The organism is Prescottella sp. D32, from assembly GCF_037287305.1.
GTDB classification, from domain to species: Bacteria; Actinomycetota; Actinomycetes; order Mycobacteriales; family Mycobacteriaceae; genus Prescottella; species Prescottella equi.
In genome coordinates, this window is the sequence record NZ_JARBSW010000002.1 from 452,978 (window position 1) to 566,285 (window position 113,308).

The 113,308-nt window shown below is 69.2% G+C and carries 112 protein-coding genes, 1 tRNA gene and 2 pseudogenes (1 of these 115 only partly in view); 54 read left to right on the top strand and 61 right to left on the bottom strand.

Annotated elements, in window-relative coordinates:
• The first annotated feature begins 99 nt into the window (after positions 1–99).
• Complete coding sequence (locus tag PSS76_RS11720; protein ID WP_005514868.1) at positions 100–246, top strand: hypothetical protein; 147 nt, start codon at positions 100–102, stop codon at positions 244–246.
• Positions 247–455: 209 nt separating this feature from the next.
• On the opposite strand, the pseudogene PSS76_RS11725 reads toward PSS76_RS11720, so the two are convergent.
• Positions 456–1,079 (bottom strand): annotated as a pseudogene (locus PSS76_RS11725) (class I SAM-dependent methyltransferase); the annotation flags it as partial.
• 115 nt (positions 1,080–1,194) lie between these two features.
• Here PSS76_RS11725 and PSS76_RS11730 point away from each other — a divergent pair.
• From PSS76_RS11730 to casG, 3 genes are all read left to right on the top strand, one after another.
• A complete protein-coding gene (locus PSS76_RS11730) occupies positions 1,195–1,791 on the top strand; it encodes a hypothetical protein (RefSeq protein WP_084845593.1) in 597 nt (198 codons plus the stop codon).
• A gap of 5 nt (positions 1,792–1,796) precedes the next feature.
• On the top strand, positions 1,797–2,432 hold the full coding sequence (locus PSS76_RS11735) for an RES family NAD+ phosphorylase (RefSeq protein ID WP_084845594.1): 636 nt from the start codon (positions 1,797–1,799) through the stop codon (positions 2,430–2,432).
• Between the two features lie 191 nt (positions 2,433–2,623).
• Positions 2,624–4,282, top strand: coding sequence for a steroid-24-oyl-CoA synthetase (gene casG, locus PSS76_RS11740; RefSeq protein ID WP_013415153.1), 1,659 nt, complete (start codon positions 2,624–2,626; stop codon positions 4,280–4,282).
• Positions 4,283–4,395: 113 nt separating this feature from the next.
• Here casG and PSS76_RS11745 read toward each other — a convergent pair whose 3' ends face one another.
• Positions 4,396–4,800, bottom strand: coding sequence for a DUF4259 domain-containing protein (locus PSS76_RS11745; protein ID WP_013415152.1), 405 nt, complete (start codon positions 4,798–4,800; stop codon positions 4,396–4,398).
• A 110-nt stretch (positions 4,801–4,910) separates the two neighbouring features.
• On the opposite strand from PSS76_RS11745, the gene PSS76_RS11750 reads away from it, so the two are divergent.
• From PSS76_RS11750 to PSS76_RS11765, 4 genes are read left to right on the top strand one after another with little or no spacing between them, the layout of a single operon-like run.
• On the top strand, positions 4,911–5,516 hold the full coding sequence (locus PSS76_RS11750) for a hypothetical protein (protein ID WP_064058006.1): 606 nt from the start codon (positions 4,911–4,913) through the stop codon (positions 5,514–5,516).
• Positions 5,517–5,572: 56 nt separating this feature from the next.
• Positions 5,573–7,114, top strand: coding sequence for a carboxylesterase/lipase family protein (locus PSS76_RS11755; protein ID WP_013415150.1), 1,542 nt, complete (start codon positions 5,573–5,575; stop codon positions 7,112–7,114).
• Positions 7,111–8,586, top strand: a complete 1,476-nt coding sequence (locus tag PSS76_RS11760) for a carboxylesterase/lipase family protein (RefSeq protein ID WP_013415149.1) — start codon at positions 7,111–7,113, stop codon at positions 8,584–8,586. The genes PSS76_RS11755 and PSS76_RS11760 overlap by 4 nt, the downstream gene beginning before the upstream one ends.
• Before the next feature lie 58 nt (positions 8,587–8,644).
• Positions 8,645–9,085: a GtrA family protein gene (locus tag PSS76_RS11765; protein WP_013415148.1), complete on the top strand. Its 441-nt coding sequence runs from the start codon at positions 8,645–8,647 to the stop codon at positions 9,083–9,085.
• Here the strand turns inward: PSS76_RS11765 and PSS76_RS11770 are convergent.
• On the bottom strand, positions 9,068–9,934 hold the full coding sequence (locus PSS76_RS11770) for an Fpg/Nei family DNA glycosylase (protein WP_005514884.1): 867 nt from the start codon (positions 9,932–9,934) through the stop codon (positions 9,068–9,070). The two genes, PSS76_RS11765 and PSS76_RS11770, sit on opposite strands and share 18 nt — an antisense overlap.
• A gap of 76 nt (positions 9,935–10,010) precedes the next feature.
• On the bottom strand, positions 10,011–10,751 hold the full coding sequence (gene cobF / locus PSS76_RS11775; protein ID WP_013415147.1) for a precorrin-6A synthase (deacetylating): 741 nt from the start codon (positions 10,749–10,751) through the stop codon (positions 10,011–10,013).
• Positions 10,752–10,874: 123 nt separating this feature from the next.
• On the opposite strand from cobF, the gene PSS76_RS11780 reads away from it, so the two are divergent.
• From PSS76_RS11780 to PSS76_RS11790, 3 genes are all read left to right on the top strand, one after another.
• Complete coding sequence (locus PSS76_RS11780; protein WP_049799418.1) at positions 10,875–11,633, top strand: thymidylate synthase; 759 nt, start codon at positions 10,875–10,877, stop codon at positions 11,631–11,633.
• The gene (locus tag PSS76_RS11785; protein ID WP_013415145.1) at positions 11,633–12,115 is read left to right on the top strand and encodes a dihydrofolate reductase; all 483 of its coding nucleotides are present in this window, start codon (positions 11,633–11,635) and stop codon (positions 12,113–12,115) included. The genes PSS76_RS11780 and PSS76_RS11785 overlap by 1 nt, the downstream gene beginning before the upstream one ends.
• Before the next feature lie 108 nt (positions 12,116–12,223).
• Positions 12,224–12,550 carry a cupin domain-containing protein gene (locus PSS76_RS11790; protein ID WP_022594495.1) on the top strand — a complete coding sequence of 109 codons (327 nt, stop codon included), beginning with the start codon at positions 12,224–12,226 and terminating at the stop codon, positions 12,548–12,550.
• On the opposite strand, the gene PSS76_RS11795 is transcribed toward PSS76_RS11790, so the two are convergent.
• Both PSS76_RS11795 and PSS76_RS11800 read right to left on the bottom strand, forming a co-directional pair.
• Positions 12,551–13,165: a TetR/AcrR family transcriptional regulator gene (locus PSS76_RS11795; RefSeq protein WP_013415144.1), complete on the bottom strand. Its 615-nt coding sequence runs from the start codon at positions 13,163–13,165 to the stop codon at positions 12,551–12,553.
• A gap of 58 nt (positions 13,166–13,223) precedes the next feature.
• Complete coding sequence (locus tag PSS76_RS11800; protein WP_013415143.1) at positions 13,224–13,940, bottom strand: transglutaminase domain-containing protein; 717 nt, start codon at positions 13,938–13,940, stop codon at positions 13,224–13,226.
• A 193-nt stretch (positions 13,941–14,133) separates the two neighbouring features.
• On the opposite strand from PSS76_RS11800, the gene PSS76_RS11805 reads away from it, so the two are divergent.
• Positions 14,134–15,819, top strand: coding sequence for a sensor histidine kinase (locus PSS76_RS11805; protein WP_013415142.1), 1,686 nt, complete (start codon positions 14,134–14,136; stop codon positions 15,817–15,819).
• 68 nt (positions 15,820–15,887) lie between these two features.
• Here PSS76_RS11805 and PSS76_RS11810 read toward each other — a convergent pair whose 3' ends face one another.
• Positions 15,888–16,520, bottom strand: coding sequence for a response regulator (locus PSS76_RS11810; RefSeq protein ID WP_022594492.1), 633 nt, complete (start codon positions 16,518–16,520; stop codon positions 15,888–15,890).
• Positions 16,521–16,671: 151 nt separating this feature from the next.
• Here PSS76_RS11810 and PSS76_RS11815 point away from each other — a divergent pair, with 151 nt between their 5' ends.
• Complete coding sequence (locus PSS76_RS11815) at positions 16,672–17,028, top strand: hypothetical protein (RefSeq protein ID WP_013415140.1); 357 nt, start codon at positions 16,672–16,674, stop codon at positions 17,026–17,028.
• Positions 17,021–17,659 (top strand): Dabb family protein, encoded by a 639-nt coding sequence (locus PSS76_RS11820; protein WP_013415139.1) that lies wholly within the window; start codon positions 17,021–17,023, stop codon positions 17,657–17,659. Before PSS76_RS11815 ends, PSS76_RS11820 begins: the two co-directional genes overlap by 8 nt.
• A 5-nt stretch (positions 17,660–17,664) precedes the next feature.
• Here PSS76_RS11820 and PSS76_RS11825 read toward each other — a convergent pair whose 3' ends face one another.
• Entirely contained in the window at positions 17,665–19,989 is a 2,325-nt protein-coding gene (locus PSS76_RS11825; RefSeq protein WP_337456213.1) for an ATP-binding protein, read from the bottom strand.
• Positions 19,990–20,148: 159 nt separating this feature from the next.
• Between PSS76_RS11825 and htpG the strand changes: the two genes are divergently transcribed.
• Positions 20,149–22,101 carry a molecular chaperone HtpG gene (gene htpG, locus PSS76_RS11830; RefSeq protein ID WP_013415137.1) on the top strand — a complete coding sequence of 651 codons (1,953 nt, stop codon included), beginning with the start codon at positions 20,149–20,151 and terminating at the stop codon, positions 22,099–22,101.
• Positions 22,102–22,266: 165 nt separating this feature from the next.
• Positions 22,267–23,256, top strand: coding sequence for a rod shape-determining protein (locus PSS76_RS11835; protein ID WP_005514899.1), 990 nt, complete (start codon positions 22,267–22,269; stop codon positions 23,254–23,256).
• On the opposite strand, the gene PSS76_RS11840 is transcribed toward PSS76_RS11835, so the two are convergent.
• The gene (locus PSS76_RS11840) at positions 23,257–26,130 is read right to left on the bottom strand and encodes an FtsW/RodA/SpoVE family cell cycle protein (RefSeq protein ID WP_337456214.1); all 2,874 of its coding nucleotides are present in this window, start codon (positions 26,128–26,130) and stop codon (positions 23,257–23,259) included.
• Positions 26,127–27,377: a hypothetical protein gene (locus tag PSS76_RS11845; RefSeq protein WP_337456215.1), complete on the bottom strand. Its 1,251-nt coding sequence runs from the start codon at positions 27,375–27,377 to the stop codon at positions 26,127–26,129. Before PSS76_RS11845 ends, PSS76_RS11840 begins: the two co-directional genes overlap by 4 nt.
• 243 nt (positions 27,378–27,620) lie before the next feature.
• Here PSS76_RS11845 and PSS76_RS11850 point away from each other — a divergent pair, with 243 nt between their 5' ends.
• Positions 27,621–29,189 carry an FUSC family protein gene (locus PSS76_RS11850; protein WP_337456216.1) on the top strand — a complete coding sequence of 523 codons (1,569 nt, stop codon included), beginning with the start codon at positions 27,621–27,623 and terminating at the stop codon, positions 29,187–29,189.
• A gap of 71 nt (positions 29,190–29,260) precedes the next feature.
• Here the strand turns inward: PSS76_RS11850 and PSS76_RS11855 are convergent, their stop codons facing one another.
• The 3 genes from PSS76_RS11855 to PSS76_RS11865 form a co-directional block, all read right to left on the bottom strand.
• Positions 29,261–30,157: a universal stress protein gene (locus PSS76_RS11855; protein ID WP_013415133.1), complete on the bottom strand. Its 897-nt coding sequence runs from the start codon at positions 30,155–30,157 to the stop codon at positions 29,261–29,263.
• Positions 30,158–30,297: 140 nt separating this feature from the next.
• Positions 30,298–31,338, bottom strand: coding sequence for an LLM class F420-dependent oxidoreductase (locus tag PSS76_RS11860; RefSeq protein WP_013415132.1), 1,041 nt, complete (start codon positions 31,336–31,338; stop codon positions 30,298–30,300).
• 51 nt (positions 31,339–31,389) lie between these two features.
• Positions 31,390–32,316 carry a universal stress protein gene (locus PSS76_RS11865; protein ID WP_013415131.1) on the bottom strand — a complete coding sequence of 309 codons (927 nt, stop codon included), beginning with the start codon at positions 32,314–32,316 and terminating at the stop codon, positions 31,390–31,392.
• A gap of 252 nt (positions 32,317–32,568) precedes the next feature.
• On the opposite strand from PSS76_RS11865, the gene PSS76_RS11870 reads away from it, so the two are divergent.
• From PSS76_RS11870 to PSS76_RS11890, 5 genes are all read left to right on the top strand, one after another.
• Positions 32,569–33,015: an RrF2 family transcriptional regulator gene (locus PSS76_RS11870; RefSeq protein ID WP_005514909.1), complete on the top strand. Its 447-nt coding sequence runs from the start codon at positions 32,569–32,571 to the stop codon at positions 33,013–33,015.
• A gap of 31 nt (positions 33,016–33,046) precedes the next feature.
• The gene (locus tag PSS76_RS11875; RefSeq protein ID WP_084865974.1) at positions 33,047–34,264 is read left to right on the top strand and encodes a globin domain-containing protein; all 1,218 of its coding nucleotides are present in this window, start codon (positions 33,047–33,049) and stop codon (positions 34,262–34,264) included.
• Positions 34,265–34,354: 90 nt separating this feature from the next.
• Positions 34,355–35,377: a Dyp-type peroxidase gene (locus PSS76_RS11880; RefSeq protein WP_013415128.1), complete on the top strand. Its 1,023-nt coding sequence runs from the start codon at positions 34,355–34,357 to the stop codon at positions 35,375–35,377.
• Complete coding sequence (locus PSS76_RS11885) at positions 35,374–36,174, top strand: family 1 encapsulin nanocompartment shell protein (RefSeq protein WP_005514915.1); 801 nt, start codon at positions 35,374–35,376, stop codon at positions 36,172–36,174. The genes PSS76_RS11880 and PSS76_RS11885 overlap by 4 nt, the downstream gene beginning before the upstream one ends.
• Positions 36,175–36,309: 135 nt before the next feature.
• Positions 36,310–36,558: a hypothetical protein gene (locus PSS76_RS11890; RefSeq protein WP_005514916.1), complete on the top strand. Its 249-nt coding sequence runs from the start codon at positions 36,310–36,312 to the stop codon at positions 36,556–36,558.
• An 82-nt stretch (positions 36,559–36,640) separates the two neighbouring features.
• Here PSS76_RS11890 and PSS76_RS11895 read toward each other — a convergent pair whose 3' ends face one another.
• Complete coding sequence (locus PSS76_RS11895; protein ID WP_013415127.1) at positions 36,641–37,474, bottom strand: M23 family metallopeptidase; 834 nt, start codon at positions 37,472–37,474, stop codon at positions 36,641–36,643.
• Between the two features lie 327 nt (positions 37,475–37,801).
• On the opposite strand from PSS76_RS11895, the gene PSS76_RS11900 reads away from it, so the two are divergent.
• Positions 37,802–37,874 (top strand) — tRNA-Arg (locus tag PSS76_RS11900).
• Here the strand turns inward: PSS76_RS11900 and PSS76_RS11905 are convergent.
• Positions 37,836–38,183 carry a MaoC family dehydratase gene (locus PSS76_RS11905; protein ID WP_231849597.1) on the bottom strand — a complete coding sequence of 116 codons (348 nt, stop codon included), beginning with the start codon at positions 38,181–38,183 and terminating at the stop codon, positions 37,836–37,838. The genes PSS76_RS11900 and PSS76_RS11905 overlap by 39 nt on opposite strands.
• Here PSS76_RS11905 and PSS76_RS11910 point away from each other — a divergent pair.
• Positions 38,073–38,330: a hypothetical protein gene (locus PSS76_RS11910; RefSeq protein ID WP_158023627.1), complete on the top strand. Its 258-nt coding sequence runs from the start codon at positions 38,073–38,075 to the stop codon at positions 38,328–38,330. The two genes, PSS76_RS11905 and PSS76_RS11910, sit on opposite strands and share 111 nt — an antisense overlap.
• 81 nt (positions 38,331–38,411) lie before the next feature.
• On the opposite strand, the pseudogene PSS76_RS23915 reads toward PSS76_RS11910, so the two are convergent.
• From PSS76_RS23915 to PSS76_RS11920, 3 genes and pseudogenes are all read right to left on the bottom strand, one after another.
• Positions 38,412–38,810: pseudogene (locus PSS76_RS23915) on the bottom strand (FAS1-like dehydratase domain-containing protein); the annotation flags it as partial.
• A gap of 76 nt (positions 38,811–38,886) precedes the next feature.
• Entirely contained in the window at positions 38,887–39,264 is a 378-nt protein-coding gene (locus tag PSS76_RS11915; protein ID WP_005514918.1) for a hypothetical protein, read from the bottom strand.
• A gap of 90 nt (positions 39,265–39,354) precedes the next feature.
• Entirely contained in the window at positions 39,355–39,504 is a 150-nt protein-coding gene (locus PSS76_RS11920; protein WP_162096935.1) for a hypothetical protein, read from the bottom strand.
• A 236-nt stretch (positions 39,505–39,740) separates the two neighbouring features.
• Between PSS76_RS11920 and PSS76_RS11925 the strand changes: the two genes are divergently transcribed.
• Positions 39,741–40,118 carry a hypothetical protein gene (locus tag PSS76_RS11925; protein ID WP_005514920.1) on the top strand — a complete coding sequence of 126 codons (378 nt, stop codon included), beginning with the start codon at positions 39,741–39,743 and terminating at the stop codon, positions 40,116–40,118.
• A gap of 7 nt (positions 40,119–40,125) precedes the next feature.
• On the opposite strand, the gene PSS76_RS11930 is transcribed toward PSS76_RS11925, so the two are convergent.
• Positions 40,126–40,512, bottom strand: a complete 387-nt coding sequence (locus PSS76_RS11930) for a hypothetical protein (RefSeq protein ID WP_013415124.1) — start codon at positions 40,510–40,512, stop codon at positions 40,126–40,128.
• Positions 40,513–40,782: 270 nt separating this feature from the next.
• Between PSS76_RS11930 and PSS76_RS11935 the strand changes: the two genes are divergently transcribed.
• Positions 40,783–41,133 carry a MerR family transcriptional regulator gene (locus tag PSS76_RS11935; protein ID WP_005514924.1) on the top strand — a complete coding sequence of 117 codons (351 nt, stop codon included), beginning with the start codon at positions 40,783–40,785 and terminating at the stop codon, positions 41,131–41,133.
• A gap of 17 nt (positions 41,134–41,150) precedes the next feature.
• Here the strand turns inward: PSS76_RS11935 and PSS76_RS11940 are convergent, their stop codons facing one another.
• A complete protein-coding gene (locus tag PSS76_RS11940; protein WP_013415123.1) occupies positions 41,151–43,391 on the bottom strand; it encodes an ATP-dependent DNA ligase in 2,241 nt (746 codons plus the stop codon).
• Positions 43,392–43,470: 79 nt separating this feature from the next.
• Between PSS76_RS11940 and PSS76_RS11945 the strand changes: the two genes are divergently transcribed.
• On the top strand, positions 43,471–44,373 hold the full coding sequence (locus PSS76_RS11945; protein WP_013415122.1) for an ABC transporter substrate-binding protein: 903 nt from the start codon (positions 43,471–43,473) through the stop codon (positions 44,371–44,373).
• A gap of 30 nt (positions 44,374–44,403) precedes the next feature.
• Here PSS76_RS11945 and PSS76_RS11950 read toward each other — a convergent pair whose 3' ends face one another.
• Entirely contained in the window at positions 44,404–45,549 is a 1,146-nt protein-coding gene (locus tag PSS76_RS11950) for an acyl-CoA dehydrogenase family protein (protein ID WP_337456217.1), read from the bottom strand.
• 123 nt (positions 45,550–45,672) lie between these two features.
• Between PSS76_RS11950 and PSS76_RS11955 the strand changes: the two genes are divergently transcribed.
• Positions 45,673–46,296, top strand: coding sequence for a TetR/AcrR family transcriptional regulator (locus PSS76_RS11955; RefSeq protein WP_022594461.1), 624 nt, complete (start codon positions 45,673–45,675; stop codon positions 46,294–46,296).
• 43 nt (positions 46,297–46,339) lie between these two features.
• Here PSS76_RS11955 and PSS76_RS11960 read toward each other — a convergent pair whose 3' ends face one another.
• The 6 genes from PSS76_RS11960 to PSS76_RS11985 form a co-directional block, all read right to left on the bottom strand.
• The gene (locus PSS76_RS11960; RefSeq protein WP_084979499.1) at positions 46,340–47,806 is read right to left on the bottom strand and encodes a glycoside hydrolase family 5 protein; all 1,467 of its coding nucleotides are present in this window, start codon (positions 47,804–47,806) and stop codon (positions 46,340–46,342) included.
• A 116-nt stretch (positions 47,807–47,922) separates the two neighbouring features.
• Positions 47,923–49,458: a long-chain-fatty-acid--CoA ligase gene (locus PSS76_RS11965; protein WP_084968215.1), complete on the bottom strand. Its 1,536-nt coding sequence runs from the start codon at positions 49,456–49,458 to the stop codon at positions 47,923–47,925.
• A 35-nt stretch (positions 49,459–49,493) separates the two neighbouring features.
• Complete coding sequence (locus tag PSS76_RS11970; protein WP_084968216.1) at positions 49,494–50,087, bottom strand: RBBP9/YdeN family alpha/beta hydrolase; 594 nt, start codon at positions 50,085–50,087, stop codon at positions 49,494–49,496.
• A 102-nt stretch (positions 50,088–50,189) separates the two neighbouring features.
• Positions 50,190–51,245 (bottom strand): beta-keto acid cleavage family enzyme, encoded by a 1,056-nt coding sequence (locus PSS76_RS11975; RefSeq protein ID WP_005514933.1) that lies wholly within the window; start codon positions 51,243–51,245, stop codon positions 50,190–50,192.
• 43 nt (positions 51,246–51,288) lie between these two features.
• Positions 51,289–52,188, bottom strand: coding sequence for a TauD/TfdA dioxygenase family protein (locus PSS76_RS11980; RefSeq protein WP_081121407.1), 900 nt, complete (start codon positions 52,186–52,188; stop codon positions 51,289–51,291).
• A 31-nt stretch (positions 52,189–52,219) separates the two neighbouring features.
• Positions 52,220–53,197, bottom strand: a complete 978-nt coding sequence (locus tag PSS76_RS11985; RefSeq protein WP_084968217.1) for a quinone oxidoreductase family protein — start codon at positions 53,195–53,197, stop codon at positions 52,220–52,222.
• A 291-nt stretch (positions 53,198–53,488) separates the two neighbouring features.
• Here PSS76_RS11985 and PSS76_RS11990 point away from each other — a divergent pair, with 291 nt between their 5' ends.
• From PSS76_RS11990 to PSS76_RS12010, 5 genes are all read left to right on the top strand, one after another.
• The gene (locus tag PSS76_RS11990; protein ID WP_081183207.1) at positions 53,489–54,517 is read left to right on the top strand and encodes an AraC family transcriptional regulator; all 1,029 of its coding nucleotides are present in this window, start codon (positions 53,489–53,491) and stop codon (positions 54,515–54,517) included.
• Positions 54,518–54,694: 177 nt separating this feature from the next.
• Positions 54,695–55,078 carry a carboxymuconolactone decarboxylase family protein gene (locus tag PSS76_RS11995; protein WP_064057981.1) on the top strand — a complete coding sequence of 128 codons (384 nt, stop codon included), beginning with the start codon at positions 54,695–54,697 and terminating at the stop codon, positions 55,076–55,078.
• 82 nt (positions 55,079–55,160) lie between these two features.
• Positions 55,161–56,525: an MFS transporter gene (locus tag PSS76_RS12000; protein WP_081121408.1), complete on the top strand. Its 1,365-nt coding sequence runs from the start codon at positions 55,161–55,163 to the stop codon at positions 56,523–56,525.
• 40 nt (positions 56,526–56,565) lie between these two features.
• Complete coding sequence (locus PSS76_RS12005; protein ID WP_337456218.1) at positions 56,566–57,330, top strand: CoA transferase subunit A; 765 nt, start codon at positions 56,566–56,568, stop codon at positions 57,328–57,330.
• Entirely contained in the window at positions 57,327–57,974 is a 648-nt protein-coding gene (locus tag PSS76_RS12010; protein ID WP_013415110.1) for a CoA transferase subunit B, read from the top strand. Before PSS76_RS12005 ends, PSS76_RS12010 begins: the two co-directional genes overlap by 4 nt.
• Before the next feature lie 43 nt (positions 57,975–58,017).
• Here the strand turns inward: PSS76_RS12010 and PSS76_RS12015 are convergent, their stop codons facing one another.
• The 4 genes from PSS76_RS12015 to PSS76_RS12030 form a co-directional block, all read right to left on the bottom strand.
• On the bottom strand, positions 58,018–59,655 hold the full coding sequence (locus PSS76_RS12015; protein WP_005514944.1) for a VWA domain-containing protein: 1,638 nt from the start codon (positions 59,653–59,655) through the stop codon (positions 58,018–58,020).
• Between the two features lie 69 nt (positions 59,656–59,724).
• Entirely contained in the window at positions 59,725–60,156 is a 432-nt protein-coding gene (locus tag PSS76_RS12020) for a type II toxin-antitoxin system Rv0910 family toxin (protein WP_005514945.1), read from the bottom strand.
• A gap of 90 nt (positions 60,157–60,246) precedes the next feature.
• On the bottom strand, positions 60,247–61,890 hold the full coding sequence (locus PSS76_RS12025) for a monocarboxylic acid transporter (RefSeq protein WP_337456219.1): 1,644 nt from the start codon (positions 61,888–61,890) through the stop codon (positions 60,247–60,249).
• Complete coding sequence (locus PSS76_RS12030) at positions 61,887–62,249, bottom strand: DUF485 domain-containing protein (protein WP_005514947.1); 363 nt, start codon at positions 62,247–62,249, stop codon at positions 61,887–61,889. The genes PSS76_RS12025 and PSS76_RS12030 overlap by 4 nt, the downstream gene beginning before the upstream one ends.
• A 281-nt stretch (positions 62,250–62,530) precedes the next feature.
• Between PSS76_RS12030 and PSS76_RS12035 the strand changes: the two genes are divergently transcribed.
• Entirely contained in the window at positions 62,531–64,267 is a 1,737-nt protein-coding gene (locus tag PSS76_RS12035) for an N-acyl-D-amino-acid deacylase family protein (protein ID WP_337456220.1), read from the top strand.
• Positions 64,268–64,296: 29 nt separating this feature from the next.
• Here the strand turns inward: PSS76_RS12035 and PSS76_RS12040 are convergent, their stop codons facing one another.
• The 11 genes from PSS76_RS12040 to PSS76_RS12090 all read right to left on the bottom strand — a co-directional run bounded on the left by PSS76_RS12040 (position 64,297) and on the right by PSS76_RS12090 (position 76,086).
• Positions 64,297–64,659 carry a Rieske 2Fe-2S domain-containing protein gene (locus PSS76_RS12040; protein WP_064078399.1) on the bottom strand — a complete coding sequence of 121 codons (363 nt, stop codon included), beginning with the start codon at positions 64,657–64,659 and terminating at the stop codon, positions 64,297–64,299.
• A gap of 108 nt (positions 64,660–64,767) precedes the next feature.
• A complete protein-coding gene (locus tag PSS76_RS12045) occupies positions 64,768–66,522 on the bottom strand; it encodes a sodium/solute symporter (protein ID WP_013415107.1) in 1,755 nt (584 codons plus the stop codon).
• Between the two features lie 10 nt (positions 66,523–66,532).
• The gene (locus PSS76_RS12050) at positions 66,533–66,868 is read right to left on the bottom strand and encodes a hypothetical protein (protein WP_084845756.1); all 336 of its coding nucleotides are present in this window, start codon (positions 66,866–66,868) and stop codon (positions 66,533–66,535) included.
• A gap of 35 nt (positions 66,869–66,903) precedes the next feature.
• Complete coding sequence (locus PSS76_RS12055; protein ID WP_041673936.1) at positions 66,904–67,701, bottom strand: LytR/AlgR family response regulator transcription factor; 798 nt, start codon at positions 67,699–67,701, stop codon at positions 66,904–66,906.
• Between the two features lie 58 nt (positions 67,702–67,759).
• Entirely contained in the window at positions 67,760–68,989 is a 1,230-nt protein-coding gene (locus PSS76_RS12060) for a sensor histidine kinase (protein WP_005514953.1), read from the bottom strand.
• Entirely contained in the window at positions 68,965–70,158 is a 1,194-nt protein-coding gene (locus PSS76_RS12065) for a lipase family protein (protein ID WP_084979506.1), read from the bottom strand. The genes PSS76_RS12060 and PSS76_RS12065 overlap by 25 nt, the downstream gene beginning before the upstream one ends.
• A gap of 29 nt (positions 70,159–70,187) precedes the next feature.
• The gene (locus tag PSS76_RS12070; RefSeq protein WP_443147376.1) at positions 70,188–71,798 is read right to left on the bottom strand and encodes a Na+/H+ antiporter; all 1,611 of its coding nucleotides are present in this window, start codon (positions 71,796–71,798) and stop codon (positions 70,188–70,190) included.
• A gap of 77 nt (positions 71,799–71,875) precedes the next feature.
• Positions 71,876–72,067, bottom strand: coding sequence for an antitoxin (locus PSS76_RS12075; RefSeq protein ID WP_005514959.1), 192 nt, complete (start codon positions 72,065–72,067; stop codon positions 71,876–71,878).
• Positions 72,068–72,107: 40 nt separating this feature from the next.
• Positions 72,108–72,794 carry a PaaI family thioesterase gene (locus PSS76_RS12080; protein WP_186329000.1) on the bottom strand — a complete coding sequence of 229 codons (687 nt, stop codon included), beginning with the start codon at positions 72,792–72,794 and terminating at the stop codon, positions 72,108–72,110.
• 68 nt (positions 72,795–72,862) lie between these two features.
• Positions 72,863–73,513 (bottom strand): ScbR family autoregulator-binding transcription factor, encoded by a 651-nt coding sequence (locus tag PSS76_RS12085; protein WP_145273875.1) that lies wholly within the window; start codon positions 73,511–73,513, stop codon positions 72,863–72,865.
• A gap of 107 nt (positions 73,514–73,620) precedes the next feature.
• Positions 73,621–76,086 carry an HAD-IC family P-type ATPase gene (locus tag PSS76_RS12090; RefSeq protein WP_013415099.1) on the bottom strand — a complete coding sequence of 822 codons (2,466 nt, stop codon included), beginning with the start codon at positions 76,084–76,086 and terminating at the stop codon, positions 73,621–73,623.
• 79 nt (positions 76,087–76,165) lie between these two features.
• Here PSS76_RS12090 and PSS76_RS12095 point away from each other — a divergent pair, with 79 nt between their 5' ends.
• The gene (locus PSS76_RS12095; RefSeq protein WP_084980138.1) at positions 76,166–78,544 is read left to right on the top strand and encodes a glycoside hydrolase family 3 C-terminal domain-containing protein; all 2,379 of its coding nucleotides are present in this window, start codon (positions 76,166–76,168) and stop codon (positions 78,542–78,544) included.
• A gap of 9 nt (positions 78,545–78,553) precedes the next feature.
• Here PSS76_RS12095 and PSS76_RS12100 read toward each other — a convergent pair whose 3' ends face one another.
• Together PSS76_RS12100 and PSS76_RS12105 are read right to left on the bottom strand one after the other, a co-directional pair.
• Entirely contained in the window at positions 78,554–79,651 is a 1,098-nt protein-coding gene (locus PSS76_RS12100; protein ID WP_037085556.1) for an MBL fold metallo-hydrolase, read from the bottom strand.
• A gap of 16 nt (positions 79,652–79,667) precedes the next feature.
• Positions 79,668–80,399: an enoyl-CoA hydratase gene (locus PSS76_RS12105; RefSeq protein WP_005514965.1), complete on the bottom strand. Its 732-nt coding sequence runs from the start codon at positions 80,397–80,399 to the stop codon at positions 79,668–79,670.
• Between the two features lie 168 nt (positions 80,400–80,567).
• On the opposite strand from PSS76_RS12105, the gene PSS76_RS12110 reads away from it, so the two are divergent.
• Positions 80,568–81,638 (top strand): NAD(P)-binding domain-containing protein, encoded by a 1,071-nt coding sequence (locus PSS76_RS12110; protein ID WP_013415096.1) that lies wholly within the window; start codon positions 80,568–80,570, stop codon positions 81,636–81,638.
• A 6-nt stretch (positions 81,639–81,644) separates the two neighbouring features.
• Here PSS76_RS12110 and PSS76_RS12115 read toward each other — a convergent pair whose 3' ends face one another.
• Positions 81,645–83,024 (bottom strand): DUF1254 domain-containing protein, encoded by a 1,380-nt coding sequence (locus PSS76_RS12115; RefSeq protein ID WP_013415095.1) that lies wholly within the window; start codon positions 83,022–83,024, stop codon positions 81,645–81,647.
• 68 nt (positions 83,025–83,092) lie between these two features.
• Between PSS76_RS12115 and PSS76_RS12120 the strand changes: the two genes are divergently transcribed.
• On the top strand, positions 83,093–83,572 hold the full coding sequence (locus PSS76_RS12120) for a cupin domain-containing protein (RefSeq protein WP_013415094.1): 480 nt from the start codon (positions 83,093–83,095) through the stop codon (positions 83,570–83,572).
• 125 nt (positions 83,573–83,697) lie between these two features.
• Here PSS76_RS12120 and PSS76_RS12125 read toward each other — a convergent pair whose 3' ends face one another.
• Positions 83,698–84,135, bottom strand: coding sequence for a 6,7-dimethyl-8-ribityllumazine synthase (locus PSS76_RS12125; RefSeq protein ID WP_022594424.1), 438 nt, complete (start codon positions 84,133–84,135; stop codon positions 83,698–83,700).
• 116 nt (positions 84,136–84,251) lie between these two features.
• Here PSS76_RS12125 and PSS76_RS12130 point away from each other — a divergent pair, with 116 nt between their 5' ends.
• Complete coding sequence (locus tag PSS76_RS12130; protein ID WP_013415092.1) at positions 84,252–85,553, top strand: HNH endonuclease signature motif containing protein; 1,302 nt, start codon at positions 84,252–84,254, stop codon at positions 85,551–85,553.
• 89 nt (positions 85,554–85,642) lie between these two features.
• Here PSS76_RS12130 and PSS76_RS12135 read toward each other — a convergent pair whose 3' ends face one another.
• Positions 85,643–86,236: a TetR/AcrR family transcriptional regulator gene (locus tag PSS76_RS12135; protein WP_013415091.1), complete on the bottom strand. Its 594-nt coding sequence runs from the start codon at positions 86,234–86,236 to the stop codon at positions 85,643–85,645.
• A 40-nt stretch (positions 86,237–86,276) separates the two neighbouring features.
• On the opposite strand from PSS76_RS12135, the gene zapE reads away from it, so the two are divergent.
• Entirely contained in the window at positions 86,277–87,299 is a 1,023-nt protein-coding gene (gene zapE, locus PSS76_RS12140) for a cell division protein ZapE (protein ID WP_013415090.1), read from the top strand.
• A 76-nt stretch (positions 87,300–87,375) separates the two neighbouring features.
• Here zapE and PSS76_RS12145 read toward each other — a convergent pair whose 3' ends face one another.
• The 3 genes from PSS76_RS12145 to PSS76_RS12155 form a co-directional block, all read right to left on the bottom strand.
• A complete protein-coding gene (locus tag PSS76_RS12145) occupies positions 87,376–88,875 on the bottom strand; it encodes a DHA2 family efflux MFS transporter permease subunit (RefSeq protein ID WP_084922423.1) in 1,500 nt (499 codons plus the stop codon).
• Positions 88,872–89,480: a PadR family transcriptional regulator gene (locus PSS76_RS12150; protein WP_022594418.1), complete on the bottom strand. Its 609-nt coding sequence runs from the start codon at positions 89,478–89,480 to the stop codon at positions 88,872–88,874. The genes PSS76_RS12145 and PSS76_RS12150 overlap by 4 nt, the downstream gene beginning before the upstream one ends.
• Positions 89,481–89,590: 110 nt before the next feature.
• Entirely contained in the window at positions 89,591–90,427 is an 837-nt protein-coding gene (locus PSS76_RS12155; protein WP_081121424.1) for an aldo/keto reductase, read from the bottom strand.
• Between the two features lie 137 nt (positions 90,428–90,564).
• Between PSS76_RS12155 and PSS76_RS12160 the strand changes: the two genes are divergently transcribed.
• Positions 90,565–91,170, top strand: a complete 606-nt coding sequence (locus PSS76_RS12160; protein WP_084845605.1) for a class I SAM-dependent methyltransferase — start codon at positions 90,565–90,567, stop codon at positions 91,168–91,170.
• A gap of 51 nt (positions 91,171–91,221) precedes the next feature.
• Here PSS76_RS12160 and PSS76_RS12165 read toward each other — a convergent pair whose 3' ends face one another.
• On the bottom strand, positions 91,222–92,928 hold the full coding sequence (locus PSS76_RS12165) for a 3-ketosteroid-delta-1-dehydrogenase (RefSeq protein WP_005515019.1): 1,707 nt from the start codon (positions 92,926–92,928) through the stop codon (positions 91,222–91,224).
• Between the two features lie 243 nt (positions 92,929–93,171).
• On the opposite strand from PSS76_RS12165, the gene PSS76_RS12170 reads away from it, so the two are divergent.
• Both PSS76_RS12170 and PSS76_RS12175 read left to right on the top strand, forming a co-directional pair.
• A complete protein-coding gene (locus tag PSS76_RS12170; RefSeq protein WP_013415085.1) occupies positions 93,172–93,969 on the top strand; it encodes an SDR family NAD(P)-dependent oxidoreductase in 798 nt (265 codons plus the stop codon).
• 67 nt (positions 93,970–94,036) lie between these two features.
• A complete protein-coding gene (locus tag PSS76_RS12175; RefSeq protein WP_337456222.1) occupies positions 94,037–94,834 on the top strand; it encodes an SDR family NAD(P)-dependent oxidoreductase in 798 nt (265 codons plus the stop codon).
• A gap of 52 nt (positions 94,835–94,886) precedes the next feature.
• Here PSS76_RS12175 and PSS76_RS12180 read toward each other — a convergent pair whose 3' ends face one another.
• From PSS76_RS12180 to PSS76_RS12195, 4 genes are read right to left on the bottom strand one after another with little or no spacing between them, the layout of a single operon-like run.
• Entirely contained in the window at positions 94,887–95,816 is a 930-nt protein-coding gene (locus PSS76_RS12180) for an SDR family NAD(P)-dependent oxidoreductase (protein WP_081263982.1), read from the bottom strand.
• Entirely contained in the window at positions 95,807–96,619 is an 813-nt protein-coding gene (locus PSS76_RS12185) for an enoyl-CoA hydratase/isomerase family protein (RefSeq protein WP_064077094.1), read from the bottom strand. Before PSS76_RS12185 ends, PSS76_RS12180 begins: the two co-directional genes overlap by 10 nt.
• Positions 96,616–97,632, bottom strand: coding sequence for a TIGR03617 family F420-dependent LLM class oxidoreductase (locus PSS76_RS12190; RefSeq protein ID WP_005515025.1), 1,017 nt, complete (start codon positions 97,630–97,632; stop codon positions 96,616–96,618). Before PSS76_RS12190 ends, PSS76_RS12185 begins: the two co-directional genes overlap by 4 nt.
• The gene (locus PSS76_RS12195; protein WP_084843995.1) at positions 97,629–98,243 is read right to left on the bottom strand and encodes a TetR/AcrR family transcriptional regulator; all 615 of its coding nucleotides are present in this window, start codon (positions 98,241–98,243) and stop codon (positions 97,629–97,631) included. The genes PSS76_RS12190 and PSS76_RS12195 overlap by 4 nt, the downstream gene beginning before the upstream one ends.
• 115 nt (positions 98,244–98,358) lie before the next feature.
• On the opposite strand from PSS76_RS12195, the gene PSS76_RS12200 reads away from it, so the two are divergent.
• A complete protein-coding gene (locus PSS76_RS12200; RefSeq protein ID WP_337456223.1) occupies positions 98,359–99,996 on the top strand; it encodes an ABC-F family ATP-binding cassette domain-containing protein in 1,638 nt (545 codons plus the stop codon).
• Between the two features lie 68 nt (positions 99,997–100,064).
• On the opposite strand, the gene PSS76_RS12205 is transcribed toward PSS76_RS12200, so the two are convergent.
• The 3 genes from PSS76_RS12205 to PSS76_RS12215 all read right to left on the bottom strand — a co-directional run bounded on the left by PSS76_RS12205 (position 100,065) and on the right by PSS76_RS12215 (position 102,489).
• The gene (locus PSS76_RS12205; RefSeq protein ID WP_337456224.1) at positions 100,065–101,258 is read right to left on the bottom strand and encodes a Dyp-type peroxidase; all 1,194 of its coding nucleotides are present in this window, start codon (positions 101,256–101,258) and stop codon (positions 100,065–100,067) included.
• Entirely contained in the window at positions 101,251–101,829 is a 579-nt protein-coding gene (locus PSS76_RS12210; protein ID WP_064077091.1) for a copper chaperone PCu(A)C, read from the bottom strand. The genes PSS76_RS12205 and PSS76_RS12210 overlap by 8 nt, the downstream gene beginning before the upstream one ends.
• Positions 101,830–101,946: 117 nt before the next feature.
• Entirely contained in the window at positions 101,947–102,489 is a 543-nt protein-coding gene (locus tag PSS76_RS12215; protein ID WP_013415076.1) for a hypothetical protein, read from the bottom strand.
• Between the two features lie 101 nt (positions 102,490–102,590).
• Here PSS76_RS12215 and PSS76_RS12220 point away from each other — a divergent pair, with 101 nt between their 5' ends.
• From PSS76_RS12220 to PSS76_RS12240, 5 genes are all read left to right on the top strand, one after another.
• Entirely contained in the window at positions 102,591–102,881 is a 291-nt protein-coding gene (locus PSS76_RS12220) for a helix-turn-helix transcriptional regulator (protein WP_005515034.1), read from the top strand.
• Positions 102,874–103,425 (top strand): hypothetical protein, encoded by a 552-nt coding sequence (locus tag PSS76_RS12225; RefSeq protein ID WP_013415074.1) that lies wholly within the window; start codon positions 102,874–102,876, stop codon positions 103,423–103,425. The genes PSS76_RS12220 and PSS76_RS12225 overlap by 8 nt, the downstream gene beginning before the upstream one ends.
• The gene (locus PSS76_RS12230; RefSeq protein WP_337456226.1) at positions 103,422–104,321 is read left to right on the top strand and encodes an ABC transporter ATP-binding protein; all 900 of its coding nucleotides are present in this window, start codon (positions 103,422–103,424) and stop codon (positions 104,319–104,321) included. The genes PSS76_RS12225 and PSS76_RS12230 overlap by 4 nt, the downstream gene beginning before the upstream one ends.
• Positions 104,318–105,520 (top strand): ABC transporter permease, encoded by a 1,203-nt coding sequence (locus PSS76_RS12235; RefSeq protein WP_337456227.1) that lies wholly within the window; start codon positions 104,318–104,320, stop codon positions 105,518–105,520. Before PSS76_RS12230 ends, PSS76_RS12235 begins: the two co-directional genes overlap by 4 nt.
• A 75-nt stretch (positions 105,521–105,595) precedes the next feature.
• The gene (locus PSS76_RS12240; protein ID WP_069856200.1) at positions 105,596–107,101 is read left to right on the top strand and encodes a carboxyl transferase domain-containing protein; all 1,506 of its coding nucleotides are present in this window, start codon (positions 105,596–105,598) and stop codon (positions 107,099–107,101) included.
• Positions 107,102–107,132: 31 nt separating this feature from the next.
• Here the strand turns inward: PSS76_RS12240 and PSS76_RS12245 are convergent, their stop codons facing one another.
• Positions 107,133–107,744 (bottom strand): TetR/AcrR family transcriptional regulator, encoded by a 612-nt coding sequence (locus PSS76_RS12245; RefSeq protein ID WP_337456284.1) that lies wholly within the window; start codon positions 107,742–107,744, stop codon positions 107,133–107,135.
• A gap of 78 nt (positions 107,745–107,822) precedes the next feature.
• Between PSS76_RS12245 and PSS76_RS12250 the strand changes: the two genes are divergently transcribed.
• Entirely contained in the window at positions 107,823–108,209 is a 387-nt protein-coding gene (locus PSS76_RS12250; RefSeq protein ID WP_069856202.1) for a DUF1304 domain-containing protein, read from the top strand.
• Positions 108,210–108,237: 28 nt separating this feature from the next.
• Positions 108,238–109,242: an NADP-dependent oxidoreductase gene (locus PSS76_RS12255; protein WP_337456228.1), complete on the top strand. Its 1,005-nt coding sequence runs from the start codon at positions 108,238–108,240 to the stop codon at positions 109,240–109,242.
• Between the two features lie 70 nt (positions 109,243–109,312).
• On the opposite strand, the gene PSS76_RS12260 is transcribed toward PSS76_RS12255, so the two are convergent.
• Both PSS76_RS12260 and PSS76_RS12265 read right to left on the bottom strand, forming a co-directional pair.
• The gene (locus PSS76_RS12260; RefSeq protein WP_306256261.1) at positions 109,313–109,993 is read right to left on the bottom strand and encodes a GOLPH3/VPS74 family protein; all 681 of its coding nucleotides are present in this window, start codon (positions 109,991–109,993) and stop codon (positions 109,313–109,315) included.
• Positions 109,994–110,017: 24 nt separating this feature from the next.
• Positions 110,018–110,377 carry a hypothetical protein gene (locus PSS76_RS12265; protein WP_064057954.1) on the bottom strand — a complete coding sequence of 120 codons (360 nt, stop codon included), beginning with the start codon at positions 110,375–110,377 and terminating at the stop codon, positions 110,018–110,020.
• Between the two features lie 338 nt (positions 110,378–110,715).
• On the opposite strand from PSS76_RS12265, the gene PSS76_RS12270 reads away from it, so the two are divergent.
• The 4 genes from PSS76_RS12270 to PSS76_RS12285 all read left to right on the top strand — a co-directional run.
• A complete protein-coding gene (locus tag PSS76_RS12270; RefSeq protein WP_064057953.1) occupies positions 110,716–111,276 on the top strand; it encodes an RNA polymerase sigma factor in 561 nt (186 codons plus the stop codon).
• Between the two features lie 39 nt (positions 111,277–111,315).
• Positions 111,316–112,185 (top strand): GAF and ANTAR domain-containing protein, encoded by an 870-nt coding sequence (locus PSS76_RS12275; RefSeq protein WP_221285989.1) that lies wholly within the window; start codon positions 111,316–111,318, stop codon positions 112,183–112,185.
• Positions 112,182–112,943 carry a DNA alkylation repair protein gene (locus PSS76_RS12280; RefSeq protein WP_069856203.1) on the top strand — a complete coding sequence of 254 codons (762 nt, stop codon included), beginning with the start codon at positions 112,182–112,184 and terminating at the stop codon, positions 112,941–112,943. The genes PSS76_RS12275 and PSS76_RS12280 overlap by 4 nt, the downstream gene beginning before the upstream one ends.
• A gap of 166 nt (positions 112,944–113,109) precedes the next feature.
• Positions 113,110–113,308: the 5' portion of a propionyl-CoA synthetase gene (locus PSS76_RS12285; protein ID WP_064057952.1), read on the top strand. The gene runs 1,715 nt beyond the window's last position; 199 of the gene's 1,914 nt are visible here — the first part of the coding sequence; it begins with the start codon at positions 113,110–113,112; its stop codon lies off the right edge, out of view.

Below are 113,308 nucleotides of genomic sequence, written 5' to 3' on the forward strand. Positions count from 1 at the left end.
GGTATGGGAACGGGTAATTGTCCGGTCGTGCATTCGCACCCGACGTACAAAGCTTCGATTGTCCGGATCGAACCATCTTCGTCAGCTAGGGAGGAAACCATGAGCAGACAGCCCGCCAGGGTCCTCGCTCTCGCCCGCTTCCGGTGTCGACTCGCCCTGATGGGACGCAGGGAGCGTGCGTGCTGGATGTCGCTGTCGCGGCCGCAGGACGAGCGTTTGCTCGATTGCGACAGCTTCGCGTTGTAGTCGGGGCCGGTGTCGCGGCGGTTTCGGCATGGGGCAGAATCGCCGCTCAGCCACGATCACGCGAAGGAGTAACCATGGGTTCCTTATCCGAGTTCACGCCTGCGGAGAACATTGCCGGCTTCGTCAGCTGGGCTTTCGGAAGTCTCGTCCTCCTCGGCCTCGCGGGTGTACTGAAGTCCGCGAGCTGACGGACGAGCGAAGTCGGCGGCCCGCCGCCGCGCGACGATCGCACCGTGCGGGCGTTGCTCGCCCGACGTCCGCGTGTGCGTCTCGATCACCTCGAAACCGGCCACGACCAGTTCCCGTTCGAAATCGGCTGTCGGCCATCGATAGGCCGTCGTGGCGGCATGGTCGAACGGCTCCACTGCCGGCCCTTCGAAGAAGCCCACCAGCAGTCCTCCGCCCGGGCGGATCGCGCGCGCGAACTCGGCGAGAGGGATCCGGACGTCCCGCGGCCGGTGGTGGATCAGCGAATACCAGGCAAGGACCCCACCGAGCGATTCGTCTGCGGCGTCCAGTGTTTCGAAGTTGCCGTGGGCGAACGAGAGGTGCGGATACTGCGTCCGTGCGCGGCGGACGAACTCCGGAACGAGGTCGATGCCCGCGGCCGCCGATCCGCACCCGGTCAGGAAGTCCGTCCACTGTCCCGGCCCGCAACCTGCATCGAGCACGGGACCGCTGAGCGTCTGGGCCCAGCTGCCCACGAGGGCCCGATCGGACGGGTGCGTCGACGTCATCGAGCCGAAGAGATCGATGTACTCCCGCGACCGGGCCGAGTAGGCCGTTCGGACGATGTCGTCCGCGGCGTCCGCCTTCTCCATGGCCCCGATCATGCCGTGGCGACGAGCACACCGGTGGCGCGACCCCACCCCGGCACGAGGGCCGCGGACGAGCCTGGCTGACACGATCGGTACGCGGTACACTTGTGGCACATTTGGAGGTGCGACCATGCTCGTCGACCGAGACCGTGCCCGCGACACGATCCACGCATTGTCGGATCAAGACCTGCTGGAACTGCTGTCCGAGGAGTTCTCCCGGCGTCCCAACCTGCGCCCGGTGCGCGACGACGTCACCGCACTGCTGGCGATGGGGCCGGCACTGGCGCTGCAACACGAACGTGCCGTGGCCAATCCCGCCGCCGCGGCGGTCGCCCGCACCCGCACCGTGTCCTCCGCATTGCGCTCGCTCGTGGAGGAGCACGAGATGCTCGACTCCACTGCCGTCAGCCGCGCACTGGGCAGGGCCGCCACCAGCCGCAATACCGCGAGCCGCCTCGCGTCGTCCGGCAGCGTCATCGCGCTCCCCGCAGCCGGGCACAAGCTCTTCCCCGCCTTCCAATTCGACACCGAGCGACGTGAGGTGCGCCCCATCGTCGCCGAGATCAACCGCATCATCGGCGCCAAGGAAGATCCGTGGGGCGCAGCTTCGTGGTGGCTGAACCCGACGGCCTTCGCCGACGACCCCCGCTCCCCCGCCGACCTCGCCGTCGCCGGCGGACACGACCAGGATCTACGGGACATGGCCGACGACCTCGCCGCCGACTGACCCCCGTGTACCCCGACCCACCGGCCGCGCTGCCGGCCGCCCTGATCACGACGGTGCCCGCCGACACGTCGGTGTGGCGCATCCACAGCGCCACTCGCGGCGCCGCCGACCTCAACCCGACGCCGAGACCGCGCGTGCGCACCGGGGGCCGCTTCGACAGCCTCGACGGCTCGTACGCGTATCTCTACGTCGGCGACAGCCCGGCGGCGGCAGTAGCGGAAACGCTGTGCCGCAACCTTCCGGTCGACCAGTCCCCCAGGCTGATTCCGCGCATCCAGGTCCGCGGCCGGTTGCTGAGTGAGCTGCGTACGACCCGGGCGGTGCGCGTGGCAGACCTGACCGGCACCGGCGCGGCGCGACTCAACGCCGATGTGTGGCTCACCAAGTGCGACCCCTCCGGCTATCTCACCACGCGTCGCTGGGCCGCCGCCGTCCTCGCCGCGAACCCGGACATCGACGGTCTGCAGTACCGGCCACGCCACGACGAGAACAATCTCGCGTGGATGCTCGCCGCCGGCCCCACCGTCACCGCGCACCCCGCGGTGTCCGCGGTGGGAGGCGTGGTCCCACTCGATTCGGCCGACGGGCACTATCTCCTCGGGGCACTGCTCACGGCTCACAACGCCGCCCTCGCACCCTGATCCGGCCGGCGGCGGCCCGCGGCACCGGGTCTTCCGCGCACTGATCGACCCGGACGCCACCCGATCGGCAGTCCTGGTCGAGGACGCGCCCGATTCCGACTCCACTCACCGAGACCTCCCTTGACAGGAAATCGGACACCCTCGACTATGACGCACGTCACTCGAGAGTCGTTCGTCGAAAGGATCCATCCGTGACCCAGTCTGTCGACCCCCAGGCCTACATCGCATCGGTCATGGCCGGGCTGACCGGCCCGGGTGGCCGTTTCGAATTCGTCCAGGAGGACGTCCTCGGCACGACCATGCCGGTGATGAAGAACCGCGACAAGGCGCTGGGCGACGTCCTCGCCGCGTCCGCCGCCTACGGCGATCGCGACTACCTCGTCACCGAGGACCGGCGGATCAGTTACGCCGACCACCTGCGTGACGTCGCCGCACTCGCGACCGCACTGCGCGACCGGTACGGCGTCGGCAAGGGCGACCGGGTCGGACTTCTCGCCGCCAATACCCCCGAGTGGGTCGAATCGTTCTGGGCCGCGCAGGCGCTCGGCGCGATCGCAGTCGGATTCAACGCCTGGTGGGTGCCGCGCGAGATCGAGTACGGCGTGGAGCACACCCGCCCGTCGGTGCTGATCGTCGACGCCAAGCGCGCTGCCCTGCTCGACGGCCTCGACCTCGACGTCCCGGTCCTGACGATGGAAGACGACCTGCCCCGTCTCGTCAAGGAGTTCGCCGGTGCAGAGCTTCCGACAACCGCTGTCGCCGAAGACGATCCGGCGGTGATCCTCTACACGTCCGGCACCAGCGGGCGGCCGAAGGGCGCGGTGCACTCGCAGCGGAACCTGCTGGCTGTCATCGACTACCACCGCTACAGCGACGCCCTCCTGGCAGCGTTCTCGGGCGCGGCCCCGAGCGACGGCCCCAGCGACCTCCGGTACCTGCTCACCTCGCCGCTGTTCCACATCGCGAGCCTCCACAACCTCGTCGTGCCGCGACTGGCGACCGGCAGCGCGGTGGTGCTCTACCAGGGCTCGTTCGACGCCGACCGCGTGCTGCGGCTCATCGAGCGGGAGAAGGTCACCAACTGGGGCGCGGTCCCGACGATGGCCGGGCGCCTGCTCGAGCACGAGGACGTCTCGCGCTACGACACGTCGTCGCTCACCGCGTTCGCGCTCGCGTCGGCGCCGTCGTCCCCCGGCTTCCAGCAGCGCCTGCGCGAAAAGTTGCCGTTCGCGACCAACGCACTCGTCGACAGCTACGGGCTCACCGAATGCAGCACCGCGATCTCGGTCGCGACCCCGATGGACCTGCAGGCCTTCCCGGGCACCCTGGGCCGCCCGATCCTCGGCGTCAGCGTCGAGGTGCGCGACCCGTTCGGCGATCCGGTCCCCGACGGCACCGAGGGCGAGATCTGTGTGCGCAGCCCGTACGTGATGCTCGGCTACTGGGAGAACGACGCCGCGACGTCCGACGCGATCCGCAAGGACCGCTGGCTGCACACCGGCGACTTCGGCGTCATCGAGAACGGCATGGTCCGGCTCACCGGCCGCCGCTCCGACCTGATCCTGCGCGGCGGCGAGAACGTGTACCCGGTGGAGATCGAGCAGTGCCTCGACGAGCATCCGGACGTCGCCGAGTGCGCGGTGATCGGCGTCGACCACCCCGACCTCGGACAGGAGGTTGCCGCAGTGGTCGTGCTGCGACCGGGCGCCACGGTCACCGAGGACGAACTCCGGGAGTTCGCGGCCGAGCGCCTCTCTTACTTCAAGGTGCCCACGCGCTGGCGCCTCTCCGGGGAACCGCTGCCGCGCAACGCGACCGGCAAGACCATGCGCAAGCAGATCGTCATCTGAGCACGACGCGCAAAGGCGAACCGAAACTGACCGATCCGCCGAGGCCCTGGGCACTCGGCGGACCGGGCAGTTCCTCCGGGCCCGCTGAGCGGCGGGCCGCGACCTGCCGGGGGTCAGCCCAGAGCTCGGAGGCTTTCCAGCCTGCGCGCAACCGGGGCACGCCACTCCTCGAGATCCTCGGGGCCGTTCTCGGCCCACAGCTCGTGCAGCTCCGAGGTGTCGCTGTCCGCGATCGCACGTTCGAGTGTGGTGAGGATCCACGCGTGTTGTTCGGGTGTCAGCGACGCGCAGAAAGCCGCCGCGTCGATCCCGTCGAGATGTGGGGACGCCGACTCGATTCCGCGGCCCACCGCCACGATCTCCGCGTAAGCGATCGCCGCCTGCGCGTCGTCCGCCTCGAGGTACTCCTCGTCGACGTGACTCGTGAAGTCGTCGATGACGAAGTCACCAGCTCGCAGCCCGGCGAGCAGATCACCCGCTCCGTCGTTCTCGAACGGTCCCGAACCCCATGTCCCCATACCGGATTCCTCCTAGCTACCGATGCTTGCTCGCGTGCCGAGCATAAGGTTGGGCACCGACAGCCGCCAGGCCTTCGACACCTCGCCGCGTGCGATGAAATGCTGTCACGATGGCCTACAAGGGATCTCGCACCAAGACGACGGCGATCTGGCTGTCACCCGAGGACGAGGTGCGCGTCGGCCGCGCAATCGCGGATGCGGCACCCCGCGCCGCCTGGCTCTGCAGCCCGCCGGGCCCGGCCGGACTACACCCGGTTCACCTGCACCGAAATCTCGAGCAGGCATTCGAGTGTGGTCCCGTTCAGGCGTTTCTGCTGATGCCCTTCGCAGCGGCGCCGCCCGGCGACGTCGAGCCGGACGCGGACGTCGAGATCACCCCGGCGCTGACGGGGCGGGCGCTCGTCCAACTCCTGCGTTCCCGGCACGTGGACGACGAGTGGAGTCGGTCCGGCGAGCATGGGAAGGCCTTTTCGTCCGGGCGGCTCGCGGTGCGCTGGTCCGAGCCCGAGGTGGGTCCGGACGAGCATCGGCTCCTGTCGGAGCAGACCGACATCGTGTGGGCGGCGATGCGCTGGGCCACGCGTCCGGCGAGGCTGCTCGGGCCGGACGGTCGCGTCTCCACCGCTGGACGCATCGGGCAGGCAGCGTACGACATGGTCACGACGACCGGGATCCCGCTGACCCGTGGCGGGCCGGAGCGCTGCGCACTCGCCTGACGACACCGCTCGCGACCCGCCCGGCCGCGGCGTCCTGCCGCCGTATAGTCGCGAACATGAGGCCGAGTCTCGACGTGACCACCTCCGACGGCATCGTCCGGGGGCTGCGGATGGGCGATCTGTCGACCTGGCGCGGGATTCCGTTCGCTGCTCCGCCGGTGGGGCCGCTGCGGCTGCGGGCACCGCACCCGGTGCAGCCCTGGGCCGGGGTCCGCGACGCCACCGAGTTCGGCAACGCCGCCCCCCAGTCTCGAATGGGCACGACGCTGCGACCGGGCAAGTACCAGCCGATCTCCGAGGACTGCCTGACGCTCAACATCGTCGCGCCCGCCGCACCGAGTGCGGAGCTCCGGCCGGTGATGGTGTTCGTGCACGGCGGCGCGTTCGTTCTCGGCACCACCGCGATGGGCATCTACCGGGGCGACCGCCTGGCGCGCCGCGGCGATGTCGTCTACGTGTCGCTGAACTATCGCCTGGGCGCCCTCGGCTATCTCGACTTCACCGAGTTCTCGACGCCCGAGCGTCCCATCGACGCCAACCTCGGTCTCCGCGACCAGGTCGCCGCGCTGCAGTGGATCCAGCGCAACATCGCGGCGTTCGGCGGTGATCCGGACAACGTCACGCTGTTCGGGGAGTCCGCGGGCGGCACGTCGGTGACGACCCTGCTGGCGACCCCCTCGGCGCGGGGCCTGTTCGCCCGCGCGATCTCCCAGAGTTCCGCGCCCGTCCTGGTGGGCGACGCCACTCGCGCGCGGACGTGGGCCCGGCAGTTCCTGCCGCTGCTCGGCTGCGACGACCCGGCCGACGCGACCCGTGCTCTCGACGCGGCCACCCCGGCCGAACTCGGCAAGGCGGCCGGACGATTGGGTGCGAAAGTGCTCGCGGAGACACCCGGGCTGCACCCGTTCGGGCCCGTCGTGGACGGCGACTTCCTGCCCGTCGCCCCGTTGCAGGCGTTCACCGACGGCACCGCGCATCCCGTGCCGTTGATCATCGGCACCAACGCCCGCGAGGGCACTTTGTTCCCCAAGGTGATGGACGGTCTGCCCACCGACGCGGCCCGCATCGACGCGATGTTCGCCCTCACCGATCCCGCCGCCCGCGATCGTGTGGTCGCCGCGTACCTTGGCTATCCGGGAGTGGCCGCGGCGATCGACCTCGGCGGCGACCTCACGTTCTGGAAGCCGTCGGTCGACATTGCCGACGCGCATTCGGCGCACGCCCCCACCTACAGCTACCGGTTCGACTACGCGCCGCGTCTGCTGCATCGCCTCGGCCTCGGTGCCACGCACGCGTTCGAGTTGTTCGCGGTGTTCGGCTACGGCGAGTCCGCGGCCGGTCGGGCGCTGACGGCCTACGGTGGTCGACGCGGACTGCGGACGGTCACCGATCGGGTCCAGGAGAACTGGATCTCGTTCGCCCGGGGCGGTGTTCCGGAGCCGTGGTGGCCCCGGTACGACGCCGAGAACCGGCGCACCCTGATATTCGACGTCCCCACCCGCGTCGAGCGGGACCCCAATCGGGACCGGCGCCTCGCCTGGTCCGGTTACCGCGGCTATCTCGGCGAGGGCACGGCCGAAGCCGAACGGCTTTCGTGAGCGACGACCACGCGGCTGTCACGTATGCGGACGGAACCGTCCGCGGCCGGCGCCTCGCGGATCTGTTGTCGTGGCGTGGAATCCCTTACGCCGCACCGCCGGTCGGACCACTGCGGCTGCGCGCGCCCCGACCGGTCTCGCCGTGGGCGGGCGTTCGCGATGCCCTCTCGTTCGGCCCGCCGGCCCCCCAGCGGCGTCGCCGCGGCAGCGAGGACTGCCTCACACTCAACATCCTCCGGCAGGCCGAACCGAGCGCCGCCCCGCGCCCCGTCATGGTCTACATCCACGGCGGGGCCCACACGGCCGGGACGTCCGCGGCACCGATGTACAGCGGGGCGTCCCTCGTCCGCCGCGGCGACGTCGTGTTCGTCTCGCTCGGCTACCGGCTCGGAGCGCTCGGCTACCTCGACTTCCGCGAGTTCTCCACGCCGGAACACACTTTCGACGCCAATCTCGGCCTGCGTGACCAGATCGCCGCGCTCGAATGGGTGCAGCGGAACATCGCGGCCTTCGGCGGGGACCCGTCGAACGTGACACTGTTCGGCGAGTCGGCGGGAGCGGACGCCGTCGTCACCCTGATGTGCACGCCAGCGGCGCGGGGCCTGTTCGCCCGCGCGATCGCGCAGAGCCCGCCGCCCGCAACGTCCAACGGCACCGAACTGGCAGGGCTGTGGGCGCGGGAGTTCCTGGACCTGGCGGGCGTGTCACGGGCGGACGCGGCCCACTACCTGACGACGGCGTCGCCCGAAGCACTCGTCCGGACCGCCGCGACGCTCAGCGCGCGAGGCGCCGACGAGGTTCCCGGTGTCCGCCCGTTCGCGCCCGTCGCCGACGGCGCAGTGCTGCCCGACCATCCCCTCGACGCGTTCGAGGCGGGTACCGAACACCGGGTTCCCCTGATCATCGGTACCAACGCCCAGGAGGGGCGCATCTTTCCGCGGATGCTCGACATCCTGCCGACCGACCGCACCCGGATCGAGAAGATGTTCGAGGGCACCGACCCGGCGATCGCGGCGCGCGTGACGGCCGCCTACCCCGGCTATCCGCGGCGGCGGGCGGCCGCCGACCTCGGCGGGGACGTCGTGTTCTGGGAGCCGTCGCTGCGCTGCGCACACGCACACACCCGGCACACGGAGACCTACATGTACCGGTACGACTTCGCGCCGCGCCTGTTGCACCTGGCCGGTCTGGGTGCGACGCACGCGACGGAACTGTTCGCGGTCTTCGGCCGGCGAGGAGTGGGCGTCCGCACGCTGACCGCGCTGGGTGGGCGCAAAGGACTGCGCGCGGTCACCGACACGATGCAGCGCCACTGGCTCGAGTTCGCCCACTCCGGCCGCCCGCTGGACTCGTGGCCGCGGTACTCGTCCGAGCACCGCGATACCTTGATCATCGACGAGGTCTGTCGGGTGGAGTGCGACCCGGCGCGCCGCCGCCGGGAGGCATGGCTCGGATACCGGCACCGTCATTAGATCTCGAATGGGTTACCGTTGCGAGTTGCAACCAAATCTCAGGCTGTGGGAGACCTCGATGGCGATGCGCGAACTGCGTCTGGGCGGTGACGGCTGGGCCGCGCAGCTCACTCGGTTCGCACTCGTCGGCGGATCGAGCAACGTCCTGTATGCGCTGTCGTTCGTCGTCCTCGACGCCTACGGAACGTTCCTGGCGAACGCCGTGGGCGTCGCGACCAGCACGGTGCTCGCCAACGAACTGCACCGCCGCCGCACCTTCCGTGCCGCCGACCGGGTGCCGTGGTTCGCCGCTCAATGGGAGGGCGGCGCGCTCGCGCTGCTCGGCCTCGTGATCAGCTCGCTCGTGCTGGCCGCGCTGCACTTCTTCCTTCCCGACGCCACCGATCTCGTGTCGATCGCGCTCGTGATCGCGGTGAGTGGAGTGGTCGGAGGGCTGCGATTCGTGGCGCTGCGCGGCTGGGTGTTCGGCCGCCGGGACCCGCTACTTCAACAGCCGTGACATCCGCCGGTCGGCGAGGATCTTGCCACCGGTCTGGCACGTCGGGCAGTACTGGAACGACCGCTCGGCGTACGCCACCTCCCGCACCGTGTCGCCGCACACCGGGCACGGCATCCCGGTCCGCGCGTGCACCGTCATCCCGGCGCGCTTCTCGCCCTTGAGCCGGGCCGCCTCCTGCCCTACCGAACGTTCGACGGCGTCGGACAGCTCGGCGCGCATCGCGTCGTACAACCGGTCCACCTCGTCGGGCGCCAGCTTCGACGTCGTCGCGAACGGGGACAGCCGGGCCGCGTGCAGGATCTCGTCGGAGTAGGCGTTACCGATTCCGGCCAGCAGCGACTGGTCCACGAGCGCCGTCTTGATCCGGGACGTGGTGCCGGCGAGGATCTCGCCGAACTGTGGGCGGGTCACCTCGAGCGCGTCCGGCCCGAGTCGCGCGATTCCCGGGACGAGCAGCGGGTCCGTCACCACCCACACCGCGAGCCGCTTCTTGGTGCCGGCCTCGGTGAGGTCGAAGGCGGGGGTCTCGCCGTCGGGGGTGAAGAAGTGCACGCGCACCGCCAGCGGCCCCTTGCCGGGTTTCGGCGGCGCCGAACCGGGGTTGTCGATCCAGCGCAGCCAGCCGCCGCGGGACAGGTGCGCGATGAGCCACAGCCCGTCGCAGTCCAGCGCGAGGTGCTTGCCGAACCGGTCCGCCCCGGTGACGTTGCGGCCCTGCAACGAGGTGATCGGCGGATCGAACGTCTTGAGCACACTCAACGCGGCCACGTCGACGCGTCCCACGACCGCACCCACGGCATGATCGCGCAGGAACTGGGCCAGGGCCTCCACCTCGGGCAGTTCGGGCATGGGGCCAGCGTAAGGCGGCTCCGCCGCCCGTGCGCCTTTTCGGTAGCTCCGACCACCGAAAAGGCGCACGGGCGCGTCAGCGCCTGATCAGATAGATGTCCATGATCCAGCCCTTGCGCTCCCGCAGTTCGGCGCGGACGCGGACGATCTCGTCCTCGACCTCGCGGAGCTTGCCGGAGATCAGCACCTCGTCCGGCAATCCCAGGTACGCGCCCCACCAGATCTCGGCATCCTCGTCCGGGACGTGGGTGAAGCTGCATTCCGCGTCGAGCATCACGACGGCCGTGCCGACGCCGTCCGGTAGGCCGTCGCGCAGCTTCCTACCGGTGGTGACGTGCACCGGCTCGCCGATCCGGTTGAGCACGATCCGGTGCTGCGCGGCGAGCGCCTGGATGCTCGTGACGCCGGGGATCACCATGTAGTCGAACGCGACGTTGCCGCGGGCCAGGACGCGCTCGACGATGCGCAGTGTGCTGTCGTACAGCGACGGGTCACCCCACACGAGGATCGCGCCGACACCGTCCTCGGCCGCGAACTTCTCCTCGAACACCTGGGCCCGGCGGTCGTGCCAGTCGTCGACGACACCGGTGTAGTCGGACGGCGTCCGGTCCCGCGGTGGGTCGAGGATGTCGACGATCCGGTAGTCGCGGTCCATGTGCTCGGCGAGGATGCTGGTTCGCAGATCCACCAGTTCCTGCTTCTCGTCGCCCTTGCCGATGACGAAGAACACGTCGGCCCGGTTCATCGCCTTGACGGCCTGGATCGTCACCTGGTCGGGGTCGCCGGCGCCGATGCCGATCACGAGAAGCTCACGCATGGGCGCAGGCTATCGCCTGTGCGCCTTTCCGGTAGCACCCACCACCGGAAAGGCGCACGGGTGGCGCAGCCGCCTAGACTGACCCCCGTGCACTCCCCCTACGAAGATCTCCTGCGCCTGGTCATGGACACCGGAACTGCCAAGGCGGACCGCACCGGAACCGGGACGCGCAGCGTCTTCGGGCATCAGATGCGCTGGGATCTCGCCGAGGGGTTCCCGCTGATCACCACCAAGAAGGTGCACCTCAAGTCCATCGTCTACGAGCTGCTGTGGTTCCTGCGCGGCGAGTCGAACGTCAAGTGGCTGCAGGAGCACGGCGTCACCATCTGGGACGAGTGGGCGGACGCGGACGGCGAGCTGGGCCCGGTGTACGGCGTGCAGTGGCGGTCGTGGCCGACGCCGTCGGGCGAGCACATCGACCAAATCACCAAGGTCATCGAGACGCTGAAGACCAACCCGGACTCGCGGCGAATCATCGTCTCGGCGTGGAATGTGGCCGACCTCGACGCCATGGCGCTGCAGCCGTGCCACGCGTTCTTCCAGTTCTACGTCGCCGACGGCAAGCTCAGCTGCCAGCTGTACCAGCGCAGCGCGGACCTGTTCCTCGGTGTGCCGTTCAACATCGCGAGCTACGCGCTGCTCACCCACATGGTGGCGCAGCAGGCCGACCTCGAGGTGGGCGACTTCATCTGGACCGGTGGCGACTGCCACATCTACGACAACCACGTCGACCAGGTCACCGAGCAGCTTTCCCGGGAGCCGCTCCCCTATCCGACGCTGAAGCTGAACAAGCGCGACTCGATCTTCGACTACACCTTCGAGGACGTCGAGATCGTCGACTACCGGCACCATCCGGCGATCAAGGCACCGGTGGCCGTCTGATGATCGGCCTGATCTGGGCCCAGACGACGTCGGGCGTGATCGGACGCGACAACACGATCCCGTGGCGGGTCCCGGAGGACATGGCCCGGTTCAAGGACACGACCATGGGTCATCCCGTGGTGATGGGCCGGTTGACGTGGGAATCGCTGCCCCCGAAGTTCCGTCCGCTGGCCGGCCGCACCAACATCGTCGTCACCCGCCAGGACGGATGGAGTGCCGACGGCGCCCGGACCGCACACGGGATCGAACAGGCGCTCGAGGTCGCCGGCGACACCGCCTGGGTGATGGGCGGCAGCCAGATCTACACAGCAGCAATGCCGTTCGCGGACCTGCTGTCGGTGACCGAGATCGACGCCGACATCGAGGGCGATGCCTTCGCCCCGACGATCGGGAACGAGTGGGTGATCGGGAACGAGGGCGACTGGCACATCTCCGAGAAGTCCGGGCTGCGCTACCGGTTCCTGACATACGTGCGGGGCTGACCGGACCGGGACGGTGGCCGAACCGTTAGGTCGATGTCCGGACCATTCGCCCCCGGGTGGGTCATACTGCGGGAACCACCGCCCCTGCCGTCCCGGGAGTGACATGTGATGGACAAGACCTCGCTGACCGCGCTCGCCCGCCAGCAGCTCAAGCTGGCGGCCACGTCGTCGAGTGGCCGCAGCTCGCAGACCGTGCACGGCGGTCACCAGCGGCATCTGCGCCAGACCGTCATCGCGCTGAGCGCCGGGAAGTCGCTGGCCGAGCACGACAGCCCGGGCGAGGCGACGCTCCTGGTGCTCAGCGGCAAGCTCGCGCTCATCTCCGGCGAGGACTCGTGGAAGGGATCGACGGGCGACCTGCTCATCATTCCCCCGACGCGGCACAGCGTGGAGGCGCTCGAGGACGTCGCGTTCCTCCTCACGGTCGCGAAGTAGTCACACCATCTGGTCGAGGGGTGCGGGGACCACGCCGAGCGACAGCAGTCCGGCCACGAAGGCGCGCAGCGCAGTCTCGTCCGTCGTGTCGATCACGCCCCCGGTCGTGATGAACGAGGTCACCAACCGGAAGGCCCACTCGCACACCGCGCGCGGATCGATGGTGGCGAGCTGCTCGGCGGTCATCAGTCGTTCGAACAGGGGGGCGAGGTAGTCGGTGCCGCGCTCGACGAACGGCCGGGCCCGCACCGTGAACCATGGCAGCACGACCTCCGGGTCGTCGCGGAGTCCCTTCTGGAGCAACATGTGGCGGCGCGCATAGCCGACAGCGAAGACGACGCAGTCGGTGAGCCCGGTATCCAGCCGCTCGCTGTCCCGGAGCACGGGCGTCAACAGCGTGAAGAACCGGGTGATCTCCCGCTGGAACAGCGCCTCGAAGATCTCGGCCTGATCGCCCACGTACTTGTAGACCGTCGGCCGGGACAGGCCGGCCCGCTCGGAGATCACCGCGTGCAGTCGCGTGCCGTACCCGGACTCCACCAGGCAGGCTTCTGCGGCGTCGAGGATCCGTTCCCGAATCGCGACGGGGCTCAGATCTTGTGCTCGAGATCTCATTCGCGGGATTGTAGTGCGAACGACACCTACCGGCCGGTTCAGTTCTTCAGGCCCGACGTCACCATGCTCCCCAACGACCGAAGGCCGGTTCCAGCACCACGCGTACGGCCCGGGGAAGGGTCTGCCCGTACGCGCGGAACAACTCGTCCCGCGAATCGAACGTGCCGAGTGACCGAATCACGAACCGAGACAGGTCGACGCACCCCGTGGCAGCAGTGTTTTCCCAGGTTATGACGCTTCTTCCGGCGGCGTCGAAAAGTGTTTCCCCGCCTCGATTAGAGAAGTCGGCCGCCGAGGTTGCGCAGCCGGACGTGAATGCGCGGGACGCGTCGACCCATTCGCCGTCGACGAGAAAGCTCGGCCACGCCAGCAGGACTCGGTCCGGAACGACAGGACGAAGGCAGCGGAAGCGCGGATACCAGAACTCCCCGCGGAGGACGAGTCCCTCGACCCTGGTCGGGATTCCGTTCCGTCGCGCGAGCGCTTCGACGACAGCGAGACGCTGGCTGCACGATCCACGGAGCTTTGCCAACGTCGCCGATGTCCGCTGCGTGTCGTCGAGTGCGTAGACCGGCCGAATGCGCAGCTGAACCATTCGGTGGACCTGTTGCAGATACTCCACACCGGCGCCGTCGACGTCGGGAACGCCGAGGCTCTCGAACACCGGCGCATCCCAGTCGAGGATCGCGGTGCGCGCGACACTGCCGTCGGTAACCCTCCCGTCGAGTGCTCGCAGATCCCGCCTTCGCCAGGTCGTGATCAGAGAGCAGCTCATGCGGCCATGCTAGAGGGAAGTCCGGCGCCGACCCCCTCCCCCGAGGATCGACGCCGGACAGTCAAAGGCGGGAGCAGGCCACCACGACCCCGCTCCCGATCACTTCACCCCCTACATCGGGCGCCTACTGCAACGCGTTACACCCGGACACAACCAAATTTTCGGGAGAGTTTCGGGCGCCTATGCTGCGTGCATGGTGGAGAGCGGCAGCTGGGACCTCGGGGAGTTCGACGACCTGGAGGAACTGCTCGCCGACATGCGCAGTCGCCTCGTGGAAAGCGTCGCGACGCCGGCCCGGCTGCGGGAACTGCTCGAGGCGGTCCTGGTCGTCGGGGCGGGGCTGGAACTCGATTCGATCCTGCAACGCATCGTGCAGGCGGCGACGACACTGCTCGACGCACGCTACGGGGCGCTCGGTGTCCGCGATCCGGACGGCGGACTGTCGGAGTTCGTGTACGAGGGCATCACCACCGAGCAGCGGGCCCGGATGGGGCACCTCCCGGAGGGGCACGGGCTGCTGGGCCTGTTGATGGAACACCCCCGGCCGGTTCGTGTCTCACACCTGGGCGCGCACCCGGCGTCGGTCGGCTTCCCGCCGAACCACCCCCCGATGGACAGTTTCCTGGGCATGCCGATCATTGTGCGAGGCCAGGTTTTCGGCAGCATCTACCTCACCGAGAAGCGCACCGGCCCCGAGTTCACCGACGAGGACGAGACGATCCTCGACGCCCTGGCCACGTCGGCCGGCGTCGCGATCGACAACGCGCATCTGTTCGAGGAGTCCCGAACCCGGGAGCGTTGGGTGACGGCGCTCCGGTCCGCGAACGCCCGCCTGCTGTCCGGCGGGTCCATCGACGAGGCGCTCGATCTGCTGGTCACCCGCACCCGCGACCTGTGCTCGGCCAGCGGAGCCTACGTGGTCGTGGTGGAGGAGGACAACGACGCGACGATCGAGGCGGCGTCGTCCGACGGCGGTCCCCGCCCCGGCAGCCACATCGACCTGTCCGGGTCCGACCTGCTGTCCGTGGTCCGCGGCCGCCGCCCGGCGCTGCTCGGCGAGCACGACCGGATCGGGCCGTTCGGTGCCGACGAACCGGTGCGGATCGCGGCGCTCCCGCTCTCGACGACGTCGGGGGTCGCCGGAATGCTCGTGGTGACCCGCGCCGGCACCGCGAGTTGGGCCGCCGACGAGATCACGAGGCTGGGGTCGATGGCCGATTCGGCGGCCCTGGCCGTCGAGTTCGCCGATCAGCAGCAGCGTCGCCGTCAGCTCGATGTCCTCGCCGACCGGGACCGCATCGCGCGCGACCTGCACGACAACGTCATCCAGCAGTTGTTCGCGACCGGGATGAGCCTGCAGAGCCTGCTGCTGGACACGACCGCGCCGCTGCCCGAGGCGACGGCCGGCACGATCACGAAGTCGGTGTCCCAGCTCGACCGGATGATCCACGAGATCCGCACCACGATCTTCGACCTGCAGACGACGGGGGATCAGCCCAGCACGAGCCTGCGCCGGCGCCTGCTCGACGCGATCGGCGACCTGACGACCCGCTCCGAAGTGGTGCCCAACGTCCAGTTCACCGGCGCGATCGACACCTTGGTGCCGGCGCGGATCCATCCGCACGCCGAGGCGGTGCTGCGGGAGGGGCTGAGCAACGCGTTGCGGCACGCCGATGCGACGACCATCGACGTCGTGATCGACGCGGCCGACCGGCTCACGATCCGGATCTGCGACGACGGCGTCGGCGTGCCCGAGACCACGCGGCGCAGCGGCCTCGACAACCTGGCCCGACGCGCTGAGCAGTGCGGCGGTACCTTCACGCTGCTGCCGGGTGTCAGCTGCGGCACCGAACTGACGTGGCGGGTGCCGCTGCGTTAGGCGCTCCGCGCCCGTGCGCACTTGTGGTGGGGACGGCTACCAAAAAGGCGCACGGGCGCCGCAGGCGCCTATCGCTTGTTCCGCAGCTCCGTGGCCAGCACCGCGGCCTGGGTGCGACGCTGCATGCCCAGTTTGGCGAGCAGTCGCGAGACGTAGTTCTTGATCGTCTTCTCGGCGAGAAACAGCCGTTCGGCGATCTCACGGTTGGTCAGACCCTGGCCGATGAGGTCGAAGACGGCTCGCTCCTGATCGGACAGTTCGGCGAGCGGGTCGGCGGTGCGCTCGGAGCGCATGCGCTGCATCAGTGCGGCGGTGGCGCGGCTGTCGAGCAGCGAACCGCCGGCGCCGACGGTCCGCACCGCCGAGATCAGGTCGGTGCCGAGGATCTGCTTGAGCACGAATCCGGACGCGCCGGCCATGACTGCGTCGAACAGGGCCTCGTCGTCGGCGAACGACGTGAGCATCAGGCAGCGGAGGTCTGGGAGGACGGTGCGCAGGTCACGGCACAGTTCGACGCCGTTGCCGTCGGGGAGCCGGACGTCGAGCACCGCGACGTCGGCGCCGCTGGACGGAATCCGGGCCATCGCCTCGCCCACCGACGCGGCCTCGCCGACCACGGTGAGGTCGGGCGCGCTGCCGAGTAGATCCACCAGCCCGCGTCGCACGATCTCGTGATCGTCGACGAGAAAGACCCGAGTCATCGGTGTCACCTCCATGTCCGTTCCGGAAAACGCTACCGCGCCGCGGCCGCTTTCCTGGTGTCGGACCTCCCGCTGCATGGAATCGGCCGTGGCGGTGTCGCACACACCACACCTAGCGTCGGCGTCGAGTTGCTGTGGTGAGAGGAGCCCGATGACGCACACGGCGGAAGCCATCGTCTACATCGTCGACGAGATGGTGGTCCGGCCTGGACGGGGCCGCGAATTCCTCTCCGCCTACCTCGAGCGGTACGCGCCCGGCGCGGAAGCTCGCGGCCTCACCCTCGACCGCGCCCTCGTCAGTCCGCCGGTGTGGCTCGACGACCAGTCGAACACCGTGACCGTCACGTGGACGGTCCCGGGAGTCGAGGCGTGGTGGCAGCAGCGGTGGGCGGCGGGACGCGACCCCGGCGTCGCGCAGTGGTGGGCCGAAGCGGACGACTGGCTGCTCAGCCGAAACCGCAGCACGTCGTGTCCGGTCGAGGATCTCGCGGCGGTGACCGGTGTTTGAGGTCACCAAGCTGATCAGGTTCGCCGACGGCGTCGACGAACCCGAAAGAGAGACCGTGCTGTCGGGGGTGGCGTCCGACGTCTTGCCCCATGCCCGGAGCGCCCTGATCCGGCCCACGCTGCCGGGCGGAATCGCGGCCGGGGACGTCATCGCCCGGTTCCGGTTCGACGTCGAATCCGATTGGCGGGCAGCTCAGAACGACGTCGAGCGACGCTTGTGGACCGCAGCGGTCGAGCACGTGGATTCCGTGACCCACACCGGGACACCGCGACCCGCGAAGTCCGATGCCCCGCCCACCGTGTTCCGGACACTGCTGGTCGCGGTCGATCCGTCGACGGACCCGAAGGTGTTACGGCAGTTCGAATCCGAGACCGCGGCGATGGCGGACTACATCCCCTCGATCGGGGCATCGCAACTCGGCCGGGTACACGAGGCGTCGGGCTCGGCGCGGTGGACGCACGTGTGGGAGCAGGAGTACGCGAGCCTGGACGGACTGACCGGCCCGTACATGACGCACCCTTATCACTGGGCGCACGTCGACCGCTGGTTCGACGCCGAGCGCGGGCAGCGCATCGTGACCGCGCTGTGCCACAGCTTCTGCCGGATCGAGGAGCCGATCCTCGTCGGCTGACACGGTCAGCGGGCTCCCCCGCGCTGCGCGACCATCCACGCCGCGACCTGGGTGCGCGAGGTGAACCCGAGCTTGGCGAGGATGTGGTCGACGTGCCCCTCGACGGTGCGCGGGGCGATCACGAGGCGCTCGGCGATGGCGCGGTTCGTCATGCCCTCGGCGACGAGTTCCGCGACCTGCATTTCGCGGCGGGTGAGGTTGTGCCCGCTGTCGGCGGCCGGTTCCGCAACGTCCAGCGGCTGTTCCCCGAGCGCGTACGCGATGACCTCCTCGGTGTTCATCGCCACGCCGCGCTGACGGGCAGCGTCGAAGGCGTTGTCACCGAGCGCTTCACGGGCTCGACGCACACACTGCTCGTGGTAGGCCACCAACGGCTGGAACTTCTCGATGGGACTGCCCGTCGCGGTGAAGAGCACCTCGGCGGCGCCGAGGAACACCGCGGCCCGTTCCGGATCCTGCTCGACGACCGCCCAAGCCAGCTGTTCGAAACACCAGGCCCCACCGTACTGGTTGTCCAGCGCGCGCAGGAGGGGTAGAGCCTCCACGAGCATCGCGGTTCCCCGCTCGAGCTGCCCGTGCCGCCAGAGCGACGACCCGTAGTCGGACATGATCATCGCGCGCCACATGATTTCGCCGTGGGCCTCGGTGACGGCGAGCGCCTCGTCGTAGTGCGCGGACGCCTCGTCGGGATCGCCCAGGATGTCGATCACGTACCCCTGCCAGTAGAGCGCGGGCACGAGATCGTAGAGCTCGTCACGCTCGCGGAACACCGCGATCGCCCGCCCCAGATCGGCCTGCGCCGGCTCCAGGTCGCCCCGCGTGACCGCGGCGTAAGCGACCGCTGCCGTCGCCCGCGCGGCCGACACGTCGCCGCCACCTTCCTCGGCCAGCCGACGGGCCTTGTCCGCCAACACCGTCGCCGCGACGATGTCCTGTTGGAGCGCGGCGAGCATGCCGTTCACGCACAGCGCCTCGATACGTTCGTCGATCGGCCCACCGTCCCCCTCCCACGACCGTCTCAGCCAGAGGCGGCCCTCGTTGAACCGGCCCCGCACGATCCACGCCGGGTACAGCGCCGCCGTGATCTGCAACGCGGCACCCCAATCACGCTCCGCCAGTGCGAATTCGATCGCCTCACGAATGTTCGACTGCTCGACGTCCACGGCGGCGGCCCACTGGACCTGCCGGGGACCGATCCAGTCGTCCTTGGCGCGCAGGACGAAACGCTCGAACCAGTCGAGGTGCCGACGGCGCACGATGTCCGTCCAGCCGAACTCCTCCAGCTTCTCCTGCCCGTACTCGCGGATCGTCTCGAGCATCCGGTACCGGGCGAGAACCCCCGTCGAGTCCGCCTCGTCGCGCACCAGTATCGACTTGTCCACCAGCGCGGTCACCACGTCGAGCACGTCCACCGGCCCGGCTTCGTCGTGCAGCACGCTCTCGGCCGTATCGAGATCGAAGCCACCCGCGAACACCGACAGGCAGGCCCACAACCGCCGTTCCGAGTCGGTGCACAGGTCGTAGCTCCAGTCGATGCTCATCCGCAGCGTCTGCTGTCGGCCCGGGCTGGTGCGGCCACCGAGCGTCAGCAACCGGAAGCGATCGCTCAGCCGGTCGCGGATCTGCTCCACCGACAGCGCCCGCAGCCTGGCGGCGGCCAATTCGATCGGCAGTGGCAGGCCCTCGAGCCGCGCACAGATCTCCTCGACCACCGCCCGGTTGTCGTCGGTGACGCGGAAATCGGGCACTGCTGCACGCGCCCGTTCCTCGAACAGCAGGACCGCGTCGGACATCTGCTCGCCCGGACCGGTCCCCGCGGCGACCGTCAGCGGCGGCACCCGGACGACGGCCTCCCCGCCGATACCGAGCGGCTCGCGGCTGGTCGCGAGCATCGACAGGCCCGGGCACGCGCGGAGCAGGGTGTCGGAGAAGTTCGCCACGGCGTCGACCAGGTGCTCGCAGTTGTCGAGGATCAGCAGTGCACGCCCGTCCGCCAGGTGCTCGACGAGCACGGCCTCCGGCGGGCGGGCCGACCAGTCCTGCAGACCGAGGACGTCCGTCACCGTCTGCCACAGCAGGTCGGGATCGCGCAGGTCCCCCAACTCCACGAACCACGTTCCACCGGTGAACACCTTGCGGGACTCGCGAGCGACGCGGAGCGCGAGCCGGGTCTTGCCGACGCCGCCGGGGCCGGTGAGCGTCACCAGGCGCGACTCGGACAGCAGCCGCCGGACCTCGGCCACCTCGTTCTGCCGTCCCACGAAGCTGTCCAGCTCCTCGGGAAGACTCGCCCTGCCGATCCCCGCGTCGGTCCGCACCGCACCGCGCACGATTCCAAGATACGTCCGCGCGCGTCACCGGAAAGCCACTCCGACCAGCAGGCGAGCGTAACGTTCGCGTCACGCGAACAGCCGGTTCGTGCGACGGTGCGCGGGCCGGCGAGCCGCTACCATCTGCGTCGAACGTTCTGCTGTCGAAGGGGACCACGAATGACCACGGGTATCGAACAGCGCGAGTTCCAGACGGAGACTCGCCAGATCCTGGATCTGATGATCCACTCGGTGTACTCCAACAAGGACACCTTCCTCCGTGAGCTCGTCTCGAACGCGTCCGACGCGCTCGACAAGCTCAAGTTGGAGGCCTACCGCGACAAGGACCTCGAGGCCGACACGTCGGATCTGCACATCGAGCTCGAGGTGGACGCCGACACGCGCACCCTGACGGTGCGCGACAACGGCATCGGCATGTCCCGCGACGAGGTGATCGACCTGATCGGCACCCTCGCCAAGTCGGGCACCGCCGAGCTTCGCCGCAAGCTGCGCGAGGCGAAGGACGCGGCGGCGTCGGAGGAGCTGATCGGACAGTTCGGCATCGGCTTCTATTCGACGTTCATGGTCGCCGACAAGGTCACGCTGCTCACCCGCAAGGCCGGCGAGAAGCACGGCACGCGCTGGGAGTCGAGCGGCGACGCCACCTACACGATCGAGACCGTCGACGACGCCCCGCAGGGCACGTCGGTGACGCTGCACCTCAAGCCCGAGGACGTCGAGGATCACCTGTACGACTACGCGTCCGAGCGCAAGCTCCGCGAGATCGTCAAGCGGTACTCGGACTTCATCGCGTACCCGGTGCGGATGCAGGTGGAGCGTCCGGCACCGAAGAGTGACGACGATGCGGACGACGCCGCGCCGAAGACGGTGGTCGAGACCGAAACCCTCAACTCCATGAAGGCGCTGTGGGCCCGGCCGCGCAGCGAGGTCACCGACGACGAGTACAACGAGTTCTACAAGCACGTCAGCCACTCGTGGGACGACCCGCTCGAGGTCATCCCGATGAAGGCCGAGGGCACGTTCGAATACCAGGCGCTGCTGTTCATCCCGTCGCACGCCCCGTTCGACCTCTTCTCCCGGGAGCACCGCGCGGGCATCCACCTGTACGTCAAGCGGGTGTTCATCATGGACGACTGCGAGGAACTCATGCCCGAGTACCTGCGCTTCGTCAAGGGCGTGGTGGACGCGCAGGACCTGTCGCTCAACGTCTCTCGCGAGATTCTGCAGCAGGACCGCCAGATCCGGGCGATCCGGCGCCGGCTCACCAAGAAGGTCCTCACCACGATCAAGGACATGCTCTCGTCCGACGACGAGGCGACCCGCGAGAAGTACCGGACCGTCTGGTCGCAGTTCGGCCGGGTCCTCAAGGAGGGTCTGCTCTCGGACTTCGACAACCGCGACACCCTGCTCGAGATCTCGTCGTTCCCGTCGACGCACAGCGAGGACGAGCAGACCACGCTCGCGCAGTACGTCGAGCGGATGAAGGACGGCCAGGAGCAGATCTACTACCTCACCGGCGAGTCCCGCCAACAGCTCGAGGCGTCGCCGCACATGGAGGCGTTCCGAGCCCGCGGCCTCGAGGTGCTGCTCCTCACCGACCCGGTCGACGAGATGTGGGTGACGTCGGTCCCCGAGTTCGACGGCAAGCCGCTGCAGTCGATCGCGAAGGGTGAGGTGGACCTCGACACCGAAGAGGAGAAGAAGGACGCCGAGGCCAAGCGTGAGGAACAGGACAAGCAGTTCGCCGACGTTCTCGCCTGGCTCACCTCCACCCTGGAGGAGCAGGTCAAGCAGGTGCGCCTGTCGACGCGCCTCACCGACTCCCCCGCCTGCATCGTCGGCGACGAGTTCGGCATGACGCCGTCGCTCGAGCGCATGTACCGGGCGTCGGGCCAGGAGGTCCCGCACTTCAAGCGGATCCTCGAACTCAATCCGACCCACCCGTTGGTGGAGGGCCTGCGCGCCGCGCACGCCGAACGCGGTGACGATCCGAGTCTCGCCGAGACCGCCGAATTGCTCTACGGCACCGCTCTTCTCGCAGAGGGCGGCGAGCTGGAGGATCCGGCACACTTCGCGAAAATGCTCGCAAACCGCCTGGCACGGACCCTCTAGACACGCTCACAGGTTCGACGCAGCGCCCGCGGGAGTCACCTCCCGCGGGCGCGGTCGTTCGCGACGCACGATCGCACCGAGCGCTGCCCCGCGAAACCGGCCATGAAGCTGCGTGGTGTGCGTAGCATCTAATCCATCTCGTTCGATTCCCTTCGGGAGGCCGACGTGCGTGGACTTGGCATCGATCTCGGAACTACCAACACTGTCGTCGGAACCCTCGACGGCGGAATCGTCCTGAACGAACCGTCTTTCATGCTGGTGCGGAACAAGGACCCGCATCGGGCCCTCGTGATAGGCCAGGATGCGCGCAATCTCGTCGGCCGCACCCCGGCAGGGATCTCCCAGGTGCGGCCCATGCGCGACGGCGTGATCGTGGACCTGGAGTCGGCCCGGGCTTTCGTCACGGCCGTCATCGAGCAGGTCGCGCCGCACCGCCGTTACGGCCGACGGCAGACGGCCGTCTTCTCGGCACCCGCCGGGGCCACCCCGCTCGAGCGCCGCGCCCTGCTCGAGGTCGGGCACGAGGCGGGCCTGCGGAAGGTCGGGCTGATCCCCGAACCCGTGGCCGGCGCACTCGGGTGCGGCGTCAACCCCCTCGAACCGCGGGCGCATCTCGTCGTGAGCGTGGGCGGCGGCGTATCGGAGGTCACCGCGATCTGCTTCGGAGGCGTGATCTCGCACCGCAGTTGCCAACTGGCGGGCGAGGAACTGACCGAGGCGCTGCACCACTACCTGCGCGAAGAACACCAGATCATCGTCGGCGAACTCACCGCGGAGCGCGCGAAGATGGGCGCCCCCGACACCGCCGACGAACAATCGCTCGTGGTGGAGGGACTGGACGCCGTCACCGGCCGCGCCCGGCTGATCTCGCTCGACGTCGAGGAGATCGTGGAGGCGCTGCGACCGACCACGACGGGAATCGTGCAGACCCTCACCGCATGCCTGGAAGATCTTCCCCCGCAAGCGATCAGCGACGTGATGTCCGAGGGCGTTCTGATGATCGGCGGTGGCGCGATGCTCCGCGGGCTGTCCCAGTTGTTCGAGGAGTCGTTCGGCCTGCCGGTGAAGACGGCCGAACGCCCCCTCACGTGCGTCGCCGAGGGCGCCACCGCCTGCCTCGATCACCCCGAGGTCGTTGCCGCCTACAGCGGCTGATCACCGGCCGGGTTCCGGCGCCGGTGCCGCAGGCGGGGGGCCCGGCCGCTCCGCGAGGTAGCGCTCGAGGATGGCCTTGACCACGGGACCGGATGTGGCGGAACCGAACCCGCCGCCGCGAACCAGTGCGGTCACGACGATCTCGGGGGTTTCGAAGGGCACCACCGCGGAGAACCAGGCGTTGAGCCCGCCCGGCGCCGACGGATCCTCCGCTGTACCGGTCTTGGCGCCGGCCGTCACCGGCAGCGTGGCCAGCTGGCCCGCGGTGCCCGCGGTGGCCGAGGCCCGCATTCCGGCGCGGACAGGACCGAGGTTGTCGGCGAAGGGAAGGCGCTGCGGCTCGCCCGTGGGAATCGGGGCGCCGTCGCCGGTGGCGTCGGCGGCGGCGAGTTGCGGGGTGACGAGCGCGCCGGTCGCGATGCCGGACGTCCAGCGCGCCACCTGCACCGGCGTCGCGATCACGGTGCCCTGGCCGATACCCATCAACAGCGTGGAGCCGGGATACCACGTGCCACCGATGTCGGCGACGTTCTCCGGGGTGCCGAGGAACCCGGCGGACTCGCCGGGCAGGTCGATGCCGGATCGGCTGCCCACACCGAGCTCGGACGCGGTCCGCGCCATCCGTTCGGGACCGAGGAGTTCCCCGAGCTTGTAGAAGTACACGTTGTCCGACCACTGGATCGCGCCCAACAGTTTGTTCGGTCCCATCGGTTGCCAGTTCGCGAACGTGTGCCCGCCGTAGCTGTAGGCGGCACCGGTCTCGATCACCTCTTCCGGGTCCAGGACCTGCTCCTCCTGGTTCGCCGACGCGACGACGATCTTGAAGGTGGAGCCGGGTGGCGCGGCGGTCTGGTAGGCGTGGTTGAGCATCTTGCCGGGCCCCGCCCCCTCGGTCTGGGCGGCCAGCGCGACGGCGTCGACGGGGGGACCGTAGACGTTGTTGTCGTACCCGGGCACGCTGGCGAGCGCGAGCACCCCACCGGTGCGCGCGTCCATCACGACCGCCGCGCCGAGGTCACCTCCGCTGCTGCGGACCGCCTGGGCCAGCGCGTCCGTCGCCAGCGTCTGCAGGCCGATGTCCAGGTGCAGTCGCAGGTCGTGGCCCGGCACCGGATCGACCCGCTCGGCGGGGCCCACCAGGTTGCCGGCGGGGTCGACGTACACACATTGTCTGCCGTCGGTGCCGCGGAGCAGCGCGTCGTACTGCTTCTCGAGGCCCGCCCGGCCCACCCTCGACCCGAGGGCCAGCTGCGGCCAACGTTCCATGTCCTGCGGATCGCCGACGCCGACGTAGCCGAGCACCGAGGCGAGCGAGGGTCCGTACGGGTAGTGCCGCTTTCCAGAGGGCACGACGAGCACCCCGGGCAGCTTCGCGTCGATGATCCGCCGCGCCTGCTCCGGGGGCACCCGGCCGACGACGGCCTGCATCTCGCCGTCGCCGCGGGCGCTCAACGTTTCCGCCAGCTCGGCGTCGGGCTCGCCGAGCAGCCCGGCCAGCATGATGCGTTCCCCGGAATCGTCCTCGTCGAACATGCGGCTGACCACCGATATGGAGTACTCGGGCACGTTGGTCGCCAGCGGCACCCCGTTGCGGTCGAGGATCTCGCCGCGCTCGGCGGGCAATCGGATGCACCGGGTCATCTGGGTGTCGCTGAGCGCGCGCAACTCCGGACCCCTGCCACTCTGCAACTGCCACGCGAAGACCGACATGGCCACGAGGAGCGCGGTGACCGCGAGCGAGCCGGCCGTGACGCCCCGGGGCCGACCGCGGCGAGTCGACGGCTGCGCCCACAGCGGGCGGCCGACACCGTCGCGGCGCACCGCGAGCACCAGTCCGATCGCCACGAATCCGACGACCGCGACGGTGCCTCCGTAGCTGAACATCGGGAGCGGCATCCCGGTCTGGGGCAGCACCGACAGGCTCGCCCCGATGGACAGCACCGCGTGGATCCCGAACAGTCCGCCGATTCCCGCGGCCACGAGCGCGGCCTCCCGGGTCCGGGCGCGGCGCGCGGCGAGCGCGGCCCGCCACGTGATCACCAGGCTGGCCGCGATGACGGCGATACCGGCGAACAGCCCCCACCCGTAGACGACGCTCGCGAACGCGAGGTCGTGCTCCGCCTCGGGCAGGTATGCCGCCCTCAGGTCGTAGACCGGGTCGCGCGCCAGGCCCCACAGGCCACCGCTGCCGACCGCGATGTCGGCCTGCATCGACGCCCAGCCCGACCCGCCCGGATCGGCGTCGCTGGAGATGAACGTCTGGATCCGTTCGAGCTGGTACGGGCGCAGGAAGAGCACGGCGATGGGTAGCGCGGCGATCCCCAGGGCGAACAGCGGCATCAGCGGCGCCGCCGGCACCCGGGCCAGGATCAGCATCAACACCGCGATCGCGACGAGTACCACGGCACTCGACAGGTCGGGCTGCAGCGCGACGAGCGCGACGACGCCGCCTGCGATCGCCAACGCCGCCGTCAGTCGGCCCACCGTGTAGCCACCGGCCAGGATGGTCGCGGACACCATCACCAGACCGAGCTTGGCGATCTCCGACGGCTGCACGGTGAACAGGCCGAAGTCCAGCCACCGCTGCGCGCCCTTCACCGCGACGCCGACGAGCGGCACCGCCGCCAGCATCACGACCGAGACTGCGAGGGTCACCCACCCGAACCGGGCCAGATTGTTCACGCGCGTGCGGGAGACGACCCACATCAATCCGAGTCCGATCACCGTGAAGAAGGCGTGGCGGATGGCCTGCGACGTGAACCCGATGGACACCAGGTTGAGGAGACCGAGAACCGCGAGAACGACCGCCGCCGCCACGATCCAGGGGTCGGACTCCCGATCGTGTCCCCGAACCCGGCCGCCGTCCCCACTCATCGGCAGACCGCGTTCTCGGCGGGTACGTACAGCGGCTCCGACGCGGCGACGGCCGGGACGCTCGTGATCGCCGCGACGGCGAGCGCCGGACTGTCCGGAAGGGTGGCCCGGCTCAGGCCGTACACACCGTCGCGCCCCGGCTCCGCCGGGATGGTGACGTCGGACCCCTCACGCACCTCGCCGGTGCAACGGTCGTAGACGTTCAGCTTCCAGGTGACCGCGCCCACCGTCGACGGGTCCAGTCGCACGTCCACTCGGACGGCGCAGGGCCTACCGGGACTGCACAAGCCGTCGGCGAAACTTGCTGTGACCCCGGTGATCTGACCTGACGCGGCCGGGGCACCGGTGTCCACCGCCGCCGGCGCGACCCCGCCTGCGGCCGCCGGGTCCTCGGGTGCGGGTGGCGGCGGCGACACCGGCTCGATGCGGTTCTGTGCGGACGAGGCGTTCACCGGATGGACCAGCGCGTCCCAGCCCCGACTCAACTGATCCCAGGCGCGGGGAGCCGCGACGGCCGACCCGGCGAGAACGACGAGCGCGAGCACGGCGTACAGGCCCTGACGCCGGGACGGTCGCCGCCGCCGACTGTGCCAGGGACTCCGCACCGGCGGATACCAACCGGTACCCGTCACCAGCGATCCGGTCGCCACGGCCGGACCGTTCCGGGTCGCGGACGGGTCGCGCGGCTCCGCGGCCGCCCGGCTGCTCGCCGAGGGCCGGACGGTCGCCGCCTCGACGAGGTCGGCGATCCGGCGCCGCCGCCGGGCCTCCCCGTCGGGGTCGAGTTCGGGATCGATCACCCGACGAATCCGATGAGACGACTCCTGGGGATCCACAGTGCCCGAGACTGATTCGCGAAGAAGATCACCGAAGCCCGAACCGCGGCAGTTGGCCGCGATGCCCCGGATCAGATCGACGAGGCCGTCGTCCACGTCGATACGGGAGTCGACACCGTCGATCGTGAGCCGTCCACCGTCGGACACCGTGACGGCCTCGGGGGGCAGCGTTACCGGCCTGCCCCGACGCGTAGCTGTCAGTTCGACCTGTTCGAGCAGGTCCGCGACCAGTTGCGCGGCCTGCGGCGGCGTCAGGCGGGCCACCGCGAGCAGCGCCCGGAGCGTGATACGGCCACCGGGGGCGCCGCCACCGCCACTGCCCGCGTCGTCGTCGGACGACTCGGCCGGCTCCGATCCGGACAAGGCGGGCCGGCTCCCGCTCGCGTGGACTCCCAAGGCTGCTTCGTTCATCGCGCATCCCCGAAACGATCTGCCTCCCGCGGGCGGCAACGAACCGGTGCGGGCGGGCGGTGGACTGGGCTGGCCGTGCTACTGCTGTCGAAATCCCTTGCGCCTGTTCGAATCCATTTAACTCCGATCCCCTCCGCCGAGGGGAGGAATCGAGAAGGCCACGAGACCCGGATGCACGGTAGGCGACATTCCCGGTTCGCCTGATTCGATCGCGCCCCCGACCGTTTCGTAACGTAAGGATCCGTGTCGATCGAAGCCCCTCCCCCGATTCCCACCCCGGCGCGGCCCTGGCCCGCGCTGGTGCGCGTGCCGCGGGACGGTCGGCGCTGGCCGGGAACTGCGCGGGCGGCGGTCGCCGTCGCCCTGCCCGGCCTGCTCGGCATCGCACTCGGTCACGGTCCGGCGGCCGCGACGGCCGCTCTCGGCGCCTTCGCGGTCGTGTACGGGGAGAGCCGTCCGTATCGGGTGCGGTGGCGAGCGGTCTCGGCCGCGGCCGGAGTGATGGTGGTCGCGGCCACGCTCGGCGCGGTCGTCGGCAGCGCGGTCCACGAAGCGGCGTCCGCCGATGGGTCGGCGTGGTGGCCCATGGCGCTGGTGCTGACGATGTCGGTATTCGTGGCCGTTGCCGCCTTCGTGGTCGACGCGCTGCGCATCGGCGCGCCGGGCGCCTTCCTTCCGCTGCTCGCGGTGGAGATCGCGTCGGCCCTCCCGGCGGCCGGCCTTCCCGTCGGTCACGTCGTCGGCTGGACCGCGATCGGGGCGGCCACCGCGGTGGCCGTCGCCATGTCCGGATGCGTGCTGCGGCCACGGACCCCCGAGCGCGCGGCGGTGGCGTCGGCGATCGCGGCGGTCGACGCCCTCGACCACGACCGGGGATCGGCGGTGCGACGGCACGCCGCGGTCAAGGCGGTCCACACCGCGTGGCAGTGCCTGCACGACGCCGACCTCGCCGCCCGCGACCATCCCCTCACCGAAGACCTGCTCACCGCGCAGGACCGCTGCGTCGCCCTGTTGCACGGGAGCACTTCGACGCTCGACACCGACGGCGAGGACCTGTCTCGGAGCGTTCCCGCTCCGAGGCCGACGGTCCGATTCCGGCTCGGCCGCGCGGCGCACCTGCGGAGCCGATCGACGCTCATCGTGGTGCGACTGCTCGTCGCCTGCCCGACAGCGGGTGCGGCCGCGATGCTCCTCGGCGTCGCCCGCCCGGACTGGGCCGTCATCACCGCGGCCATGATCCTGCATCAGGGCCCGGACCGGATCCTGGGGACGTATCGGGCCGTGCACCGGTTCGCCGGGACCGTCCTGGGCCTGGTGATCCTCGCCGCGCTGACCCCGCTCGACCCGACGGGTGCGGCACTCGTCCTCGTGCTGGCCGCGTCGATGGCCGGCATCCAGGCGTACCTCGTCCGCAACTACGGGCTGGCGATGGTGTTCATCACGATCCTCGCGCTGCTGCTCGCCGGGCTCGGGTCACCGGCGGACCTGACGGCGGTGACGCGCGACCGCCTGGTCGAGACGGTGATCGGTGTCGTCGTCGCCGTCGTCGTGCTGTGGGCGGTGCTGCCCGCGTCGTACCGGCGGATCCTCGACGACGCCGACGCCCGGGTCGACGCGACGATCGGACAGGTCGACGCCGCAACCGACCCCGCCGAGATTCGGGAGCTGCGACGCGCCCTCGAGTTCGACCTGCACTCGGCCACGACGGCCGCTCTCGTGGCGGCCCACACCGACGCCGGCTGGACAGAGACGCGGTGGGCGCGCCATCACGCGCTCAACGAGTCGGGCTATCGGGCCCTGGCCCGCGCCTGAGAGGGTCGAAGACCACGGGAATTCCACGGGGCCGCGCGGCGAACCGCACGGCCCCGGCGAAAAGCTCGGATCTAGGTGCCCGACGGCACGATCAGCACCGGGCAATCGGCGGTGTGCAGCATCGCGCGACTGGTCGAACCCAGCAGCATGCCCTTGAAGCCGCCCCGGCCGCGAGTGCCGACGACGATCAACTGCGCCTGCTCGGCGTACTCGCTGAGCACCCGCACCGGACGGTCACGCGCGACCACACGCTCGACGGTCACATCCGGGTAGCGCTCCTGCCAGCCCGCGAGCCGCTCGGCGAGCACCACTTCCTCACCCGTCTGGATACGGCTCCAGTGCGGGTCGTCCGGTGTCGCGCCGAGCGACGGCTGCACGCTGACATCGCTCCACACGTTGACCGCAACCAGGGTGGCGCCGCGCATCGCGGCCTCCTCGAACGCTGCGGCGACGGCGGGCTTGCAGGACTCGGAGCCGTCGACGCCCACGACGATCGGACCCTCGGTGGGCGGATGCCCGTCGAGCGTGCGGCCACGAACGACGGCGACGGGGCACTCGGAGTGCGCGGCCACCGCGGCCGTCACCGAACCGACGACCAGCCCGGTGATCTCACCGTGGCCGTGCGAGCCGAGGACCACCATCCACGCCTGCTTCGACAGGTCGATCAGCAGCGGCGCCGGCCGGCCCTCGAGTTCCTCGGTCGTGATCTCGATCGCCGCGTTGTCGTCGGCCGACTGCCGGGCGAGGACCTGTGCGCTGTCGAGGCGGGCGCGGGCGGTGTCGTGCAGCTCGTCCTGGAAGCTGCGTGCCAGGTAGGGCTCGGAGTAGTAGAAGGCCGGGATGTGCACGGCGGTCACGATGTGCAGGCGACGCTGATGGGCCGCGGCGGCACGGGCCGCCCACACCACCGCGTTCGATGCCGCTTCGGAACCGTCTACTGCGACGACGATCGCATCTGTTGCGCTCATGGATTCTGATTCTCCTTCACACCCGCGGTGTGTTCCGGGACCTGTCGAGACCCATTGTCCTGATTTCCGGCGGCCCGCGTGTGGGTCTTCGGTCCCGGGCGAGCCGTGACGCTCGGCACGTCACGGCTCGCCGGGGTCCGTCAGTCGACGATCGCGCGCAACTGCTCGATGAGCGCGACGCGCCCGGCACGGTCTGCGGCCAGCGGCATCACGTTGAGCGTGGTGGCGCCGGCGGCCGCGAAGGCCGCGACCCGTTCCTTGACGAAACTCTCGGTGCCGATCAAGGAGATCGCACGCACGAGGTCGTCGGGCACGGCGGCGGTGGCCTCCGCCTTCTTGCCGGCCAGGTACAGGTCCTGGATCTTCTCGGCCTCCTCCTCGTACCCGTAGCGGCACGCGAGGTCGTTGTAGAAGTTCTTGCCCTTGGCGCCCATGCCGCCGATGTAGAGCGCCAGATTCGGCTTGATCCACTCCAGCATGGGCTCGACGTCGTCGCCGATCGCCAGCGCCGGGCTCGCGTAGATCTGCAGGTCGCCCAGGCTCGGATCACGCTTGGCCTTGCCCGTCGCGAGCGCGTCGCCCCACACCGCGTCGGCCTTCTCCGGGTGGAAGAAGATCGGTTCCCAGCCCTCCGCGATCTCCGCCGTCAGCGCCACGTTCTTCGGTCCGAGCGAGGCGATGACGATCGGAATCCGGTCGCGCACGGGGTGGTTGATGAGCTTGAGCGGCTTGCCCAGCCCCGTGCCCTGGTCGGCGGGCAGCGGCACCTTGTAGTACTTGCCCTGGTACTCGACCTTCTCCCGCCGCCACACCTGACGACAGATGTCGACGAGCTCGCGGGTGCGGCCGAGCGGCGCGTCGTACTTGACGCCGTGGAAGCCCTCGATCACCTGCGGGCCCGACGCCCCGATACCCATCACGAATCGGCCGTTCGAGACGTAGTCCAGACCCGCCGCGGTCATCGCGGTGAGGCTCGGGGTGCGGGTGTAGATCTGGAAGATGCCCGACGCCAACTCCACCGTCGACGTCTTCGCCGCGAGGTAGCCGATCTGGCTGACCGCGTCGAACGAGTACGCCTCGGGGACGAAGACGATGTCCAGGCCCGCCCGTTCGAGGTCGGCGACCTCCTCGACGGTCTCGGCGAATCCGCCGCTGTAGTTCAAGCCCATACCGATGCGCACTTCGGCGACCCCATTCCGTATTTACCTGTGACGGACGTTACGGAGTGGACTCTACGACCGCTCGGGCCGAACCACCATCACGGGGCACTGCGCCTTCTGGACCAGCTCGTTGCTGGTCGAGCCCAGCAGCAATCCGCGGAATCCGCCGCGACCACGGCTGCCGACCACCACGAGCTGCGCCTTCTGGGACCACGCCAGCAGATGGGTGCGCGGTCCGTCGATGTACAGCTCGCGCTGGACCTCGACGTCCGGGTAGCGATCGCGCCAACCGGCGAGACGTTCGGAGAGGACCTCACGCTCGGCGTCCTCGAACGCACGCGGATCCCGGATCGCGCTGCGGCCACCGGCCAGGGTGCCGTGCGGGGTGTCGCTCCAGGCGTGCACGGCGACCAGGGGGACCCCGCGCAGCGCCGCCTCCTCGAACGCCACCGCGGTGGCGCGCTCGCTCGTCTGGCTGCCGTCGATGCCCACGACGACCGGGCCCTCGCTGGGCACCTCGCCGTCGCGCTGGTGCACCACGACCACCGGGCACACGCCGTGGCTGGCGGCATTGACCGCCGTCGAACCGATGCCGCCCGCCGCACCGCTGCCGGACGCGCCGAGGACGAGCGCGCGCGAATCCTCCGACAACGAGACGAGCCAGCGGGCGCCGCCCATCGTGGAGATCTCGGTGGACAGCGTCAGGTCGGCGGAGACTTCGCGGGCGGCCGCGGCGGCGCGGGCGAGGATCTCCTTGCCCTCGTCCTCCATCCAGTCGTAGATCCCGGCGACATCGAGGTAGGGCGCCCCGTAGGTGTACGGCGAGAAGTTGAGGGCGTGGATGATTCGCAGGGTGAGGTTGCGCTCCGCGCACATCCGCGCGGCCCAGACGACGGCCGCCTGGGCGGCGTCCGATCCGTCGACGCCGACGATCACCGAGTTCTCGTCCCTGGCGACCGACGGTTCCTCGACGCCCTGCTGCATGCCCTCTGCGGTCATCCCGCTCACCCTCTTCCGTTTGCGACGAATCGGTGTGGCATTCGTGGTCGATCCTGCCCCGGACCGAACCGATCGAGGTGCCACCTCCGACGTTAGTCACTCGGGCCTGTTTGCGTGGGGATGCCACGGTCCCGAGTGGTTCGGGACCAAAGTCCCGTCCGCCCAGGCCCAAGGTCGGGACTTCGTCTCCGGCACCGCGACCCGCGTCACATCTAATTGGAATCGCAGATACCAATTTTCTACGGTCGAGACATGCAGCTGACGCAGTTCACCGATCTGGGCCTGCGGATCGTCATGCGCCTGGCCACCGACCCGGCCGGGTCGGGCGGTCCCAGCACCCGCGCGGTCGCCGAGCAGCTCGCCGTCTCGTACACGCACGCGACCAAAGTGGTTGCGCGACTGAGCGAACTCGGCGTCGTGACGACACGCCGTGGGCGCGGCGGTGGGCTGGCGATCACCGATCTCGGTCGCACCGCGTCGGTGGGCTGGTTGACCCGTCAGCTCGAGGGCGACGGCGAGGTCGTGACCTGCGAGGGCGACAAGCCGTGCCCGCTGCGTCGGGGCTGCCGGCTCAGGTCGTCCCTGCGCGTCGCCCAGGACGCGTTCTACACCGCACTCGACGCGATGACCGTCCGCGACCTCGCCGCCCCCACCCCCACAACCGTGCTGCCGGTACCCGACTCACCGGCAGTGACCTAACCGTAGAAACCCGACCGACAAGGAGAATCCGATGCTCTCGGAGGCCTCGAAGGAAACCGTCCGCGCGACCCTGCCCGTCGTGGGCGCGGCGATCGGCGACATCACGACGCTGTTCTACCGCAAGATGTTCGACGCCCACCCGGAGCTCGAGCGGGACCTGTTCAACCGGGGCAACCAGCGCCAGGGTGAGCAGCAGAAGGCACTTGCGGGCGCCGTCGCCGCGTTCGCGACGCTGCAACTCGACCCCGACCCCGAGCGGGTGGACGCGATCCTGTCGCGCATCGCGCACAAGCATGCCTCGCTCGGGATCACCGCGGACCAGTACTGGATCGTGCACAAGCACCTGTTCGAGGCGATCGTCGAGATCCTCGGCGAGGCCGTCACGCCCGAGGTCGCGTCGGCGTGGGACGAGGTCTACTGGCTGATGGCGAACACGCTGATCGCGATGGAGGCCGGGTTGTACGAGAAGGCCGGTGTCGCAGCCGGTGACGTGTGGCGCGCAGTGCGGGTGACGCGCCGCGAGCACCAGTCGGCGGACACCGTCTCCTTCACGCTCGCCTCGGCAGAGAACACTCCACTCCCCACGTTCGCCCCCGGCCAGTACATCTCGGTCGCCGTCCATCTGCCGGACGGCGCGCGGCAGATCCGGCAGTACAGCCTCGCCTGCGGCCCCACCGACGAACAGTGGCGGATCACCGTCAAGCGCATCGCGGGCGGGACGCTGGCCGACGGTACCCCCGCACCCGCCGGTGAGGTATCGAACTTCCTGTACGACAACGTCTTCGAAGGGGACGAGCTGGCCGTGTCGCTGCCCTTCGGCGATCTGGTCCTGCCCGACGACGACGCGCCACTGCTGCTGGTCTCGGCCGGCATCGGCTGCACCCCGATGATCGGCATGCTCGAGCACCTCGCGTCCACCGAGGACCAGCGCAGCGTGTCCGTGCTGCACGCCGACCGATCCGTCGCGCAGCACGCGCACCGCGCCGAGCTCACCGAACTGGTCGAGAAGCTGCCGTCGGGCGTGGTGCACCGCTGGTACGAGGATCTGGGGGCGCGCGAGGCGTTCGACGGAATCCGGCTGGGCCGTGCGGATCTGACCGACGTCACGCTCGAGCCCGGCACCCGCGCCTTCCTCTGCGGCCCGCTGCCGTTCATGTTGGCGATGAAGGAGTCGCTCCTCGCCCGCGACGTGCCCGAGTCGAACATCCACTACGAGGTCTTCGGCCCGGATACCTGGGCGGGGGTATAGGCGCTTCGCGCCCGTGCGCCTTTTTGGTAGCTACAGCTACCGAAAAGGCGCACGGGCGACGGAGTCGCCCGGAGTGTTCTAACGTAAGGCGTGGCCCGATCTCAGTTGATCCTGACGCCGCTGACACCAGCGGCGATCTTCCTCGTCCTCACCATCGACGAGGGTGGCGAGGACACCGTCCGCAACGTGCTCTCGGACGTCGACGGCCTGCGCAAGGCCGTCGGATTCCGGGTGCCCGACTCCGGATTGGTGTGTGTCGCCTCCATCGGTTCGTCCGCGTGGGACCGCCTGTTCGACGGCCCGCGGCCCGCGGAGCTGCACGAGTTCGTCGAACTCGACGGCGGCCGGCACCGCGCCCCCGCGACACCGGGCGATCTGCTGTTCCACCTTCGTGCGGTGTCGATGGACCTGTGCTTCGAGTTGGCGTCGAAGATCGTCGGACGGCTGCGCGGCGCCGCGACCGTCGTCGACGAGACGCACGGCTTCCGCTACTTCGAGCAGCGCGACCTGCTGGGGTTCGTCGACGGGACCGAGAACCCGGAAGGCGTCGAGGCTGCCGAGGCCGCCCTCGTGGGCGACGAGGACCCCGACTTCACCGGCGGCAGCTACGTCATCGTGCAGAAGTACCTGCACGACATGGACTCGTGGAACGCGATCTCCACCGAGGAGCAGGAACGCGTCATCGGCCGCACCAAGCTGGACGACATCGAGTTCGCCGACGACGTCAAGCCGTCGAACTCTCATGTCGCGCTGAACACCATCACCGACGAGGACGGCGACGAGCGGCAGATCCTGCGCGTCAACATGCCGTTCGGCAGCCTCGGTGACGGCGAGTTCGGCACGTACTTCATCGGGTACGCGGCGACGCCGTCGGTCACCGAGGAGATGCTGCGGAACATGTTCATCGGCAAGCCCGAAGGCAACACCGACCGCATCCTCGACTTCTCCACGGCCGTCACCGGCGGCCTGTTCTTCTCCCCCACCGTCGAGTTCTTCGACGATCTCCCGCCGGCGCCGGCCATCCGGAACGCCGACACCGAAGGCACGAGCCCGTCTCCCGCCGCTGACGGATCACTCGGAATTGGCAGTCTGAGAAGGAGTTCCAACCGATGAACAACCTCTACCGCGGTCTCGCCCCCATCACCGACGCCGCCTGGGCGTCGATCGAGGAGGAGGCGACCCGAACCTTCAAGCGGCACATCGCGGGACGTACCGTCGTCGACGTCTCCGGCCCGCACGGCACCGACTTCTCCGCGGTCGGGCTGGGACGCACCACCATGATCGAGGCCCCCGCCTCCGGTGTGATGGCCCGCCAGCGCCGAGTGGCTCCACTGGTCGAGTTGCGCGTCCCGTTCAAGCTCTCGCGCGAGGAGATCGACAACGTCGAACGTGGCGCGCAGGACGCGGACTGGGATGCGGTCAAAGATGCCGCGAAGAAGATCGCGTTCGCCGAGGATCGGGCGATCTTCGAGGGCTACGCCGCGGCCGGCATCGAGGGGATCCGGGCGAGCTCGTCGAACCCGCCGCTGCAGCTGCCCGAGGACGTCCGAGACGTACCCGAGGTCATCAGCCAGGCGCTGTCCGAACTGCGCCTGGCCGGCGTCGACGGCCCCTACTCGGTGCTGCTGAGCGCCGAGGCGTACACGCAGGTGAGCGAGACGTCGGACCACGGCTACCCGATTCGCGAGCACATCCGACGCCTCATCGACGGCGACATCATCTGGGCACCGGCGATCGACGGGGCGTTCGTGCTGACCACGCGCGGCGGCGACTTCGACCTGCAGATCGGGCAGGACCTGTCGATCGGCTACCTGTCGCACGACGCGGAGACCGTCGAGCTGTACTTCCAGGAGTCGCTGACGTTCCTCACGTACACCGGCGAGGCGTCGGTCGCACTCGGGGCGCGCTGACCGCACCCGGAGTGGTTGCTCACACCGACCGAACGCAGGGTTGACAGGCCCACAGGAGCGAAGGCTAACCTAATCTCTGTTGCCTGGACGGCGACGGAGGACCCGGTCGACCCGGGGGTACGAGGAGCAGCTTTCGTGATCGAGGACCTGATCGAACTCGCCCATACGCAGGGCGTCGTGTGCGAGACGTCGGTCGGCCCCGACGGTTGCGACGAGTACGTCCTCGCTTGCGCGGACGGTGTGACGACGGTCCGGTTGTGGGTGCGTCCGGACGGCCGCTTCTCCCGCGCGCACGGCAACGCGGGATCGCTGAGCCTCGGTCAGGTCATGGCGGTGTGCGGCCTGTCCTACGCGGCCCGTACGTCCGCCGCGCCGGCCGCCTGAGCTCCGCGGATCTCGGCGCACCACTCGAACGACAAAGTCCCCGCCCGGATGGGCGGGGACTTTGCGTCGTTTCGGCATCGGCTCACATGGTGGCCGAGGCACCTCGCCACGTGACCGCGACACCGCGCTCCTCGAGCCACGAGGACGGGTCGATCTTGGCGCCGCCCGGGCTCCACACCTCGAAGTGCAGGTGCGGGCCGGTGGACTGACCGCGGTTGCCGACGGTGGCGATCTGCTGGCCGGCGACGACGTGCTGGCCGACGTTCACCTGGTAGTCGTTGACGTGGCCGTAGACCGTGGTGGTGCCGTCGTCGTGCTTGACGCGCACCCACAGGCCGAAGCCGGACGCGGGACCGGCGTCGACGACAACGCCGTCCGCTGCCGCGTACACCGGGGTACCGATCGGTGCCGCGATGTCGAGGCCGCCGTGATGGCTGCCCCAGCGCGGTCCGAAGTCGGACGTGAGCGTGCCGGACACCGGCTTCACGGCGCGCGCGTTGGGCGTGCCCACCGAACCGAAGGCGGCCTCGGCGGCGGCCGTGAGGTTGTCGACGACGTCCTGCACCTGCGGGAGTTCAGCCGGGATCTCGATCGTCTTGGCCTGCTGGATCAGTTCCTGTGCGGTCGGCAGCGCCGGAGCTGCGGGCAACTCGGGGAGCTGGAACTGCGGAAGTTCGACGCCCGCAGGCAGCAGTCCGGCGGGGACCTGGAGCGGCGCGGGAGCCGGGGCGGCGGCGGCACTGCCGGCGCCGAGCTGGGCACCCGCGGTGATGATCGCGCCCGTCGCCGCGGCAACCGTGGCGGCCTTCAAGCCTGCGCCGGGACCGGAGGTCTCCTCACGGTGGCGGCCGCGCCGGAGCGTCGGGTCGAGCTCGATGAGAACAGCGTCTGCTGACGTCCGGTGATGGCGTCCCACAGTCAATTACCTCGTCAATCGGTTTCTTCGGCCGCACACTCCGGAGTGCACTCGATCTTGCTGCCGGGCCAAGGTAACAAATCCATATACGTCCCCGCCAGCGTTACCTGATCTTTATTTTCGAGTTGCCGCATCAGTGCTGGGAGCGCGCCCGATCGACGCGCGGTCGCGGGGCGGCCACCGGGCGTGTCGGCCCGGCGCGGCGGATCAGCCGCACCGGCAACCACACCCCTTCGCACGACCCGTCCGACCGATTCATCTCGGACGCCCTCCGGCCGCTACACTCCCTAACTGCGGAACAGCGCGACTCCCGTTCGCCCCGCCCCCGCCCTCGTAGCTCAGGGGATAGAGCACGGCTCTCCTAAAGCCGGTGTCGCAGGTTCGAATCCTGCCGAGGGCACTCCGATTCATCCACCAGCACCTCCGCGGCACCGCTGAAGACCGCCACGCCCTGCTGATTCGTGGTGGTGAGTGCGATATCGGCAAGGGTCCCGCCGTCGTCGCCCGCCCGGACGGCGGTGATCTCGACGCGCGCGGTGAGAGTGTCCCCGGGCCAGACCTGCGAGACGATCCGGCCACCGAACGACCGGACGCTCGCGTGACCGAAACGGTCGGTGACGGCCCGGCCGGTCATGCCCATCGTCAGCATGCCGTGCGCGAAGACACCCGCGTGCCCGCGATCGCGCGCGTAAACGTCGTCGCTGTGCAGCGGGTGGAAGTCGCCGGACGCACCCGCGTACATGACGATCTGCGCCCGCGTCAGATCCTCGACCAGCACGACGGTCCATGCGCTTCCGACCGTGAGATCCTGTGCAGCCGAGCCGTGTTCGACGACCGGTGCTGGTCGGGAGGATGAGCGATCGGCCGCTGCGGCGGGGGACGGCGCGTCCGGTTTGCGCTCGACCATGGCGGAGACCCAGCGCGCGGTCGCGACGAGTTCACCATCGCAATCGCGGTAGTCGGTGAGGGTCTCGCCGAACGTCATCGTCCCGGCGCGGCGTCCGCTCTTCTCCCAGGTGGCGCCGGGCCGCGATGCGGCGGTCAGGACGTCACCGGCACGGACGGGGCGACGGAACGTGAAGTGTTGCTCCATGTGGAATCCGGACTGCTGCGCGCTGTCGCGCGGCCGCGACCCGAGCCACGAGGTTCCCGGCCGCGGGCGGCGCACGTAGGTGGGATCGAAGTGGTCGGCAGCCATCAGGAACGTCGGTGGTGCGACGAGCGCGTCCGGGCCGGTGGCCGCCAGACGCCCGACATCCTCGAAGACGAGATCGAAATCGCCGACCGCACGCGCGAACTGCATGAGATGCGAACCGTGCACGACAAACCCGAACATGCCACCTGCTTTCAGAAGGTTCAGAGGGTTCAGAGGGAGGGACGATCTGCCTTACGCATGAATGCTCCGCAACCGGTCAGGGCGCCGGATCAGCGGTCTGCAGTACCACCGGGTCGATCGCCTCGCCGCACGCCGCGGTGACGAAGTCCTCGTGCGCCGTCATCGCCTCTTCTTCCGTTGCATACCAACGGTGTTCGAGCGTCTCGTGGTCCCGGTCGAAGACCGCAGCCTCGAAGATCAGCGGAGGCCCGGAATCGTTCTCGCCGTTGAAATCGAGACCGATCCACACCGTCGAGACGTCGCGGATCCAGTCCAGGTCCGCCATGTCGAGAATCGTGGTGGACCCGACCCTGTCGTAGCCGGGGCGTCCGAGGAGTCGCTCGGCCTCGTCTGCGGAGATCGGACGTCCCGCGCGGTCGTACCATTGCCGTCCCGCCCCGACACGATCCGTCATCGCCCGCCTCCGTCCCACCGCGCGTAGTGCGCACGCCCGCTCAGCGAAAACCTACCGGGCGGCGGCATCCGGCCGCTCCGCGAGCTTCCTTCACGGCACCATCACCCCCAGGACCGACGTCCCGAACACGACGAGCCCACCGACGAGGCCCGCGAGTATCACGAGCCCCGACGTGGGGTGATCGAGCAGCGAATCCGCCTGCACCTCTTCCTTCGAACTCGACACTGCCGAACTCGCCACCGTCTCCATCTCGCACCACCGAATCTCACGACGTCGTCGACCGGACCGGCCGACGCGAACAACGTTAATCTATGCCCTATGGTATAGATTTACTGAGCGAAACGGTTGAGACAAGGTGCGCGGCACCAGATAGGAAACTGACGAACTCCAGTTCACACCCGAAGGGTCCGCCGGCAACCGCCCGAGACCCGCGCACCGCCGACAGCGTTCGGTGGCCCGAGAGAGAGACGAGCGACATGGCACGCAAGCACGAGTACTTCACGGACCTCTACACCGACGCCCTGATCGGCTTCGCCGCCTTCACCCACCTGCCGGCCTCGGTAGTGAAGACCGCACTCGGCTACGCGATCCGCGCCGACGCCGGATCCGGGCGCATCCTGCTGGCCACGAACAGCGAGCTGGGCCTGGCTGACGTCCGCAGCGACCTCGACCTCTGGACGGTCCAGGTCCTGCAGAACTCGCCGGCCGGGGCGCATCCGATCGCGGAGGAAACCGACCGCGACCTGATCGTCGCCTACGGCCGCGCGGTGGAGCGCCTCGAGCTCGAGGGCGCGTGGTCCCCCGTCGAGGTGGCACTCGATCGCCCCGTCACGGTGGTCGAGGGCGCAGCCTAGCGGTGGCTCAGGCTTCGCTCGCGACGCCGACCGGCAACTTCGCCAGTTCCCCGAACTTGGCGTCGGAGTCGATCCAGTTCGCCGAGCGGCGCAGGCAGTCGAGCGCCTGGTCGAAGGCATCGGCCAGCCATTCGTCCTCGGCCTCTGCGAGCAGTTCGTCGGCAGCGCCGTCGGACAGCTGGAAGAACGCGACGTGCCAGGCCTCGATGGCGTCGACGTCGCTGGTCAGGCCGTCTTCCGAGTTGGTCGCCAGGACGTAGCGATTGAACTCGAAATCGACGCGGATCGCGTAACGGTCATGGAGGTTGACGATGTTGGCGGGACGGTGCGTGGCGGCTGCAAGCGCGATCAGAGCATCGGTGTACCGCGCTGTGTGTTCCTGCGTGCGGGGCATGCGCCCTCATCTCTGACTTGAAGTGGCCCCCGTAACCCACGGTGGCAGCCGGCGCACCGGGGTGGCTGCGAACCCACCCCGCACGTTTCGCCCGATCGATCGTAACGGCACCGACCACGATTTCGGCAAGCCACGGGCCGTGGTTGACCCGACCAGAGGAGGTTATCTGTGTAGACGAGAAACACTTTTCGATCCCAGGATCCGCATGCCCGATCGCTGCGATCGGCGTCCCACGCACGATTCGCAGCACTGTACGAAGCGGAGGATTCGATGCACAGTCACACCCACGAGCGACCCACCCGCTCCTACGGCTCCGCCGCCGCCCCCGTCGACCGGGGGGTGTACGGCATCTCGGTCACCGCCGAACTGTCCGGAGTCGGCCCCCAAACCCTGCGCCTGTACGAGCGCCGCGGACTGCTCGCCCCGGACCGCACCGGCGGCGGCACCCGACGCTACAGCCACGAGGACCTCGAGCGGCTGCGCCGCATCACCGAACTGGTCGAGCTCGGCGTCAATCTCACCGGCATCCGCGAGATACTCGCCCTCGAGGACCAGCAGTCGGCACTGCGCGCGGAGATCGCGGAACTCACCCACGCCTCGCCGGAACGACGCCTGGGCTGATCGCCGGGCGACGGCTCCTATTCGATGCGAACGTCGTCGGGAGACTTGTCGTCCCGCAGCCCGCGCCACGCCGGGTGCCGCAGGCGCCCGGCGTCGGTGCGTTCCCGGTACCGCACCTCACCGACGACGCTCGGCGTCACCCACACGGTATCCCGGTCGACGTCGGGTACCTCGCCGGCGAAGGGGCTCGATTCGCGTTCGAGGGGTCCGAGCAACTCGATCAGCCGTTCGCGCTCCCGTTCGCTGAACCCGGTCCCGACCCGTCCGACGTACCGCAGCCCGGCCTTGTCGGGAACACCCAGCAGTAGCGACCCGATGCCTGCCTCGCGGGCACCGCGGCCCCGCCGCCATCCCCCGATCACCACTTCCTGCGTGAGCCAGTTCTTCGTCTTGATCCACGCCGTCCCGCGGCGACCCGGCAGGTAGATCGAGTCGCGACGCTTCGCGACGACGCCCTCGAGGTCCTTGCTCTGCGCGCGCACGTCCGCGACGCTGCCCGTCAACTGCGGCGGCACGTCGAGACCCACCGTGGCCGCGGCCAGCGCGTCGAGGATCCGTCGGCGGTCGTCGTAGCGCTTGCGGAGCAGCGAGACCCCGTCGAGGTACAGGATGTCGAAGGCCCGGAACTGGGGGACGCCGCCGGCCTGCAGCGCGGGAAAACTGGTGTTGCCGTGCGAGTCCAGGCTCACCACCTCGCCGTCGAGCACCACTCGATGCCCGTCGAGAGCCGCCGCGAGCGCCTGCAACGCCGGATAGCGTTCGGTCACATCGTTTCCCGCCCGCCCTCGCAACCGCACCGTCGTGCCGTCGAATTCGACGATCAGTCGGATGCCGTCCCACTTTCCCTCGAACGCCCACTGCTCGGGTTCGAGCCCGTCGAGCGTGCCGGCGGTGGCGAGCATCGGGGCGAGCCCGCGGGGCAGATCGGTTGCACCACCGTCATCCTTCATCAAGTGCATCAGCCACTGGTCGCCCTCGGTGCGGATGAGCGCGTATCGCCCCTGGGCCCGCTGCCCGGACAGTCGCACGATCACCTCGTCGTCGCGCCATTTCTCCGGCTCGTACGTCCCCGCGTCCCAGATGCTCACGGTGCCGCCGCCGTACTCGCCCTTGGGAATCGATCCCGCGAAGCTTGCGTACTCGAGCGGGTGGTCCTCGGTGTGAACGGCCAGACGGTTCTCCTTCGACGACGTCGGCAGCCCGCGGGGTACCGCCCACGACACCATCACTCCGTCACGTTCGAGACGGAAGTCGTAGTGCAGGCGTCGGGCGTGGTGCTCCTGGATCACGAACGAATTGCCCTCGCCGCCTTCGGCCGCGGTCTGCGGGATCGGTTCGGGCGTACGGTCGGCGTCGCGCTTGCGGCGGTACTCGGTGAGGGCATCCATCCGCGGATCGAGGTCGGCGATGAGGTCGCCGTCCCGCCGGAACCGGTCGAGGACCTCGTCGAACCGCAGATGCCGCAGGCCGGGATCCTCGAGTTCGTCCCAGGTCCGCGGCGCCGCCACGGTGGGTGCCGCCCGGCCGCGCAACGAGTACGGCGCAATGGTGGTCTTCGCCGCGTTGTTCTGGCTCCAGTCCACGAAGACGCGGCCCGCCCGCACCGATTTCGCCATCGTCGCCGTCACCAAATCGGGGTGCAACTGTTCCAAGCTGGTCGCGACCTTCCGCGCGACAGTGGAGGCCCCGCCCGGCGCAAGGGTCCGGTCCAACGGCACGTACACGTGAATCCCTTTGCTGCCACTGGTGACCGGGTACGCCGTCCAGCCCAGGCTCGCCACCAGGTCCCGCACCGCGGCGGCGACCCGCGCGCACTCCGCGAGCCCCACACCGTCACCGGGATCGAGATCGAACACCAGCCGCGTCGCAGGCCCCGGCTCGCCGTCGACGAAGCGCCACTGCGGAACGTGGACCTCGAGCGCCGCCTGCTGGCCGATCCACACCAGGGCCGCAGCGGAATCGATCACCGGGTACCGCACCGCCCGGTCCTTGTGATGGACCGCGTGACGGGTGAGCCAGTCCGGTGCGGACGCAGCGAGGTTCTTCTCGAAGAACGACGGCTCGTCGACCCCGTTCGGCCAGCGCTTGCGGGTCACCGGACGATCCACGACGTGCGGCAGCATCGCCGGTGCGATGGCCTCGTAGTAGTCGATCACCTCGCCCTTGGTCACTGCGGGGCCGTTCGCGGTGGCCGGATAGAGCACCTTGTCGAGGCGGCTCACCGCCACCCGTCGTCCGTCGATGGTGCGCGTCGGCATCGGTCACCTCCCGTCACAGATACGCACATTGTGCGCCCGCACGCACCTGTTCTTGTCGCATTCCGGGCGCGAAGGCAAGATGACTGCGGTGTTGACCCCCCGACGACGCTCTGCGGTCCTGGCCTCGATCTGCCTCGCCGTCGTTCCCGCGACCGCATGCACCATCGCCGATCCCGCCGACGCGGCCGACACGTCGGCAGCATCCGCGGACGCCGCGTCGCGGTCGGTCGCGTGCGGTCCCGGCGGCGGGCTCACCTGGGCGCCGGACGTTCTCACGATCGCGACCGACGACCCCGCCCACGCACCGTGGGTCATCGACAACGACCCGGCCAACGGGCTGGGCTACGAGGGGGCGGTGGCCCGAGCAGTGTCCGAACGCCTGGGGTACGCCCCCGACCAAGTGCGGTTCAGCCGGGTCGCCTTCGACGACGCCCTGGCGCCCGGGCCCAAGAACTTCGACTTCGACATCAACCAGTTCACGATCGTCGCCGACCGGCGGGACAGCGTCGATTTCTCGGCGCCGTACTACCCGGTGGCGCAGTCGGTGGTGGCGCTGTCCACGAACCCAGCAGCACGATCGCGATCGCTCGCCGACCTGACGGAGCTTCGACTGGGCGCGCAGCGGAATTCGACGAGCCTGGCCGCGATCGAGGGCACCATCCGTCCGGGAAAGACGCCGATGGCATTCGACAGCACCGATACGGCGAAAGCAGCGCTGCTGGCCGGCGAGGTCGATGCGATCGTCGTGGACCTGCCCACCGGCTTCCACATCACGGAGGAACAGATTCCGGGAAGCGTCATCGTCGGGCAGTTCCCCCGCCCCAACGATGTCACCGAGTTCTACGGCGTGGTGCTCGAGAAGGACAGTCCTCTGACGGGGTGCGTGTCCGCCGCACTCGACGGCCTGTACGACGACGGGACCCTGGACGCTCTGATCGCGCGGTGGCTCACCGACAGCGCCGGCGCGCGGGTGCTGCAGTAGCAGCTCCCGCGGTCGGCGCCGCCGATCGGTTCACAGCTCGAGATCGCGACCGATGATCTCCTTCATGATCTCGTTGGATCCGGCCCAGATCTTCGTGACCCGGGCGTCCATCCAGGCCCGCGCGACGCGGTACTCGCGCATGAAGCCGTAACCACCGTGCAACTGCACGCAGTGGTCGAGGACCTCGTTCTGCACCTGCGCCGACCACCACTTGGCCTTGGCCGCGTCGACGGCGCTCAGACCCGAATCGGAGTGTTCGGCCACCGCGGCGTCGATGTACGCCTGGGCCACCTCGATCTTCGTCACCAGCTCGGCCAGCAGGAACTTGTTGTGCTGGAACGACCCGATCGAGTTCCCGAAGGCCTTGCGCTCCTTCGCGTACTCGATGGTCTCGAGCAGGATCTGCTTGGCGTGCGCGACGTTGGTCACTGCGGCGCCGATCCGTTCCTGCGGCAGCCGCTCCATCATCGAGACGAACCCGGTGCCGGGCTCGCCGAGCATCGCGTCGGCGGGCAGCCGGATCTCGTCGAAGAACAGTTCCGCGGTGTCCGCCTCCGGCTGGCCCACCTTGTCGAGCTTGCGTCCCCGCTCGAATCCGGGCAGCGACGTGTCGACGAGGAACAGGCTGATGCCCTTCGACCTCTGGGTCGGATCGGTTCGAGCCGCCACCACCACGACGTCGGCGGTGTAGCCATTGGTGATGAACGTCTTGGAGCCGCTCAGAATCCAGTCGGAACCGTCGCGGACCGCGGACGTCTTGAGGTTCGCCAGATCCGAGCCGGCAGACGGCTCGGTCATGCCGATCGCAGCGACGGCCTCACCGGCGGCCATGCGCGGCAGCCACTGCTGCTTCTGCTCCTCCGACGCCAGGTCGACGACGTACGGGGTCACGATGTCGAAGTGGATGCCGAAGCTCGACGCCAGCGCCATGTTGACCGCGGCCAGTTCCTCGGTGGCGACGGCGTTGAACCGGTAGTCGCCGGCCTCGCAGCCGCCGTACGCCTCGGGGATCTCGAGCCCGAGGATGCCCTGCTTGCCGGCCTCGTGCCAGACCTCACGCGCGATGAGTTTGTTCTCGGCGTACTCGTCCACGTTGGGCACCACGTCGCGGGCCAGGAAATCGCGGACGGCCGAACGGAACTCCTCGTGATCGGCCGTGAAAACTGATCTCTTCACTTCGCAGCCCTTTCCGACTGAGCACTAACTTCTAAGCGTTCGCTTAGTCTGCGGTGGAGGTGTGCGAAAGTCAACGCGGAAGACGTCGACACCGGGTCGACGGAGCGGCGGAGGTCGAACCAGATGACATCGCGAACAGGAACCCGATCGGGCGCGCCCGAGACGGAGCGGCCGGCCGCCGAGGCCGAGCAGCGACTGCTCGACGCCGCCCGCGACGCCTTCGCCGCGAAGGGCTACCACGGCACGAGCACGCGGGAGATCGCAGCAGGAGCCGGCATGAGCCCCGCCGCCATGTACATCCACTTCCGGTCCAAGCAGGACGTCCTCGCGCGACTGAGCATCGAGGGACACGTCTCCGCCCTCGCCCGACTCACCGCCGCCGCCACACCTCCCGGTTCGCCCACGAAACGCCTGCGGGCAGCGGTGTACGCGTTCGCCCACTGGCACGCCGAGAACACCACGACCGCCCGGGTGGTGCAGTACGAGTTGTCCCATCTCGACCCCGCCAGTCACGTGCAGGTGGTGCGGTTGCGGCGCGAGATCGTCGACACGGTGCGCTCGATCGTCGCGGACGGGTCGCGCGTCGGCGACTTCGCGGTGGCCGACGTCGACACCACGACGCTCGCCGTGCTGTCGCTGTGCATCGACACCGCCCGCTGGTACCCGTCTCGCGAACTCGACACCCCGGACGCGGTCGGCGCATCGCTGGCGGCGATGGCAGAGCGGATGGTCGGGGCGGTCGGCTGAGCCCGGCTCGTTCTTCCGCGCCCCCGAACCCCTAAGCGATCGCTCAGAGCGTTGTGACCGAGTACTCTCCGGCGGCCTCACCGATCAGGCGCCAGCCGCCGTCGACGCGGGTGAGCGCGACGTCGGCCACGTTCACCGTGTCCAGCTGCGGCCGCTCGGCGCCGGGGTACCAGGCCTCGATGCGTCCGGTGCCGTCGCCGCGGAAGCCTTCCGTCGCCACCTCGGTCAGGCCCGGCGCCGCCCGCGGGTACGCGCGGGCGAGTTGCTCCGCGAACCCCTCGACCAGCCCCTGCTCCTCCCCCGACGGGCAGTCGATGCGATTGAGGTTGCCCTGCGGCTCGGCAGTATTGCCGTCCTTCACCGCGTGCGGGTCACCACACGCCTGGGTCCACGACCACCACGCGCCCCCGATCCGGTGCGCGTTCATCGCATCGACGAACCGGCGAACCTGACCCGCCTGCTCGTCCGGATCACCGAACCAGCCCCACTCGCCGGTCCACAGCGGCGCGCCGTACCAGTCGGCCGCCGCCGCGGCGATCCTGAATCCTTCCTCGATCGAAGGAAATTCACTGCTGACGTTGATCGACTGGCTGTAGAGGTGCGGCGAGAACACGACCAGCGGATCGGCGAGATAGTGCCGCGGCGGCAGCGCGTCGAATCCGAACGCCGACCACAGCGCGCTGGGCTCGAAGATCACCAGGTGCGGGAAGCCGCCCGTCTCGGCCTGCCGGATGGCCGCGATCGCCCGCTGATAGAAGCGTCCGATCTGATCGGCCGCCGCGAACGGGTCCCGAAGCCCGGGATTCGGTTCGTTGAGCAGGTCGTAGCCCACCACCGCGGGCTCGTTCCTGAACTCTGCGGCCAGGCGCGCCCAGGTCTGCACCAGGTGGCCCTGCACACCCTGTTCGTCGTCGTAGAACGCCTGGAACGCCCTGGCGACCGCCGGCGACGCTTCCCGCTGACCGCCGATGTTGCACGTCGTCCACCCGCCGGTGAGCGTCGCCCATTCGGGTGCCCCGTCCCACCCGATCCCGCGCTGCAGGAGTGGCGGGCAGTCCTGTCCCTCGGGCGTTCCCACGTAGGGACCCCACGCGTCCTGGTGCATGTCGAGGACCGTGTAGATGCCGTTGTCCTTCGCGTCCTGCACGGCCTCGCGGATCCGGGCGACGTAGGCGGCGTCGAAGGCGCCGGGGGTCGGTTCGAGCGCCGACCACGCGATGTTCAACCGCACCACGTCGAATCCGAGCGCCGCCATGGCTTCGAAGTCCGTCCGGTCCAGCGGCGCGACCGTCGGCAGTCCGGTTCCGTTGGAGGCGTAGTCGTTGAGCCCGTTGACGTTCGCGCCGCGCAGCAGGACCGTCCGCCCGTCGACGTCCTTGATGGCGCCGTCCTCGACGGTCAGCCGCGGAAGCGTCCAGCCATCCGAGGCAGACGGGACCGGAGCCGCCGACACGGCCGGCGCGGCCTGGAGTGTCAGAGCCGCGAGGGCGACCATCAACAGTGCGCGCACGAGGAGCCTTCCTGTACAACCGTCCAAGTGGACGGAAGCTTAGGTCGGCACCGGGACCGAAAGGGGCGAAACCATCGAAGTTCCGCTCGCCGAGCACGTCTCGAACAGTCCTCGGGTCACACCAGTTCGCGCTTGAGGATCTTCCCCGTGGCGGTCATCGGCAGTTGCTCCACGAAGTGCACTTCACGCGGATACTTGTAGCTCGCCATCCGCTCCTTCGACCACGCGACGAGATCCGCGGCCGAGACCTCGGTTCCGGCGGCGGGAATCACGTAGGCGCGCACTTCCTCGCCGTGCCGCTCGTGCGGGACACCGACGACGGCGGCCAGCGACACGGCGTCGTGCGTCATGAGGACTTCCTCGACCTCACGCGGGTACACGTTGAATCCGCCGCGCACGATCATGTCCTTGGCACGGTCGACAATGTAATAGAAGCCGTCCGCGTCCCGGCGCGCGAGGTCACCTGTGCGGAACCACCCGTCCCGCATCGCCTCCGCGGTCGCGTCGGGCCGGCCGAGGTACCCCTTCATGACGTTGTGGCCGCGGATCGCGATCTCGCCCACGGCGTCCGCGCCCTCGACGGTGTTCCAGTCCCGATCGACCAGACGGACGTGCACGCCCCACAGCGGGACGCCGATCGAGCCCGGACGCGGCGCCTGCTCCGGATCGCTGAACAGTGCGACCGGCGACGTCTCGGACAGCCCGTAACCCTCCAGGATCTGCACCCCGAACCGCGACGCGAACCGTTCGAGGATCTCGACCGGCAGGGCGGCGCCGCCGGAAATCGCCTTGCGGAGGTTTCCGGCGATCCGCTCGACGTCCACCGAGTCGTCGACCGCACCGAGCAGGGACCAGTACATCGTCGGTACACCCGCGAACATCGTGATCGCCTCGCGTTCCATGATCTCGAGTGCGGCCCCCGCCTCGAACCGCGGCAGCAGCACCAGCGTCGCGCCCACCGAGAACCCGGCGTTCATGTTGATCGTCTGTCCGAAGGAATGGAACAGCGGCAGGGTGAGCAGATGGGTGTCCGGCACGCTCGGCGTGCTGTCGAACAACCGGTTCGCGGCGATCGCGTTCAGCACCATGTTCGAGTGGGTGAGCTCGGCACCCTTGGGCTGGCCGGTGGTGCCGCTCGTGTAGAGGATCACCGCGGTGTCCGTCGCCCCGCAGGCCGCCGCCTCGAACGTGTTCGGCTGTGCGGGAAGCACATCCGACAGAGAGGTGACACCGTTGCCGCTGCTGCCGTCGATGACGAACATGGTGTGGCACCCCTCGGCGGACCGGAAGCCCTCCCGCCCGTACTCCCCGATCGGCAACTCCGGCCCACCCTCGAAGCAGAAGTACGCCGCCGCCCCGCAGTCCTGCAGGTGGTAGGTGATCTCACGACCTTTCAGCAGGACGTTGAGCGGCACGACGACCGCACCTGCCTTGAGGATCCCGTAGTAGACGATCGGGAACCACGGCACATTCGGACACGAGATCGCGACCCGGTCGCCGGGCTCGATCCCGGACGCGACGAGGAGATTCGCTATCTGGTTCGCCAGGCCGTCGGTCTCGGCGTAGGTGAACCGGGAATCCCCCAGCACCAGTGCGTCGCGCTGCGGGTACTTGCGGGCCGAGTCTTCCAGGAAAATGGACAGATTGAGCATCGAGGCGTTCTTCTCTCGGGCGGCGATCGTGACGGTCAGTGGCTCGGCGCGGGTGCGGCGCCGATCGTGGTGAGGAGTTCGTCCAGAAGTTCGGATGCGCGCGGCCATTCGCCGTAGCCGGAGGCTGGATTGAGGTGCCCCACCTCACCGAGATCGACGAGCCGGCTGCCCCACGCGTGCGCCAGATCGACGACGGCCGTGAACTCGGCGAGCGGATCGTTGCGGCTCGCGGCGACGATGCTCGGGAACGGCAACGGGCTGCGCGGGACCGGGTTCCAGCCGTTGGCGTCGAGGTCGGGCAGCGTCGGATAGCCGGCGGGCAGCGGCGTAGAGAAATCCGGCGGGGTGGCCAGGAGCGCGCCCGCGACCGGGCGGTCGTGCCGAGACGCCCAGTGCACGGCGATCATCACCCCGGCGCTGTGCGCAACCAGCACGATGGGGCCGTCGATGCCGGTCAGGACGTCGTCGAGTGCGGCCACCCGTGCGTCGAGGCTGAGTCTGTCGTGCTCGAGCGGCGGAACGATGCGGACCCTGTCCAGGCCGGCGGCCAGCAGGGTCTGCCAGTGGTCGTCGACGTGGTCACGCAAACCGGGAACTATCACGACGGTCGGGGATGTGCTGCTGCTCATGGCATTTCCTTGAAAGACGTCGAGGCGGACGGACCGAGCGGGGACACCTGTAGGTGTCCCCCGCTCGACCGGAACACGCTGTCGCAGACGGGTGACAGCGGGTCAGGCGTGCCGGGTGAAGCCGACCTGACCGCGAACACGGTTCGGCGCGTAGCCGAGCTTGGCGAGGGTCTCGTCGGCGTCCTTGTAGGTGGTGCCGATCTTGTAGATGTCGCGCGCTTCCTTGCCGGTGGCGACCTCGCGGCCGAGCTCCTTCGCCACCCGGACCAGCTGACGCACCTGCTCGGCCGAGGTGATCTTGACCTCGCCGCTCGGCGCCCACAGGTTGTCCTCGTTGCCGCACCGCGGGTGCAGGCCCATCGCGATCGCCATCGCGTTGACCGGCAGAACCGAACGCATGAGCGTCTCGAGGGTCAGGCAGGCGCCGTCCGGGACGCGATCGATGAACTGCATCATGTTGTACGGGTTGGGGCCGTCGAAGCCGCCACCGATCGCCACCCAGGTCAGATTCAACGGGCCGGTGTAGACGCCGCGACGGATCAGCCGTTCGACGGTCTCGAGCTGCGGGATCGAGGAGAGCTGGAAGTGCGGCTGGATACCGGCGGCCTGCAACCGGCGCAGGTGCTCCTCGACCCACTCGGGACCGGCGGGGACGGTCATCTCTCGGTAGGTGTGGGCCAGCTCGGCGTTCTCCAGAGAGGTGCCCTTGATGTCGCCCGGCGTCATCAACTCCATGATGTTCATCTGGCTGGTGTTGATGGCGATCGTGACCTGGTCCGGCTTCGGATCCAGCTCGGCGAGCATGTGGCGGACGTTGTCCGGAAGCCACTTCGCGTCGGCGCCGTCACCTTCCGGCGCGAAGGAGATCGAACCGCCGACCTGGAGGATCATGTCCGGCACAGCCTCCCGCAGACGCCCGAGGAGCTCGTTGAACTTGGAGAGCCGCTTCGAGCCCTTCCCGTCCTCCTCACGGACGTGGATGTGCAGCACGGTCGCGCCGGCCTCGTAGCAGTCCACCGCCTGCTGGACGTGCTCGTCCATCGTGAGCGGCAGGTCCTCGGGGAAGTCCTCCACCGCCCATTCCGGACCGTACGGCGCGACGGTGATGACCAGCTTGTCCTGGTTCTCGGGGAAGAGCGCATCGTCGTGGAAATGCATTGCGTAACTCCGTTTCTGAATAGCTGAAGGGCTGAAGGAAGACTCAGAAGGGGCGGTCGCCGACGATCCCGGCGCGCTCCATCTTTCGAACTGCCGGCCAGTAGTCCTGGACCGCGTAGTGCTGCGTCGAGCGGTTGTCCCAGATCGCGACGCTGTTCTTCGTCCACCGCCAACGCACCTGATATTCCGGGATCGTGGCCTGAGTCTGCAGGTACCGCAGCAGATCTCCGGCGCCCGGCGCGTAATCGATTCCGCTCCGGACGTTCTCGGCGGTGTGGAAGTTCGTCAGATGCGTCGTGAAGCTGTTGACGAACAGGATCTTCTCCCCCGTCTCCGGATGGATGCGGACCACCGGGTGCTCCGCATCCGGGAAGCGCTCCTTCAGTTCGAGCCGCTGCTCGATCGGCAGCCGGGCGCCGAACGACGCCTCGATGCTGTGCCGCGCCCGAAGACCCTCGATCCGTTCCTTGACCCGTTCCGGCAGACGCGCGTATGCGAGCGCCATGTTCACCCAGATCGTGTCGCCGCCGACCGCCGGACCCTCCACGCAGCGCAGTACACACCCCATGGGCGGATTCACGCGCCACGTCGCATCACAGTGGTAGGCGTTCTCGAACGCTTCCGGGGCGCTGTCGAGGTCCTTGTAGATCCGGACCAGGCCGGGATGCTCGGGATCGCTTCCGACGACGGGGTGATCCTCGAGCGCGCCGAACCGCTGCGCGAGCGCCACGTGCTCGGCCCTGCTCATGTCCTGGTCACGAAAGAAGAGCACCTTGTGCTCGAGCAGACGCGATTTCAGTTCGGCGAACAGGGCGTCGTCGCGGGACACCTCCCCGAGATCGACGCCGTGAACCTCCGCGCCGATGCTGCAGGTCAGAGGTCGTGCGTCCAGGTTCGCGACGGTCGCCCCGCGACCGCGAACGCGGCTTTCGACAATGGTCATCGCTCTCTCCTGTTCATGCTCGGAAGACGGTTCAGAACGAGAAGACCGACGAGCCGATGCTGATGCCCGACTCCAGGTCTCGGTGGGCCTGTTCGGCTTCCTCGAGTGCGTAGTGCTGGTTGATCTCGATCTGGATGCGGCCGGCCGCAACGTGGCCGAACAGCTCGCCGGCGAGCTCGGCTCGCTCGGCGGGGTCGGCGATGTAGTCGGCGAGCGCCGGCCGGGTCACGAACAGTGAGCCCTTGACCGCGAGTTCCATCGCGTCGATCGGCGGGATCGGGCCCGACGCCGTACCGAAGGCCACCAGCAGACCCCGGCGCGCCAGCGAGTCGATCGACGACTGGTAGGTGGTCTGCCCGATACTGTCGTACACGACCGGCACCCCCGCACCGTCGGTGAGCTCGCGGACCCGTTCGGCAACGTTCTCCCGCTTGTAGACGATGACCTCGCCGCATCCGTGCGCGCGCGCGACCGCAGCCTTCTCGTCGCTCGACACGGTTCCGATGACGTTGATGCCCAGCAGTTTCGCCCACTGGCAGAAGATCAGACCCACGCCGCCGGCGGCCGCGTGCAGCAGGACCGTGTCGCCCGCCTTCAGCGAGGGAGCGATCCGACGCAGCAGGTACGACGTGGTGAGCCCGCGCATCGTCATCGCGGCCGCGGTCTCGAACGCGATCCCGTCCGGCAGCGCGATCAGGTGCTCGGCGGGCAGGACGCGCTCGGTGCTGTACGCGCCCAGTGGGCTGCCGGTATAGGTGACCCGGTCCCCCGCCGCGAAGCCCTCCACCCCGGGGCCGACCGCCTCGACGACGCCCGCGGCCTCGACGCCCATTCCCGCCGGCAGCGGGGCCGGGTACAGCCCGGTGCGGAAGTACGTGTCGGCGAAGTTCAGCCCGACTGCCTCGTGCCGGACGCGCACCTCGTCGGGGCCGGGGTCGCCGACGTCCACCGACTCCCACTTCAGGACTTCCGGTCCACCGGTCTCGTGAAAGCGGATCGCTTTGGCCATTGACTTCTCCTTGATCGCGAATCGACGCCCAGCGGCCGGCTCATTCGAGCCGCAGGGCGGAACACCCCGAGCGGCAGGCCTTTTCGAGCCGCGGCGCCGGTGTGACTCAACTGACACGACACTATCGAGCCGGCCACCCGCGCACATACCCTGCCGGGACATATTTCTTTCCCTTTCGGGACATAGGTGTGACGGGGGCAATATTGCGCACAGCACACCCGGACTCGACTGCGACTGGGCACACACTTACCCTTGCGGGACAGCACGACCATCCCGAGGAGGGTGATACGGGTGGCCAAGCCCCTCGCGCGATATGCGGCGCTCACCGGATATGTCGAGGTCAGCCGCATGCTGGGCATCGACCCGGTTCAGTTGCTGCGGACCGTCGGACTCGATCCGTCGAGCCTCGACCTACAGGACCGGTGGATCCCGGCGGCCTCCGTGGCACGACTTCTCGAACTGTCGTCGGCCGCAGCGGGGCGCCCCGACTTCGCACTCAAGCTCGCCGAGCACCGGCGACTGTCCACGCTCGGGCCGCTCAGCGTGAGCATCCGCGAGGAGCCGGACGCCCGCAGCGCACTGCGCATGCTGATCCGGTACCAGCACATGTACAACGAGGCCCTGCACATCCGCATGAGCGAGAGGGACGGGCTGTCCGCGATCCAGGTCAGCATCGAACCCGGCGAGCCGGTGCCGGTTCGGCAATCGGTCGAACTCGCGGTCACAGTGGTGCACCAACTGCTCCGTAACCTGCTCGGAGAGCGGTGGCACCCGGTCTCCGTGTGCTTCGAGCACGGCCGGCCCGCGGACGACTCCACCCACCGGAGAATGTTCGGCACCCCGCCCACGTTCGGCAGCGACTTCAGCGGAATCGTCACCTACACAGGAGATCTGAACGAGCCGAATCGCCTGTCCGACCCCGGGCTGCGAACGTATGCCAAGCAGTTCCTCGACACCCTGTCGGAGCCCGCGGAACCCACCGTGGAGGGGCGAGTGCGCGAACTGATCGAGCTGCTGCTCCCGACCGGCCGATGCTCCATCGACCAGGTCGCCCGAAGCCTCGGCGTCGACCGTCGTACGGTCCATCGCCATCTCGCGAAGTCGGGACAGACCTTCACCACGGTGCTGGACGACACCCGGGCCGAACTGGCGAATCGAATGGTGCGCGGGAGCCGGTACTCCTTCACGGAAATCTCCGAGATGCTCGCATTCTCCACCCCGAGCAGCTTCTCGCGCTGGTTCCATCAGCAGTTCGGCGCCAGCCCCCGGGACTGGCGCAAACAGGCCGCGGCGAACGATGCCGCCCACAGCGGCTCCTGACCCCGGACGCCCCGGACGGGTGCCTGGTCGTCCACGATGTCCCGAGATGCACAGAATGACGTCCCAGTGGGGTAATTAATGCCGGTCGAGGCGAGATAACGTGATGTGCGCCACCTTTTGCGGCGCGCTGTCGCGCGCACCACATCCACCCTCGACTTCGGTGAAACGAGCGCTGCCATGACCACGAACCCCGAGCCGGCATCCACCCCGACGATCAGTCGCATGCAGCAAGAGGGAAGCTGGAACCCCCTGTGGGACACACTTTCCCAGTGGGATCCCGAATGGACCGAACAGTTCATGGCGATGAACGCGACACCGATCCGACGCGGGGTGTTCCCGCCGGAGTTCGTCGAGTTGCTCAGTATCGCCATCGACGCCGCGGCCACGCACATGTACGCACCGGGCGTGCGCAGGCACATCCGCGCGGCCCTCGAACTCGGCGTCACCCGCGAGCAGATTCTCACCGTGCTCCAGATGGTCAGCGTCCTGGGGATCCACGCCTGCAACCTCGGCGTGCCGATTCTCGCGGAGGAACTGGCCGCGATGGAAGCGCGCCCCTAGACCACCGCCACCGCGGCGACATCGATCCGCGAGTCCTCGATCGCCGCGCCCCCTACCAGCCCATCCGCCTCCAGGAGCCACCATGGGACTGCCCCCCACGTCCATCGAACAGCCGGCCGGAACCGTCGAATCCGACGCACCCGGTAGGACGGCCACCTCCGCGCCCCGCCGCACCCGATCCCGAAGCTATCCCTGGATCGTCGCCGGCCTGGCGTTCGCTCTGCTGCTGTCGGACTACATGTCCCGCCAGGTCCTCAGCGCAGTCTTCCCGATGCTGAAAGCCGAATGGGCACTGTCCGATTCCCAGTTGGCATCGTTGACCAGCATCGTCGCGTTGATGGTCGGCCTGCTGACGTTCCCGCTCTCCGTGCTCGCCGACAGGTGGGGTCGGGTCCGCAGCCTGGTCGTCATGGCCGTGATGTGGAGCCTGGCAACGCTGTGCTGTGCGATCGCATCCAACTACGAACAGATGTTGGCCGCGCGGTTCTTCGTGGGCGTCGGCGAAGCCGCGTACGGCAGCGTGGGCATCGCGGTGGTCCTGAGCGTGTTCTCCCCACGGTTGCACTCGTCGCTCAGCGGCGCCTTCATGGCCGGTGGCTCCTTCGGTTCCGTCGTCGGCGTCTCGCTCGGTGGCGTGATCGCCGTGAATGTCGGCTGGCGGTGGTCGTTCACAGCGATGGCCGTACTGGGGCTCATCCTCGCCGCGCTGTTCCGCGCCGTGGTCACCGAGTCGCGCCTCGCGAGGTACGCCGTGCACGACGAACCCGTCACTCCGTCCGGCTCCCCCGACCCGACCGCACGCGTCGTGCGAGTGCCCGTGTCCACCCTGTTCACGAACCGCGCCGTGTGGTGCGCCTACCTCGCGGGTGGCTTCCAGATGTTCACCGCAGCCGTGCTGCTGTCGTGGACCCCCAGCTTCTTCAACCGGTATTACGGGATGGCACCGGACAAGGCCGGTGCGGTAGCCGCGCTGTTCGTCCTGTTGGTCGGCACGGGAATGGTGGTGTGCGGCATGATCACCGACCGCGTGAGCCGCACCGATCCCGCGCGGAAGTGGACGACGGCCGTCGTCTTCTGCACGATCGCGCTCCTCACGCTCGGCATCGGGCTCCGGCTGGGTACCGGGGCGCCTCAGCTGATCCTCCTCGGCATCGGCGCCTTCTTCTCCGCCGGATGCTCGGGTCCCACGGCCGCCATGGTCGCCGGCCTCACCCACGAATCCGTCCGCTCGTCGGCACTGGGTACACTCACCATCGCCAACAATGTTCTCGGTTTGGCGTTGGGCCCCTTCGTCATCGGCATTCTCGCCGATCGACTCGGCCTTCTCGAGTCGCTGCAGCTCGCGCCCCTCTTCTACATCGCCGCCATCGTTGCACTGCTCGTAGGCAAGCGCGTCTACCCCGCGGGACTGCGCAAGCTCGTAGCGCAGAGCACAGCGTCCGCCTGACCCGACGATCGCCGAGACACACAGAGACGGAAGGGTTCTCATGACCAAGATTCACCCATCGGCCGCCGCGGCGATCGCCGACATCCCGTCCGGGGCCTCCCTGGCCGTCGGAGGGTTCGGGCTGTGCGGCATTCCGGACGTCCTGATCGCTGCCCTCGCGGCCGGCGCGGAAACCGCGTTCGAGGTGTTCTCCAACAACTGCGGAACCGACGGGCACGGTCTGGGAATCCTCCTCGAGACAGGCAGGATTCGACGTGTCACGGCGTCGTACGTCGGGGAGAACCGGGAGTTCGCGCGCCAATACCTGTCGGGGGAACTCGAGGTGGTGCTGACCCCGCAGGGCACACTCGCCGAGAAGTTGCGCGCCGGCGGGGCGGGGATACCGGCCTTCTTCACGCCGTCGGGCGTCGGCACCCTCATCTCCGAGGGCGGCCTGCCGTGGCGCTACGCGCCCGACGGCTCGGTGGCCCTCGCGTCCCCGCCCAAGGAGGTGCGCGCGTTCGGTGGTCGCGACTACGTGCTGGAGGAGTCGATCACCGCCGACTTCTCGCTGGTGCACGCGATGGTCGCGGACACCGCGGGCAACCTGGTCTTCAACAAGGCCGCGATGAACTTCAACCCGCTGACCGCAATGGCCGGCCGAGTGTGCATCGCCCAGGCCGAGGTGATCGTCGAGGCCGGCGAACTCGATCCGGAGCAGGTGCATCTGCCGGGAATCTTCGTCGACCGGATCGTCCATATCGGACAGCAGGACAAGAAGATCGAGAAGCGGACCGTCTCGGCCGCGGAGGAGGACGCACGATGACCGCACTTATGCAGACCCTCGGCTGGACGCGCGAGCAGATGGCCGCTCGGGCCGCGTTGGAACTGGCGTCGGGCGAGTACGTCAACCTGGGAATCGGCCTGCCCACGCTGATTCCGAACCATCTGCCGGGCGGCGTCGAGGTGACGCTGCACAGCGAGAACGGCATCCTCGGCACTGGTGCGTACCCGACCGAGGCCGAGGTGGACCCAGATCTGATCAACGCCGGCAAGGAGACCGTGACCGTCGACGCCGGTGCGTCGTTCTTCGACTCCGCCACCAGTTTCGGGATGATCCGCGGCGGCCACATCGACACGGCGGTGCTGGGCGGGATGCAGGTGTCCGCCACCGGCGACCTCGCGAACTGGATGGTGCCGGGCAAGATGGTCAAGGGCATGGGCGGCGCGATGGACCTGGTGCACGGCGCCCGCAAGGTGATCGTTCTCATGGAGCACACCGACAAGGCCGGGGCGTCGAAGATCGTCGAACGCTGCACCCTCCCCCTCACCGGGCGCGCGGTGGTCGACCGCATCATCACCGATCTCGCAGTGATCGACGTAACCGACACCGGTCTGGTCCTTCGGGAATGCGCTCCGGGAGTGACCGAGGACGCGGTCCGCGCGGCGACCGACGCCGTCCTGCTCTGACCCGCGCAGGGTGGGCTGCACACGGATGCAGCCCACCCTGCCGTCAACTGGTGGCGCGGCTACGCATCGCGTCCACGAACACGCCGGGAATCTCGGCAGGCGTGCGCGCGACGTGACTGGTTCCGCCCGTGGCGGCCGAGATCTTCTGCAGCACAGCCGCATCAGCATCCTCGGTGATGCCGATGGTGACGATGATGACCGGGCGTGCCGGGTCCTGCTCCCGCTTCAACGTGGCGAGCAGTTCGTCGAGCGAGATCGTCGACGGGTCCTCGTTGGCGCCGTCGGTGAGCAGGATGACGCTGTTGATCGCGGCCGGATCGTAGCCCTCCTTGACCTTCCGGAAGGCGGCGAGCGTCGTGTCGTACAGTCCGGTACCGCCCTTGACGAGCGAGGGCAGCGTGCGGACGGCATCGGTCAGGCGCTGCCGGTGGCTGACGCCGTCGACCGTCTCGTCGAGGCGGCGGATCGGGGCGAGTTCCTTGTAGTCCTGCGAGCCCCCACCCAACCCGATCGAGAACGCCCACAGACCCAGTTGCGCGTTGTCGGGGAACAGTCGGGCGCCCGTCTCGCTGGCCTGGACCGTCAGCGCGATCCGAGTCTCCGGGCCGGCCTGCTCGGCCATCGAACCCGAGACGTCCTCCACCACGAGCGCGCGGGACGGCAACGCCAGCACCGCATACCGTCGGAGAACCTGAGCCGTCTCCGTCGGATCCTCCACGGTCAGCACCGCGACATCCCCCACGCCGCGGCCGGCGTCGAGCGGAGCCCGGTCCGGGGCGCGGAACCCGCGCTGCGCCAACGCGGCCCGGCCCGCGTCGGATCCCATCACCTCGGCCAGCGCGACGCCCGCACTGCGGGCGTCGTCGTGCTCGGACCCCGGCGCGGTGGCAACGACCGGATAGTCGAGGAACACCGCACCCGAGTTCGGAGTGGTCGCCTCGAGGCGCACCGCCGAGTCGCCCGCGTTCTGTCCCGCCACCTGCTGCTCGGTGGCGATGGCGATCCCGCCGTCCGATGCCACCGCCGCGAGCCGCGCGGCCGGGTCGGTCTGATGCATGTTGGCGGCCTGCGCCTGGGCGAGCGGAACCAGCGCTCCGGGCACCGCGTCGCCCGGGACGGTGCCGGCGGCGGACTCGGACAGCGCACCGACGATGGGGGCACCCGAGACGGTGCTGGTGAGCGGGTCGCCGATCCGCAGACCCTGCAGCTGCAGAGCGCTCAGCCAGGTTGCGAAGAACGGCATGTCGCCCTCGCGCGCCGCGATGACGACCGGCGTCGTGGCGATCGACGGGGCCGCGACGTCGAAGAGTGTGCCGGTTCCGCTGCTCGCCTTCGCGACCCACTGCGTCGAATCCGGAATCCACAGGTCCGGCCCCGACTGTTGACCGGGCGACCCGAGCGGTTCCATGCCGGACGCGGCCTCGATCCGGAAGCTGCGGCAGCCGAGGTCCTCCGCCGATGTCGCCGAAGTCACCTCGGTGAGCACCGGCGAGATCGACGGGTCGGCGGCCACCACGAACTCGGTGACCGAATCGCATCCGCCGCCGGCGACGGCGTCCACCGCGAAGTACGCCCCCACACCCACGACGACCACCGCAGCGAGGCCGATCGCCCCGTACTTCACCGACGGCGACGCCGCCGCGGTGGATTTCGCGCGCGGCGCGCTGTGACGACCGGCCATGTCTTCGAGACCTCCGTAGGGATCGCGTTCCGGCCGGGCCGCCGGTCGCGTTGTGCGGGTTCCGCCGAATCAGGCGTAGAGAGTGACGAACTTCTGCAGCGAGCCCTCGATGTCGCCGCGCAGCGCCTTGGCCACGCCCGACCCGATGGGTCCGAACAGGGGTGCGCCGCCGAGGTCGATGTCGAGCGCGACGACGGCGCCCACCGTGGACGGTTCGACGCTGAGGACGAGGCCGAGCTTCACGCCACCCTTGCCGTCGCCCTTCAGGACCAGGCTCCGCGGCGGGTTGTACTGCTTGAGCGTCCACGTCACGCGATTGCGCAGGCCTTTGACCGTGACGACCGAACTGACGACGGTGCCGGTGCTCAGTTCCGCGGGCAGATCGCTACGCCAGCCCTCGTGGATGCTGAGCCACTGCTCGAACTCGGTGAGGTCCGACGCCCGGTCCCACGCGTCCTCGGGGCTCATCGGCACGTCGACGGACACCTTCAGCTTGGCCATTGTCGGATCGTAACCAAAAGGTGACGTAGACGACAGTGCGCCCCGTGACGCGGCTGCGTCACGGGGCGCCCCGGGAAGCCCGGACGGCCGCTAGTGGGCCACGGCCTTCTCGACGCCGACACCGGTGAGGGAGCGGACCTCCATCTCGGCCTGCTTGAACGGATCTTCGAGCTTGTTCCGTCCCACCCAGGTACCGATGATGCCGAGCGCGAACGCCAGCGGGATCGACACGATGCCGGGATTGGCCAGCGGGAACCAGGCGAAGTCGACGTTCGGGAACATCGACGTCTTGGCGCCGGAGACGGCCGGCGAGAAGACGATGAGCACCAGGCAGCTGATCAGGCCGCCGTAGATGCTGAACAGCGCGCCGGTGGTGTTGAACTTCTTCCAGAACAGCGAGTACAGCAGCGTCGGCAGGTTCGCCGACGCGGCGACGGCGAACGCGAGCGCGACGAGGAACGCGATGTTCTGTCCCATCGCGAGGATGCCGAGGACGATCGCGACGATGCCGATGACGACCACGGTGATCCGCGAGACCCGGACCTGCTCCTCCTCCGACGCCTTGCCGCGCTTGATGACGCTGGCGTAGATGTCGTGGGCGAACGACGCCGACGCGGTGATCGCCAAGCCGGCGACGACCGCGAGGATCGTCGCGAACGCGACCGCCGAGATGATGCCCAGGAAGATCGTGCCGCCCAGTTCGAACGCCAGCAGCGGGGCCGCCGAGTTCTCCTTGCCGGGAGCGGCCAGGATCGTATCGGGGCCGACCATCTTCGCGGCGCCGTAACCGAGGACGAGCGTGAACAGGTAGAACGCGCCGATCAATCCGATCGCCCACGTCACCGAGCGGCGGGCCTCCTTGGCGGTGGGCACCGTGTAGAAGCGCATCAGCACGTGCGGCAGGCCCGCGGTGCCGAGGACCAGGGCGATGCCGAGCGAGACGAAGTCCAGCCGCGACATGTCGCTGATCCCGTACTTGGCGCCCGGTGCGAGCACGTCGCGCCCGGCGACGGCCTCGTTGGCGGAGCCGTTGACCATGTTCTGCGCGTCGGCCAGCAGCTGCGAGAAGTTGCCCTTCACCGCGAACAGCACCAGGACGAACATGATGCCGGCACCCGCGATGAGCAGGACGGCCTTGACCATCTGCACGTACGTGGTGCCCTTCATGCCGCCGATCAGCACGTAGACGATCATCAGCACACCGACAACCGCGACGACGATCGCCTGTCCCGCGAAGTCCTTGATGTTCAGCAACAGCGCGACCAGGCCGCCCGCACCGGCCATCTGCGCGAGCAGGTAGAACAGCGAGACGACCAGCGTCGACAATGCCGCCGCCATCCGCACCGGACGCTGCTTCAGCCGGAAGCTCAGAACGTCGGCCATCGTGAATCGTCCTGTGTTGCGAAGCAGTTCGGCCACCAACAGCAGCGCGACGAGCCACGCGACGAGGAACCCGATCGAGTACAGGAACCCGTCGTATCCGTACACCGCGATGGCGCCGGCGATACCGAGGAACGACGCCGCCGACAGGTAGTCACCGGCGATGGCGAAACCGTTCTGCGGGCCGGAGAACTGGCCGCCGCCGGTGTAGAAGTCCGACGCCTTCTTCGTCGATTTGCTGGCCCGGATCACCAGGGTCATGGTGCCGACGACGAACGCGACGAAGATCGCGATGTTGAACAGCGGATTGCCGACATCCGTTGCCGGAGCGGACTGTGCGAGTGTGGTGATCACCGGGCCGGTCCTTCCAGTTCCTCGCGGATCGCCGACGACCGCGGATCGAGTTCACGGTTCGCGAACTTCACGTACAGGGCGGTGATGACGAACGTCGTCACGAACTGGCCGAGACCGAGCACGATTCCGAGGTTGACGTTGCCGAACACCTTGGTGGCCATGAAGTCCGGCGCGTACGTCGCGAGCAGGACGTAGCCGGCGTACCACGTGAGGAAGAACGCGGTCATCGGAAAGACGAAGCGCCGCAGCCGGTGCCGGAGTTCCTGGAACTCCGGGCTCGCCTGCATGTCGAGGAACGCCTGCGCGTCGGGCGTGGGCCGCTGCGGCGGCGCTCCCGAGCCGAGGTCGGTGGTGGTCATGATCGGGCTCCTCCGATGGCGGGCGACGGGCGTCGCGGGGTGTGCGAAGCGACGCTAGTGAGAGCCAGATCACAGGAGAAGGGTGTGGTGCCAGTCACACGGCGAGCTGTCGACGCGTGCGCCGAACGGTAGCCGCCACACGACGAACGGTCGGCTCCCGAACCCTGCGACCGAACGAATGAACGACCCGATTTCCACACTCGCTGACACCGTGTCCAGTTAGTCTGGCGTCTGTCATCGAGACGCATGACGTGCCGGTCGACTCTCAGCGAGGAGTGGATATGGGTTTCTCTCTCGTGATCTCCAACGGGACAGTGGTGGACGGGACCGGCGGTGAACCCTTCGTCGCCGACGTCGGGGTCCGGGACGGCTCGATCGTGGCCGTCACCCCGGGAGGCGAACTCGCCGATGCGGACGCCGACGAGGTGATCGACGCGACCGGACTGCTCGTCACCCCGGGGTTCGTCGACATCCACACCCACTACGACGGCCAGGTCACGTGGGACACGATGCTCACGCCCAGCTGCTGGCACGGTGTCACCACCGCGGTGATGGGCAACTGCGGCGTGGGATTCGCTCCGGTGGCCGACGCCGACCGCGAATGGCTGATCGGCCTCATGGAAGGCGTCGAGGACATTCCCGGTGCCGCGCTGTCCGCCGGGATCCGCTGGGGCTGGCAGTCCTTCCCGCAGTACCTCGACGCGCTCGACCGGCTGCCGCTGGCCATCGACGTGGGCACGCACGTGCCGCACGGAGCCGTGCGGGCGTACGTGATGGGCGAGCGCGGTGCCCGCAACGAGGCGGCGTCGGCCGAGGACATCGCGCTGATGGCCAAGCTGGTCCGTGAGGGCGTCGAGGCCGGGGCCCTCGGCTTCTCGACGTCACGCACCATCGTGCACCGGGCGATCGACGGGGAACCGGTACCGGGAACCTTCGCTGCCGAGGACGAACTGTTCGGCGTCGGGCAGGCGCTGGCCGCCGCCGGAACCGGGGTGTTCGAACTGGCACCGGCCGGCATCATGGGCGAGGACCTGGCGGCCCCCGACCGCGAACTCGACTGGATGCTGCGGTTGGCCGAACTCACCGGGCGGACAGTGTGTTTCGGCCTGATGCAGCACGACAACGTGCCGAACGACTGGAAGCGACTGCTCGACGCCGCTGCCGCCGCGTACGAGGCCGGAATTCCCCTGCGCCCGCAGGTCCCGGCGCGCCCGCTGGGCCTGCTGACCGGCTTGCAGACGTTCAACGCCTTCCACACCCGGCCGACGTACCTCGCGGCCGCCGCGCGCGCCGACGGCGACCTCGACGCCCTGGTGGCCGCGCTGCGTGACCCGGCGACCCGGCGCGCGATCCTCGACGAACCCGATTCGCCCGACAATCGGATGCCGTACCTGAGCAGACTCGACCGGACGTTCGATCTCGGCCACCCGCCGCGGTACGAACCCGATCCCGACACCAGCCTCGCCCGCGAGGCCGAGCGCGCCGGGCGGGATCCGTTCGAGTACGCCTACGACCTCATGCTCACCGACGGGGGCCGCGCGTTGTTCTTCCGGCCGCTGCTGGGGTACTCGGACTTCACGCTCGACCCGACCCGGGAGATGCTGATGCATCCCGCGACTGCGATCGGCCTCGGCGACGGCGGCGCGCACGTGGGAGCCATCTGCGACGCGTCGAACACCACGTTCATGCTGACGCACTGGGCGCGCGACCGCAGTCGCGGCGACCTGATCCCGCTGGCGACCGCGGTCCGGAAGATGACCCTCGACACCGCGACGATCTACGGACTCGGCGATCGCGGCGTGATCGCCGAGGGCAAAAAGGCCGATCTCAACGTGATCGATTTCGAACGGCTGCAGCTGCAGTCGCCGACGATGGTGCACGACCTGCCGGGCGGCGCCCGGCGCCTGCTGCAGGGCGCCGACGGCTACCGCGCGACGATCGTCTCCGGTCGGGTGGTGCTCCGCGACGGCGTCGACACCGGGGCCCGCCCCGGCGCCCTGATCCGCGGCTCACGCTGAGAGCTGCCCTCACGTCGTGGGCCGCGGGCTCACCACCACGCGTTCGCGGCCCGGACCGGGCGACCGGTGGGCGCGGCGTCGGACCGCTCGAGATACAGCAGCCCGTCCCGCTCCTCGGTCGTCCAGGAGCGGATCGGCAGCAGCTTGGGTGACCCGCCGACGCACTTGCCCTTGCCGTTCCAGCGCCACCGGTGGGCGGGGCAGTCGATGGTGTCCCCCACGACCCGGCCCTTACTGAGATCGGCGCCCATGTGGGGGCAGCGGGAATCGAGGACGTTGAGGCCGCCCGCCCGGTCGGAGTAGACGACGAGATCGGTGTCGAATGCCCGGACGGCGTGGGGCTTTCCGTCGCGGTAGTCGTCGGCGGTTCCGAGGCAGTGCCAATCCGACACGGGGTCTCCTTCTTCCGGGCGTGAGCGCGGGCAGCACACGCAGACCCGTCACGTTCGCCGATACCGGCGACGGGCGTCAATCGCCGGACCCACCTACCGGAACCCGGATCACGTCGATCGCAGGTCGTCCTCGCGGTCGCGGCCCATGCCCAGTCGTTCCGGCGCGTGCATGCGGGTGAAGATCCGGCCCACGTCGCGAGGGATCTGCCGCCGGGTGGCGAGGCTGACCGACACCATCGCCGCGAACGACAGCGGGACGCTGACCGCGGCCGGGTAGCCGATGAGCACGGACGGCCAACCGTTCCAGAGGTTCTCGGAGGGGACGCCGAGCACCGCGAGCAGGGCCGCTCCCCCGCCGGTCACCAGCCCGACGACGAGCCCGGCCGTCGCTCCCGCGGCAGTGAGTCCGCGCCACCAGATCCCGAGGACCAGCAGCGGGCACAACGTCGAGGCCGCGACCGCGAACACCAACCCGACAGACCGGGACAGGTCGAGCGACGCGGCCCCGAGCGCCAGGATCAGCGGTACCGCTCCAGCGAGGACCGCGGCGACCCGGAAGTCCCGGACCCGACCGCGCAGCACGTCGGTGCTGAGGACACCGGCGATGCTCACCAACAGCCCCGACGACGTGGACAGGAACGCCGCGATGGCGCCGGCCGCGACCAGCGCGGCGAGCAGTTGGCCGCCCCACCCGGAGAACACCGAGACCGGGAGCAGCAGGACCGCCGCGTCCGACGTGCCCGTGATGAGCAACTGCGGGACGTACAGCCGCGCGAACACCCCGAGCAGGACCGGGAACAGGTAGAACACGCCCACCAGAGCGATCACGACCAGTGACGTCAGGCGGGCCGCGCGCCCGTCCGGGTTGGTGTAGAAGCGCACGAGGACGTGCGGCAGACCCATCGCGCCGAGGAACGTCGCGAGCATCAGCGAGTACACCTGGAACATCGGGTGCGGACCGCCGAAACCGCCACCCGGATCGGCCCACCCGGCGCCGTCGGCGGGAGCGCCGGCCACCACCGGGACCGGTGATCCCGCGGGCAGCACCAGCGTCGTTCCCTTCCCCAGTTCGTGCCGGCCTGCGCCGAGTCGGACGTCGCCCGACACCGCTCGGTCGTCGAGTCGTCCGTGCACCGTCACGTCGGTCGCGACGGCGACCTGCACCACGACGTCGGTGGTGACGTCCACCGATGTCTGCGTCGCGACGGTGGGCGGGGCGGGTGCGCCCACCGACTGCTGGTCGGCGAAGAAGTGCCCGGCCAGCACCAGCGCGGGAACGGCGACGGCCGTCAGCTTGAGCCAGTACTGGAACCCCTGGACGAACGTGATCGACCGCATGCCGCCGCCCACGACGTTGCCGATCACGATGATCCCGACCACGACGATGCCCACCCAGCCGGGCACGCCCAGCAAGATGTTCAGCGTCAGACCCGCGCCCTGGAGCTGCGGCACCATGTACAGCCCGCACACCAGCGCCACCACGATCATCGCGACACGGCGTACCCGCACGGAACCGAGCCGGAACTCCGCGAAATCGGGGACGGTGTACGCGCCGGAGCGGCGCAGGGGCGCCGCGACGAACAGCAGCAGCCCGAGGTAACCGGCGGTGAACCCGATCGGATACCACAGCGCGTCCGCACCGTACTTCGCGATGAGGCCGGCGACACCGAGAAACGAGGCGGCCGAGAGGTACTCACCCGAGATCGCCGCCGCGTTCCACCGCGGCCCGACACTGCGCGACGCCACCAGGAAGTCGGAGGTGGTGCGCGCCAGACGCACCCCGTAGATCCCGATGCCGACGGTCGCGACGGCCGCCGCGACGAGCGCGAACACCGTCAGGAGGGGAATGGGCTGTCCGGTCATGGGCGCCGCCTCAGTCGTCGACCAGGTCGGCGAAGTCCTGTTCGTTGCGCTCTGCCGCGCGGATGTAGAACCAGCCCGCCACCAACAGGATCGGCAGCGGGACGCTCACCGCGAGCAGCCACGGTAGACGGACCCCGAAGACCACGACATCGGCGACGTCGGGGAACACGAGCAGCAGGACGGGCACCACCGCGAACAGCAACCCGACCGCCGCCGCGACCCGCGTGGCGAGGCTCAGCTGGGCCCGGACGAGCCCGCGGATCATCGCGTCGCCGATCTCCGTCTGCTCCTGCACTTCCACGCGGGTGCGCACCATCCGGGCGCCGCGCCGCTTGGCGAGCACCACCCGTTCGCGGGCGGGTGGAACGGCACCCGGCGACGTCACCTCGACGTCCAGTTCTGACGCGGACCGCGGATGAGTTTGTCCTTCAGTTCCCGGGTGTGCCGACGACTCACCGGCAACTCCACCGACGGCGCGGTGCCCTGCGGACGCAGGCACACCACGAGCCCGGAGCCAACGCTGCGGATGCCGGTCACCTCGGCGAGCGACACGAGGTACGAGCGGTGGACCCGCAGGAACCCGGCATCGGCCCAGCGACTCTCGAGCGACGAGATGGGGATGCGTACGAGGTGCGATCCCGTGCCGGTGTGCAGGCGCGCGTAGTCGCCGTCGGCCTCCACCCACTTGACCGTCGACCGCGGCACCAGTGTCGTCACACCGCCGAGTTCGACGGGGATCACCTCGTCGGCCGACGAGTCGTCGTCGGCGTCGTCCTTCGCTCGGCGTCGACGCTCGACGATCCGGCGCACCGACTCCGCGAGCCGCTCCTCGCGCAGTGGCTTGAGCAGGTAGTCGACCGCGCCGAGGTCGAACGCCGCGACGGCCCGGTCCTCGTGCGCGGTCACGAACACCACCGACGGCGGGTTCGCGAACTGAGTGAGGATCCCCGCCAGCTCCAGACCGTCGAGCCCGGGCATGTTGATGTCGAGGAAGACCGCATCGATGCCGCCGTCCCGCAGGATGCGCAGCGCGGTGGTGGCGTCTCCCGCGGTGAGGATCTCCCCGATCTCGTCGCGGGCACGGAGCAGAAAAGCCAGCTCGTCGAGGGCAGGTCGCTCGTCGTCGACTGCCAGCACGGTCAGGAGGCCGTCAAAGGGCCGGTCAGAGATCTCGTTCACAACGGATCCATCGTGCCATGTCGGACGGGCCGTCCGGACCGGACAGGCCGACGGCCCGTCAGGCCCGGATGCCGGGACGGAACTTGGGGACCCGCATGCTGACCTTGGTCCCGGCGCCGGGGGCCGTTTCCACCACCAGTCCGTAGTCGTTGCCGAATGCGGCGCGGAGCCGGTCGTCGACGTTCGCCAGGCCCACGTGCGCGGCCTCCGATGCGCTCGGCCCGCCGGTCCCGGACGCGACCGCGTCGAGTTCCCCCGACCGGAGCAGTTCCGGGTCCATGCCCACGCCGTCGTCCTCGACGCTGATGACGCAGTCCGGCCCGGCGTCGGACGCCACGATCGAGACGGTGCCGCCGGCCGACTTGCCGGACAGCCCGTGCCGGACCGCGTTCTCGACCAGCGGCTGCAGCGCGAGGAAGGGCAGCACGACGCTGAGCACCTCGGGCGCCACCTGGAGCCGCACCTGCAAGTTGTCCCCGAAGCGGGCCCGCTCGAGCGTCAGATAGCGGTCGATGTTGCGCAACTCGTCCGCCAGCACGGTGTACTCGCCGGCGGACCGGAACGAGTAGCGGGTGAAGTCGGCGAACTCGAGGACCAGTTCCCGCGCCCGTTCCGGGTCGGTGCGCACGAACGACGCGATCGTGCCGAGCGCGTTGTAGATGAAGTGCGGGCTGATCTGCGCCCGCAACGCCCGTACCTCGGCGCGGTCGAGCCGCGCACGGGACGAGTCGAGCTCGGCCAGCTCGAGCTGACCGCACGCGTACCGGGCGACCTCGGTGAGCGCGCCCAGCATCGCCGGCCCCGGTTCGGTGGTGGTGACGACGGCGAGCGCACCCACGACGCCGGTCCCCTCGATCAGCAGCGGTTGCGCGACGAGGGCTCGTACGTCGTGGTCGCCGGCGCCGCGCTCGAGATCACCGTGGCCGACCAGGACGCGCCGGCCGTCGTCGATCGCGCGTCCGGCCACGGCCGTCACCTGCGCCGACAGCGCCTCGTGCGGTCCCGTCCACGCCAGCAGACCGCCGTCCGGTCCCAGGATCGCGAGCGACTGCGCCCCGGTCAGCACCCGCAGATGCGGCGCCGCCTCCCGCGCCGACGTCTCGTCGAGGCCGCGGCGCAGCGGACGTGCGGCCAGCGACGCGGTGTGCAGTGTGTCGTGCACGGCGCGTTCGGCGGGCGTGGTGAGCACGCGGCGGGTCCGCATCGCGACATAGGTCAGCGACACCGCGACCGCGACGACGATCGCGGTCCAGACGAGCGGGCTCACCGTGGTGCCTGCCCCACGCACGTGGAGTTCGCGGGGACCCCGGCGAACCGGTCCGAGATCCACTCCACGGCACCGGGCAGTGCCTTCGCGTCGGCGTGCACGTCGTCGGGGCGATAACGCAGTTCGACGACGTCACCCTGCCCGCACGCACGGCCCACGGCCGCGGTGGTCCAGTCGGGGCGGATCAGGTTGTCCCGCCCGGCGACCACCACGAGCAGCGGACCGGACGCCTGCTGCTGCGGCAGAGCGTCCGCGGTGAGCCACTCGCGCATCCGCGCGACGTCTTCGTCGCTGCGCGGCAACGTGTCCGCCGGCGTGAGATTCAGCGCGACCGACAGCTTGCGCGACGCGAGGGCACCCGTGCACGACCGGATCACGTCACGGTTGTCGGCGAGAGGGCCGCGGATGTAGGCACTGGCATCCAGGTCGGGATGCGAGACCGCGAGACCGTCGAGCAGCATGGGCAGGAAGATCTGTTGCGGAACATCGAGATTCGGTGGGCCGTCCGACACGATGGGGCTGAGGTCTGCGGGCGGCGACAGGCTGGCGGCTCCGACGAACTCGAGGCCGTCGCCGTACCGACCGGCGCGTTCGGCGGCCGCCCACGCCGCCTGGCCGCCCTGCGACACCCCGATCGCCGCCCAGCGGGTCGACGCATCGGGCACGAGGGTGCGCGCGGCACGGACCGCGTCGATCAGGTTGTAGCCCGCGGTGATCGGTTCGAGGTAGGGGTGCGGGCCGTCGGTGCCGAGGCCCTCGTAGTCGGTGACCGCGACGACGTAGCCGCGGGCCAGCAGGTCACGCACCAGCCCGGCCGAACCCAGCAGGTTGCCGTGCCGCGACGGCGCACAGTCGTCGAGCAGTCCGGTGGTGGGGTGGCCGACGGTGACCACCGGCCACCCGCCCGCGGGCGCCCGACCGGGCGGCACGAACACAGTGCCCGACACCTCGGTGCCACGCCCGTCGATGCCGGACGTCGACCGGTACAGGATCTTCTGCCCCGACAACCCTTCGCCGGTGAACGGTTCGGCGGCGGTCACCAGACCGCGCTCGGCGGGGTCGGGCGCCGCCACGGATTGCGAGGTCTGCGTAGCAGTTGTCCGCGGCGTCCGGTCGTCGGCCGTGGCGGAGCAGCCCACCAACGCGGCCGCGCACAGCAGCACCGCGAGCAACGCACCGGTTCGAGTCACGGATCGATTGTGCCCGTCACGACCCCGACTCAGCCACGACGACGCCACACCCGCTGTTCGGCGGCCGCTTCCTCGATGTCGCGGGACTCGAGTTCGGCGCGCAGCACCTCGTCGTCGAGCACACCCTCGTCACGGGCGGCGATCAGCGCCGTGCGCTGGGTCTGCAGGACCCGGCGCCGCACGGAGTCGAACAGCGCCCCCGCCTGCTTCAACGTGATGTCGTTGCCGTCGTCGTCGCCCTCTGCCTCCTCCACCTGAGCCTGCGCGCGGACCGACATCCGCACCCGGTCGAGCGCGCGCACGAACTGCTCCGGGTCGGCGCCGGCGGGCGGGTCGGCCGCCACCTCGGCGAGCGCCCGGTCCGCGGCATCCGCGGCGATCCGGCGGGCGAGCAGCGTCTGCTGGTGGGCCCGCTCGAGTTCGACGGGATCGGCGACGTCGAGTCGGCGGATCATGAACGGGATGGTGGCGCCCTGGATCAGCAGCGTGCCGACCGCGACCACGAACGCGATCGCCTGGATGACGCCGCGTCCGGGGAACGGATCACCGGCCGCGGTGAGCACCGGGATACCGCCCGCCGCGGCGAGGGTGACGACTCCGCGCATGCCCGCCCACGACACCACCAGTTTCTGACGCCAGTTCAGGGTCGGCCCGGTGGACCCGGTGCGACGCGGGGCGAACCGCAGGTGCGTCGGACCCCAGTTGAGGAACACCCAGATCGGCCGGACCAGGATCACGACCACCAACACCGCGAATCCGTAGGCGAAGATGTGGTGGACCGGGAGGCCCTCGTCCGCGACGTCCTCGATCACGAACTTCAACTGCAGTCCCATGTACGCGAACACGAACATCTCGAGCAGCAGGTCGAGGGTCGTCCACAACGACCGTTCCTGTAGCCGGGTGGGAATCGAGACGTTGGTCGCGTGATGGCCCATCACGAATCCGGCGACGACGACCGCGAGCACCCCCGAGGTGTCGAGCGACTCCGCCGCGAGGTATGCGGCGAACGGCAGCACCAGTCCCAGAACGGTTTCCAGTGGCGAGTCGTACATGCGGGCCCGCACCCAGCGCACGACCGTGGCCATCACGACACCGACGCCCACGCCGCCGGCCACCTCGTACAGGAAGAACAGCACCGGCTGCTCGACGACGACCCGGGTGCCCGCGACGGCGGCGACGCTCACCGTGAACAGGGTGAGCGCGGTCGCGTCGTTGAGCAGTCCCTCACCGGTGAGGATCGCCAGGACGCGTTTGGGCAACCCGAGTTTTCGGCCCACACTGACCGCGCTGACGGCATCCGTCGGGGAGACCACCGCGCCGAGGACGAGCGCGGCACCGAGCGTGAACTCGGGCACCAGCCAGTTCGCGAAGAACCCGACGGCGAACGCCGTCACCAGCACCAACCCGACGCCGAGACGGAGGATCGAGGCGAAGTTGCGGCGCAGGCTCGCCATCGAGAAATCGAGCGCCGCCGAGTACAGCAGTGGCGGCAACACGACGCCGAGGATGATCTCGGGATCGAGTTCGAGCCGCGGCATCCCCGGAATGAAGGACGCCGCCGACCCGAACGCGACGAGCACGAGCGGAACCTGCAGGTCCCGCCGCTTCGCCAGGCTCGTCACCGCGATGGCGACGATCATGACGAGCAGTACGAGTGTCAGATGCACCCGTCGATTGTGCAGCCGACTACACCGAGACGGGCAGCCGACTCACACGGCTACTCCTTCGGCGGCACGACCTTCTTGGCAGCCTCGGCCGCCTTGTCGATCTTGTCGCTGTACTTGCCGCCGGTCTTGTCGTCGGCGAGGTCCGCAGCCTTGTCGATGACGCCCTGCACCTTGTCGGAGTGCTCGGCGGCGAGTTCCTGCCCCTTGTTGACCAGGCCCTTGACTGAATCCATGAATCCCATGGACACATTCTCCCCCAAATCACGCGGGGAGACCGGTGCGTCAGGCCGGGCCGGGGACGGGCAGCGCACTCGAACCGTCGGCAGCCCGCGCCCACCGCGGCAGGATGAAGACGCCCTCCGCCTCGACGCAGACACCGTCGGGACCGGCCAGGTGTCCGGTGACGAACGTCTTGACCCCCTCGATGCGGTCGACGCACGCCTCGAGGTGCAGCGTCCCGAGCGGGGTGGGCTTGCGGTAGCGGAGTGTCAGCGTGCCGGTCATACCGGGTGCGCCGCCGTGCTCGGCGGCCTCGCCGAGCACCTGGTCGAGCAGCAGCGCCGAGATGCCGCCGTGCGTGAGCCCGGCCGGCCCCTCGTACTGCATCCCCAGTTCGACGTCCGCCCACACGCGCCCGTCCGGTTCCCGCTGGATCCGCAGCGGTGGCGCCACCGCGTTACGCAGCCCGACCACGGCGTTCCCCCATGCCCGCCGGTTGCCCGCCGCGTTCCACCGGACCCCGTACGGCTGCGGGCGGGTCCTTTTGGACAGCAGCGCCTTCGCGGCCTCGAGGTGTTCCCGCGCCTGCCGGATGTCGTCGTCGTCGGACTCGGTCGACAGCGCGAGTTCGACCAGATCCCGGACGCTCCCGGTGAGGTCGCCGTAGAACTCCGCCTCCCGCGCGATCTCCTCGTCCGTCAGGTCCTCGAAGACGTACAGACCCTGCTTGCTGTCGACCGATTCCGTCACCAACGCCTCATTCCCGCATGCAATCGATGTGCATCATGCACGTGACGTGGACAATACCGAGGGCTGCGTCACACCATCTCGGCGCACCAGCGTGCGGAGCTGGCCGACGGGATCCGGTCGTGGCGGCCGGCGGGAACGATGCTCGGGAGCAGCACCTGCCACATCTCGTCGACGCGCCCGTCGAGATCGGAGAACCAGGTGCGCACCCGCGATACCAACTGGGCCCCGGTGATCGCACCGATGAGGTGGCGTCCGAGGACCGCGGGGGCCACCCGGTCGCTGATGTCGCCCTGCTCGACGGCCCGCGCCGCCAGACGCGTCGCCCAGTCCGTCCACGGCTGGAACGGGTCCGTCGGTGCGTCACCGAGAGCATCGGTCACACCGAGTTCCACGGTGAGGCGGATCCCGGCACGTACGAGGGGGTTACTCGTCTGGCGCGCCATCTCGTGGCACAGCATCACCATCTGCTCGAGCGCCGACACGTCGGTGGCCGCGATGGCCTCGATCGAACGTTCGGCAAGGCGGCGCTGCTCACGGATGATGTGCCGGGCCAAGCCGTCCTTGGATCCGAAGTGGAAGTAGAGCGCACCCTTGGTGATTCGAGCGCTCTCCACGATCTCCTCGACCCGCGCGCCGTAGTAGCCGACCCGGTCGAAGACCTCCGATGCCCGGAGCACGATGAGCTGTCGGGTCGCGACGGCACGCGCCTGTCGTGCCACTGCCTACCTCCACAGAGTCCCCGGGGAGCCGACGGGTGATCGGTCGCTCGGGACCGTACCACTCGACACGTGTCCATGCACCTGCCCACCCCGCGGGGCGTGGGCGGTCAGTGCACCCCGGGCAGATCGTCGCTGGAGGCGAACAGTCGCCGGTGTTCCCCGTGGATACGGCCGGTCACCCACCACGCGATCTCCACCAGCACGACACCGACCAGACCGATCAGCAGGGCCCCGGTCGTCGCGGCGACGTTCGACGGATCGAGCTTGAAGAACTCGCGGGTGAAGGAGAATCCGAAGAGGACGACGTACCCGAGGACCGAGCCCACGATCAGCACGATCTTCCACCACGTGTAGGGACGGGCGACCACCGCGAGCACCCACAACGCGATCATGATGAGCGTGATGAGCGCGGTCGTGCCGGCCTGCTCCACCTGCTGCTCGGTCGCATCCGGACCCGCGTACGCGAGCAGGTACGACACGTACGTCGCGATGCCGATGATGACGCCGGACGGAATCGCCAACCGCATGACGCGCGAGACGAACCCGGTCCGGGCCCGCTCGTTGTTCGGGGCGAGCGACAGGATGAACGCCGGGATGCCGATCGTGAACCACGCGGCGATCGTCACGTGCCGCGGCAGGAACGGGTACGGCAGCGGATCGAAGTCGAAGATCTGCGCCACCACGCCGGACACGCCGATGAGGAATGCCAGCAGCACCGAGTACACGGTCTTGGTCAGGAAAAGGTTCGAGACGCGCTCGATGTTGCCGATAACCCGGCGGCCCTCGCCGACGACGTACGGCAGCGTTGCGAACTTGTTGTCCAGCAGCACGATCTGCGCCACCGCACGCGTCGCGGGGCTACCCGATCCCATCGCGACCCCGATGTCGGCGTCCTTGAGCGCCAGCACGTCGTTGACGCCGTCGCCGGTCATCGCGACGGTGTGTCCGCGAGACTGCAGCGCCCCCACCATCGCCCGCTTCTGGTCCGGGCGCACCCGGCCGAACGTGGTGGCCTCGTCGAGGGTGTCGGCCAGCTCCTCGGGATCCTCCGGCAGCTTGCGGGCATCGATCGCGTTGTCGCCGCCGGGCAGCCCGAGCGACGTCGCGACGGCGCCCACCGAGACCGCGTTGTCGCCGGAGATGACCTTGACGTCCACCTTCTGGCTCGCGAAGTACTCGAGGGTCTCGCGGGCGTCGGGGCGGACCTTCTGATCGAGGATCACCAGCGCGCGCGGCGTCACGGCGCCGGGGGCGTCGGGCGCGTCGACGGGGCGGTCACTGCTGCCGAGCAGCAGCACCCGCAGCCCCTGGGCGCCCACCTCCTCGGCCTGCCGGGCCATGTCGCTGTCCGGATCGAGCAGGACGTCGGGGGCGCCGAGCAACCAGTTGCCGTTGTTGCCGTACGACTGGCCGCTCCACTTCTTGGCGGACGAGAACGGCGCCACCGCGGTGGGCTCCCACCCGGGATCGTCGGACAGGGCCTCACGGATCGCGAGCATGCTCGCGTTGGGACGCGGGTCGTCGGCGGCCATCGCGGCGAGCGCGCGAGCGGCCTGCGCGTCGTCGGGCTTGGCGGTGCGCAGCTCCGCGAGCTTCATGCCGTTCTCGGTGAGGGTGCCGGTCTTGTCGGCGCACACGACGTCGACGCGGGCCAGGCCCTCGATGGCAGGCAGTTCCTGCACGAGGCACTTGCGCTGACCGAGGCGGACCACGCCGACGGCGAACGCGATCGAGGTCATCAACACCAGGCCCTCGGGGACCATCGGCACCAGCGCGGCCACCATGCCGTTGAGGGCCGGGCCGAGCGCCTGACCGCTCGAGAACAGCTGGTTGTAGATGATCAGCAGACCCGCCGGGATCATCAGGTAGGTGATGAACTTGAGGATCTTGTCGATGCCGGAGCGCAGTTCGGAGTGCACCAGCGTGAACTTGCTGGCCTCCTCGGCGAGCTTGGCGGCATACGCCTCGCGCCCCACCTTGGTCGCCCGGTACGCGCCGCTGCCGGCGACGACGTAGCTGCCGGACAGCACCTGCGCACCGACCGGCTTGTGTACGGCGTCGGCCTCGCCGGTGAGCAGCGACTCGTCGACCTCGAGCGCCGACGCCTCCACCACCACCCCGTCCACGACGATCTGATCGCCCGGACCGAGTTCGATGATGTCGTCGAGCACCACGTCCTTCGGTGCGACGGGCGCGGCCGTACCGTCGCGGCGGACCACCGGTTTGGCCTGACTGACGATCGCCAGCTGGTCGAGTGTTCGTTTGGCCCGGATCTCCTGGATGATGCCGATCCCGCTGTTGGCGATGATCAGCAGACCGAACATTCCGTCGATGATCGATCCGGTCGACAGCACGATGATCAGCAGAACACCGAGAATCGCATTGATCCGGGTGAACACGTTTCCCCGGACGATGTCCTTGACCGAGCGGCTGGCCCGGTCCGGAACATCGTTGGTCTGCCCGTTCGCGACCCGCTGCGCCACCTCGTCGGCGGTGAGGCCGTTCTCGATGTGCCGAGGATCGGTGTCCAGAGTGCCGACTGCGCCGCCGTCGGCCGGATCGTCCGTTGCCATGACACGAAGGCTATTCCAACTGCCCGGCGACACGACGGAAGGTCCGCGGTCCTGCCGCGTTCGGGGGCATGCTGGGCCCATGACGATGCGCGAGCAGGTGTCACTCACGTCCGGCGCCGATTTCTGGCACACGCACACTCCGCCGGTCCCGGGATTGCCGGCGATCATGCTCACGGACGGCCCGCACGGCGTCCGGAAACAGGCGGCGACCGCAGCCGGTTACTCCCCGGAGTCCGTGCCCGCGACGTGCTTCCCCACCGCGTCCGCGCTCGCGGCCACGTGGGACGTCGAACTGCTCGAGGAGGTGGGCGTCGCGCTCGGCACCGAGGCGCGCACCGAGGGCGTGAGCGTGCTGCTGGGCCCGGGCGCCAACATCAAGCGCAGCGCGCTGTGCGGGCGGAACTTCGAGTACTTCTCGGAGGATCCCTTCCTGTCGTCCCGCATGGCGGCGGCCTGGATCCGCGGCATCCAGTCCACCGGCGTCGGGGCGTCGCTCAAGCACTTCGCGGTCAACAACCAGGAGTTCCGGCGCTACAGCGTCGACGCCGTCGTCGACGCCCGCGCGCTGCGGGAGATCTACCTCGCCGGCTTCGAGCACGCCGTGGTCGACGCCCGTCCCGCCACCGTGATGGCCGCGTACAACCGGGTCGGCGGCACCCATTGCGCCGAGAACCGCTGGTTGCTCACCGAGGTCCTGCGCGAGCAGTGGGGGTTCGACGGACTGGTGGTCTCCGACTGGGGCGCGGTCACTCGGCGCTCGCGCTGCCTGGCGGCGGGCCTCGACCTCGAGATGCCCGGCTACGGTGGGCTCGGCGACGACGACGTGCTCGCGGCGGTGGGCGCCGGGGAACTGGATCCGGCTGCCGTGGCCCGCGCCGCCGAGGCCGTGACGCACCTGATCGAACGGACCGAGGCCGCCCGGACCGCCGCTCCCGGGTACGACGAGGCCGCACACCACGCGCTCGCGCGGCGCGCGGCCGAGGCGGGCACCGTGCTGCTGCGGAACGACGGCGTCCTGCCGTTGGCCGCGGCGCAGGTCGCGATCGTCGGCGAGTTCGCGAAGCAGCCGCGATACCAGGGCGCGGGCAGTTCCGGCATCACCCCGCACCGTCTCGACGATGCGTGGACCGATCTCGTCGAACATCTCGGCGCCGAACGGCTCACCTACGCCCCGGGCTACCGGCGTGCGTCGGGACGGACCGACGCGGCGCTGCTCGACGAGGCGCGAGCTGTCGCGCGGGACGCCGACGTCACGGTGGTGTTCGCGGGGCTGCCCGACAGTTACGAGACCGAGGGTGTCGACCGTGCGGACCTGAAGCTGCCGGAGGGCCACGACGCGCTGATCGCCGCGGTCGCCGAGGTGTGCCCGCGGGTGGTGGTGGTGCTCGCCAACGGGGCGCCGGTGACGATGCCGTGGCACGACGACGTGGCCGCGATCGTCGAGTGCTATCTGGGCGGGCAGGCCGCGGGCAGCGCGATCGCCCGGATTCTCACCGGCGACGCCGAGCCGGGCGGGCGGCTCGCGGAGACGTTCCCGCTGCACACGTCGGACAACCCGGTGCACGTGTGGCCCGCCGGGCCGTCGGTGGTGGAGTACCGCGAGAGCATCTACGTCGGCTACCGCTACTACGACGCCGCCGAACTCGACGTCCGGTACCCGTTCGGGCACGGGCTGAGCTACACGACGTTCGCGTGGACCGAACTCGAAGTCGCCGACGTGTTCGACAGCACCTCCGAAGACACCGAGCAGCGCCTCGACGTCTCGGTGCGCGTCACCAACACCGGCGACCGTCCCGGCAGCGAGGTCGTGCAGGTCTACGTGCGGGATGTCGAATCCACGGTGTTCCGGCCCGACCAGGAACTGGCAGCCTTCGCGAAGGTGTTCCTGGCGCCCGGGGAATCCCGACGCGTCACGCTTCACGTGGACCGTCGAGCGTTCTCGTTCTGGGACACCACGATCGACGACTGGTCGATCGAATCGGGAGACTTCGAGATCCGGGTCGGAGCATCGTCACGCGACATCCGGCAGTCGGCGACGGTGACCCTCACGTCGGACCGGTCCGGTTTCGACGCCGGGCCACTCGCCTACCACGGTTCACCGGTCTTCGAACGCGCTGCCTTCGCGGAGCTGTACGGAGAACCACTGCCCGACAACGTTGTCGACGCACCACGCCATTACAGCGTCGACACCCCTCTCGCGGACATCCGGCACCCGGCCGCCGCGCTGCTGACACGAGCGATGCGGCGCAAGGTCGCGGCGACGGCGCCCGCGCTCGACGAGGACGATCCGCTGTCGCGGCTGATCGAGCGATCGCTGCAGGAGTTGCCGCCTCGGATGCTGCCGATGCTCACACAGGGTGGAGTCACTCCCGCGGCGGCGCAGGCGTTCGTCGACATCTGCAACGGGCACACCGTCCGCGGCGGGTGGGCCCTGGTGGCGGCGCTGCGACGGAAGTGAGTGCGCCGCTCAGCCCAGCGCCTCCCACCACGGCTTCTGCTCGGGTGGGCGCAACGCGTCGACCCGCTGACCCACCATCGGGATCGCCATCGCCACCTCCGCGGCGGTCGCCGCGTCGACCAGGCGGGTGATCGGCTCCCCCCACGGATGGAACGCGAGGTTGAACGTGGCCCAATGGATGGGGATGAGCAGCGCCCCGGCCACATCCAGGTGCGTTCGCACCGCCTCCTCGGGGTTCATGTGAATGTCGGGCCAGCGCTCGTCGTAGGCACCCACCGGCAACAGCGTGACGTCGAACGGCCCGTACGCCCGGCCGAGATCGGCGAAACGCGGCGTGTACCCGGAGTCGCCCCCGAAGAACACCCGGTGTCGCGGTCCGGCGATCACCCACGACGACCACAGCGTCGTGTCGCGGGCCAACCCACGGCCCGAGAAGTGCCGAGCCTCCGTGCACGTCAGCACCAGCCCGTTCACCTCGGCCGACTCGTCCCAGTCGAGTTCGACGATGCGGTCGCTCGGGACGTTCCACCGGCGCAGGTGGGCGCCCACCCCGATCGGCACCACGAAGACCGTGTCCTGCGTGCGCGCGAGCCCGGTGACGGTCGCCTGGTCGAGGTGGTCGTAGTGGTCGTGCGAGATGACGACGGCGTCGATCGGCGGCAGATCGGCCAGCGCCATCGGAACCGGATGCATCCGGGCCGGACCGACGACCGCGGACGGTGAGACCCGTTCGCTCCATACGGGATCGGCGAGCACGCGGCGTCCGTCGATCTCGAGCAGCACGCTCGAGTGACCGAACCAGGTGACGGCCAACTCCCCTGCCTCGGCCGGCGCCAGTGGTGTCGCGAGCGGGATCGCCCGGCGTGGCCGCCCGACGTCGCCGCGCGTGAGGAACGCCTTGGCGAGGCCGGACTGGGAGCCGGCCGGTAGCGACGAACTGGGGTCGGAGTTGTGAAAACGGCTGTCGCGGTAACGCGGTGAGGACTCTGCGTACGGCTCGATCGCCGCCCGTGAGGCGCCGAGCGCGGGGAGCGTCCCCCACGCGGCGCGGGCCACCCAGCCGGCCCCCGCGGCGGCCGCCGCAACCAGCACTCCCCTGCCGATCATCGTCCGCCCCACTTCCCTATCGCCCCCGGAATTCGGGGACGCGCTTCTCGATTCGCGCGGCTCGCGCCTCCTGCGCGTCTTCGCTTCCCCATGCTGCGTACAGCGCGGCGAGTTGTTCCTCGGTCTGCGGCTCGCGGGTTCCGTCGTCGTTGAAGACGAGCTTGAGGTGGCGCAGCGACAGCGGAGCGAGCTCCGAGATCGTGCGCGCCCATTCCTGCGCGGTCACGAGGTCACCGAACTTGTTGGCCAGCCCGCGCGCGAAAGCCTCTTCCGCCGAGATGGTCTCGGCGCCGAGCAGCATGGTCCGGGCCGGGCCGCCGCCGACGAGGGACACCAGACGCCGCACCGTCCACTTGTCGACGGTGATGCCGAGTTTCGCCGCGGGGACCCCGAACCGCGCCTCGGGGCTCACGACCCGCAAGTCGGCAGCGAGCGCCAACTGGGTGCCGGCGCCGATCGCGGGCCCGTTGACGGCCGCGATGACCGGAACGGGGATCGAGTCGATCGTGTGCAGCATGCCGAGCAGGTGGTCGGTGAAGCCCTCCGCGTAGACGTCGCCGGACAGGTCCGCTCCCGCACAGAACGCGGTGCCCTGCCCGGTCAGCACGATCGCGCGCGCCTCGTCCGCGACGGCCTTCTCGAGAGCTTCCCGCAGTTCGATGCACAATGCAGCGCTGAGGGCGTTGCGCCGCTCCGGACGCTGCAGCTCGAGCGTGACTACGTGGCCGTCACGGCTGGTCCCGATCATGTGGGTCCACTCGCTTTCTCGGGTGCGGGCCCCGTCCCTGCTGACGGCCCCGGCGGATGCGATCCGAACAGTACCTGTAACGCAACATCCACAGACACGCCGAGTTCGGGGAACAACCGGTACCTCGGCAGCGTTGCGGCAGATTCAGGCTATACAGATCGGAGCAGCATGGACACCGAGCTCGACGTCGTGGTCATCGGGGCCGGGCAAGCAGGGCTGTCCGCCGCGTACCACCTGCGCCGATCGGGACTCGAGCCGGAGAATCAGTTCGTGGTGCTCGACCATGCGCCCGGTCCGGGCGGGGCGTGGCAGTTCCGCTGGCCGTCGCTCACCCTGCAGACCGTCAACGGCGTCCACGACCTCCCCGGGATGCCCTTCGCCGAGACGCTCGGTCCCGATGTCGACTCCGTACGGGCCGCCGACGCCGTCCCCCACTACTACGGGCTCTACGAGAAACGATTCGAGTTGCCGGTCCACCGCCCGGTACACGTGCCGGTGGTGTGCGATCGCGGCGAGCGGCTCGCGGTGGAGACGCCGGACGGGACGTATCTGACCCGCGGGCTCGTCAACGCCACCGGAACCTGGGAGCGGCCGTTCGTCCCCTCGGTGCCCGGCGCCGAACGATTCGAGGGACGTCAACTGCACACCCGCGACTATCGCGGCGCCCAGGAATTCGACGGCCGGCACGTGATCGTGGTCGGCGGCGGCATCTCGGCGGTGCAACTGCTCGACGAGATCTCGTGCGTCACGACCACCACATGGGTGACGCGTCGCGAGCCCCGGTTCCGGGAGGAGCCGTTCACGCCCGAGATCGGACGCGCGGCCGTCGCCCTCGTCGAGGATCGGGTTCGACGCGGTCTGCCGCCGGGCTCGGTCGTCTCGGTCACCGGGCTGCCGGTCACGCCCGCCATCCGGGCCGCGCGCGAACGCGGAGTCCTGCACCGGCTCCCGATGTTCTCCGAGATCACCGAAACCGGCGTCCGCTGGGCCGACGGCACCGATCGACGCGCCGACGTCATCCTGTGGTGCACGGGTTTTCGGTCGTCGCTCGACCATCTCGCGCCGCTGCGGCTACGCGGTCCCGGCGGGGGCATCACGATGACCGGTCGCCTGGCGACGCAGGTCGCCGGCGACGCGCGCGTGCACCTCGTGGGGTACGGCCCGTCGGCGTCGACGATCGGCGCCAACCGCGCCGGCCGCGCCGCGGCACGGGAGTTGACCCAGTTCCTGAAGCAGTGACGCGGATCAGCCCTGGCCGTCGACCTTCACGATCGGCGGCATCTCGTAGCTGCCGTCCAACACCGCCTTGTTCGGGATGTACATCCGCAGCAGCGGCCGGAAGGGCCCGGCCGGTGTCGGCAACCAGTTGGCCCGCGCCACCGGATCGGCCGGCTCGGTAGCGCTCAACGTCAGTGTCAGCGAGCCGTTGTCGTCGTACACGAGCCCCGGCGTGCGGTCGCCGATCGAGTACCGCTCGATCGGGTTCGACACCAGATAGAAGTGCGGCATGCTGTACATCGTGATCGACCAGAACGCCTCCACCGGTGGTGGCGACGCGAACGTGATCGCGTAGGTGTGCTCCCCGGTGAGTTGCGCGCCCGTCGCATCGGTGTAGATCTGGCTGTACGCGGCCTCGTAGCCGTGATTACCCCACAAACCGCCCATCGCCGCGGCCGCACGGACGCCGATCGCCTTCCGTCGGTCCTCGATGCGCCACTCCGGACTGTCGAGAGTGCCGATTTCGAAGAAGTCGTCGTTGTAGTCGAAGATGTGGAACGCCTGATGCCAGCCGTTGACGACGGTCGCGTCCGAACCGGACTTCAGCGCCTGTTCGATCCGCGCCCGCCCCTGCGCGGCGCCCTCGACGAGAATCTTCGCCAGTGCCGGATCGGGATTCACGTACGGTGACGATCCCGATTCGAGCAAGCCGAGCGGCGCGAAGGCCTGCTGCAGTGCGATGTCCCGGGGTGCCGGAGGGAACGCCTGCAGATAGAGCCGCAGCCTCTCCCAGAACGCGAGTTCCTCGGGCACCGCCGGATCGGGCTCCGGTAGACCCTCCGGATCCTTGGTCACCAAGGGAGTCAGCGCGATCCGGTCCTGCAGGTCCCGCACCCGGTCGATGTCGTCGGGTCCGTCGCACGCCCACCTGCCGACGATGGACACGATGCGCGTCGAGCAGTGCACCGCCGTCGCATCGGACGGCAACTCGCCCGGCCATCCCGGTGGAACCAGAACGTAGCGACCAGCTTTCGTTCCGGTTGCCCGCTTCCCGATGTAAGCGAAGTTGTTGGTCCACGCGTCCACGAACTGCAGCACGAAGTACGCATCCGCAGTGTCGGGCACGTCGAGGATCAGCGGACCGACGCTCAGATCGAGTTGCGCCATCGAGTAGATGGTGTCGTTGTTGATCGAGACGAACGTGTCGTCCGGACCTGCGAGCCCGTCGGCGTGACTGAACGAATTGAACGGCGCCGCAGAATTCGCCCCGACTCCGGTGGTCACGAAACGTTCCACCTGAGACAGATTGAAGACCGGAGCGAATCCGTAAACGAACGCGCTCACGGCCGATTCGACAGTGACTGTCGAATCCGAACCTACTGCCGAATCTCCACTCGGGTGGGTCATGCGGCCATTTCACCATCACGGCCGGACCCGCGCTCGCGATACGGAAAGATTCGGTTCATCATGGTCTGGTGACCGATCTTCCCGAGTGGGCATCCGCCCTCGATCTCGCCCCTCACCCCGAGGGCGGCTGGTATTGCGAAACCTGGCGGAGCGACATCGAGTTACCCGGCGTGGCGCTGCCGAACATGTTCGGTGGGGCACGCTCGGCGGGGACCGCGATCCTGTTCCTGCTCGAACCCGGGCAGCAGTCCGCGTGGCACACGGTGCGCGGCACGGAGATCTGGTTGTACCACCGCGGCAGCCCGATACTGCTCGAGATCGGCGGCGACGGCGACAACCCGGACGCGATCACGACACACGTAGTTGGACCGGACATTTCGGCCGGCCAGACGCCGCAGGTGGTCGTGCCGCCCTGCGCGTGGCAGCGAGCGCGGCCGATGGAGGACGAGGCCGGTCTCGTCAGCTGCATCGTGGTCCCCGGCTTCGACTTCGCAGACTTCCGCGTCGAAGGCCAGGAGTATCCGATGCCGTCGCCGGCGCAGTTCTGAGGGTGTCGGAACACCGCCCCCACAGGAGGACGTCGCTCGACTTCCTGTGGGGGGCTCGACGACAATCCTGGCGACGAGCCGGCCGCCGAGCTGCGGGCCGAACCTGCCGGCAGCGTCGTCTCCGGCTATCCGATCGCGGCGAGCCCGGCAAGGGTCGCCGAGCAGGCGTTCGCGACCTCCTGGCCCTTCTTGTCGAAGTGCGCGGTGAAGAACGCGTCGTGATCGAGATGCTCGTGGAAGTGATGCGGAGTGAGCACCGCGGAAAACACCGGCACGTCGGTGTCGAGCTGGACACGCATGAGACCGTCGATCACCGCGGATGCGACGAACTCGTGACGGTAGATACCACCGTCGACCACCAGACCGGCCGCAACCACCGCAGCGAAGCGCCCGGTGCGCGCGAGTCGCTGGGCATGCAGGGGGATCTCGAACGCCCCGGGCGTCTCGAAGAACTCGATCCCGGCCGGGTCGTGCCCCAACTCGCTCCACCGCGCCACGAAAGCGTCACGTGCGCGGTCGACGATGGACCGATGCCAAGTGGACTGGACAAACGCGATGTTCATACCCGATCCTAGGCTCTCGGGTCCCGTAGTCAGCCTCGGCGGGCGATTCGAGCGGACGGAAGACCCGAAAGCGCTGCACCCTTGACTCGAACATCAGTTCGAACTAGGCTCGTGTCGTGAATCCGGGGGGACTCAACAATTCGGGCATCGCGGCCACCGCGCTGCAGCCTGCCGAGGTGCGTCGACTCGTCGAACCCGACCTCGTGCGGTCGGTGATCGAGATGTCTCGCGAGATCGAACGCCTGGAGGCCCTCAGGGTCGTCGCGGTTGCCGAAATCGACCATCGTGCAGTCTCGTTCGACACCCTCGGCTTCCGGAGTGTCAAGCAGTGGTTGGCCGCGAACACGTTGCTGCAAGTGCCGGCCGCGGCACGGATCCTCGCACTGGGCCGGATGCTGAGCCGGCAGCCCGAGATCGCCGACGCCTTCAACGCCGGCGATGTATCGGCCGAGCATGCGGCGTTGATCGGGAAGTTCTGCGAGACCCCGCCGCGCGGCATGCCCGTGGAAGCGTTGGATGCGTGCCGGAAAGTGTTGCTGGACGCCGCGTCCGGACCCACCGCCACCACCATGACAGTCCGCACCTGCATCTCACGGCTCGAGCGGATCTTCGAATCCGACGAACTCCCACCCAGCGAAGACACCGAACGTAACGAATTCCACGCCTCGAAAACCCTGAACGGACGCGTCAAGGTCAAAGGTGACCTCGACGCCGTCACCGGCGAAATGCTCCTGACCGCACTGTCCGCGCTGACCAAACCCAGGAATCCGATCGACGACCCCGCCGAGAAACGCACCCCGGCACGGCAGCGGGCGGACGCCTTCGCGGAGATCCTGCGCCGCTACCTCGACTCCGGCGACGCCCCCGTCGAGGGCGGCGAGCGGCCCCACCTGTCACTCCATGTGAACGCCGCCGACCTCGCCCGCAGCCAGTCGGCTCACGAGTGGACGCCCACCGATGACGGGTCGGACCTGTTCGGCGACAAAGACATCGCACGCCTACCCCACACGGGGCCGCTGTCCATTGCAACCGCGCGCAGGCTCGCGTGCGACTGTCACCTCACCCCCATCGTCATGGACGACGGCGTCCCCTTGAATCTGGGCCGCAGCAGCAGGACGGTGTCGAAGAAGCAGCGTCGGGCGTTGATCGCCCGCGACCACGGCTGCGCCTTCCCCGGCTGCGGCGCACCACCCGCCCACTGCGAAGGCCACCACGTAAAGCACTGGGCGGACGGCGGACCCACCGACCTCGACAACCTCGTCCTACTCTGCCGCTACCACCACACCTTGCTGCACCACTCCCACTGGGACGTGGAAATCGGCGCCGACAGAAAGCCGTGGTTCACCCCACCATCCACCGTGGACCCCTACAAGAAACCCATCCCCGCCCACAACCGGGCGGGACCACACGCCGCATGACGCTGCAGCCGACACCCCCCTGGGGAAGGGGTGCCGGCCAAAGCGGGCCGGTCAGGCCCGCGACGGAGGCGCGCCGCGACCCCCGCAGGTCACGACTCGGCGAGCGCCGCCAGCCACAAGCGGATCGTCACCCGAAAGCGTTGGGTGCTCGGCGTCGATCCGCCGGCGAGCACCGACCGAGACCCGTACACGGAGTCGAACACCAACCCCTCCAGCAAGCTGATCAGGTCGTGCGCCGCCGAGTCCGGATCGCTTGCACCGAGCGCCTCCAGCAACCCGGTCGCCTTCTCCACCGAGAAGAGGCAGCCCGCCAGCGCGGGGCGAAGCTCCTCGTCATCGGCGGCATCGACAGCCAGGGCGTAACGCGCCAGCACATCCCGCCGCCGACCGGTCATCAGCAACACGATCTGGTCGGCCATGAGATCAGCGGCGCCCTCGACCGAGACGCCGCCGACGCCCGCGCCGTACGCCTCGGCGAACGCAGCCCGCGACCGCTCGGTCAGGCGTCGAACCGCGGCACCCACCAGCGCGTCGCGCGTCCGGAAGTAGTACGACGTCGACCCTTTCGCCAGGCTCAGACGTCGGTCGATCGCCTGATGGGTGACGGCGTGGTTGCCGCCCTCTGCGGCGAGATCGAGAGCGGCCTCGCAAATCGATTCGCGCCGCGACGGACGGTGACTCACGTCTCGATATTGCCAGACTCTACGATGATAGAGTCCAGGCATGCGATGGCCGAGACGCTCGTCCCGCTCGACGACACTGCGGGTACCCGTCGAAGCATTCGACGACGCGGCGTACCGGCAGGGCTACACGATCGACTCCGCCCAGCGGCAGGCAATCTCTCGACTGTGCGAAACGGCCGGCCGCGGCGTCTACCTGTGGGGTCCGGTCGGCCGAGGCAAGAGTTGGCTCATGACAACCTATTTCGCGGCGTTGCCCACCACCTGCAAGAGACGTGTGCACTTCCACGAGTTCTTCCGTGAACTGCATGCCGCGATTCGTCGACACCGGAACGATCTGGATGCGGCGCTCGACACCATCCTCGATGGCGTCCATGTCCTGTGCTTCGACGAATTCCACGTCCACGACGTCGCCGACGCGAAGTTCGTCGAACGCCTCCTCCCGGCCCTCTTCGCCCGGAACATCGCCCTCGTCGTGACCTCGAACTATCCCCCGCCCCGCCTACTGCCGAATCCCCTGTTCCACGACATCTTCGTGCCGACGATCGAGTTGATCGAGCAGTCGCTGGACGTTGTCGCCGTCGATGGGCCGCGGGACTATCGGGCCACGTCGGATCACGTCTCCGGCTTCGCGTCGGGCCGATGGGTGGTGCGCGGCGCCACCGACCCACTGGCCGCGCTGGGGCTCGAGCCCCCGGCACCGGACGAACGGTCCACGCTGGTTCCGTGCGGACATCCGCTGGTCGCACTGCGCGCGGAGGCTCACTGCCTGTGGTTCGACTTCGAGGACCTGTGCGAGCGCACCACCGCGCCGGCGGACTACCTGAAGCTTGCCGCGGAGTTCGACCGATGGGTCGTCAGTGGCATTCCCGATCTGGCGCATGCGGGTCGCGAAGCGGCGCAACGGTTCGCGAACCTGATCGACGTCCTGTACGACCGGGACGTCGAAACCACGTTCGTGGCCGACCTACCCATCGAAGCACTCGTGGCCGAGGGACGCCGTCCGGTCGACATCGACCGAATCATGAGCAGACTCGGGCAGCTGCAACGAGTCGGTACCGACTGAGCGAAACGAGACTCGAAACACGGAAGGCGCAGCCGACCAGTGGTCGGCTGCGCCTTCCGCGAGAACGGAGCCCTCGTCAGTGGCCGGTACTCACCGACTCCCCGTCGACACCCGCCGGCACGGCCTGCTCGGTCGGACCCTTGCGCGGATTGACGAAGAACATCACCGCGACGAAACCGACCAGAAGCGCTGCCGCCGGCAGCATCGCCGACTGGGACATCGCGGTGGAGAACGGCTCACGCACCATCTCCGGAAGCCGACCCACGTGCGAGCCCTCGCCGACCTTCGCACCTCCGCCGACGCCGAGCGTCGACAGTTCGGCGGTGATCCGCGACGTCATGAGCGCGCCCATTGCGGCGCTACCGAGGACGGCGCCGACCTGACGGGTGGTGTTGTAGACGCCCGAGCCGGCACCGACGTGCATGGGCGGCAGGTTCCGGGTCGCGGTGGCGGCCAGCGGTGCCCAGATGAATGCGTTGGACGCACCGATGATCGCCATCGGCAACAGGATCTGCCATACCGGGGTGGTCGGGGTGAGCCTCGTGGCCAGCCATGCGGTCGCGAGGGCGAACACGAGGAAACCGGGGCCGGCGATCATCCGCGGGTGCGCCTTGTCGACGAGACGTCCGACGAACGGCGCGAGGATGCCGGTGACGATTGCCATCGGCGCCATCAACAGTGCCGAACGCGTCGGCGACAGCCCCGTCACGCTCTGCGCGTAGAACATGAACGGCAGCATCACACCGGTGATGGAGAAGCCCATCGCGGCGATACCGACGTTGGCGACGGAGAAGTTGCGGTCCTTGAACAGGCCCAGCGGTACCAGCGGCTCGTTGCGGTTGACCTTCTGCCACCACACGAACACACCCATCACGACGAGGCCGCCGGCGATCAGGCCCCACGCGCGCGCATCCCAGTCGTACGAGTTGCCTTCCTGCAGCCCGAAGACGATGCAGAACAGGCCGATCGCGCTGAGCGCGACTCCGATCATGTCGAACTTGTGGTTGTTCGTCGGCAGCGACGGGACCAGGCGCCACGCGAGCAGGAAGCCGACCACGCCGACGGGCACGTTGACGAAGAAGATCCACTGCCAGCCGAGGTTGTCCAGCAGCACACCGCCGAGGATCGGCCCCACCAGCGTCGCGACACCGGCCACCGAGCCCCACAGGCCCATGGCGGTTCCGCGCTTGTCGGGCGGGAAGATTCGGGTGATGACGGCCATCGTCTGCGGGGTCATCATGGCCGCGCCGAGGCCCTGGAAGACGCGCGCGACGATGAGCATCTCGACGCCGCCGGACAGACCACACCACAGCGATGCGAGCGTGAACACGACCAGACCGATCAGGTACATGTTCTTGGGGCCGAACCGGTCGCCGAGACGTCCGGTGACGAGCAACGGCACCGCGTACGCGAGCAGGTAGGCGCTCGTGACCCAGATGACCGCGTTGACGTCGGCGTTCAGTTCCGCGGTGATGACCGGGTTGGCGACGGCGACGATGGTGCTGTCGACGAGGATCATGAAGAAGCCCAGGCACAGGGCCCACAGGGCCGGCCAGGGCCGTACTTCGGTTTTCATGCGTTGCCCTTCTGATGTGCGAGCCGTGTGGATTCGAGGTGTTCTTCGGTGACCCAGGGAATCTCGCCACTGCGGACGCGGTCGACGAAGGCGCGCAGCCAGTCCACTTCGGCCTGTGCCATCGCCCGGGTGTAGGAGAACGGGATGGTGAACAATTCCGGCACCTCGCGGGCGAACTCCGCCAGGTCGTCGAGGGCGGAGAGTTCGCCGGCGAGCGCTGCTATGCGCTGCTCCAGCAACGCGAGCGCTTCGACGGATTCCAGGTTGTGCAGTTCGGCGAGGCCGAGGGTGAACCGCGGGTACTCGGGAGTGGGAGCGGCGACGGTGTCCGAGACCCATTGCCGCATCGCGGCGCGTCCCGCGGACGTGATCTCGTAGATCGTCCGTTCCGGCCGGTTGCCCTGCCGGTCGGTACCCGACGCGAGCACCAGTCCGTCCCGCTCGAGGCGCTCGACCGTGTGGTACAGCGACCCCGGACGCACCTTGACCACGCGATCCTTGCGGCGGGTGGTCAACAGCTGAAACATCTCGTAGGGGTGCATCGGCCGCTCGAACAGCAGCGCGAGTACCGAGACGCCCAACGGTGTGACGGAGCGCGGCAACATTCCTCACCCCCACTTCCACGCCGTATATTCCACGTGGAATATACGGCCGGGAGTGGAGTGCGGGCAATCACGTTCGCCGCCTGTGACGAGTACCACCGGAACCCGGAAGGTCAGCGGAACTCCACCGGGTCGGGCCCGAGGCGGCCGTCCGGGGAATCCAGCGAGGCGATCGCGAACATGTCGTCGGCCGTCAGTTCGAAGTCGAAGACGTCGAAGTTGCTCGCGATCCGCTCGGGCGTCACCGACTTGGGAATCACCACGTTCCCCAGCTGGATGTGCCAGCGCAGGATCACCTGCGCGGGCGTGCGCCCGTGCGCGTCGGCGATCTCGCGGATCGTCGGGTTCGTGAGCGTGGTGCCCTGCCCGAGTGGACTCCACGCCTCGGTGACGATGCCCATGTCGGCGTGCACGGAGCGCAGGTGCGCCTGCGCGAAGTCCGGATGCAGCTCGATCTGGTTGAGCACCGGGGTCTCCCCCACCGCCTCGACCAGGCGTTCGAGGTTCTCGGCGGTGAAGTTCGAGACACCGATCGACCGGATCCGACCGTCCGCCTTCAGCTGCTGGAAGGCCTTGAAAGTGTCGACATAGCGGTCCTGCGCGGGCGCCGGCCAGTGGATGAGATAGAGGTCGAGGTAGTCGAGGCCGAGTCGGGCGAGGCTGTCGTCGAACGCCCGCAGCGTCGAGTCGTAGCCCTGATCGGAGTTCCACAGCTTGGTGGTGACGAACAGGTCCTCGCGGGCGACACCGGAATCAGCCAACGCGCGGCCGGTCCCGGTCTCGTTCTCGTAGATGCGGGCGGTGTCGATGCTGCGGTAGCCGACGCGTAGCGCCTCACCGACCGCGTCGTACGCCTGGTCGTCCGACACCTGGAACACCCCGAAGCCCAGTTGCGGAATCGTGTTGCCGTCGTTCAGTTCGACGGCCGGTACGGAACTGATGGAGGTCATCTCCAGGGCAACCGCGGCGACGCCCCGACATGTTCCCGCCGTCCCAGAACGTGGACCCCGGCGGCGCCCGTTGCGCGGTGCTCGACTGCGGGCCTACGTTCGTTCCAGGTGGTCGGATCTCCGGAAAGGGACGGCCGATGAACCTCGGGTACCGGTTGGCGTATCGGGCGGGCTTCACCCCGTGGGAGATGGCCGGCCGGGCGATCTTCGCGGAGCAGTTGAACCACCTGCTCGACGCCGTCGCCGTCCCCGGCGAGGCGGCGGCCCGGGCTCTCGACCTCGGTTGCGGAACCGGTGACCACTCGATCGAGCTGGCGAAGCGGGGATGGTCGGTGACCGCCGTCGACTCCGTGCCGCTCGCGATCGAACGGGCCCGCGCGAAGCTGCCCGTGGCCGGCGCGGACGTGAGGTTCGTACTCGGCGACGTCACGCATCTGCCCGCCTACGTCGACGACCACTACACCTTCGCCCTCGACGTCGGTTGCTTCCACGGCCTCACCGACGAATGCCGCGTCGCCTACGGCCGGGGCCTCACCGCGGTGACGGCACCGGGCGCCCGGTTGCTGATGTTCGCGTTCTCGCCCGGGCGGCGCGGACCACTGCCCCGAGGTTCGTCCCGGCGCGACGTCGAGCAGGCGCTGGCCGGGTGGGAGGTCGTCGGTGACGACGCCATGGACACCGGTAGCGCGCCCGGTCTCCTCGCACGGGCCGAACCACGGTTCTTCCGCCTGGTCCGCAACTGACGGAGCGGCCCACCACATCGTCGATGTGGTGGGCCGCTCCGAGTCGATCCGTCAGGCGTCGACGGTCCGTTCCGCAGCGTCGTGCGCCGCGATGTAACCGAACACCAGACCCTGGCCGATCGTCGCGCCGGCGCCCGGGTAGGTGTGACCGAACGCGTTGGCCGCGGTGTTGCCGATCGCGTACAGACCCTCGACCGGGCTGCCGTCCTCGCGCACCACGCGCGCCCGCTCGTCGGCCTGGACACCACCGCAGGTGCCGAGGTCGCTGAGCGTCATCTTCACCGCGTACAGCGATCCGCCGGTCAGCGGCCGCAGGTTCGGGTTCGGCTGCTGGGTGGGGTCGCCGTAGTAGCGGTCGTAGGCGCTCTGGCCGCGCTGGAACTCGCTGTCGGTGCCCGTCGCCGCGTCCTCGTTGAACTTGCGGAACGTCTCCGTGAACGCATCCTCGGGCAGGCCGGCCTTGCGGGCCAGCTCGGCCGGGGTGGACGCCTGGTGGGCGATGCCCGCCTTGTACCAGGACTCCGGCAGCGGCTGACGCGGGAACAGCCCGGCCGCGAAGATGTAGCTGTTGCGGTACTTCTGGTCGAACACGATCCACTGCGACTCGATCGGGTCGCCGGCGCGCTCGCGCTCGAGAACCTTCTGGCCGTAGGACATGTAGTCGATGGACTCGTTGATGAACCGACGACCGGTGTGGTCGACGATGAACGAGCCGGGCAGCGAACGCTCGGCGAGCATCACCGTCGGCGGACGACCCGGCAGCGCTGCCACGGCGGGGAACCACCACGACTGGTCCATCAGGTCGGTCGTGGCGCCGACTTCCTGGGCGATCCGGATCGCGTCGCCGGTGTTGCCCTCCGCACCGAGGCTCTCGTGCTCGCCGAGGCTCTCCGACTGGTACTTGTGCCGCATCGCCATGTCGTGGTCGAAACCACCGGCCGCGAGCACCACACCGCGACGCGCGGTCACGGTGACCTCACGGTCGCCCTGCGTGACGACGGCGCCGGTGACCCGATCGCCCTCGGTGACCAAGCGCACCAGCGACGTCTCGGTCCAGACCGGGATCCCGGCGCGAACCACACCGGCGAACAGACCCGCGGCGAGCGCCTGGCCGCCGGCCATGTACTCGCGACGCAGCGCGAGGCCGCCGACGCCCTGGGCGAGACGCTTGACGACGCGCGGGATGCCCTTCTGGGGCACGCGCGCCATGAGGTTCATCCACTTGTAGTCGGCGCCCGTGGTGGGCATCGGCATCGGGGCCTCCATCAGGCCCGGACGCAGACGCGGACGCTCCGGTCCGAGGATCGAGGCGTCGAACGGACGGCATTCACAGGTGCGGCCGATCGCCGATCCGCCAGGCAGTTCGGGGTGGTAGTCCGAGTAGCCCTCGGCCCAGAAGAACTTCATCGGCGTCGTGCGCTGCAGCAGTTCGACGGTGGCGGCCGAGTTGTCGACGAACGCCTTGCCGCGTTCGGCGGGTGCGGTGCCGCCGACGACGGCGCTGACGTAGGTCTGCGCCCGCTCGTGGGAGTCACCGGCGTTCGCCTCACGGAGGATCGGGTTGTCGGGCAGCCAGAATGCGCCGCCCGAACGTGCCGTCGATCCGCCAACGTACTTCGTCTTCTCGACGATGAGGGTGGACAGTCCCAGCTCCTTCGCCGCAAGTGCTGCGGCCATTCCGGTGCCGGCGCCGACGACCAGCAGGTCGACGGTGATGTCGCGCGCGGTGGGTGTGACCGCGGCAGGACTGGTGGCCATGAAAACTCCTTCGCCTGGTTGTGGGAGCACGCTAGGTAGGTCCGACGCGGACATAAAGCCGCAATCCCATTCGCTGGGAGTTTCGCACTCCAGGCCCGCCGGAAATGGGGGTCCCGGCCAGTGGAATCCGGGGCGTACTGCGATCCACGTCACACCATAATCGGGGACATCTGGACTGAGCGGTCGACCGATCAGCCAGGCCGTTCCCGACCGTCGGGAGCGCGGAAACGAAGGGACCGATACATGATCGACGCAGCCAAGTACGGGCCGTGGGCCGTCATCGCAGGCGGATCCGAGGGCGTCGGCGAGGAGTTCGCCGTCCAACTCGCCGAGGCCGGCCTGAACCTCGTGCTCCTGGCCCGCAAGCCGGAGCCGCTCGAGGTGGCTGCCGAGAAGGCCCGCGCGAAGGGCGTCGAGGTCCGCACGCTGTCGGTCGATCTCACCGCTGCCGACATGCTCGACAAGATCCGCAGCGTCACCGACGGTCTCGAGGTGGGCCTGCTCGTCTACAACGCGGGCGCCAACACGTACGGCCACGAGTTCGTCACCGGCGACCTCGACCGCTTCCAGCAGGTGATCGACCTCAACATCACCGGTCAGCTCAAGCTGATCCAGCACTTCGGCGCACCGATGAAGGATCGTCGCCGAGGCGGCCTGCTGCTGGTCGGCTCGATGGCCGGTTTCCTCGGCGCCTCCCAGATCAGCATCTACGCGGGCGTGAAGTCGTTCTGCCGCACCTTCGCCGAGGGCCTGTGGCTCGAGATGCGCGAATACGACGTCGACGTCCTCGAAATGGTCCTCGGCGTCACCCGCACCCCTGCGATGGCCCGCGCCGGGCTGAACATGGACATCCCCGGCCTGAACGTCTCCGAACCCGCGGACGTCGCGGCGCAGGCACTCGCCAACCTCGGCAACGGACCCGTGGTGGTCGCGAAGGGCAACGAGTCGGCCGTCGAGAAGCGCAGCGGCGGCAACCGTGCCGAACTGCTGCTGGCCGCGCAGGCCGCGTCGAAGGCGATGCTGCCGCCGGCCAGCAAGTAGCAGACCGCGGCACGAGAAACACCTGCGCCTGCGCCTGCGCAGATTCGAACGACGAGGGGATCGAATCATGATCGACATTGCCAAGTACGGGCCGTGGGCCGTCATCGCCGGCGGCTCCGAGGGTGTGGGCGCGGAACTCGCCGTCCAACTCGCCGAGGCGGGCCTGAATCTGGTTCTGCTGGCCCGCAAACCGGGGCCGCTCGAGGCGACGGCGGAGCGCGTCCGCGCGAACGGCGTCGAGGTGCGCACACTGTCCGTCGATCTGACCGAGGCGGACGTGCTCGACAAGATCCGCACCGTCACCGACGGTCTCGAGGTGGGCCTGCTCGTCTACAACGCGGGCGCCAACACCTACGGCCACGAGTTCGTCACCGGCGACCTCGACCGCTTCCAGCAGGTGATCGACCTCAACATCACCGGTCAGCTCAAGCTGATCCAGCACTTCGGCGCACCGATGAAGGAACGTCGCCGAGGTGGCCTGATGTTGATGGGCTCGATGCAGGGCATGTCGGGGTCGGTCCGGATCAGCATCTACGCCGGCGTGAAGTCGTTCTGCCGCACCTTCGCCGAGGGCCTGTGGCTCGAGATGCGCGAATACGACGTCGACGTCCTCGAAATGGTCCTCGGTGTCACCCGCACCCCGGCGATGGACCGGGCCGGGCTGAACATGGACATCGACGGCCTCCATGTCTCCGAACCGGCGGACGTGGCGGCGCAAGCGATAGCGAACATCGGGAACGGCCCGGTGTTCGTCACCAAGGGCAACGAGGAGAAGGCCGAGCGTCGCAGCGGCGGCGATCGCGTCCGGATCCTGCTCGACGCGCACGACGAGGCACTGCAGATGCTTCCGCCGGAAACTGTGTAGCTCAGCCCTTCCGGGGTCGGCCGCGCACTTGCGACCGGCCCCGGTTTCGCGTTCAGCCGCCGACGAGTTGCTCCGACAGTTCCCACAGCGCCTCTGCGGTCGCCGGATCCACGGCATGCCGGGACGCCCTGCCGACGGCGCAGTCGGCGAGGTACGCCCCGCCCGCGGAGTCCAGTTCCGTGGCGGTCGCCGCCCACACCGATGTCGCTGCCGCGGCGGGGATGGACTTGAGATTCTCCAGCAGGCCCGGCTTCCCGGCGCTCATCGCCTTCATCTCGGCGAAGTCGTCGCGGGACATGTACCGCGACAGGCCGGTCGCGCACACGCCGGGATGCACTGCGAATGCCTGGATCCCGCTGTCCGCGTACCGCTTCTGCAGCTCGATCGTCATGAGGACGTTGGCCGCCTTGGACTGCGCATACGCGACGAACTTGTCGTACTCCCGGTCCCGGAAGTTCGGATCGGCGAGATCGACGGCATGCGCGCGATGCGCATCCGACGACACGGTGACCACCCTGGACGGGGTCCCGGCCCCGCCTGCCGCAGCGATCAGGTTCGGCAGCAGCAGCGTGGTGAGCAGGAAATGACCCAGGTGGTTCGTGCCGAATTGCAGCTCGAACCCGTCGGCGGTGCGCTCGAACGGCGTGTACATCACACCGGCGTTGTTGATCAGCAGGTCGATCGGCTGCCCGCCCAGGCTCTCGGCGGCGCCGCGAACGCTCGACAGGTCGGCCAGATCGATTGCCGTGACGAGCAGTTCGGCGCCGGGCACGGCCTCACGGACGCCGTCGGCCACGATCGCGGCGGCGTCACCGTTGCGGGCCGCGAGGATCACCGTCGCGCCGGCGGCAGCCAGCGCTCTTGCGGTTTCCCCGCCGAGACCGCTCGTCACTCCGGTGACCAGAGCGGTGCGGCCGGTCAGGTCGACGCCGACGAGCACGTCATCGGTGGTGGTGTCGGGTCCGAAAACGTTCACTTCCAAGGCAATTCCTTCCAATCGGCGGATACCCGCGCCGTCCAGTCGGGGTCGCGGCGGTCGAGGAAGGCGCGCACGCCCTCCGCTGCGTCCGCGGTGCCCATGACCCGGTGGTGCAGTTCGGTCTCGTATCCGGCCACCTCGCGGGGCGCGAAACCCTTTCGTGCGCTGTCCCACAGCAGTCGCTTGCTCAGCGCCGCAGACATCGGTGCGACATTGGTGGCGATGTCCCGCGCCGTGGCGAGCGCGGCGGGCAGAACCTGGTCGGCGGGCAGCGACCGGCTCGCGAGCCCCAGCCGGACCGCCTCGAGGCCGTCGAAGGTGCGCCCGGTGAGCAGGACGTCCGCGGCCACCGCCAAGCCGGCGACGCGCGCGACCGTCCAGTGCGACATCATGTCGGGCACGACACCGCGCCGCACCTGCGGGATCGCATACTTCGCGTCGTCGGCGACGATGCGGATGTCGGCCTGCATCGCGAGAGTCAGGCCGATCCCGATCGCGTGCCCGTTGACGGCCGCGATCACCGGTTTGCGGATCTCGAACGCGGCCGGGTCCACCGGGGACGCGGAGAAGCCGCTGTCGGTCGGGGAGGCGAACGTCTCGCCCTCCGCAGTGAGATCGGCACCCGCGCAGAAAGCCGGCGGGGTGCCGGTGAGAACGACCGCGCGGACCGCATCGTCGGCGTCGAGTTCGCCGTACAGGTCACCGAGACGGCGACCCATGTCACCGGTGAACGCGTTGCGCGCCGCCGGCCGATTGAGCGTGAGAACCGCGACGCCGCCGTCGATCTCGATCAGCACGTCGTTCACGGCGTCAGCTCCCGCACCGCCGCGACGAGATCGGCGATGTGCCCGTCCCGAATCGGGTAGCCCGGAAAGTAGCAGCACACGCGGTCGCTGTAGGCACCGAACCGATCGACGATCTCGGCGGCGCATTCCTCGGGCGTGCCGTGCACCGCGAGGGTCGTGAGCATCTTGTCGTCGATCAGCTCCGCCATCGCGGCGTACTCGCCGACCTTGGATAGGGCGTTGAGCTCGGGTTGCAGGTCCCCCCAGCCCTCGACGTCGAGGACGGGGCGGTAGGCGGGCGTGGATCCGTAGAAGGCGAGCAGGCTCCGCACGCCGCGCGACGCCGCGGCCAGTTCGTCCGGGGTGCGTCCCGTTCCCACGATCACCTGCGGGTAGATCGCGAGATCCGCGGCGTGGCGTCCGGCGCGGTCGAGCCCCTCCTCGATCGCCGGCAGCGTGCGCTCGCGGTAGTGCCGAACGCTGTTGAACGGCATGACGAGCAACCCGTCTGCAACCTCGGCGGCGGTGCGCGTCATCACCGGTCCGAGCGCGCCGAGACAGATCGGGGGCGGACCGTACGGGTTGGGTCCGGGGTCGAACGTGGGCGGCATCAGCGTGTGGGTGGTGAACTCCCCCTCGAACCGCAGGCGCGAATTACCTTCCCACGCATCGAAGATCGCCTTCACCGCGAGAACGATCTCCCGCATCCGGGCGGCCGGACGCGACCACTCGGCACCGTACCGCTTCTCGATGTGCGGCCGGATCTGAGAGCCCAGCCCGAGGCGGAAGCGGCCGCGGCTGAGCGTCTGCAGGTCGTACGCGGTGTGCGCGAGGTGCATCGGACTGCGCGGCAACGCGATCGCGACGTTCGTCATGAGGTCGGCGTCGACCGCCCCTGCGGCGGATACCAACGGGAGGAACACGTCGTGCGGACCCTCGAACGTGAACAGACCGTCGACGCCGAGTTCGGCGAGCTCCCGCGCGCGGGCTGCCGCCTTCTCCGGGCGTCCGTCGAGTTGGACGTCGATCTTCACGACTCGCTCTCCTTCACCTCTACAGCCAGTTCGTCACCGTGCGCGGCCAGCACGTAGAGCGCGCCGGCGAGGGCGGCCACGAACGCGTCGGCGCCCGCTCCGCCCTGAGTGAGCCCTCGAATCGACGTGGTGCCGGTGAGGATCTCGAACAAGGTGGCCGCGTCCACCGGTCCCGGAATCTCCCCTCGGTCCGCTGCGAGCTCGATTCGAGCGGTGAAGGCAGCCCGCACGGGATCCTGCAGCGAGAGCAACCTCGCACGATCCGCATCTGTGCGAATGTCGGCCAGCAGCCCGGGCACGCCCGCGCGGGCAGCGGGACTCGCCGACCGGGACAGGAAGACTCGCACCCATGTAGCCAGGTCCGCACGCAGATCGTCCGTGGCCTCGGGCAGCCTGTGCGCGCCCGGTCCGTGAACCGCGTCCTCGAGGAGCGCCTCCCGCGTGGGCCAGCGGCGGTAGATCGCCGGGGCGCTCACGTTGGACCGGCGTGCGATCGCCGAGATCGTGGTCTGCTGATAGCCGACCTCGCGGAGCAGTCGCCGCGCGGCGACGAGGACCGCGTGATCCTTTCCGGGGTCACGGGGTCGACCGATGCGGGGCGAGGTCTCCATTACGTTTCACGTTAATACGTTACGTTTTTCCGCGGGCCCGATTCGCATAATCCCGTGAGCTCTGGCGCCCGCAACCTCATCGCACGGGCGGATGCCCACCTGGGACAATCGACCCGTGACTGCAACACTGCGTATCTCCGGCCTCTCCGCATCCCGGGGCGAGCGCACGCTCTTCTCCGATCTCGACCTGACCGTCGCGCCCGGCGACGTGATCGGCCTGGTCGGCGCGAACGGCGCCGGGAAGTCGACGCTGCTCACGACGCTCGCAGGGGTCGGGAACGCGGACATCGAGGGCACCGTCACGCTCAGCCCGCCCGATGCGACCGTCGGCTACCTCGCGCAGGAACCCGACCGGATCGAGGGCGAGACGGTACTCGAGTTCCTCGGCCGACGAACCGGCGTCACCGCCGCCGAAACCGCGATGAACGCCGCGGCCGAGTCGCTCGCGGACGGCGGGGAGGACCTCTACTCCCCCGCCCTCGACAAGTGGCTCGCCCTCGGCGGCGCGGATCTCGCCGAGCGTGCCGAGAAGGTCCTCGCCGATCTGGGTCTCGACGTCACGGGCGACGCCCACATGACGGACCTCTCCGGTGGACAGGCCGCACGGGCGGGCCTGGCGTCGTTGCTGCTCTCGCGCTACGACGTCCTGCTGCTCGACGAGCCGACCAACGATCTCGATCTGCCCGGACTCGAGCAACTCGAACAGTTCGTCGCCGAGACCCGGACGGCGCTGGTGGTGGTCAGTCACGATCGGGAGTTCCTGGCGCGCACCGTCACCGGCATCGTCGAACTCGATCTCGCGCAGCAGCAGATCGCGGTGTACGACGGCGGGTACGAGTCGTACCTCGCCGAACGCGAGGTGGCCAGGCGGCACGCGCGCGAGGCCTACGACGAGTACGCAGGGAACCTGTCGGCACTCGAGGACCGCGCACAGATGCAGCGCAACTGGCTCGAGCACGGCGTCCGCAATGCGCGCCGCAAGGCCAAGGGCGGCGACGCGGACAAGATGGGCCGCAAGGCACGCGCCGAGTCCACCGAGAAGCAGGCCGCGAAGGCGCGGCAGACGCAGCGCCGGATCGAGCGGCTCGAGGTGGTCGAGGAGCCCCGCAAGGAGTGGGAGTTGCGGATGGAGATCGCCGCGGCGCCGCGCAGCGGCGCGGTCGTGGCCACGCTCAGCGGTGCCGTGGTCCGCCGCGACGCGTTCACGTTCGGTCCCGTCACCGCACAGATCGACTGGGGTGACCGAATTCTCGTGACCGGCCCGAACGGGTCCGGCAAGTCGACGCTGTTGAAGGTCCTGCTCGGGAAGCTGCCACCCGACGAGGGCACCGCAACCCTCGGCTCGGGTGTCGCGGTGGGCGAGATCGACCAGGCGCGTGGACTTTTCGAACGCGACGAGCCGCTGGCCGACGCATTCGGCGCACAGGTCCCCGACTGGCCCGAGGCGGACGTCCGCACGCTGTTGGCGAAGTTCGGACTCAAGGGTCACCATGTGCTGCGGTCCGCGGCGTCGCTGTCGCCGGGCGAACGCACCCGCGCGGCGCTGGCGCTGCTGCAGGCCCGTGGGGTCAATCTGCTGGTCCTCGACGAGCCCACCAACCACCTCGACCTGCCCGCGATCGAGCAGCTCGAGCAGGCGATGGAATCGTTCACCGGCACGCTGCTGTTGGTCACCCACGACCGTCGGATGCTGGGCACCATGCGGCACACCCGGCGCTGGCACATGGACGGTGGCGGGCTGACGGAGGAGTAGGCGCTTCGCGCCCGTGCGCCTTTTCGGTAGCTGGAACCACCAAAAAGGCGCACGGGCGACGAAGTCGCCTAGGCGAGCAGACCCTGCCCCAGGTACTCGCCCTTCCGGCACCCCGGGAGGATCGCGAACACCGCCGAGCCGATCGGCGTCGACCACTGGTTGAACATGTCGGCCTCCGCCAACCGCTGCTGGACCGGCAGGTACTGGGCGTCGACGTCGGCCTGGTAGGCGACGAAGATCAGCCCCGAGTCGGACACTCCGATGCCGTCGGGGGCCTCGTCGTAGTTGTACGCCCGGCGGTGGAAACGCTCCCGCGGCGCCATCGGGCGGGCTCGCGCGATGTGCGAGAACTCGGGGATGATCTTCAAACCGCCGCGGCCGGTGGCGTCGAAATCCGGTGCGTCGTGCTCGGATTCACCGGTCAACGGCGCGCCGTCGGACATCCGCCGGCCCATCACCTCGTCCCGTCCGGGCTGGTCGAGTTCGTCCCACCCGTCCAGGTCGAGGTGGATCCGCCGGATCACCACCGACGTCCCACCCGCGAACCACGGCTGCTCGGCGCCGTCGTTCCACACCACTTGCGCGAAGTCGTCGCTGCCGGACGCCGGGTTGACGGTGCCGTCGACCTGCCCCATGAGGTTCCGCATCGTGGTGCCCTCGGGTTCGCTGCCCCGGGCCCGACGGAAACCGCGCTGGACCCAACGCACCGTCGCGGTGCCCCGCGCGGCCTTGAGCAGCACCCGCAATGCGTGCGCCACGGTGACAGGGTCGTCCGAGCCGACGTGCAGCAGGAGGTCACCGCCGTTCCAGCGGTCCTCGAGCTTGTCGATCTCGAACGGCGGCAACGGCTTGCACCAGGACGGCCGCTTGTCCTCGACCGCCGCGGCACGGAACGCGCCCGGTCCGAAACCGACCGTGACGGTGAGCCGCGCCGGTGCTGTCGCGAGGTCCGGTTCGGTGTCGGCGAGGGCGCCGCGCCCCTCGGTGAGACGCGCGGCGTCGTCGGTCCACACCCGCATCAGCCGCACGAGCGCGGCCCGGTCGGTGCCGGGACGCACGTCGAGGCCCACGAACGTGGCATGAGCCTGTGGCGTGGTCTCGATCCCGGCCTGGTGTTCCCCGTGGAACGGGACGGTCTCCGCGACGACGTCGGCCTTCGCGGGACGCGCGGCGACGGTGCCGGCGCCCAGACCGAGGCCGACGCCGCCGACGGCAGCGGCGGCACCGACCCCGAACAGTTGACGACGGCTGAGGTCAGCCACCGTGCGCCTCGCCCTGGCCGTGGTCCTGCATCGCGCCGTCCATCCCGCCCGGCGTCTCGCCGTGCGATGCACCGTCGCCGTAGTCCTCGCGGGCGCCGGTGAAGTCGCGGACCTGCGCGGTGAACTGTGCCGTCGCGCCGTCGGCGAACGTGAACGTGAACGGGACGTCGCTGCCGGCCCGGACCGGCGCGGGCAGATCGAACAGCATGATGTGGTCACCGCCCGGCGCCAACTCGTACGAGCTGTTCGCCTGGACGACCACCCCGCCGTCCTTCTCGCGCATCTTCATCGCACCGGTGCCGTCGGGAGCCATCTCGTGCAGTTCGACCCGGGGCGAGACGCCGGTGGTGACGGACGTCAGGGTGACGTCGGAATCCGAGTCGTTGACGATCGTTCCGAACATCGCAGTCATGCCGGAGTCGGCCGCCTTGACCCAGGAATCCTCGAACGAGATCGCCGAGGTGTCGGTCGTCGAACCGGATTCCTCGGAGTTGCTGCAGCCGGTGAGGACGAGTGCCGTTGCCGCGGTCACGCCGATCGCAAGGGTGCGGGCGCGGGTGAATGCCTTCATGTACGTGTGCCTTTCGAATGCGGGCGCGCAGCAACCGACGACGGGCGCGCAACCCGCAGGGTGTGAGGGGACGCGCGTCGCCGGAGAGAAGGCCGGGGACGCGGTGAGTGAGAGAGGTCAGGCGCGGACGGGTGGGCCGCGGCGCGCGATGGGCCCTACCGCCACGAGCGAGCGCGCTGGGCGGATGTCGTCGACGACGTGCGGCAACGCCGGTTCCAGACGGACCGGGAGGACCGCGACGATGCTGGGCAGGATCCGGCGCAGCGCGGCGGCGGCGCGGGGACCGACGAGTTCGGCGCCCGCGATGAGTACGGCGCACGCGACGACTGCGACCGAGTGGGCGAGCAGCATCGGCGTCGTCGAATGCGAACCCGAGTGCATCGCGCCGTGCGCATCACCGAGTGAGAGCGCGGAGTGCGAGAGCACCTGGCCGGTCGCGAGGACGGGAACGAGCCATCGACGTCGGGTGGCGAGCGCGGGAACCGCGATCACCGCGGCAGCCAGGACCGCGGCGACACCGCCGAGCAGAAGGAACGTCGACCCCCGCGGTGCGCCGCCTCCGGCCAGTCCGTGCGCGCCGATCGCGAGCGTGACGACGGATGCAGCGACAGCGAGGCCACGCACCTGGCGTGCGAGCTCCTCACCTGGGCCGATCCGCATGCCCAGAGGTTACTACAGGCAGTCGTACCCACCGGAGATCGGAGCCCGTGGACCGTTGTCTCGATTTGACACATCGTTAGGTTTTCCCAACGATGTGTTGCATGAGTCCGGTGCGACGTGGGGCGAGTCTCCCCATCTTCAATCGCATCGCCGTGCTGCGCGCCGAACGCAAGATGACCCGCGCGCAGCTCGCCGAGCTGATCGAGGTCAACCCGCAGACGGTCGGCGCACTCGAGCGGGGGGACCACTACCCCAGCCTCGACCTCGCGCTGCGAATCTGCACGGTCTTCGATCTCCCAGTGGAGGCGGTCTTCTCCCGAACCGAGTTCGGGCCGATCAGCGCCGAGTTGTACCGAGCCGACCGATCACGAGGAGGCGACGACCATGGCTGACCCCGGCTTGCTCGAGCGGTACCAGGATTTCCGCACCCGGCGGTTCCTGAAGAACGAGGAGCAGTTCAAGCACTGGCTACCGGGTTGGCGAACCCGGTCGAGACGGCGCATCCTCGTCGTCACCCTGGCGGTGATTCTGGGATGCATGCTCGCCGTCGGCGCGATCTGCCTGACGAACATGCGCGTCGGCCCGCTGTTGTGGCTGCCCGCCTGCCTCGCCTTCATGGCGGTCTGGACGGCGCTGCAGATCGTCTCGGGACGCCAGGGCGATGCGCCTCGCCATGCGCTCGACGAATGGGAGGTCCAGCAGCGCGACAGCGCCCGCTCGATCGGCCTCACGGTCACCCAGGTCCTGACCTTCGTCCCGGCGATGTTCCTGATCGTCGCCGGCTCACTGGACCTCGACATCGACCGATCCAATCTCACCTACTCCGCCGGACTCTTCGTCCTCACCACGCTGATAGCCGGCGCGTGTTCGCCGGCGATGATCCTGGCGTGGACGCGCCCCGACCCCGAACCCGACGACCACGAGGAGACCACATGACCGGCCAGACCCTCACCTTCGACGGAATAGCCAAACGCTACGGCGACGTCGTCGCGCTCGAGAGCCTGAGTTTCGACGTCCGTCCCGGCGAAATCTTCGGCTTCGTCGGCAGCAACGGGGCCGGCAAGACCACCGCGATGCGGATCGCTCTCGGTGTGCTCGCCGCCGACCGCGGCGAGGTGCGTCTCGGTGGCAAGCCCGTGGACCTCGAGGTCCGCCGCTCGATCGGCTACATGCCCGAGGAGCGCGGCCTGTATCCGAAGATGAAGGTGGGTCGTCAGCTCACCTACCTGGCCGAGCTGCATGGTCTTTCGCGGGCCGAGGCGGCCGACGCCGCGAGCCGGTGGACCGAGCGTCTCGGCATCGCCGCACGCGTGAACGACGCCGTCGACGCGCTCAGTCTGGGTAACCAGCAGCGCGTGCAGCTCGCCGCCGCGCTGGTCCACGACCCTGCCGTCCTGATCCTCGACGAGCCGTTCTCGGGCCTGGATCCGGTGGCCGTCGACGTCATGAGCGACGTTCTGGTGGAGAAGGCGAACTCGGGTGTGCCCGTGATCTTCTCGAGCCATCAGCTCGACCTGGTGCAGCGGCTGTGCGACCGGGTCGGGATCATCGCGAACGGGCGGATGAACTCGATCGGCACCGTCGACGAACTCCGTGGCAGCGGCGACGTGCTCCTCGACGTCCACGCACCCGCCGCACCGTCCGGGTGGGCCGACCACCTGTTCGGGGTGACGACCGTCAGCCACGCCGACGGCCGCACGGTGTTGGCACTCGGTGCGGGGGCCGACGACCAGGCCGTCCTGCATGCCGCTCTGAAGACCGGACCCGTCCACGAGTTCGCGGTCCGCAAGCCGTCCCTGACCGAACTGTTCCGAGAGGTGGTGTCCGCGTGAGCGAACGCAGCGGACTGAACCCGAGCCGCGCCATCGCACTGGTGGCCCGGCGCGAATTCCTGACCCAGGTGCAGAAGAAGAGCTTCCTGGTCAGCAACGTGATCGTCCTGATCGCGATCATCGGCGGCATCGTCGCCGCATCGATCTTCTCCGGCAAGGACGACGAGTCCCGCTCGAAGGTGGGGCTCGTCGGCGACCAGTCGCTGAGTGCGGCACTGGTCGCGACCGGCGACGCGGCCGGCAACCCCGTCGAGGTGACCGGGATCGGCGACGAGCAGACCGCCCGCACGCAGGTCGAGGACGGTGACCTCGACGTCGCCGTCGTGCCGGGCAGCGGGGGCGCGGTCACCGCGATCACGAAGTCCGAGATCGACTCCTCGCTGCGCGTCGTGCTCGACGGTGCGGTGGCCGCCGAGGCCCAGAGCGCCGCGCTGGCCGCCCAGGGCGTCGACGCCGCGCAACTGGCCGAGAACACCGCGTCGGCAGTCGTCACCGTCGACGCCATCGATCCTCCGGACCCCGAACGTGGACAGCACATCGCGCTGTCCACGGCGGTGGTGGTCCTGTTGTACATGCAGATCCTCGCGTTCGGCATGTACGTCGCGATGGGCGTGGTCGAGGAGAAGTCGTCCCGCGTCGTCGAACTGCTGCTGTCGACCCTGCGTCCGCTGCAGTTGCTGTGGGGCAAGGTGATCGGCATCGGCGCCGTCGGTCTCGCACAGTTGACGGTGTACGGCGTCGTGGGTGTCGGCGCGGGCGTCGCGACCGGGGTCCTCACCCTCGGCGGCACCGCCTGGGGCACCCTGCTCGGCACGCTGGGCTGGTTCGTTCTCGGCTTCGCGTTCTTCGCGGTGCTCTATGCCGCAACAGGTTCGATGGTCTCGCGTCAGGAGGACGTCAACTCCACCGCGATGCCGTTGACCATCCTGATCATGGCGATGTTCTTCGCCGCGTTCAGCGCCGTGCAGAACCCGGAAGGCACACTGTCCAACGTGCTCAGTTGGATTCCGCCGTTCTCGGCGATCCTCATGCCGCTGCGCATCGCGGCCGGTGTCGCGAGCGCCACCCAGATCGCCGCCACGGTCGTGCTCATGCTGATCGTCACCGTCGCGATGTCCGCGATCGCCGCCCGCATCTACCAGCGCTCGATCCTGCGGATGGGCAAGACGGTCTCGTGGCGTGAGGCACTCGCGCGGTAACTAGGCTGGAGCTGTGCCGGCCGCCGTCGTCTCCGGACGACGGCGGCCGTTCCGTAGAGAAGTGGAGGAAGGCCCGTGCCCGCGAACAAGGTTTCGGCTCGCGAACTGATCGGCCAGGTATTCGACGCCGACAGCTTCGAATCGTGGGACACCGCACCGCTCGAGATCGATCCCGACCCGAAGTACCGGGCCGAACTCGATGCGGCAGCCGAGAAGTCGGGCGCCGACGAGTCCGTGCTCACCGGGACCGCACTGCTCGGCGGGCGCCGCGTGGCCGTGATCGCGTGCGAGTTCTCGTTCCTCGCCGGCTCCATCGGCGTGGCCGCAGCGGAACGGATCGTCACCGCGATCGAGCGCGCCACCACCGAGGGTCTCCCGCTGCTCGCGTCGCCCACCTCGGGCGGCACCCGCATGCAGGAGGGCACGGTCGCCTTCGTGCAGATGGTGAAGATCGCGGCCGCGATCGCCGCCCACAAGTCCGCTCACCTGCCGTACCTGGTGTACCTGCGCAATCCCACCACCGGTGGGGTGTTCGCATCGTGGGGGTCGCTCGGTCACGTCACCATCGCCGAACCCGGCGCGCTCGTCGGCTTCCTCGGCCCGCGTGTGTACGAGGCCCTCTACGGCGAGAAGTTCCCGGAGGGCGTGCAGACGTCGGAGAACCTGTACCGCAACGGTGTGATCGACGGAGTGGCGTCGACGACCCAACTGCGTGACCTCGTCGACCGCGCCCTGCACGTGCTCGTCGACTCGCCGGGTGACGACCACACGATTCCCGAACCGGCCGACTCCCAGGACATTCCGGACGTCCCGGCGTGGCAGTCGGTCATCACGTCGCGGCGCGACGACCGTCCGGGTGTGCGCGAGCTCGTCCGGCACGCGTCGTCCACCCGGGTGCCCCTCAGCGGCACCGGCCAGGGCGAGGTGGACTCGACCGTGCTGCTGTCGCTGGCCCGGTTCCACGGTCAGCCGTGCGTGCTGTTCGGTCAGGATCGCGCGGGCCAGTCGGCGCTCAACACGATGGGGCCGGCAGCGCTGCGGGAGGCCCGCCGCGGTATGCGGATGGCGGCCGAACTGCGGCTACCGCTGGTGCTCGTGATCGACACCCTCGGCGCGGCTCTGTCCAAGGAGGCCGAGGAGCGGGGCCTGGCCCCCGAGATCGCGCGCTGCATCTCCGATCTCGTGACGCTGCGCACGCCCACCGTGTCGGTGCTGCTCGGTCAGGGCACCGGCGGCGGCGCTCTCGCGCTACTGCCCGCCGACCGCGTCCTCGCCGCCCAGAACGGCTGGCTCGCACCGCTTCCACCGGAGGGGGCGAGTGCCATCGTGCACCGCGACGTCACCCACGCACCCGCAATGGCGGCGGCGCAGGGCATCCGGTCGCTCGACCTGCTACGCGACGGTGTCGTCGACGCAGTCGTTCCCGAAAGGCCCGACGCGGCGATCGAGCCGGTCGAGTTCTCCCGGCGCGTCGGCGCCGCCATCGCCCGCGAACTCGTCTCCCTGCGCGGGGTCCCCGGCGACGATCGGATGTCCGCTCGACTCGGGCGCTACCGCACGCTGGGACTGCCCGCGGACTGAACGACGGGTCGCCCCCGTTACCGGGGCGTGACTACGCGGTGGTTCGCCGATTCCGGGCGGCGGACCACTCCGCCAACTGCTCCAGCGCGGTTCGCGCGAGCGCCGCGGCCTCGTCCCGATTGACCCGGGACAGCAGCAGCGCACTGATCGACAGCGACGTCAGGAGACGGGTGCGATGGACGATCCGGTCGGCGGAGGCCTCGGGGTCGAGGGCGCGCAGCGCGTGCGCCAGCGCCGCCGCCAGCTCCGATCGGTAGGCGTCGACCACCGCCCGCTGGGCGTCGTCGTGCGCAGCGAATCCGGCCGCGCTGTTGAGAAGCAGGCACCCGCGCCCGGGGTAGTCGTCCGGCAGGGACTCGATGGCCTCCACGACACCGCGGTAGTACCGGGAGGCCGCGTCGGGCACGGTGGGCTCGTGGGTCAGGATCCGCAGTCGCGGGCGGACCACGCGGTCCAGGTAGTCCTGCACGGCGGCATCGAAGAGACCCCGTTTGCTACCGAACGCGTTGTACAGGCTCGACCGGTTCAACCCTGTCACGCGTTCGAGGTCCGGAACCGAGGTGGCCTCGAACCCCTTGTCCCAGAAGAGGTCCCGCGCCAGAGCGACGACGGTGTCGGTGTCGAACTCCTGCACCCGCGGCATGACGACCCTCACTTCCCGTTGCGGAACGACCATTGCAGTATATATTGAAACGATCAGTTCAAAATAAGGAGAGTGACCATGGTCGTCGCGGGTCTGATCTTCGCCGCACTCGCCGGCGCGCTGCATGTCTACATCTTCTTCCTCGAGTCGCTGCGCTGGACCGCCCCGCGCACCCGCGCGACGTTCGGCACCAGCGCCGAGGAGGCCGCCGCAACCCGGGAACTCGCGTTCAACCAGGGCTTCTACAACCTTTTCCTGGCGATCGTCACGGCTGCCGGCATCGTCGCAGTCCTGATCGGCGCGACCGCAGTGGGTTCGGCGCTCGTGTTCGCCGGCACCGGATCGATGCTGCTCGCAGCACTGGTCCTGCTGCTCTCGTCGCCGGACAAGGCCCGTGCCGCGATCGCTCAGGGGACGCTCCCCCTCGTCACCGTCGTCCTCCTCGCACTCGGACTGATTCTCTGACCCCGCACACCCACGAAGGGACCGATCCATGTCGACCAGCACGCAGATCCAGCTCATCGCCCGCCCGGTCGGGTGGCCCACGCTCGACAACTTCCGGACTACCACCGTGGAGCTGCCGGACCTCGCACCCAACCAGGTGCGGGTGGCCAACGAGTTCCTCTCCGTCGACCCGTACATGCGCGGCCGGATGAACGACGTGAAGTCCTACGTGCCTCCGTTTGCGCTGAACGAGACCATGACCGGCGGCGCGGTGGGCCGAATCGTCGAGTCCACCTCCCCCTCCCACCCCGTCGGTGCCGTCGTCGTGCACGATCTCGGCTGGCGCGACGTGGCACAGGGTGACGCCTCGGGCTTCCGTGTGGTGGAGGAGATTCCGGGCGTACCGGTGTCCGCGTACCTCGGCATCCTCGGCCTCACGGGGCTCACCGCCTACGTCGGGCTGATGCACATCGCGCACCTGAAGCCGGGCGAGTCCGTGTTCATCTCCGGTGCCGCGGGCGCCGTCGGCACCGCCGCCGGACAGATCGCCCGGTTGGAGGGGGCCGCCCGGATCATCGGCTCGGCGGGGTCGGCCGAGAAGGTGGAGCTGCTCATCGAGCGCTACGGCTACAGCGTGGCGTTCGACTACAAGCGGGAACCGGTGCGGAAGCAGTTGCGGGAGATCGCCGGAGACGGCATCGACGTCTACTTCGACAACGTCGGCGGAGACCATCTCGAGGCCGCGCTGGACGTGATGAGGGACGGTGGCCGGGCAGCGTTGTGCGGCGCCATCGCCGACTACAACGCGACCGAGCGCACGCCGGGTCCCGACAACATGGCGAACATCATCACCCGCGGGCTGACGCTGCAGGGATTCACACTCGGCAACTACACCCACTTCTTCCCCGAGTTCGCCGCCAAGATGGGGCCCTGGTTGGCGTCGGGCGACGTCGTGTTCGACGAGACGATCGTCGACGGCATCGACAACGCGGTCGACGCCTTCCTCCAGCTGATGCGCGGCGGCAACATCGGGAAGATGCTGGTGCGGATCTGAACTCCCCCTTCGACCGAATGTCACATGCGTTCGGTTCGAGTGAACGCATGTGACATTCGGCCGGGGACCCTCAGGACGATCCGGCAGCCATCGCCGGCACCATGACCGCCACGAAGACGGCGCTGTTGATCGCGTCGACTGCCTTGCGGACCGCCGCGCCCGCCCATTCGCCGTCGGCGATCTCCTTGGCGCGCTTGCGGATCATCTTGCGGTCGGTGTCGGGAAACACCTTCGCCGCAGCGTCCACCGCGGACAGCAGGGAGATCAGTGCCGCGGCACGGGGCGTCGGATCGAGGCCCTCGACCAGCACCCCGGACAGTTCGTGACGCACCCCTCGCTCGTGGCTCTCGTCGACGGGCGGCCAGACCTTGGACGGGAAGATCCCGAGTACCTTGCGTCGGCTCTCGCGAACCCACCCGCGGTCGATCACCCGCTCGAACACCGCGGCCCGAACCTCGGAGTCGAGCTTCTCGATCGCCGCTTCCGGTTTCATCGGACGCCGGGCGTCCGCGACTACGCCGAGAGCGCGCGCGAGGATCGGGTCGGCGGGTGCCTCCGCCCGCCGTACCGCGAACCGGCCTCGCTCGACGTCCTCACCCTGGTCCGCGGGCGTCACGTACCCGTCGAGCGCCAGCTCGAGCAGCACCGCACCGGCCAGCACCCGAGGCAGCCGGGTGCCGTCGACGAGCGGGTCGCCCGACTCGTCGTCGAGTAGGAGCAGCAGCAGATCCTCGGCGATGAGCGACGTCATGGCCTTCACCGTACGGAACGGACGTCAGCAGGTCGACGGCGCGAACTCGCCGTAGGTGGTGCCGTCCTCTCGCCACCACTTCGACGCCCGGAGTTCGCCGACCACGGCGTCGAACGCGTCGACGAGCCACTCCCGGTCCGCGGAGGCGAGCGGCACATCGGCGCTGCCGAAGAACTTCACCGTCCACGTGCCGGGACCGCCGTCGGCCGTCGTGGCGAGATCCCCGCCGGCGTTGGTGGCGAGCAGGTACCGGCCCAGCTCGAACTCGACGCGAATGGCGTACGTGCCGCCCAGGTTGACGATGTTGGCAGGACGCTGCGTCGCCGTGGCCATCGCCACGAGGGCATCCGCGTACCGTTCGGTGTGCTCACGAGTCAGCGGCACGACGGGACCGCCCGTCGCTGCCTCGGCAGAGCGAAGCCCAGGTCGTCCGCACGCGCGACACCGACCCCTCGAACGATGCTGCGCAACTGATCGATTCGCGCGCTTATCGGACTTTTCCCAACGCTCTCACCTTCTCACGGACAACCTACGCGGTGTACCTGCTCTCCCACTCCGTTAGACGTTCCGAAGCGACCGAACCGAACACCGGCCGACTGTGATCTGTCACACATTTCCGGCGGCGGGTGGTGCTGCCTGCGGTTTGACGGTCGGTGCGTCCGATCGGGGTAAAGTCGGCGTGCCTCACTCCCGCGACGGCTTCGACGGGAGGAGTGTATTCAGTGACCGAACAGGCCGTGGACGGGCCGACGGCGCCCGACCATGTCTTGGGCCAGGACGGCCACCCCGACGGAACCTTCGCCGGATTCGTCGAGCGCTACGGCCTCGAGCTGCGCAGATACTGCCGGCCACTGGCGCCCGACGACGACGCCGCCGAGGACATCGTCCAGGAGACCTTCATCGCCGCCTGGAATCAGCTGTCCTCGTTCCGCGGCGACGCGTCGATCCGGACCTGGCTGTTCGCGATCTGCACCCGCAAGGTCCTCGACTTGCACCGCCGGCGTCGACCCGACGTCGTCGACGACGAAATCCTCCACACGATCCCCGATCAGCGCAGGCACGAACCGGCGACGGTGGTGTCGAGCAACGCGTTCCTCAACGCCCTCGACGGCGCATTGCGGCAACTCCCGCTGCGACAGCGAGCATCATGGGTGATGAGAGAAGTGGAATCGATGACGTTTCCTGAGATCGGCAAGGTGCTGGGCTTGAGCCCGGACGCGGCCCGCGGTCAACATCGGCGCGCGGCGGCGACGCTGGCCGTTCTGCTGGAAGAGTGGCGATGATTCCGTGGCACGGGCGGCGCACAGGAGGAGGCCGGCACCATGGTGCACATTGACCCACTGACGGACGGGCGAACACCGGACGACACGAGGAACAGAACGAACAGCACGAAGACGGACGGAACGAAGGCGGGCACGCGGCCGAGTGCCGCCGACGTCGTCGCTGTCGCGGAACAGTCCGATCTGTCCCCCACCGCACTCGCATCCCTGCTCGTGTCGCTCGGCGAGAGCATCACCGACGAGGACGATCTGGCGAATGTCCTGCAGCGAGTGACGGAGGTGGCGCACCAGGTGATCGACAACGCCGATTGCACCGGTGTGACGGTCGACTTCGGTGGACGCACCTACACCGCCGCCTACACCGACGGGCGCACCCTGCGGGTGGATCACGAGCAGTACGCCGCCGGCGAAGGGCCGTGCCTGCAGGCGTCGCGGACCCGAGAGACGGTCCTGGTGGACCTCGACGAGGCGACCGATCTTTGGCCGGCGTTCACGGAATCAGCTCGGGCGGAGGGGATTCGCAGCTTTCTGGCCGCTCCCCTGTTCGTCGACGACCACACCCTGGGCGCGCTCAACCTCTACGGCCGTGGACCGTCGGCCTTCGACGAGGTGGACGCCGACGTCCTCGAACTGCTCACCGGCACCGTGTCCCGGGCGATCGGCGAGTTCGCGCGCTTCAAGTCCGCGCGCGACGCCGCGGACGCGCTGCAACGCGCGCTGGAGACCCGGGCACCGATCGAGCAGGCGAAGGGCATGCTGATGGCCCTCCACCGGATCGACGCGCACCAGGCCTTCCAATTGCTGCGCAAGCAGTCGCAGACGACCAACACACGCTTGCGCGACGTCGCCCTGAATCTCGTCGAACAACTCAGCGCGCCAGAGGACTTCGCCGTCGACGAGACCGCCTCGTGACGCGGACAGGCGCCGCGGACGCGGTGATCGCCGCGCTGGCGGAAGTCGCCGACCCCGACGACGCCCGACAGCTCGCCCGGTTCTTCAAGACGGGGCCGGGCGAGTACGGCGAGGGCGACGTCTTCATCGGTGTCCGGGTGCCCGCGACCCGTGCCGTGGCCAAGCGGTTCACGTCGTTGTCGGCCGACGGTGTCGACGCGCTGCTCGACAGCCCCGTCCACGAACACCGGCTCGCCGGCCTGCTGATCCTCGTCGAACAGTTCGCCGCGGTCAGCCGGCCACGGGGTCGCGACGACGGCGCCCGTGAGCGCATCGCCGACCACTACCTCGCGACCGTCCTGCGGGGACGGGTGAACAACTGGGACCTGGTGGACCAGTCGGCCCACCCCATCCTCGGCGACTGGCTGTACGACCGGCCCCGGGACGTCGTGTTCGAGCTCGGCACCGACGACGACCTGTGGCGGCGCCGGGTCGCGCTGGTCACGACGTTCGGGTTCATCCGGCGCGGCGACGCGTCCACGACGCTCGATCTGGCGGCGCAGGTCCTGAGCGACCGGCGCGACCTCACGCAGAAGGCGACCGGTTGGATGCTGCGCGAGGTCGGCAAACGGGTGGACCGGGCGCTGCTGCTCGGTTTCCTCGACCGGCACGCCCCGCAGATGGGCGCCACCGCGCTCGGTTACGCCACCGAACACCTCGACCCGGACACCCGCGCGCACTACCGGCTACTCCGCGGTAACCACGCCCGGAGCAGATAGCCGCCGTTCATCGACCGTCGGGCACCATCCACCGCACGGACGCGCGGCGGACGGTCCGCTGCGCGGGCGATCTCCCGGCCGTCCAATAGGGTGTTGTGTGCATCACAGCTGCACACTCACGCGTGCGTCCCCGACGCAGTGTCAGGACCCGAGAGGACACGAATCGATGAGCACCGCCGAGCACGCATCCGGCGCCTACGCCGAGGCCTTCCGTCGGAGCGTGGAGGACCCCGACGGCTACTGGCTCGCGGCCGCCGAGGCCGTCGAGTGGGACACGGCGCCGACACGCGCCCTGGACGACTCGAACGCCCCGATGTACCGCTGGTTCCCGGACGCCACGCTCAACACGTGCTTCAACGCGCTCG

What these genes read in the sequence shown, in the direction of transcription:
- PSS76_RS12230 (WP_337456226.1), top strand. Translation starts at nt 103,422, where the DNA reads ATGACCGGCCAGACCCTCACCTTCGACGGAATAGCCAAACGCTACGGC.
- PSS76_RS12155 (WP_081121424.1), bottom strand. Translation starts at nt 90,427, where the DNA reads ATGACCTCCATCAGTTCCGTACCGGCCGTCGAACTGAACGACGGCAAC.
- PSS76_RS12110 (WP_013415096.1), top strand. Translation starts at nt 80,568, where the DNA reads ATGGACACCGAGCTCGACGTCGTGGTCATCGGGGCCGGGCAAGCAGGG.
- PSS76_RS11805 (WP_013415142.1), top strand. Translation starts at nt 14,134, where the DNA reads ATGGTGGAGAGCGGCAGCTGGGACCTCGGGGAGTTCGACGACCTGGAG.
- PSS76_RS11810 (WP_022594492.1), bottom strand. Translation starts at nt 16,520, where the DNA reads ATGACTCGGGTCTTTCTCGTCGACGATCACGAGATCGTGCGACGCGGG.
- PSS76_RS12030 (WP_005514947.1), bottom strand. Translation starts at nt 62,249, where the DNA reads ATGACCACCACCGACCTCGGCTCGGGAGCGCCGCCGCAGCGGCCCACG.
- PSS76_RS12210 (WP_064077091.1), bottom strand. Translation starts at nt 101,829, where the DNA reads ATGAAGGCATTCACCCGCGCCCGCACCCTTGCGATCGGCGTGACCGCG.
- PSS76_RS12175 (WP_337456222.1), top strand. Translation starts at nt 94,037, where the DNA reads ATGATCGACATTGCCAAGTACGGGCCGTGGGCCGTCATCGCCGGCGGC.
- PSS76_RS12045 (WP_013415107.1), bottom strand. Translation starts at nt 66,522, where the DNA reads ATGACCGGACAGCCCATTCCCCTCCTGACGGTGTTCGCGCTCGTCGCG.
- PSS76_RS11875 (WP_084865974.1), top strand. Translation starts at nt 33,047, where the DNA reads ATGCTCTCGGAGGCCTCGAAGGAAACCGTCCGCGCGACCCTGCCCGTC.
- PSS76_RS12225 (WP_013415074.1), top strand. Translation starts at nt 102,874, where the DNA reads ATGGCTGACCCCGGCTTGCTCGAGCGGTACCAGGATTTCCGCACCCGG.
- PSS76_RS11915 (WP_005514918.1), bottom strand. Translation starts at nt 39,264, where the DNA reads ATGACGGATCGTGTCGGGGCGGGACGGCAATGGTACGACCGCGCGGGA.
- PSS76_RS11995 (WP_064057981.1), top strand. Translation starts at nt 54,695, where the DNA reads ATGACCACGAACCCCGAGCCGGCATCCACCCCGACGATCAGTCGCATG.
- PSS76_RS11885 (WP_005514915.1), top strand. Translation starts at nt 35,374, where the DNA reads ATGAACAACCTCTACCGCGGTCTCGCCCCCATCACCGACGCCGCCTGG.
- PSS76_RS11770 (WP_005514884.1), bottom strand. Translation starts at nt 9,934, where the DNA reads ATGCCCGAACTGCCCGAGGTGGAGGCCCTGGCCCAGTTCCTGCGCGAT.
- PSS76_RS11925 (WP_005514920.1), top strand. Translation starts at nt 39,741, where the DNA reads ATGGCACGCAAGCACGAGTACTTCACGGACCTCTACACCGACGCCCTG.
- PSS76_RS12250 (WP_069856202.1), top strand. Translation starts at nt 107,823, where the DNA reads ATGGTCGTCGCGGGTCTGATCTTCGCCGCACTCGCCGGCGCGCTGCAT.
- PSS76_RS12125 (WP_022594424.1), bottom strand. Translation starts at nt 84,135, where the DNA reads ATGAACATCGCGTTTGTCCAGTCCACTTGGCATCGGTCCATCGTCGAC.
- PSS76_RS12165 (WP_005515019.1), bottom strand. Translation starts at nt 92,928, where the DNA reads ATGGCCACCAGTCCTGCCGCGGTCACACCCACCGCGCGCGACATCACC.
- PSS76_RS12220 (WP_005515034.1), top strand. Translation starts at nt 102,591, where the DNA reads ATGAGTCCGGTGCGACGTGGGGCGAGTCTCCCCATCTTCAATCGCATC.
- PSS76_RS11780 (WP_049799418.1), top strand. Translation starts at nt 10,875, where the DNA reads ATGGACACCGGAACTGCCAAGGCGGACCGCACCGGAACCGGGACGCGC.
- PSS76_RS12160 (WP_084845605.1), top strand. Translation starts at nt 90,565, where the DNA reads ATGAACCTCGGGTACCGGTTGGCGTATCGGGCGGGCTTCACCCCGTGG.
- PSS76_RS11745 (WP_013415152.1), bottom strand. Translation starts at nt 4,800, where the DNA reads ATGGGGACATGGGGTTCGGGACCGTTCGAGAACGACGGAGCGGGTGAT.
- PSS76_RS12020 (WP_005514945.1), bottom strand. Translation starts at nt 60,156, where the DNA reads ATGGCCAAGCTGAAGGTGTCCGTCGACGTGCCGATGAGCCCCGAGGAC.
- PSS76_RS11795 (WP_013415144.1), bottom strand. Translation starts at nt 13,165, where the DNA reads ATGAGATCTCGAGCACAAGATCTGAGCCCCGTCGCGATTCGGGAACGG.
- PSS76_RS12095 (WP_084980138.1), top strand. Translation starts at nt 76,166, where the DNA reads ATGACGATGCGCGAGCAGGTGTCACTCACGTCCGGCGCCGATTTCTGG.
- PSS76_RS12015 (WP_005514944.1), bottom strand. Translation starts at nt 59,655, where the DNA reads ATGGCCGGTCGTCACAGCGCGCCGCGCGCGAAATCCACCGCGGCGGCG.
- PSS76_RS11800 (WP_013415143.1), bottom strand. Translation starts at nt 13,940, where the DNA reads ATGAGCTGCTCTCTGATCACGACCTGGCGAAGGCGGGATCTGCGAGCA.
- PSS76_RS11755 (WP_013415150.1), top strand. Translation starts at nt 5,573, where the DNA reads ATGAGGCCGAGTCTCGACGTGACCACCTCCGACGGCATCGTCCGGGGG.
- PSS76_RS12100 (WP_037085556.1), bottom strand. Translation starts at nt 79,651, where the DNA reads ATGATCGGCAGGGGAGTGCTGGTTGCGGCGGCCGCCGCGGGGGCCGGC.
- PSS76_RS11730 (WP_084845593.1), top strand. Translation starts at nt 1,195, where the DNA reads ATGCTCGTCGACCGAGACCGTGCCCGCGACACGATCCACGCATTGTCG.
- PSS76_RS11785 (WP_013415145.1), top strand. Translation starts at nt 11,633, where the DNA reads ATGATCGGCCTGATCTGGGCCCAGACGACGTCGGGCGTGATCGGACGC.
- PSS76_RS12070 (WP_443147376.1), bottom strand. Translation starts at nt 71,798, where the DNA reads ATGATCGTCGCCATCGCGGTGACGAGCCTGGCGAAGCGGCGGGACCTG.
- PSS76_RS12145 (WP_084922423.1), bottom strand. Translation starts at nt 88,875, where the DNA reads ATGAAAACCGAAGTACGGCCCTGGCCGGCCCTGTGGGCCCTGTGCCTG.
- PSS76_RS11865 (WP_013415131.1), bottom strand. Translation starts at nt 32,316, where the DNA reads ATGACCGCAGAGGGCATGCAGCAGGGCGTCGAGGAACCGTCGGTCGCC.
- PSS76_RS11840 (WP_337456214.1), bottom strand. Translation starts at nt 26,130, where the DNA reads ATGAGTGGGGACGGCGGCCGGGTTCGGGGACACGATCGGGAGTCCGAC.
- PSS76_RS11940 (WP_013415123.1), bottom strand. Translation starts at nt 43,391, where the DNA reads ATGCCGACGCGCACCATCGACGGACGACGGGTGGCGGTGAGCCGCCTC.
- PSS76_RS12255 (WP_337456228.1), top strand. Translation starts at nt 108,238, where the DNA reads ATGTCGACCAGCACGCAGATCCAGCTCATCGCCCGCCCGGTCGGGTGG.
- PSS76_RS11985 (WP_084968217.1), bottom strand. Translation starts at nt 53,197, where the DNA reads ATGGCCAAAGCGATCCGCTTTCACGAGACCGGTGGACCGGAAGTCCTG.
- PSS76_RS12245 (WP_337456284.1), bottom strand. Translation starts at nt 107,744, where the DNA reads ATGCCGCGGGTGCAGGAGTTCGACACCGACACCGTCGTCGCTCTGGCG.
- PSS76_RS12215 (WP_013415076.1), bottom strand. Translation starts at nt 102,489, where the DNA reads ATGCGGATCGGCCCAGGTGAGGAGCTCGCACGCCAGGTGCGTGGCCTC.
- PSS76_RS12170 (WP_013415085.1), top strand. Translation starts at nt 93,172, where the DNA reads ATGATCGACGCAGCCAAGTACGGGCCGTGGGCCGTCATCGCAGGCGGA.
- PSS76_RS12075 (WP_005514959.1), bottom strand. Translation starts at nt 72,067, where the DNA reads ATGGGATTCATGGATTCAGTCAAGGGCCTGGTCAACAAGGGGCAGGAA.
- PSS76_RS11845 (WP_337456215.1), bottom strand. Translation starts at nt 27,377, where the DNA reads ATGAACGAAGCAGCCTTGGGAGTCCACGCGAGCGGGAGCCGGCCCGCC.
- PSS76_RS12195 (WP_084843995.1), bottom strand. Translation starts at nt 98,243, where the DNA reads ATGGAGACCTCGCCCCGCATCGGTCGACCCCGTGACCCCGGAAAGGAT.
- PSS76_RS11945 (WP_013415122.1), top strand. Translation starts at nt 43,471, where the DNA reads ATGACTGCGGTGTTGACCCCCCGACGACGCTCTGCGGTCCTGGCCTCG.
- PSS76_RS12260 (WP_306256261.1), bottom strand. Translation starts at nt 109,993, where the DNA reads ATGACGTCGCTCATCGCCGAGGATCTGCTGCTGCTCCTACTCGACGAC.
- PSS76_RS12005 (WP_337456218.1), top strand. Translation starts at nt 56,566, where the DNA reads ATGACCAAGATTCACCCATCGGCCGCCGCGGCGATCGCCGACATCCCG.
- PSS76_RS11970 (WP_084968216.1), bottom strand. Translation starts at nt 50,087, where the DNA reads ATGAGCAGCAGCACATCCCCGACCGTCGTGATAGTTCCCGGTTTGCGT.
- zapE (WP_013415090.1), top strand. Translation starts at nt 86,277, where the DNA reads ATGCGATGGCCGAGACGCTCGTCCCGCTCGACGACACTGCGGGTACCC.
- PSS76_RS11955 (WP_022594461.1), top strand. Translation starts at nt 45,673, where the DNA reads ATGACATCGCGAACAGGAACCCGATCGGGCGCGCCCGAGACGGAGCGG.
- PSS76_RS12275 (WP_221285989.1), top strand. Translation starts at nt 111,316, where the DNA reads ATGGTGCACATTGACCCACTGACGGACGGGCGAACACCGGACGACACG.
- PSS76_RS11975 (WP_005514933.1), bottom strand. Translation starts at nt 51,245, where the DNA reads ATGCATTTCCACGACGATGCGCTCTTCCCCGAGAACCAGGACAAGCTG.
- PSS76_RS11815 (WP_013415140.1), top strand. Translation starts at nt 16,672, where the DNA reads ATGACGCACACGGCGGAAGCCATCGTCTACATCGTCGACGAGATGGTG.
- PSS76_RS11720 (WP_005514868.1), top strand. Translation starts at nt 100, where the DNA reads ATGAGCAGACAGCCCGCCAGGGTCCTCGCTCTCGCCCGCTTCCGGTGT.
- PSS76_RS11935 (WP_005514924.1), top strand. Translation starts at nt 40,783, where the DNA reads ATGCACAGTCACACCCACGAGCGACCCACCCGCTCCTACGGCTCCGCC.
- PSS76_RS12000 (WP_081121408.1), top strand. Translation starts at nt 55,161, where the DNA reads ATGGGACTGCCCCCCACGTCCATCGAACAGCCGGCCGGAACCGTCGAA.
- PSS76_RS11790 (WP_022594495.1), top strand. Translation starts at nt 12,224, where the DNA reads ATGGACAAGACCTCGCTGACCGCGCTCGCCCGCCAGCAGCTCAAGCTG.
- PSS76_RS12010 (WP_013415110.1), top strand. Translation starts at nt 57,327, where the DNA reads ATGACCGCACTTATGCAGACCCTCGGCTGGACGCGCGAGCAGATGGCC.
- PSS76_RS12105 (WP_005514965.1), bottom strand. Translation starts at nt 80,399, where the DNA reads ATGATCGGGACCAGCCGTGACGGCCACGTAGTCACGCTCGAGCTGCAG.
- PSS76_RS11980 (WP_081121407.1), bottom strand. Translation starts at nt 52,188, where the DNA reads ATGACCATTGTCGAAAGCCGCGTTCGCGGTCGCGGGGCGACCGTCGCG.
- PSS76_RS11765 (WP_013415148.1), top strand. Translation starts at nt 8,645, where the DNA reads ATGGCGATGCGCGAACTGCGTCTGGGCGGTGACGGCTGGGCCGCGCAG.
- PSS76_RS12115 (WP_013415095.1), bottom strand. Translation starts at nt 83,024, where the DNA reads ATGACCCACCCGAGTGGAGATTCGGCAGTAGGTTCGGATTCGACAGTC.
- htpG (WP_013415137.1), top strand. Translation starts at nt 20,149, where the DNA reads ATGACCACGGGTATCGAACAGCGCGAGTTCCAGACGGAGACTCGCCAG.
- PSS76_RS12035 (WP_337456220.1), top strand. Translation starts at nt 62,531, where the DNA reads ATGGGTTTCTCTCTCGTGATCTCCAACGGGACAGTGGTGGACGGGACC.
- PSS76_RS12090 (WP_013415099.1), bottom strand. Translation starts at nt 76,086, where the DNA reads ATGGCAACGGACGATCCGGCCGACGGCGGCGCAGTCGGCACTCTGGAC.
- cobF (WP_013415147.1), bottom strand. Translation starts at nt 10,751, where the DNA reads ATGCGTGAGCTTCTCGTGATCGGCATCGGCGCCGGCGACCCCGACCAG.
- PSS76_RS11965 (WP_084968215.1), bottom strand. Translation starts at nt 49,458, where the DNA reads ATGCTCAATCTGTCCATTTTCCTGGAAGACTCGGCCCGCAAGTACCCG.
- PSS76_RS11750 (WP_064058006.1), top strand. Translation starts at nt 4,911, where the DNA reads ATGGCCTACAAGGGATCTCGCACCAAGACGACGGCGATCTGGCTGTCA.
- PSS76_RS11870 (WP_005514909.1), top strand. Translation starts at nt 32,569, where the DNA reads ATGCAGCTGACGCAGTTCACCGATCTGGGCCTGCGGATCGTCATGCGC.
- PSS76_RS11855 (WP_013415133.1), bottom strand. Translation starts at nt 30,157, where the DNA reads ATGAGCGCAACAGATGCGATCGTCGTCGCAGTAGACGGTTCCGAAGCG.
- PSS76_RS11930 (WP_013415124.1), bottom strand. Translation starts at nt 40,512, where the DNA reads ATGCCCCGCACGCAGGAACACACAGCGCGGTACACCGATGCTCTGATC.
- PSS76_RS12150 (WP_022594418.1), bottom strand. Translation starts at nt 89,480, where the DNA reads ATGTTGCCGCGCTCCGTCACACCGTTGGGCGTCTCGGTACTCGCGCTG.